This window comes from Enterobacter sp. BIDMC93, from assembly GCF_001037805.1.
Lineage (GTDB): Bacteria > Pseudomonadota > Gammaproteobacteria > Enterobacterales > Enterobacteriaceae > Enterobacter > Enterobacter hormaechei_C.
Map to the genome: position 1 here is coordinate 2,939,046 of NZ_KQ089962.1, position 115,343 is coordinate 3,054,388.

Below are 115,343 nucleotides of genomic sequence, written 5' to 3' on the forward strand. Positions count from 1 at the left end.
AAGGAGGCCGGGCGGGATCGGTGGTCGCTGTAAGTTACGCCGGGTGGCGCTGCGCTTACCCGGCCTACAAAACCAACCTTTTCCTCGATCCCGTAGGCCGGGTAAGGCGTAGCCGCCACCCGGCGTTTTTTTAATACCGCACACACACCGACTTGGTTTCACACCAGCCGTCCAGCCAGTCGGGGCCAAAATCGCGCCCGGTGCCAGACTGCTTCATGCCGCCGAACGGCAGGTTGGCGTCTATCAGCGTGTGGCTGTTCACCCACACGGTACCGGCCTGTAACCTGTCGGTATACGCCAGCGCTTTACTGATGTTCTGCGTCCAGACGCTGGCCGTTAAGCCATATTCAGTGTCGTTAGCCAGCTGAAGCGCCTCTTCCCCGTCGGCCACACGGATCAGGTTCACCACCGGCCCGAAGACCTCTTCACGCGTCAGTCGCAGATGATTATCCGGGTTGACCACCAGCGTTGGCGAAACGTAATAGCCTTTGCCGTCTGGGCCCCGGTTCCCGGCGATCAGCTCCGCATTGTGCGCCTTCGCCTCATCCAGGAACGCCTGGACCTTATCGCAGTGGGCGCGCGACACCAGCGGGTTGATAAACGCCTCCGGCGACATGCCCGGCCCGACGCTCAGGGATTTCACGGCCTGTTCAAACCCGCTGACCAGCGTGTCGAACAGCGGAGCCTCAATATAAATACGCGAGCTGGCCGCGCAGACCTGCCCCTGATTCAGGAAGCTGCCGGTCATCAGCCCTTCAATCACCCACGCCGGATCGGCATCTTTCAGCACGATGGCCGGGTTTTTGCCACCCAGCTCCAGCGTCACGCCCGTTAGCGTATCCGCCGCCGCGCGGGCAATCTGCTTGCCCGTCGCCGTCGAACCGGTAAAGCTTACTTTGGCAATGCGCGGGTGCGAGGTCAGCGCCGCGCCACAGACGGCGCCGCTGCCGGTCACCACGTTGAAAACGCCCTCCGGGATCCCCGCCTCGCTCGCCAGTTCCGCCACCCGTAACAGGGTGAGCGGCGTGGTTTCCGACGGTTTGATCACGATGGAGCAACCTGCCGCCAGCGCAGGCATCACTTTCCACATGCCAATCATCAGCGGGAAGTTCCACGGCACAATCCCCGCCACAACGCCCACCGGCTCTTTACGCGTCCACGCCTGATAACGCGCGCCCTGCGGCAGTGGAATTGAGAGATCGAGGGTTTTACCGGCAATTTTGGTGGTCAGCCCTGCCGTGTAGCGCATCCAGTTCAGGGTGCAGCCCACCTCGAAGGCGCGGGAAATGTTAATCGATTTCCCCTGCTCCAGGGTTTCGAGCTGTGCCAGCTCTTCGCCATGCTGTTCCACCAGATCCGCAAACCGCAGCAGGATGCGTTCACGCTCTGCCGGCAGCCGTCCGGCCCAGCTTCGGGCGACAAAGGCGCGCCAGCCAGACATCACCGCACGATCGACATCATCGACGCTGGCATCGGCGGTGGAGGCGATGACCTCTCCGGTCGCCGGGTTGTAGACGTTCAGACGCTTTTCGCTATCGGATGCCGCCAGACGCCCTTCGATCCACAGGCCGTGCTGGCGATCTAAAAACTGCTGCACGCCCGGCAGGATGGCGACGTGTGATTCGGACATAGGATACTCCTTCGTTATGCTTCGCAGGGTGTGTATGCAGTCTAAGAGGGGATTCGCATTCCTGCTTTTGTCTGTGTGACATTCGCTTTGCCAGCTGTGACAGGGTCCGCAAATCGTGATAATTCCCGCTTATATCGCTGTAACCGTTGAGTGTTCTTTCCTATAGTCAGCCTCGTAGCCCTGACAAAATGCAACATAAATGCAACAATGCGAAAACAGTGACGGTGCAGCGAGAACATCAATGGCGTGTGCAAGCGAACAGGACATTTTTCAGCAGTGGCTGGCGCAAATTAACCAGGTTTGTGGGCGCTTTGCGGCACGTCCGTTAGAGGGGGCGTTTCTCGGCGAGCTGGAAACCAGCTACACCCAAAGTCTGAAGCTGAGCACGGTGACCGCCGCAGGCGTTAACCTGTTTCGCACCCGTCAGGAGATCAAAAACGGCAACGACGCCTGGTTCTACACCGTGTTTCAGCTGGAAGGCAGCGCCGGAATCGAACAGGACGACCAGCGCGCGATGCTGAAAGCCGGGGATATCACGCTGATTGACGCCTCCCGCCCGTGCTCCATTTACTGGCAGGAGCGTTCCCGCCAGATTTCGCTCCTGCTCCCGCGACAAATCATTGAGCAACACGCGCGTTTTCAGGAAGTGAGGTGCGCGCTGCCCCTCTCCCGCAATCTGCCTACCGTACAGCTGAGCTACCGACTGCTACAGGAGAGCATGGGCAATGCCGATCTCAGCGCCAGTGAAAGCGAAGCGGCGCTTGAGGCGATGGTGTGTCTGCTGCGTCCGGCCTTCCAGCAGCGTGACGAGGTGCTGCCGCGCAAGGAGCGTCAGTTCCGCCACGTTCTGTCCCTGATTGATGATCATATTCAGTCGGAGGCGTTAAGACCGGAGTGGATAGCTTCAGAGAGCGGCATGTCCGTGCGTAGCTTGTACCGCATGTTTGCCGGGAAAGGGCTGGTGGTAGCGCAGTATATTAAGAACCGTCGCCTCGATTTATGCGCTCAGGCGCTGCGTTCCATCAGCGATGACGAAAAGCTGGCGGGGATTGGCTACAGCTGGGGTTTCACCGACCATAGCCATTTTTCCACCGCCTTTAAGCAGCGTTTCGGGGTTTCGCCGGGCGAATACCGCAGGCGTTATCGCTAGCTATTTTTTCAGCCACTTGCCGTTAATTCCCTTCACGTACTCACCCGGCTGCGCGCGGGCCACCAGCTTTTGTCCCGCCATTTTCGCCACCTCGTCGACGGGTAAATTATTACTGTCAGCCAGCTGCTGGTAACTTTCCGTGCGTGCGGCGTTGATACGGTTCACCAGCGCCAGGGTTTCAGCGTCGTGCTGAACGGGCGCAAGATAGCCGCTCAGGGTTTCCCCTACGCGCCCCTGGGCACGCGCATCGTTGAGCGTAAGCGTGGCGGCGTGAACGTTCATCCCCAGCGCCAGTAACATCAGAGCAAATCGTTTCATGACATCCTCAGAACAGATCGCTGCGGGATTTCAGCAGGGCTTCAACGTCTTTATCCACCTTGATATGGATTTCATGCTCGATTTTCACGTTCATGTTGATGGTGATCGGCTCTTTGGGCGCCGCCACTTCAATGCGCGGCGTGCAGCCTGACAGCAGCGCGACGACGGCCACGGTGAGTACACCAGCCCTCTTTTTCATTGTTGTTCCTCACTTTCCTTGCCTGTCGAACCGCGGAGAAGGGGTATCGCCGCATGTTGCTCAAACCATGTTTGCAGATTGTCCCCAAAGCGCAGGCTGCGCCAGAGGGTAAAAATGTTCTCTTCATGGGTGTAATTCAGGTTTACGAAACTGCTTTTGCCCTCGACGCGGCTGGTGCCTTTAATGGCCGCCTGCATGGTTAACACACCCAGATTATCCACATTGAGTTTTGTCCACGACTGCGAAATTTCCATATAGCGGAGCCAGTTGATCGCCGCCCCGGCAACCATGTTGTCTTTCACAATGGCATCCGCCGTGTCCTGGTCGATGCGCAGCGTCATCGGCCCCGGGTTGGTCAGCCAGCCATCTTTAATGATCCATTTTTCATTGTCCAGCCAGAACGGCAGCGCGCCGCTCACCGGGCCGGACATGGCAAACTGCTTCGGATTCACCGCGCTTATCAGTTCGCTGGAGGAAATATTATCCACGCGCAGTAAAGCCGGATCATGCTGCGGCATTCTCAACTGCTGCATGGTGATTTTCCCGCCGAGCGCTTCCACCTTCACGTTGGTGAGCAGGAGCGGGTTCGCTTCGGTCCAGGGATAATCGCCCTGGAGATCCGCGGTGATATTTCGGGCTGTGACCAGGTTTTTCACCTCGTCGATTCGTAACGTTACCGGCCCGCGCGTGCCCAGCGACCAGGTACCCTGGCTTAAGCGGAACGGCAGAACAAAATCCACGCCGTTGATTTCGTTATCCGGCATCCACGCGCTGCCCGCTTTCAGCACCCCGTGCCCCCCGGCCTCAAACCCCTGATCGGGCGCCGCAGAGAAAGCCACCTGCGCGTACATTTCGCCGCCGCGCAGGGTCATTTTCCAGTCTGGCGGGATCAGCGGCTGAAACACCGTAAGAGACTGTTTTGGCCACCAGGCCTGACCGCGAAGGCGTTCGCCGTCCCAGCGTCCATTCACCTGGACCGGGCCGATGTCGTCCGCATGCAGGTTCCCTTTAAACTGGAACACCGTCGGGTCTGTCCCGTCAACACTGAAGGTCAAAACGGACGGCGGCAGCACGCTTCCGCCTGAAAAGCTTGTTTGCCCGGCGTTAAGCGCGAGCGCGCCGCTAAAGGTGGGGTTATCCGGGTCCCGCGACCAGCGCACCGGGTGATCCAGCACCAGGCGCGGCTTGCTGACCAGCATCGTACCGTACTGCAATTTGTCGAACCCCGTGGAAAGATCGGTCAGTTCGATAACGTTGTCGCGCCACTCCCCGGTTCCCCGGACATCCCAGCGCGCGTTCATCGGCGTGAAGTTCCCTTTACCCCAGTAGCGCCACTGCCACAAACCGTTGTCCGGTAAAAAGTCGTTAGCCTGGCCGTCCAGATGCAGCTCAAAATCGCCCATCTCGTTTTCATGCGCCCGCAGAATGGCTTGCAGGCGGCCGTCCACGCCCTTCTGCGTGAGCTTCACGCCCGCCAGCGGCCAGCGGATCTCATCGATATCCAGCGAGTCGATGATGCGCCCGCGCGAACGCAATAAAGCGCCGGGTTCAAACGTAAGCTGCGGATCGTAAAGGCTGCCGGTCAGCTTCGCCGGGAGTCTGGCATACAGGATCAGATCGTTTTGCTTGGCTTCCCCGCTCAGGTGCAGCGGCATTGCGCTGTTTTCCATACTAAGCGAGCCGGGACCGATATTCAGCACCGCGTTGCCCTTACCCGCATCCCCCTGGGTCAGCACGTTGAGCCGCCCCGTGAAGGTGGCTTTCTCCAGCCCCTGCTGCCAGTTATCCACTTTCAGCCCGACGCGTCCGCTCATTGGCACGTCGGAGGCTAACCAGTTCCAGCGTCCGTCGCTGATGGTCAACTGCTGAGCGGTGATCTGCCACGGTAAATCGAGCAGCGGATCGGGGTTGTCCCGCGCCATGACCACCAGCTGGCCCTGATTGTCCTCCCAGTCCAGATCGGCATCGACCAGCGATGATAACTGTGGCACGTTAAAGGTCGCGACCGTATGCCCTTTCACCGGCACGCCGTCCGGCACCAGCGGCAGGGTAAATTCACCGACCAGCTTCACGGGCTGCGGCTGATCCGGCAGTTGCACATCGAACTGGCTGATGGAGAGGGTCTGGCCGCGCAACTGCCCCTTAATGCTCACCTGCTTGCCGTTATAGGTGATGTCCTGGCGGGCTGGCGTCAGTGAGGCATGCAGCTCACCCTCCCACTGCTGCCAGGGAGAAAGGGTAAAGCGATGGATGGTCAGCCAGGTGTTGGGCAGGATGGCCTGCCACTGCGCCAGCGTTTTCGGCGCCACCGTAGATGGCGCCGATTGCGGTAATTTGCTCAGGCAGACAGAGTTAAGTTCAAGTGCGCCAATATCCAGATCCCAGCGGCTGGGGTGTGACAGAGTCACGTTTTCCACGCGGGCAATTTCACACTCTTCTACCAGATAGCGGAGATCGGGGATGATCAGGGCGTGGCGCGTGAGCCGTGGGCTTTTTTCAAACGCGATGCGCGTTCCAACGGGGAGCCAGATCCCGGCGAGCGTGGGTACCCACTGGGCGAGCGTCATCAGCAGCGTCAGCGGCACAAGAAATAGCAGCAGTAATAGCGCGATTGCGGCTTTGTATTTACCCTTCATGGGCAGTTAATATCCTGATTTTGCGAAAAAAATAAGCCGTTCTTGCCGCTCATTGTCGCATGTTTAGCCAGTCAGTTGAAGGTAATGCCATTTTTAAGAGTAGATGCTCTACAATAATTCATAGAACTTATTGATTTCAATGAATTTTGAAAAATTGTAAGATAATTTTAAACATGCTAACGTGGTTCCAAAATCACTGGAGAAAGTCTTATGAAACTCGCGGTATATAGCACAAAGCAGTACGACAAAAAGTATCTGCAACATGTTAACGAGACGTACGGTTTCGATCTTGAATTTTTCGACTTTCTGCTAACTGAAAAGACGGCTAAAACCGCCCACGGCTGCGAAGGCGTGTGTATCTTCGTTAACGACGACGGTAGCCGACCGGTGCTGGAAGAGTTGAAAAAACAGGGCGTGAAATACATTGCCCTGCGCTGCGCGGGCTTTAACAACGTCGATCTCGATGCCGCCAAAGAGCTGGGTCTGAAGGTCGTTCGCGTCCCGGCCTATTCTCCGGAAGCCGTGGCAGAACATGCGGTCGGGATGATGATGTCGCTCAACCGTCGTATTCACCGTGCCTATCAGCGAACCCGTGATGCTAACTTCTCTCTGGAAGGGCTGACCGGCTTTACCATGTACGGTAAAACCGCAGGCGTCATCGGTACCGGCAAAATTGGCGTGGCCGCCCTTCGCATCCTGAAAGGATTTGGCATGCGCCTGCTGGCGTTTGATCCGTACCCAAGCGCCGCTGCGCTGGAGCTGGGCGTGGAGTATGTCGATTTGAAAACGCTCTTCTCGCAGTCTGACGTTATCTCCCTGCACTGTCCGCTGACCCCGGAGAACTATCATCTGCTTAACCAGTCGGCGTTCGACCAGATGAAAGACGGCGTGATGATCATCAATACCAGCCGCGGCGGGCTGATCGACTCTCAGGCGGCTATCGAAGCGTTGAAAACGCAAAAAATCGGCGCGTTGGGTATGGATGTGTATGAGAACGAACGCGATCTGTTCTTTGAGGATAAATCTAATGACGTGATCCAGGACGACGTGTTCCGTCGCCTGTCTGCCTGTCACAACGTGTTGTTCACCGGACACCAGGCGTTCCTGACCGCCGAAGCGCTGATCAGCATTTCGGAAACCACGCTGGGGAATTTGCGTCAACTCGAAAAGGGAGAAGCGTGCCCGAACGCGATAGTGTAAGCCTGGTAACCCGGGTGGCGGCTACGCCCTGCCCGGCCTGTGGATTGCGTTAATTGTAGGCCCGGTAAGCGCAGCGTCACCGGGCTTTTTGGCTTCAATCCTGCCACGCGCAGGATAGTCTTAGCTGACGTTTGCCGTTCTGATTTATCCAGTGTCCCGAAACAGGTAATAATTTCGCTTAAATAAGTTTGATTTTTACCTCATACCCCTCGAGGCCTGTCATGGCTTCACGAGCGATAAACTCAATTTCAGACACTTCCTGCCCTGTTTTTTTACGTAACTCTGAAATTTTTTTGGTTATAAGCGCTGAAATTTCTTCTTCTGCCTTTTGCGTCAGTGCGTCAACGTTCATGTTTACCTCTTGCAACCGTTTACTGTTTCCATTCTCCAGCAGGCGACAGCTAACGATTAACTGCCTTTCACCATAACTGTATGTAAAGAGTAGACTATCTGTGTAACGTATGCTGCCGTCGCATTTAAATATGCATTTAGATTGCATTATTTAAACAAGGTGTTATTGTCCCAAAGCCTTAGAGCACAAAATAGATAAATATAAGAAAAGCTTTGACTCACACTCGCCCCGCATCAGGGGCATTTTTTTGGCTGTCTGTAAGCAAAAAACCCGCCAGAAGCGGGTTTTTGTGTTATTTGAGAAAATTATTTAAAGACTTCTGCAACGGCCTGGAAGTTAGGGCCATGCTCGCGGGCAGCGATGATGACGTAGTATTTCCCGCCCTTCTCGTCTGCCAGTTTTGAGAGTTTTTGATGAAGATCTGAAGGTGAAGAAATTTGTCCACCTGAAGCCCCTACAGATACATTACCAAGGTATTCAAGCTTGAAGTGGTGCGCTTCATCCTTGGAAATCATATCTGCCGCAGATGCGCCGAAGCTTGCTACTGTTAAAGCCAATACACTCCCTAATAGTGCTTTTTTCATATCATTCCTCCTGTTGATGAATCTATATATTTAACATTAGCAGCAAATATGTAAATGATCCGTATCAATATTGTAGAAGGATTGAGCATCACGACCAGCCATCACTGACCTGAACAGCGGGTACAGCAGGTTCATCTACTATACTGACCTGTGCAGTCGCCATTTATCTGCCGGTTGCGCCTGAAGCAATTGAAACTTACCTGTACCATGACCATCAGGAGAACAATATGCACACGAGTAAAACCCTGAAAAGGCTGCTAGCCGTATCAGCAGTTGCAGCAATGTTCAGCACCGTTGGCGTACAAGCCCAGACAACCAGCGCCGCGCAAACTCAAACTGCGGGCCAGGCTCAACCGGACGCCAGACTCAGCTCCGGCGACGAGAAAGCATTGAAGGACATGGCGCAGGCCAATATCAACGAAGTTGCCGCCGCCAGGCTCGCCCTCGACAAGGCCCAAACCAGTGAAGTGAAAACATTCGCCCAGAAAATGGTCGACGATCACGGCGCCGCGCTGACCAAAGTCAAGACCGTTGCCCAGAAAAAGGGCGTGGAGCTGCCGACCGAACCAGACGCCGCGCATAAAGCCCTGAACTCAAGGCTGGAAAACCAGCGCGGTGACGCTTTTGACAAAATGTATATGGAATATGCTGGCGTGAAGGACCACGAGAAGGTGCTGTCGAAGCTTAAGAGCGACGCCAGTAAAATCGACGATCCGGATGTGAAGGCTCTGGCCAACGAGCACACTCCGGTCGTTGAGCAGCATCTGAAGTCCGCCGAGCAGATGTCAACGCGTGCTGGCGCATCAGCCGATAAATAACGCGTCGGTAAAACGACTACTGCAAAATAAAGTGGGGCCCGCAGGCCCCACGCTTATTTCCCCTTCCTGCTGAATTATTCCGGCAAGGCGTAGACCACCACCTGATCGCCCACCTGATCCTTCAGGATCGTATTCCCGCCTGCCACGAAGGCCACATACTGGCGACCTTTATATTCATAGACGGACGGGTTCGCTACCGCCGGAGCTTCGGCCTGATCGGACCACAGCTCTTCACCGCTCTCTACCGAGTAGGCACGCACTTTGGCATCCATTGAAGCACCGATGAAGATCACGCCGCCCGCCGTCACTGCCGGACCACCAATGGTAGGCGAACCCCAGCTTTCCGGCATGAAGAAGCCATACTGCTGGGAGGCGCCAACCGGACGACGCCATTTCACATCGCCCGTGTGCATGTCCAGCGCCACGATTTCACCAAACGGCGGTTGCCAGCACGGCATGCCCAGCCAGTTGCTCGCCACCAGCAGACGCATACCGTACGGGGCGCCTTCCTGTGGGGCAAAGCCGCTTTCGTTGCCGGAGTCTTTGTCTGCGTTATCGTAATCCTCACGGCTGTACAGCTTCACGTACTGGACGATATGCGAGGTGTTGACGATAGCGATCTGTTTTTGCGGATCGAACGCCACCCCACCCCACTGGACGCCGCCGGCGCTATCGGGATAGGTGAGCGTGCCTTCGCCTTTGGTGGTTGGCGGGGTATACATTCCCTCATAGGTCAGGTTATCCCACAGGCGGGAGCACTGGCCGCCACCGACGATATCCGCCAGCTTCCAGATTTCCGGTTTTTTCGACTGGTCGAGCAGCGGCGCGGGTTTGGTCGGGAATGGCTGCGTGGGCGAGAGAACTTCACCCTGAACCGACCCATCACCCTGCGGAACCGGACGTTCTTCGATTGGCCATACGTCCTCCCCCGTCAGGCGGTTAACCACAAACAGGAAACCCTGCTTGGTGGCCTGCACCAGCGCCGGGATCTGCTTGCCGTCTACGGTGATGTCCATCAGCGTCGGGGCGGAGTTGATATCGTAATCCCAGACGTCGTGGTGTACCCACTGACGGGACCAGACCACTTTACCGGTGTTGATGTCCAGGGCGGTGGTCGAGGTGCCAAGCGGAATAGCGTCCACGCGGTTGCCGCCCCAATAGTTGGGAGACGGCGATGAGACCGGGAGATAGACCAGCCCGTTGGCCTCATCGGCGGACATGTGCGTCCAGACGTTGGCAGTACCGGTACGCTTGCGGATCTCTGCCGGGATCGCCTCAAAGGTCCACTCAAGCTTACCGGTCTGGGCGTTGACTGAAAATACGGTGCCCGGAGGGGCTTCGGCATAGGCCCAGTCCTTCCCGGCCCAGCCCACCAGCAGATGGTTGCCGACAACGGTTGGCGGTTGCAGGACAGAGAGCGGATACTTCGCGTTAACGGTATTCCACTGGTTCAAATCCAGCACGCCGTTGTTCGCAAAGCCGCTGCACGGTTTGCCTGAATCGGCGTCCAGCGCAAAGAGCTTGCCATCAACGGTGCCCATATAGACCATCTTCTGGCATGCCTCACCTGTCACCGGATTTTTAGCCTGCCAGTAGGAAACGCCGCGATTTTTCAGCACCGGCTGGGTCAGCGCCTTGCGCGACGATTTGGTGTCATAGTGCCACTTCTCTTTACCCGTCCCCGGATCCAGCGCAATCAGGCGATCGAATGGCGTGCCGATGTAGAGCGTATCGTTGGCGAAAATGGGCGTTGCGGACCAGACGGTAGCTGGCGTATCGCCTTTACCATCCGAGACGTCGCCGGTATGGAACTCCCAGACTTTCGTTAATTTCCCGACGTTATCCGCCGTAATTTGGGTCAGGGGACTGTATTTCTGCGCGTTAAGCTGGCCGTGGAAGCTGTCCCAGGTGGCGGTGCCGGGCACCAGCGGCGTCGCTGGCTGGCTGGCCGAGGCGACTTTCTTTCCATCACCGCTGCCGGTTGAGGCATCGTCGGTGGTTTTTGTGGTTCCGGGCGCCTGCTGATCGGCCGCATCAATGTTCAGTGATTCCTTTGTCCCCTGAGAGGCTTCAGCGGCCTTATCCTGCGCCTGTAGCGCGAGCGGAGCGACCAGCAGCGCCAGCGCCGTCATGCTGACTTTTATGAAGGGATAATGCTTATCGTTGTGCACGGGCGGCTCCTCAGCTTCTGACGGGATGGTTGTAACGAGCGGAATGGCTGCTCAGCATAATCAGACCAATCAGGCCGACGACCATGGCTGCCGTTATGATGTACTGGTGCAGCAGCGCGGCGGCGAAAGCAATACCCGCCAACACCATCAGGGTGACAATAATCAGAAAAACGCGCGCGCCGCGACGCGATGCCGCACGTAACATAAAGGTCAGTATCGCCAGCACTACGCTGGCAATGACCACGCCCAGTGCGCCAATGGTGCCAGTGACGCCGGTAAGCGGCGTCCACCAGGCGTATAGCGCCACCGCGAAGGCTATTATCGCGGTCAGCAGCAGCAAAATGCTGCCGACCCGCGAGGATTGAGAATGCAACATACCAGGAAACCCCCTCTAAAATGCAAAATTGACCATTATTAAGGCGTTTTCGTGAATATATACCCCTGCTGCCCGCCGCTATTAAGGAAACGCGACGTGTGGAGCGGCGGCATATTTCACTAAACGTAACTGAGTATAGAAGAGGATTTTCTTATGGGGCGTTTAATAGCAGGCATACGACGTCCTGAACCCCTTCGCCACCATAAAGAGAGCGTTATGTTACAAGACGGTTCGAAAGCTACGAGCGGGTTACGCGATTGTCTACATTCTGTTTTTTAATTTCAGGCATAACGGGATAATTTCACGCCCAATAAAATAATTAAATAAGCCCCCCTTCAATATGATGGCGCCTTATGGTACTTAATAAAACAGGGTGTTTATTCTTTAATTAACAGACGTGCAGGCAGGGAAAGTCAGTCGTTATTTGTTCGTTAATTTAACAAATCCCTTTCTTAATTAACCGCCTGTTAAAGCATCGTCAAAGAATAACGATAGTTATTGCAGGCATACACATAAGGTTTTCGGTATGCAACATCAAACCCCTCCCACCCGTGACGTAATGGCGCAGCGACGACTACAGACAGATAAAAACTAAATAAGTCGTCGTCCCTCTAACAACGCGGTAAAATATGATGAATAAAGCCACAACTCTCTCAGCTAATATTACAACACGCTCTAACTGGCACTGGCAGGATAATATCTGGACGCTGGGCCTTTATGGTACAGCCGTCGGAGCGGGAACACTGTTCCTTCCCGTGGAAATCGGCACCCGTGGTCCGGTTATTTTTCTGGTTATGCTCCTGCTGGGGCTGCCGTTATCCCTGATCCCCCATTTACTCCTTTGTCGTGTGTATATGCGTGAAGAGAAGACTGAAAACGGCACGTTGCCGATCTTCGGCTCCTTCTTCAGCGGAAGGGGTGAAAAGCTGATCACCCTGTTCTATTGTGTGACCTTCTTCCCGGTAACCCTGGTATACGGGGTGGCGCTGATTAATGCGCTGAGTAATTTACTGGTGGAGCATCTGCATATTACCGCCCTCAGCCGTGGGCCATTGTCGTTTATCGTGGTTGCTGCGCTGTATGTGGTGCTTAGCAAGGGCCGGGACAGAGTCGTGGCCATTATGAGCGCACTGGCGCTGCCGTTCGCGGCATCTGTACTGCTGGTCGCCGTATCACTTATCCCGGGATGGCATCTGTCTAACCTGACCGATACGGCCGCTGAAATGAACGCCACGCCGCTGCCGGTAACGCTGAAAAATATCTGGCTGACGCTGCCGCTTATTACCTTCTCGTTTTGCTGTGCGCCTATGGTCTCCCCGCTGAGCTCTTACTACCGGGAGAGGAAAGCGGAGGGTGAGAAAAAGGCACTGTTCGTGATCCGTATCGCCTACTTAGCTATCTTCGCCAGTATCCTCTTTTTCGTGCTGAGCTGCGTGCTGGGGATCCCCCATGACAACTTTGTGCGAGCGAAGGCGGAAAACCTGAATGTGCTGTCGGTGATGAAGGGAAACGGTGATTTCAGCCTGATTTACCACATTGCCCCGCTCATCGCTATCATCGGTATGACGAAATCCTTCCTCGGCGTAGGTCTGTCGGTCGCACAAACGTTTGGTCAGCTGGCTGCCAGCGTATCCGGCAAAAAGGCCAACGCCAGCAAGCGGCTGGCCTCTCTGGCGCTGTTCCTGCTGACCTATGGCATTGTTTATGCCAATCCGGATGTGCTCAGCCTGATTGAAATGTTCTGCGGACCACTGATCGCGGTGATCCTGTTCCTTATCCCGGCGTACCTCATATACACCCGCCCCTCGCTGGCAGAGCTTCGCGGCGTGACGGTGTTTTTGGTTGTTCTGGGCGGGCTGGCAACGCTGTCTGCATTGCTCTGGACAATGCTTTAGTCTGAACGCCGTTTGACTGTACCCATATACAGTAGTATTTTACGTTCAGGCTGAATCACATGCGTAATATCCATAAGGTAAACAATCATGTTTGTGGAACTGGTTTATGACAAGCGAAACGTACAGGGGCTGGAAGGAGCCAGGGAAATCATTCTGGCCGAACTGACAAAACGCGTGCACCGGATTTTTCCTGATGCCAGCGTGACGGTTAAGCCAATGCAAGCGAACGGCCTGAACAGCGACGCCAGCAAAAGCGACCGTGAAAAGCTCAACCGCATGCTTGAGGAGATGTTCGAAGAGTCGGACATGTGGTTAATACAAGAGTAACCGGGCGCAAAGCCCGGTTCTGGCTTCGGGAGACAAAGAGCATACAACGTTAACTTTGCGTAATTTCTTCCGCTATCGCGACGTACCGATTTACGCCTCCATGGTTCCCCCAGCATAATCCCACCGATCCGATTGTAAGACATATCCAGCGCGCGCCACATTTTCTTCCTGCCCTGTACTTTCAGTCTGACTGACTGGAGGTTTCTGTGTGTGGCCTTTTATGAAGAATCCGGTTTGGGGTTATTCGAGGTAGCCCGCTGAAATGGAAACGTGAGCAAGCTCATCCGCTATGAACGAGGAACGGACGATCTAAGGGGTGTTCATTTCCTGGCCATTCGTTTGCCAAGAGCAAAGCAGACCATTGGCAGGGGAAGCGTCACTACCAGCAGCATCCATAGCAAAGTATATACTGTGTCCACCCCGTCATTTTGCAGATTGGTATACAGCTTTACCGGTATACCCTGCGGGAAATAAGCAAAGATCATCACGATCCCGAACTCGCCTACCGCGCGAACCCAGGCGAGTGTTACGGCAGAAGCCAGCCCAGGCAATGCCAGGGGTAATGTAAGAAAACGAAAGCGGTTCCAGGGAGAAGCTCCCAACGTTTGTCCCGCTTCAAGAATATTTTTGGGAACAGTGGCAAACGCCGAACGCGACACCACGATAAAATAAGGCAAAGCGCCGTAAACCTGAGCCAGCACAAACGCCGCCGGATTATTTACCAGCGTAGCTCCCAACAGTGAAAGCCAGCGGCCAATCACGCCATAAGGCCCGAAAGCCGAAACCAGCAAAATCCCCATTGCCAGCGGTGGCGTCAGCAGAGGGATCATCACCAGCAGTTCACCGATCAATCGTTTTCGACCCGTGGCTTGTGACAGCCACCATGCCACCGGCATGCTGATAAGAATGATAATTCCGAGTGCCAGCACACCTAGTCCCATTGAGACGGCAATGGCGCTGTCGTCGCGCCAGGCCAGCTTCAGATGATGCCAGGGCGTGACGCTAATCAGCGTGATAAAGGGGATACTTAACAGCAGGATAGCGGGCAGAGATAACCACCCCGCCACCCAGCCCGGTTTTCTTAGCGGGCGTATAAGCTGTCTCCTTTAGGTTCGGCGTAGCCAAACGCTTTGAACAATTTCTGCCCCTCGGCGCTTTGCATGAACGATACGAACTTTTGTCCCTGTTCTACACCATTCGGCGCGTTTTTCAGCACTGCCGCATAGAACACCATTGGTTGAGTGTGCAGGATTTGATCCTGGCCTTTGCTGTCTTTAATGGTAAAACTGACAGTGTCATACCACTGTTTCGTCATCGCCGGGTTGCTGAGGTTTATTTCATCCGGCAGCGCGACATACGGCAAATGCGCTGAGCGAACTTCACTCTCGTATCCCGCTGCTGCATCCACCTGACCGCTTTCCAGACGCGCCAGCAGCCCTCCTTCCTGATGAGTCTGCTGTGGGTTTTGCAGCGAGCCTAAAATTTTATCGGTGATGCCCGGCATGTTGTAATACTTTTCCGCCAGCATCAGGCTAAACACAATATTCTGGCCTTTTGGGTCGACATAAGGATCGGTGCGGCCAAATAAGACATCTTTCTGCGTCAGCAGAGTCAGCCACGAGCCGTCTTTCTTTCTGTTGGCCTGTTCAAACTGCGCTGCATATTTACCCTCAGGACTGTAAGCGACCACCATGCTGGTACTGGCGACAGGGACCGCCTCATCTATCAGCCCGGCGTCTTTGAGAATTTGCATCGGCCCCGGGGTGATGGAGACAAACACATCGGCCTCAATTTTGTGGCTTGCAAGCAGGCGTGCCATCCCGTATGCACCCTGGCCCTGCCCCTGATAGCCGTCGTTATTTGCTCTGGAAAAAGCCGGACCTAACCCCTGGTCCATTACTTTGCCCATGGAACCGGCATAAGTCACCCTGATATCCTTTGCCAGCGCCATGGATGGCATTTGCAGCAGCGCAACCGCCACCAGCACAACCTGCATTCGTTTCCTGGCCATAAACACCCTCTCGTTATATATTCTTTTATATATCGAATTTTCCAGAAAAATCACCGCAATGACAACCTCCTCAAGCGCGCCGTTGATGCAAGGTTGAATAAAAGGAAATCGGTCTGGGTGGTGCATGGTCGACTTAGTCAGATGTTGTCATCCAATTGTGGGCAATTGTTCATGAAACATGCTGCGTAAACTCCTCGTGGCTTTGCGTAGAAGAATCTTGAACTCATTGTCATCAATGTCTTTTGCACAGTTGTAGCCCAACTCGCTATATATTTAAATATATAGCGATTAAATAACTTCTGAGGGTTGTATGAATTTGTATATGTTTTATGTCGGCGGAAATGCCGGTAAATCCAATATTGAGGTCCACGACATCCAGTTTGTGGCGGCACGTAAGCCCAATGATGCCTGGCCTGCACTGCGTGAAGCATGGTTTGGTGATAGTGATAAAATTCATATAGACGGCTATAGCCGTATCACGTGGGCCGACGGATACTCTGTCACGCTTTCCCCGGAGCCGCCCCAGTCTACGAAGAGATTATTTTTCGTCAATGCGGGTGGTTACAGGCCGGATACGCTTGCAGAACTGCACGAATATGATCTGTTCGTCGCCGAAAATGCCCGGCAGGCTAAGGAGAAAGCATTACTAACGCTACTTTGCGGTGTCGATCAACAACATAAGGATAATTTAAAAGAGGTTGATGATTGCCTGTTGCTTGAAAAGGTTGGAGGGTTGTTTATTCATCTGACACCCTGCGATACAGGGCACCGCGATCTTCCAGAGTGGCAGGGATATCTACCGATAGGCGCATGAAACTGCATAAAGAGACGCATCGCTTCAGGATGAAACAGGTCCCCTTTTAGTATTGCTCAGGATGCCCCTCGAGTCTGAGGGCGTCCTGTTCATTGAATATTTACGCTTTTGCGTCTGGCTGTTTTACTGCATATCCAACATACGTCTTCTTTAACTGATCCAATGTTTCCGGCACCAGGCTCGTCCCCCGTTCAAACCGGCACATTATTCGTTACCAGGATGGCAATGGCATGGCGGCCATCGCCGTGTCGTTGCCGCTGGTGGGGCTGAAGCGCATTTCGGAACAGGTGATGGCCAGGATAGCGATAAGCTGATTAGATCAGAATGTGTAACTCATGCTTACCGAGACGCTACGCGGTTCGCCATAGACGGCAGAGTCATCGAGGTAGGAGTAGTATTCGCGGTCGAACAGGTTACGAACGTTTGCCTGCACCGCCAGCTGTTTCGTCAGCTGATACTGCGCGAACAAGTCGACGAGCGGATAGCTGCCCTGATAGAGGCGCTGCGTCTCGCCGTCCGGACCAGTGACATCTTTGTACACCTGATTCTGCCAGTTCACGCCGCCGCCTAGGGTCAGATCCGGAAGCGCCGGGACGCGGTAACGGCTGAACAGCTTAAGCTGCGTCTGCGGCGCGAAGCTGTTGAAGCGGCCATCTGAATCACGGGCAACATAGCGGGTCGCGCTGAAGGTAAGCTGTAGATTGTCGGTAACGGCACCGTTCACCTCAAATTCCGCCCCTTTGCTCACTGCGCCTTTGGTTGCCCGATAAGCTTGTTCGCTGGATCCATTAACGAATACCCCGCTGATTTCCTCCCCCGCGTTCTCCTGTTCTATGCGGAATACGGCAACGTTGGTGGTCAGTCGACCGTCCATCCAGTCTGCCTTCAGGCCGGTTTCATAATTTTTACCGGTGACGGGAGAGAGCCATGCACCCTCTTTCGTGCGTTTGGTTTGCGGGGCAAAAATTGAGGTATAGCTGGCGTAAGCGGAAAGGCTGTCGTTGATGTCATACACCAGCCCGCCGTAAGGGGTTGTGTTGTATTTACGCATATCGCCGCTGCTGCCATCTGAGCTGTACTGGGTATAACGTGCGCCAACGATTAGCGACAACGGATCCGCCAGCGACAGGCGTGCCGCCGTATACGCCGATTTTTGCCGCACGATATCATCCGCATTTTGATACCAGTCGCCCCACTCCGGCTCGGCCACGCTGCCGTCCCAGCTGTTGTTGAAGATGCCAATCTGAGCACTGTCCATTGGCCCGTCTTTGCTGAAGGTAGCATTGTGCTGTCGGCTATAGTTGGCTCCGGCCATCAGCTGATGTTGACGCCCGAGAAGTTCAAAAGGCCCGCTGGCGTAGGCATCAAAGGCGTCCAGAGTGCGCTTGCCGCGATCCTTACTACCCCAGCCTGATGCGCCTTCTCCGGTGGTGGCGTCCGGATTGCCCATCACATAAAGCAGGGTATCATTGAACGTTTGCTCGCCGTGGGTTCCATTGAAACGCACCGACCAGCCGTTATCCCAGTTGTGGGTGAGGTTAGCAAAAACTTTACGCGACTCAACGGAGTATCCCGTCCAGTCTGCCGAGGTATTGACGTTGCGATCGTAATGGGTACGGCTGCCGTTACTGTACAGGCTGGGTAATCCGCCCCAGGTCGGGTTGGCTGTGTTTGTTTGCTGATAGTCCCAGCCCAGCGAGGCCGTCGTGTGTTCCGTTACATCGCCTTCAATGACGCCATAGAGAAATTTCTTGCGCTTGCCATATCTGTCAAGCCAGCTGTCCTGATCCTGATAACCTGCCACGACGCGCCCACGCAGGCTGCCGTCGGAATTGAGGGGCGCGGAGATGTCGCCCACATAACGCTGTTTGTTCCAGCTTCCGTAACTTGCGCTGACGTTGCCCCTGAAGGTTTTACTGTCGGCACGTTTACGCACCATGTTCACCGTTGCTCCCAGATCGCCAGCGCCGGTCATCAGGCCGTTTGCGCCACGCACAATCTCTATACGATCATAAATGGCAGTATCTTCCTGCGCATCGCCAAAATTCCACGCGTCGCCCATTGATGTGGGGATCTCATCGTAGGCGAAATTGGTGATTTCAAAGCCGCGGGAAAAGTAGCTGGAACGCTCGCTATCAACCTGCTGCGACGAGACGCCGGTGGCATTGGTAAGTACCTGGTCAATGGTTTGCAGGTCTTGATCCTGCATACGCTGGCGCATCACGACGCTGACTGACTGGGGGATATCGCGCGGGGTCAGCAGCATTTTGGTGCCTGAACGCGTGGTTTTTACCGCATAATCCTGCTGCGAGTCGGCGCTCCCGTTCCCGTCACCGTAGACAACCATCTCTTGTTCTTGCGTATTTTCATCCGCCTGTGCCGGGTGCATGACGGCGGACATTGCCAGCGCAAGCAGTGAAAGTGAGAAGGAAGCAGGAATTAATCCTGCGGGCGCTTTCGCGCGATTAGCCCTGCCTTTAAAAATCATCATGTTACCTGTCTGTTGTTGTCGTTATGTGCAAATCATTCATCCAAATAAGAATGGAAATGATAATTATTTGCTTTATTATGCACAGGTAATTTTGTAAGTTAAATGTAAATAAATGTATATTTATCAAAATCAGCGCGGCTCGCGCATGACAGGAACAAAAAATGAACACATTCCATTGGCTAAAAGTAAAGACATGGGGCTTAAGCATTCTTACCGCGGCGTTAACCCTGAGCGCAACGGCGTCAGCAGCCCTCCCGGGTTCGGCTGAGCTCAAGCAGCGCGAACTCGCGGACGGTCTGTATGAGATGGTTTACTCCCCAACGGCAAACGCGTTGTACGTTGCGAGCGCACAGAGTTTCAAAAACGTCAACGGCGGGGTGCTCTATAAACTGGATCCCACAACGCTTGCCACGCAAGGTGAAACCCACACCGACCTGAAAAACTTCGGCATGGCAGCGGACGATAATGGCAAGGTCTACTACACCACCAACACCCTTGATGGCGGGGTATCGAAAGTGGACGTGCAAAGCGGCAAGGTGCTACAGCGCCTGATGTTTGAAGGCAAAGACAAGGATGGCGACCCGGTTGGTGCGCGTGAAATCCTCTTCCACAAGGGACAACTGTTTATCGGCGGCGTTGCCGACCCTGGGTTTATCTCCGTGGTTGATGCCAACACCATGACGCTAAAAGCCCGAATCGAAAATGCCGGGAAATGGGTGACGGGGATTATTTATTCGCCGCTGACAGACCGCCTTTATGCCGCCAATGGCGGCGGTGAAATTCAGGTGATTAACCCGGAGACGTATAAAATCAAACAGCGCTGGACGCCGGGAGATAAAAAAGCGTATTTGTTCCTGAATATGGCAGAAGATCCGGCCACCGGGCGCCTGTTCGTGACTGATGATTCAAAAGCCAAAACCACACTGGTATTTGATGAGCGCAGCGGGAAAGTTATCAAGCGTCTTAAAGGCGATGCGCTGGGAATTAAGTTTAACGCTGAGCGCAACGAAATTTTCATCACTCAGCGCGAATCCAGGAAGGTGTTGCAGCTTGACGCCGGGAGCTATGCTGTGAAAAACAGCTGGACGTTCACCAGCCATCCCAACAGTCTTCTGGTAACACCGGACGGTAAAACGTTATACGTAACCGTGAAGCAGGACTTCAATGACGACAACACGACGAAAGGCCCGGATAGTGTGGTTCGTATTTCATTAAATTAAACAATATACAGCCATCCTGTGAGGGATGGCTGACTTATAAACGTGGACGCTGAAGCAGTATCTTTAGTCCGGCCAACGGATAAAGCCGGGTTAAAGCGCCAGATGTTCTAAAGTCGCGGGGATCCTTACTGGGTAAAAGTAAAGGTGTAGCTACGTGAAGCTGGCCCCTATCCTCCTGCAAATTTCGCAGAATTAAGGATTCATTTTGGGAAAGAAAAAACCGGGCCTCGCGCCCGGTTCTGTTACCACACTAAAAAGCCTTACGCACTCAATCCGCGATTCTCCAGCATCGGTTCGATCTTCGGATCGTGCCCGCGCCAGTTTCGGTAAAGTTCAGCTAAATCAGTGCTGTTGCCGCGGGACAAAATCGCCTCGCGGAATTTCTGTCCGTTCACGCGCGTCAAACCGCCCTGCTCGACAAACCACTGATATCCATCGTCCGCCAGCATCTGCGTCCAGAGATAGGCGTAATACCCTGCCGCGTAGCCGCCGCCGAAGATGTGGGCGAAATAGCTGCTGCGATAGCGCGGCGGTACGGCTGGAAGATCCAACCCCTCTTTTTTCAACGCGGCGGCTTCAAAGGCTTCCACGTCTTCAACGGGCTCCTGAATGCCGTGCCAGTTCATATCCTGCAGCGCGGCGCTCAATAGCTCCGTCATGTCATAACCCTTATTAAACTGGGTCGCATTGAGCATTTTTTCCCGCAGCGCATCCGGCATCGGTTCGCCGGTTTGATAGTGACGAGCAAAGTGCGCAAACACCTGCGGATGGCTGGCCCAGTGTTCATTGATTTGCGAAGGAAATTCAACGAAATCACGTGGCGTGTTGGTGCCTGAAAGCGTGGCATAGCGCTGGCTGGCAAACAGGCCATGCAGGGTATGGCCAAACTCGTGGAACAGGGTAATCACATCATCCCAGGAGATCAGCGCGGTCTGCCCGTTCGCCGGTTTTTGATAGTTGCAGACGTTATAAATCACCGGACGCGCGGCAAACTCATAAGACTGCTCAACAAAATTCCCCATCCACGCGCCGCCCGCTTTGGAATCACGCGCGAAAAAGTCGCCGTAGAACAGCGCCATGCCTTCACCCGTGTGGTCGAAAATCTCCCACACGCGAACATCCGGGTGGTAAACCGGAATATCAAAACGCTCGACAAAGCGGATACCGAACAGCTGCGTGGCGGTCCAGAATACGCCATCTTCCAGCACGGTATTGAGTGCGAAATAGGGTTTGATCTGCGACTCATCCAGCGCGTATTTCGCTGAGCGCACGCGTTCGGCATAAAACGCCCAGTCCCAGGCCTGTACCGTAAAACCACCCTGCTCGTCGTCGATGACCTTCTGAATATCCGCCTGCTCCAGCGCGGCCCTGCCGCGTGCCGCAGGAACTATCCCGCGCATGAATTCGAGCGCGGCTTCCGGCGTTTTCGCCATCTGATCGGCAATGCTCCAGCTCGCATAGTTGTCAAAGCCGAGCAGCTGCGCCTGTCTTGCCCGTAACGCGGTAAGCCGATGGATCAGCTCGCGCGTATCGTTTTCGTCGCCTTTCTGAGTGCGTTCCCAGCCCGCGCTGAACAACTTTTTACGGGTCTCGCGCAACGACAGCGCCGCCAGCGCGGGCTGTTGCGTGGTATTCAAAAGCGGGATCAGCCAGCGATCCGTCAGCCCTTTTTCTGCGGCAGCGTGAGCCGCGGCAGCCACCTCCTCCGCACTGAGCCCGTCAAGCTGGTGAACATCGTCCACCACCAGCCCTCCCGCCTTGTTCGCCGCCAGCAGGCGCTGGTTGAACTGGCTGGTCAGGGTGGCGGCTTCGGTATTCAGGGCTTTCAGCTCGGCTTTTTCATCGGCGTTCAGACGCGCGCCCGCAAGAACAAAGTGCTGATACATCTCCTCCGTCAGTCGTCGGGATTCGGCATCCAGCGCCTCGCGATCCTGCCAGACGGCTTCCACCCGGGCGAAAAGCGTATCGTTTAGCCAGATATCGTTCGCCAGCCCGGCCAGTTCGGTGGAGAACTGCTCGTCCAGCGCCTGAAGATCATCGTTGGTGTGTGCGGACGTCATGGCGAAGAACACGCTGCTCACGCGCGACAGCATGGCCCCGCTCTTTTCCAGCGCCAGCACGGTATTGTCGAAGTCCGGCGCGGCGCGCTGCGCGATAATCGCGTCAATGTCTGCACGCTTCAGGCGCATTGCTTCATCAAATGCCGGACGATAATGGCTGTCGTTAATCGCATCAAAACGTGGCGCCTGATAAGGCAACAGGCTAATTTCAAAAAAAGGATTGTTGACCGACATCGTTTACTCCTGAGCACGGTATTTCTCCCCAGAGTAGGCCAGCCTGCGCCGGCCTGCAATGGCGTCATACAAATGTTGCCTTAACGACGTGCCGGAGAGCGTGCTATGTTAGTACAACACAAAAAGCGTTGAGGAACAGTGAGATGATTATTTTAGTTACCGGGGCGACAGCGGGTTTTGGTGAAAGCATCACGCGTCGCTTCGTCGCCAACGGACACAAAGTGATTGCAACAGGACGCCGTCAGGAGCGTTTGCAGGAGCTAAAAGACGAGCTGGGTGACAGCATTCTGACCGCGCAGCTGGACGTCCGCAACCGCGCCGCCATCGAAGAGATGATTGCCAACCTGCCTGCCGAATGGCGTGAAATTGACGTGCTGGTCAATAACGCTGGCCTGGCACTGGGCATGGAGCCTGCCCACAAAGCCAGCGTGGAAGACTGGGAAAACATGATCGACACCAACAACAAAGGGCTGGTGTACATGACCCGCGCCGTGCTGCCGGGCATGGTTGAACGTAACCGTGGCCATATCATTAACATCGGTTCCACCGCCGGAAGCTGGCCTTACGCGGGCGGCAACGTCTATGGCGCGACCAAAGCCTTTGTCCGCCAGTTCAGCCTGAACCTGCGCACCGACCTGCACGGAACCGCGATCCGCGTGACCGATGTTGAACCGGGTCTGGTAGGCGGAACTGAATTCTCCAACGTGCGTTTCAAAGGCGACGACGCGAAAGCGGATAAAACCTATGAAAACGCGAATGCGCTGACGCCGGAAGATATCACCGAAACCGTCTGGTGGGTCGCGACCCTGCCGAAGCATGTCAACATCAATACGGTTGAGATGATGCCCGTCAGCCAGACCTATGCCGGACTCAGCGTGCATCGCGGTTAATTTACCCCACCCGGCCTGCGGGCCGGGTATGTGATGGCAGGGAAAAGAATGGTAGTATGTTCAGGTTAACTCTCTGAGAAATCACAACCCATGGCCGCTGAATCGCAACTTAATCCTACCCAGCCCGTTAATCAGCAAATATATCGCATCTTACGCCGTGATATTGTTCGCTGCCTGATCCCACCGGGAACGCCACTCTCAGAAAAAGAGGTTTCGGTACGTTTTGACGTTTCCCGTCAGCCCGTACGTGAGGCGTTTATTAAGCTCGCAGAAAACGGCCTTATTCAGATCCGCCCTCAGCGCGGCAGCTATGTAAATAAAATTTCGCTTTCGCAGGTACGGAATGGCTGTTTTGTTCGCCAGGCCATCGAGTGCGCCGTGGTGCGTCGCGCCGCGTCGCTCATCAACGATAACCAGTGCTACCTGCTGGAGCAAAACCTGCATCAGCAACGAATCGCCATCGACCGCAAACAGTTAAACGACTTTTTCCAGCTGGACGACGAGTTCCACCAGAAACTGGCGCAGATCGCCGAGTGCCAGCTCGCGTGGGATACCGTCGAAAACATCAAAGCTACCATCGACCGCGTGCGCTACATGAGCCTCGACCATGTTTCTCCGCCAGAGATGTTGCTGCGCCAGCATCATGATATTTTCAGCGCGCTGGAAAAACGCGACGTGGAAGCCGTAGATAAAGCGATGACGCTTCACCTTCAGGAAATTAGTGAGTCAGTTCAGTTAATTCGCCAGGAAAACCGCGAGTGGTTCAGCGAAGAATAAAACCTCGCCGCCCCCTTTCGGTTGCGGCGAAGTAATTAGCGGACCACTAATACCGGAATAGTGGCGTAGCGCAGAATAGTTTCAGCATTTGAACCCAGCAGATGGGTTGTAATGCTCGGATTTTTTGATCCGATAACAATGACATCATATTTCCCCTCTTTGCTGAGCTTGATGATTTCATCGCGTACGTTGCCGAAGCGAACTTCACAGTCAATATTGTCCGGGGACATATCAAAGAGCCGTTTCAGCGCCTTCATCTTCTTATCAGACTCGGCGGTCATATACTCTTCGAACTTCTTAATATCGGCATTGAACCCCCGCAGTAACGAACGGCTGCTGTTAGGGAGAATGTTGACCAGGGTAATCGTCGCGCCTTCCGCCTTCGCGAGGTTGACCGCGTGGCGTACCGCTTTATCGCTCAAATCCATTTCAAACACATCAACAGGCATCAAAATTTTCTTATACATAAGCCTGACTCCTTTTCCGATGAAGGGTTATTTTCTGCCTCCAGAATGACATTGTGGATATAAACAAAGCCTAAACACTTGCACCCGGAAACTATCAATTAAGGAAAATAACTGTCCGCTTTGTAAAGTGGTGTCCTGAACCGTCAACGCCTGCATGAAATAAGAAAAAAGTGTGAGCTTGATCAAAAGCAAATAATTTCGTTAAAGAGAGGCGTATTAATAGTGCCCCGTGAACGGCAGCCGTTGAATTAGCGCCGTAACGGATAAGTACGAGAGGAGAAAATACCATGATGACATACGACCGTAACCGAAATGCAATCACCACTGGCAGCCGCGTCATGATTAGCGGCACAGGCCAGTTCGGCGTGATTAAAGCGATCCACAGCGACGGCCTTAATGCCGAGCAGGTGCGTCGTGGTAAAACGGTTGAAGTCGAAGGATGCGAAGGTAAGTTCGAACCGATTGAGCTGATTCGCCTGGGGATGCACTAAGCTGCGCCCCGACATGCCGCCGCGGACGGCGGCATGTCATCGCGTTAAAGCCGGGAGGCGTACTCAGCAACCGTGGCCTTCGCGCCTTTTTGCAGCAACGTTTGATAGGCCTGCATGACCGCAGCCACAAACACCGCGTCCTTCGGCAGCTCGTTACCGAAAATAGCCTCAATGCCCAACAGCGCGCTAACGCGGCTTTCGCCTTCAGCGCTACCGTTTACCGCCGCCTGAATCACCGCCAGCTGCGGATCGCTCACCTCAATCGCGTTACCCTGCTCATCCACACCGCCGACATAACGCATCCAGCCCGCAACACCGAGGGCCAGCAGCGGGAAGGGTTTCTGGTGGACAAGGTGCCAGCGAACGGAATCGAGCATCCGCTGCGGCAATTTCTGGCTACCGTCCATGGCGATTTGCCAGGTGCGGTGACGCAGGGCCGGATTGCTGTAACGTGCGATCAGCTGGTCGGCATAGTGAGCTAAATCCACCCCCTTCACTTTCAGCGTCGGCGCCTGCTCTTTCAGCATCAGCGCATGCGCGGCTGCGCGATAATGTTCATCTTCCATGCAGTCGTTAATGTGCTGATAACCGGCCAGGTAGCCGAGATAGGCCAGGAACGAGTGGCTGCCGTTAAGCATACGCAGCTTCATCTCTTCAAACGGAATGACATCAGAAACCAGTTCCGCACCGGCCTTTTCCCACTGTGGACGTCCGGCGACGAAATTATCTTCAACCACCCACTGGCGGAACGGCTCGCAGGCGACACCTGCCGGATCGCGTACGCCGGTCAGCTGTTCAATTTTATCCAGCGTTTCAGCCGTGACGGCGGGCACAATACGGTCCACCATGGTTGACGGGAAGGTGACGTTCGCTTCAATCCAGTCGGCCAGTTCGCCGTCAACAGCGCGCGCGTAGGCGCAGGTGACATTGCGCATCACGTGGCCGTTTTCCGGCATGTTATCGCATGACATCACGCTGAATGCTGGCAGCCCCGCCGCCTTACGCCGCGCCAGCGCTTCAACCACTACGCCTGGCGCAGATTTCGGCTGATGGGGGTTTTGCAGGTCGGCAACGATTAACGGATGATCGAACATCAGTTGTCCGGTTGCCGGGGAGTGGCAATACCCTTTCTCGGTGATGGTCAGGGAAACAATGGCGACCTGCGGATCGCACAGCGCCGCCAGCACGGTTTCAAGGCCGTCGACCTGCGCATGCAGCGCATTTTTGACGACGCCGACCACGCGCGCCGTCCACGCATCGGCAGACATCTCTGCTACGGTATAAAGATTATCCTGTGCCTTCAGATCGGCGATCTGCTGTTCGCCGCCAATCAGGTTAACTTCGCAGTAACCCCAGTCGCTGCCCTGTTCTGCGGCGAGTATATCGGTGTACACCGCCTGGTGCGCACGGTGAAACGCGCCAAACCCTAAATGAACAATGCGTGCCTTGAGGCTGTCGCGATCGTACTGAGGACGCGTTGCCTTCGCCTGTAATAAACGGTTTTCCATGATTGAGACTCGTTAATTATGAACGCTGAGATCCGCAGCCGCTCTGGTGACAGTGCGGCTGCGCCGGTTGACTAAACCAACTAGAATGGCAGTGTCATTACTTTATCCTGCCGATCACAATACTGGTTATGCTGCCATGAACATTGATTTACATTAACTTTCGGCCAAGTGGTGTGATATAAAAATCAAGTTGTGTGACATCTGGCAAAAGATATAAACCAGCTCATACAGGGGTGCGCACCGTCTGCTCGCCGGACCGGACCGTCGGCTCACGCCACAACCTGTCGTAGGAATAGCCTGTTAAATCTTCCACGACCCGGCGAGCTTCGGCGGATACGCGTTGGGGAGAGCCGTTGGCTTTCAGGCGATCCAGCTCATCCACAAAGATTTTGTGCGTACGCTTGTTCAGGTTAAATGTCAGAGCCTGCCACAGGGCCAGGATAAGCAAGGCAGCAGTGCCGATGAACATCAGCATTGCGATGGTGTGGATGGCTTCGGTTGGCTGCGTCTGGCTCCCTTTTACAAATCCGCCGCTTTGTAACAGGAGACCCACAATAAAGGTGGCAATTGCGACCGTGGTTTTTCGGGAGAATGTCATTACCGCGGCAAACAGTCCCTCACGACGCTGACGGCTGACCATTTCATCGATATCTGGAATGAACGGGAACACGTTCCACGGTGTAAACTCAAGGACGCAGCGCCCCACCTGATACACCCCGGCCAGAATGACCAGCGTCGCGACGGTATTCAGCGCAGGGATCTGGTACACGGCAAAGAAGCCCCCCAAACAGAGCAACATCAGTGAATAGGCAAATACATATAGCTTTGATGGCCCATATCTGATGATCCCTATACCCGCAATTAACGTGACGGGCAGCCCCACAATACTCATCGACAGCAGCGTGCCTGCCAGTGAGGAAGAGACATTCAGACAGTACACGCAGAAAAATACAAATACCGTGTTGTAGACATCTTTGCCGGTAAACGACAGCAGATAGATGGCGAGATGTTTCCTGAAGGCCCGGATTTTCAGGGTGGAACCATACTCCTTAAAAAGTCGTCCAAAGGCAGCCAGCTTCTCCCCTGCTGTTTGTGGGCGTGTGTTTTTTTCCAGCCCGGAGAGCATTTCCGGCGTCAACTCGCGTTCCCAGGTCACCTTCCACGAGATGAATACACATACCATAAACAGTACAGCAAAAATAACGCCGTTTATGAGGTAGGCATGGGCGCTGTTTTCCCCGAAATAGCCGATCAGTAATCCGGGAATAAATGTCGCCAGAAACGTCCCGGACGCTGAAAGAAACATGCGACAGGTAGAGAGTTTGGTCCGCTGGTTAAAGTCTTTTGTCATTTCTGACGGTAACGTTTCCCACGGGATCAGTACCATTGCAGCAATAATTTCAAATGCTAGATAGACGGCGAGATAAAAACCGTATGTCATGCCATCAAGCCACAGCAATGCATAGACCAGCATCAACGGTGCACCGATCAGCAAAAAGAAACGTCGGCGACCAAATTTTTTACCAAAATAGTTTTTGTAAAAATGGTCAGTGAAACTTCCCATAAACAAACTAACGATAGCATCGACAATGCGCGCTATAGCAACAATAGACGCCGCTTCAACCGGTGACAACCCAACAAATGTCGTATAGAAGAATAATAACCAGGCGCCGATAACGGTAAAGGCACCGCCGCCCATAATATCCGTTAGTCCGTAGCCGATACTAACCGGAATAGTAATTTTTTTTGCAGTACGAGACATGTTCCATCCCCACTCAGTGAGTAGAATTTAGAATCTGAAATAGTTTTCAGCATTATCATGGCAAATATTTTTAACCATCTTCGTTAGGATGGCGTTATTATCCGGAACTTCACCACGCTCCACCCAGCCGCCAATGATATTGCACAAAATACGACGGAAATAATCGTGGCGAGTATACGAAACCAGACTACGGGAATCGGTTAACATACCGACAAAATTCATTAATAGCCCCTGATCCGCAAGGCTATGTAGCTGGTTTTCCATTCCGCGTTGAGTGTCGTTAAACCACCATCCGGAGCCAAACTGTATCGGCGATTTAACGCCCAATTCCGCAGTCTGAAAATTAGCGATAGTCGTCGCGACAATATCGTTATAGCTGGCGTTGAGGTTATATAAAATGGTTTTGGGCAAAGCTTCAGCCTGCGCCATTGCATCCAGGAGTTGGTTGAGATTGGCCGCAAGATTCGACTGATCGGTCAGCGAGTCAAAACCAGTATTACTACCCAAAGAACGGTACATGCGGGAATTATTATTGCGAATCGCACCGAAGTGTATCTGCATTGCCCAGTTATGCTGCCTGTAATTATGCGCCAGCATAATAAAAATGGCACTGTCAAGAATCGCATTATTACGGGCGTCCAGATTTTCACCCCGGCGCTTTCGGGCAAACACGGATTCAACCTGACTTTCATCTGCTGACTGAAAATGGATCTCCACGGGTCCGTGATCGGAAATTCGGCACCCCATTTCGTGGAACCAGGCAATACGCTGGCTCATTCCCTTAACAAAATCGCTGAATGTCTGGATTTTAGATCCTGTCGTCTCACCTAATCGATCGATAAAGTCGGCAAACTGTTCCGCGTTTTGCGCAAAAACATCGTCCGGACGAAAGGTCGGTAATACCTTAACGTTGAACGTCGCGTCATCACGCAATAATTGATGGTAGCGTAAATCATCAAGCGGAGCATCTGTCGTGCAAATAACTTCTACCCTGGAGCGTTTAATGAGTTCCCTCGGCGTAAAATCAGGCTGCTGCAATAGCAGATTACAGCGCTCCATTATTTCACGCCAGTTATGCCTGCCCAGCGGTTCGTCACAGTTAAAATAGTGGTGAAGTTCTAAATGAGTCCAGTGATAGAGCGGATTTCCATAGCTCGCTTCGACCGTTTCAGCCCATGCCGCAAATTTATCCTCCGCCGGGGCATCGCCCGTAATGTATTTTTCGTCAATACCGTTGGCGCGCATGGCGCGCCATTTATAATGATCGCCAGCCAGCCAGAGTTCGGTAATATTATCGAGATTTTTATTCTCGAAGATATCTTTCGCGTCCAGGTGACAGTGATAATCAATAATTGGCAGCGCTTTCGCGACGTTACGATAAAGTTCAACACCTCTCGCATTGCCAATCATAAAGTTATCGTTAATAAAACTCATGACAGGGCTCCATATTTCCGCTGCTTCGCTGCGGTATCGCTCTGGCGCAGGGGTTCAGCTGCATCTTCCACCAGGCTCAAATCGCGGTCGCGCACTTCTGGCATCAGCAAAGCGGAGACCAGCCCAATCAGCGAGTACGCCACCAGCATCGCCACAATCGGCCACCAGGACCCGGTCATATTGCAGAAGATCCCCGCCAGCACCGGACCAAAGCCTACCGCCACCAGACCGCCCGCCTCTTTGGAGATCGCCATGCGGGTAAAGCGGTTTCGCGAACCAAACATCTCCGCCATGGTGATGTTTTCCAGCGCAAACAGCCCGAGCACCGCAAAGTTATGAATAACGATGATAGAGAGCATAATCACGCCCGGCGCGTAACTCTTATCGACGATAATCGACAGCATCGGGTAAGCCAGAATAATGGCTGAAATGTTAAGGATGATATATGGCAGACGGCGCCCCACTTTATCGGACAGCCAGCCCAGCAGCGGGATGGAGACGAAGCCAAGAATCGAGCTGATCATCAGCGCATCGGTTGGGATCGCCTTATCAAATAACAGCGTCTGTACCAAGTACCCGGCAAGGAAGGTCTGGATAAGCCCAGAGTTACCGGCCTGACCAAAGCGCAGCCCCGTCGCCAGCCAGAACGATTTGCTCTTAAACATCGCGCCGACCGAGGTATCCTGCGCAGCAACCGGCGCAACGGCTTCGGCATCGTTTACCTTCTCAAACACCGGGCTCTCTTTAAGGTTCATACGCAGCCAGATGGCGAAGATCATCACCACCACGCTGGCGAGGAACGGCACGCGCCAGCCCCAGGCAATAAGTTCTTCACGATCGAGGGCAAAGAACATCACGGCCCAGATCGCCGTGGCGCTCAGCGTCCCGCAGTTGGTGCCCATGGCCACCAGCGAGGAGATGATGCCGCGTTTACCCTTCGGGGCGTATTCGGCCAGCATGGTGCCTGCGCCGGAGATTTCAGCCCCCGCGCCCAGCCCCTGAATAATACGCAGCGTCACCAGCAGCACCGGTGCGAAAATCCCGATCTGCGCGTAGGTTGGCAGGACGCCGATTAAGGTGGTGCAGATCCCCATCATGGTGATGGTGATAAACAGCACTTTTTTACGGCCAATTCTGTCGCCCATTCTGCCGAAGATAAATGCCCCGACAATACGCGCGATGTAGCCTGCGCCGTAGGTGCCCATCGCCAGGATCAGCGCCATGGCCGCGGACTGCTCAGGGAAGAAAATTTCATGAAACACCAGCGCGGCGCCAAGGGAGTAGAGCTGGAAATCCATAAACTCCAGGGCGGTGCCCAGCCAGCCAGATACGGCGGCTTTCACCAGATCTGACGTACTTCTTTGAGGTTGTGCTTGAGTCATAATGGCTATCTCTGCAAGGTAAGATGCGTACCACTGAGAGCCTGTCTTCGCAGGCTCTTAACCGCGTGAATTATTAGTGGTCGAACGTGAGCAAGACTTTGCAGCACTGCCGCTGGTCTTTTTCAAACAGTTCGATGGCGTCTGTAACGTGGTGATAGTCAAATGTATGGGTGACCAGTTTTTCAGGGTCGATCAGCCCTTTTTCCAGCCAGTCAATGACCACCGGGAATTTGTTGGCATTCAGGCGCGAAGAGAAGATCGACAGCTCTTTGCCGGTGATCCCCTGCTGCACAATCTGGCTCGGGTCGCTGGAGAAGCCCATCAGCACGATGCGCGCCGCCGGAGACGCCAGCGTAATCGCTTCCTGTAAAATGGACGGATGACAGGCAGCATCGATGATTAACGTCGGCTTGATGCCTTTTTCATCCAGCGCGGTCTGTAGGGACTGCTCGCCGTTGTTGAAAACCCAGTCTGCGCCGCTGCGTTGCGCCATCTCCAGCCGCTCATCAATGCGATCCACCACGATGACCTGCTTCACCTTGTAAACGCCCTTCAGCGCCTGCACGGTGACCAGCCCCATCGGGCCTGCGCCGTAAATCAGCGCCACATCCTGTTCGGTGGGTTTCGCCTGCCCCGTCACGTTGGCGGCAATGGTGAATGGCTCAACCATCACCGCGTGGTGGTCAGGGATCGCATCCGGAATGCGCCAGGCATTTTTCGCCGGCACCACGGCGTATTCGCTGAAGCCGCCGTCACGGTGGACGCCCAGCACCACCAGCGAAGTACAAACGTTCGGTTTTCCAACGGAACACGGGTAGCAGTGCCCGCAGCTGATCACCGGATCAACCGAAACGCGCTGGCCCAGTCGGGTGCCCTCCACGCCTTCGCCAACCGCGTCTATTTCGCCAAAGAACTCGTGACCGATTACCCGCGGGTATTTCGCAAACGGGTTATGCCCGCGATAGATATGGCTGTCTGAACCGCAAATACCGGCGAGCTTAATTTTGACGCGGACGTCGCCTGCGCCCGGCAACGGGAGAGGACGCTCTTCAATCACCAGCACATCCGGCTGTTGGATCACTACGCTTTTCATCATTCGCTCCTCGTTTACCAGTTCCAGAGGGTGCCGTCTTCCAGACGAGCCACCGGCAGATAAGCCGGATCGTACGGGTATTTCGCCGCCAGCTTCTCATCAAACTCAATGCCCAGCCCTGGCTTGTCGCCCGGGTGCATATAGCCGTTATCGAAGCGCCAGCTGTGCGGGAACACTTCCAGCATCTGCTCCGAATACCCCATATACTCTTGCACGCCAAAGTTCGGTACCCACAGGTCAAAATGCAGCGCCGCGGCGTGGCAAATCGGCGACAGATCCGACGGGCCGTGTGAGCCGGTACGCACCTGATAAAGTGAGGCAAAGTCCGCAATGCGACGCATCCCGGTGATGCCGCCCGCATGGGTTATGGTGGCGCGGATATAGTCAATGAGCTGCTCTTCAATCAGCTGCTTGCAGTCCCAGATGCTGTTGAACACTTCCCCCACCGCAATTGGCGTGACGGTGTGCTGGCGGATCAGGCGGAAACACTCCTGGTTTTCAGCGGGAGTCGGATCTTCCATCCAGAACAGACGGTACTCTTCAATGCTTTTGCCGAATCGCGCCGCTTCGATGGGCGTCAGACGGTGGTGCATGTCGTGAAGGAGATGTTCATTGAAGCCGAACTGACTGCGCACTGCGTCGAACAGTTTCGGCGTGAAGTCGAGGTATTTTTCAGTGGACCACAGCTGCTCTTCCGGCCAGGCGCCCTTGGTCGCTGGCTCATACGCCAGCCCTTTTCCTTTTGCCATGCCGTAGGTGGTTTTCATTCCCGGCACGCCGCACTGCACGCGAATTGCCTTGAAGCCCATCTCTTTATGACGGGCATAATCTTCCAGCACGTCGTCAATGGTGTGCCCGGTGGTGTGACAATAAACCATCACCCCTTCCCGGGAGGCTCCGCCCAGAAGCTGATAGAGCGGCATGTTCGCGGCTTTCGCCTTAATGTCCCACAGCGCCATATCCACGGCAGAAATTGCTGACATGGTGACCGGACCACGACGCCAGTAAGCGCCTTTATAGAAAAACTGCCAGATATCTTCGATGCGGTGCGCATCGCGGCCAATCAGCTGAGGGCACAGGTGATCTTTCAGGTATGAGGCAACGGAAAGTTCACGTCCGTTCAGCGTGGCATCACCCAGGCCGACAATGCCCTCATCGGTGGTGATTTTAAGGGTGACAAAGTTACGCCCCGGGCAGGTGACAAATACTTCAGCCCCGACAATCTTCATAATCCATTTCCTTACATCGCTCGTTGTGATGCAGGAAATTTACGCAACTACACTACTACCATACAAGTATAATGATCGTAAAATCAGCGGGCGATCACACTATAAGGACGCTTATGCGCGTCCCCAACCGGCCACGATGATCAACATGCCGCACAGGGCAATCAGCGCGCCTGCCCAGTCATACAGGCTTAGCCTGACGCCATCGACAACGCGCAGCCACAGCAGCGCGGTACAGACGTACACTCCGCCGTAGGCCGCATATACCCTCCCGCTGGCGGCCGGATGCAGGGTGAGCAGCCAGACAAAAAGGGCCAGGGACACACCCGCCGGGATCAGCAGCAGCGCGGAAGCGCCCCGCTTTAGCCAGAGCCACGGCAAAAAGCATCCGATGATTTCGCACAGCGCGGTCGCGAAAAAAAGCAGCGTCGTTTTGAACATTTTTCTCGTTTCGTGAGGATTGATTTAGACATCATACGCGATAATGTTCACATCGTTCCCATACCTGCCGCGCGGGTATGACACCCTTTCGGATTGGTGTAGAATCCAACGGGGTAATCCGATTGTCTGCACCCGTTTAAAGGAAACGCTATGACTACATTAAGCAAACGCCTTTGTCTGACAGCCGTACTGGCGCTGTCATCGTTCGCCTTCGCCGCAACGGCATCAGCCGAAACCAGCAAACTCATCATTGAGTCTGGTGACAGCGCGCAAAGCCGTCAGAACGCCGCCATGGACAAAGAACAATGGAATGACACCCGCAGCCTGCGTCAGAAAGTGAATAAGCGCGTGGAAAAAGAGTGGGATAAAGAAGACGTCGCGTTTGATGCCCGCGACAAATGCCAGCAAAGTGCCAACGTCAACGCCTATTGGGAGCCTAACACCCTGCGCTGTCTGGATCGACGCACTGGCCGCACGGTAGCACCGTAATGTCGACGCCGTGTGACGTTAAGCTCCGTCCGCTGGAGCGCGAAGATTTACGCTTTGTTCACCAGCTCGACAACAATGCCAGCGTGATGCGTTACTGGTTTGAAGAGCCTTATGAGGCGTTTGTCGAGCTGTCCGATCTCTACGACAAGCATATCCACGATCAGAGTGAACGCCGGTTTGTGGTGGAGTGCGAAGGTGAGAAAGCCGGGCTGGTTGAACTGGTTGAGATCAACCACGTTCACCGTCGGGCGGAATTTCAGATCATTATTTCACCGGAGCACCAGGGGAAAGGTCTTGCGTCGCGGGCGGCAAAGCTGGCGATGGATTACGGGTTTAACGTCCTGAATCTCTACAAGCTTTACCTTATCGTCGACAAAGAGAACGAAAAAGCGATTCATATCTACCGTAAGCTGGGCTTTATGGTGGAAGGTGAACTGATCCATGAGTTCTTTATTAACGGTGAATACCGTAACACCATCCGCATGTGCATTTTCCAGCATCAGCATCTGGCCGGGCATAAGTCCTCCTCCGCCAGCCTGCTTAAACCCACCGCGCAGTAACCTGCGCGGTTTTATTCTCAATAATATTCAATGCTGTTTTTGATGGTGTACTTGTGCTCAACGGCAGGTTTGACGCTGTCATCGGTGATCACCAGCTCACAGCTCACCGGGTTATTATGGCGATCGTAATCACAGCTCTGCTTTACATTGCCCATCGGTTTATCGTTCAACAGGCTTACCGCCGTATAATCCATGCGCTTGCGCAGATCTTTCGACGGCACCGACTTGACCGATAAACGCTGGTCGCCGGAAACCGTAGTTTTACCCAGCGGGTAGCCGTCGGCGTCATACTGGTACTTCACTTCCATCTCTTTGCTGTGCGCGGCAACCACAAACCCGTTATCGTCGGTGTCCCACGTCAGGCCGGCAGACGGCAGTTCCGCCAGCTGACATTTTCCCTGCAACTTTACCTTCTGCTGCTGGGTTTCCGCATCGACGTAGTAGTTAGCATCCAGCACCAGCGCAACGCCCGTATTAGCGTCGAGATCGTGCAGTTCAAGCGTATCGAAACACCCTTCCGTTGACATCGTGCCGGTCACACGTTTAGAGACTTCACCCTTATCGTTGAACAGCGTCTGGGTAAAATCCTTCACCGGCCCGCGCAGAGGATCAAAGTCAAACTCGTTCGAAAAACTCGCCATCTCCGGCGTAAATGACAGCGGCGCGGTGTTGTTGTCGCATCCCACCAGTACCGTTGCCAGTAGCGTTATCGCTGCGTATTTGTTCACATCATTTACCAAAAGAATGAAAGGGTTGTGATACTCATAGTAGCAAATAGTATGGTAACGATGTTGAATTGGTTCGAATACTGGTAAAATGTACGAATGTAGTCCAGCCAAACAGTCTTCAAGGAACGTTCAAAGGATGAGAACTTTTATAATCAATCTCAAACACTCGCTCGAGCGTCGTGCAAAAATGGAATCTCAACTATTAAAGTTGAACATTGCACACGAATTTATCGAAGCAATTGACGGTCGGAAAATGACTGAAACTGAACGCAGAAATGTCACGCGTGAGGTGAATTATGCTTTTCTCCCAGGTGAAGTGGGTTGCGCATTAAGTCACCAGGAAATATATAAAAAAATAACATATGAAAATATCGACGTAGCTCTCATCCTCGAGGATGATGTCGTAATAAATAATGATTTACGTGAAATACTCGACAACGTAACGCTTAGCACGACTAAACCTGAGATTCTACTTCTTAGTCGAGTTAATAAATATTACAAAAAACCTCTCAAAAGCATAAATGGCTCATATAGCATTCATAAAACTCAACAAGCCACGACTGCTCACGCTTATATTATTAATCAAAAAGCTGCCAGTAATCTCCTTCAGAACCTATACCCTGTGTGGATGGTTTCTGACAAATGGAGCTTATTCGAAGATTTATCTTTGGCTAAAATTCATTCAATCATACCTTTTCCTGTATGTCTTTCCGAAGAAGCGAACGCCTCAACTATTAATGAATCGAAAGGCGATGCCGCTTTAGATGCCAAAAAGAAAGAAATCTGGGAATTACTGATGCGGGAAAGACCTTTAGCTGCAAAGCTTCGCCATCGTTACCGACGCGCGATTACACCATTGTTCAATCCAATAATAAATCAAGGGAAAGGGTAAGAGTATTATTCTTTTTAATTACCGAGCGATTTAGCATTTCCAGGACAATTCAGAAAGACAGGTCCAAAAACAAAAGCTTACCCTAACCCTGCTATGCTTACAGTCCACACAGTAAAAAGGAGCTACAGATGAAACGGTTACCCTGGATTACCGCCCTGCTGTTAATGAGTGCTTCACCCGCTCTTCTTGCGGCCCCGGACTCCTGCGAGCGCGTGAAAAGCGACATTCAGCAGAAGATTATCAACAACGGCGTACCGGAGTCTGGCTTTACCCTGAACATCGTCCCGAACGATCAGGCCGATCAGCCGGATGCGCAGGTCGTTGGGCATTGTGCCAACGATACTTTCAAAATTTTGTACACCCGCACCAGTAGCGGCAACTACCCGGTGAGCGGCGCAGGTACGCAAGAGAATGCGCCCGCTGAGCCGCAATGATTTTCCCACTCAATTCCCCTGATTTGACGAGGATTAATATTTAATACCTCTAAATAAGTAACACTCCCCCCATCATTAGCCCGGTTGTAGTCACGGGTGAAAATAATTATTAACAATGATGGGGTGAGTTATGTCCGAAGTTGAACATCACGGCGGTATAAGCCGTCGAACTCTGGTTAAATCTACTGCCATAGGATCTCTGGCGCTTGCCGCCGGTGGGATCGCATTACCTTTTGGTCTGAAAAGCGCCGCCGCCGCTGTGCAGACCGCTATTCAGCCCGCAGAAGACAAAGTCGTCTGGGGCGCCTGCTCGGTGAACTGCGGTAGCCGCTGCGCTCTGCGGATGCACGTTCGCGATGACGAAGTCTACTGGGTTGAAACGGATAATACCGGCGAGGATATTTACGGCAACCATCAGGTTCGCGCCTGTCTGCGAGGCCGTTCAATTCGCCGTCGCATTAATCACCCAGACCGTCTGAACTATCCGATGAAACGCGTGGGCAAACGTGGAGAAGGCAAGTTTGAGCGTATCACCTGGGAAGAAGCGCTGGACACCATCGCCGCGAGCCTGAAAAGCGTGGTCGAAAAATACGGCAACGAAGCGGTCTACATTAACTACTCCTCCGGAATTGTAGGCGGCAACATCACCCGCTCCTCCCCTTATGCCTCGCTGGTCGCGCGCCTGATGAACTGCTACGGCGGCTTCCTCAGCCACTACGGCACCTACAGCACCGCGCAGATCGCCTGCGCAATGCCCTACACCTACGGCAGCAACGACGGCAACAGCACATCGGATATCGAAAACACCAAACTGGTCGTGATGTTCGGCAATAATCCGGCGGAAACGCGCATGAGCGGCGGCGGGATCACTTACTACCTTGAGCAGGCGCGCGAACGGTCAAACGCGCGGATGATCGTTATCGATCCGCGCTACACCGACACTGCCGCAGGGCGTGAAGACGAGTGGATCCCGATTCGTCCGGGCACCGATGCCGCGCTGGTGGCAGGTATTGCGTGGGTGCTGATTAATGAAAATCTGGTCGATCAACCTTTCCTCGATAAATACTGCGTGGGTTATGACGAAAAAACCCTGCCGGAAGGCGCACCGGCTAATGGTCATTACAAAGCCTATATTCTCGGCCAGGGTGATGACAAAACCGCGAAAACCCCGGAGTGGGCGTCTCGCATAACGGGCATCCCTGCCGATCGCATCATTAAGCTGGCCCGTGAAATCGGTTCGGCGAAACCGGCCTACATTTGCCAGGGCTGGGGCCCACAGCGTCAGGCTAACGGGGAGCAAACGTCCCGCGCCATCGCCATGCTGCCGATCCTGACCGGCAACGTCGGCATTAACGGCGGCAACAGCGGCGCGCGCGAATCGACCTACACCATCACCATCGAACGCATGCCGCTGCCGGAAAATCCGGTGAAAACGCAAATTTCCTGCTTCAGCTGGACGGATGCCATTGCCCGTGGACCGGAGATGACCGCCCTGCGCGACGGCGTACGCGGCAAAGATAAGCTCGATGTGCCGATCAAGTTCATCTGGAACTACGCGGGTAATACCATCATCAACCAGCACTCCGATATCAACAAAACTCACGACATTTTGCAGGATGAGAGCAAGTGCGAAACGATCGTCGTCATCGACAACTTTATGACCTCGTCCGCGAAGTATGCCGATATTGTTCTGCCGGACCTGATGACCGTCGAGCAGGAAGATATCATCCCCAACGATTACGCCGGCAACATGGGATACCTGATTTTTCTCCAGCCGGTTACCGCCCCGAAGTTCGAGCGCAAGCCCATCTACTGGATCATGAGTGAAGTGGCGAAACGCCTCGGACCGGATATCCATCAGAAATTCACCGAAGGCCGTACGCAGGAGCAGTGGCTGCGCTACCTGTACGCCAAAATGGTCGCCAAAGATCCGCTGCTGCCATCCTACGATGCGCTGAAAAAAATGGGTATTTATAAGCGCAAAGATCCTAACGGACATTTTGTGGCCTATAAAAAATTCCGTGACGATCCGGATGCCAATCCGCTGAAAACCCCGTCGGGCAAAATCGAGATCTACTCCAGCAAGCTGGCGGATATTGCGGCAACCTGGGAACTGCAAAAAGACGAAACCATCACCCCGCTGCCGGTCTATACCTCAACCTTTGAAGGCTGGGACGCGCCCGAGCGCAGCAAGTTCCCGCTGCAACTGTTCGGTTTCCACTTTAAAGCCCGTACCCACTCCAGCTACGGCAACGTGGATGTGCTCCAGGCCGCCTGTCGCCAGGAGGTGTGGCTTAACCCTGTGGATGCGGAGCAACGTGGAATCAAAAACGGGGATATGGTGCGCGTCTTCAACGACCGCGGCGAAGTGCGTATTGCCGCGAAAGTCACCCCGCGCATCATGCCCGGCGTAAGCGCGATGGGCCAGGGCGCCTGGCATGACGCCAACATGAACGGCGATCGTGTCGATCACGGCTCCTGCATCAATACCCTGACCACACACCGCCCGTCACCGCTGGCGAAAGGCAACCCGCAGCACACGAACCTGGTGCAGATCGAGAAGGCATAAGGATTAACCGATGACTACCCAGTATGGATTTTTTATTGATTCCAGCCGCTGCACCGGGTGTAAAACCTGCGAGCTGGCCTGCAAGGATTACAAAGACCTGACCCCGGACGTCAGCTTCCGGCGTATTTATGAATATGCGGGCGGCGACTGGCAGGAGGACAACGGCGTCTGGCATCAGAATGTCTTCGCCTATTATCTGTCGATTGCCTGCAACCACTGCGAAGATCCGGCCTGCACCAAGGTCTGCCCGAGCGGGGCAATGCACAAGCGCGACGACGGTTTTGTGGTGGTGGACGAGGATGTCTGCATCGGCTGTCGCTACTGCCACATGGCCTGCCCGTACGGCGCGCCGCAGTACAATGCCGCCAAAGGTCACATGACCAAGTGCGACGGCTGCCACAGCCGCGTGGCGGACGGCAAAAAGCCCATCTGCGTCGAGTCCTGCCCGCTGCGCGCGCTGGACTTTGGCCCGATTGAGGAGCTGCGCAAAAAACACGGTCAGCTTGCTGCCGTCGCGCCGCTGCCGTCTGCGCACTTCACGAAGCCGAGTATTGTGATTAAACCTAACGCCAACAGCCGTCCGACGGGTGACACCACCGGCTACCTGGCAAACCCGAAGGAGGTGTGAGATGGGAAGTGGATGGCATGAATGGCCGCTGGTGATCTTCACCGTTTTCGGGCAGTGCGTGGCCGGCGCGTTAATCGTGATGGGCTTCGTCTGGCTTAAGGAAAATGATGACAAGGCCAGAATGCGCATCGTGCGCAGCCTGTTTTTTCTCTGGCTGGTAATGGGTATTGGGTTTATGGCCTCGGTACTGCATCTTGGCTCCCCGCTGCGTGCCTTCAACTCGCTTAACCGCGTGGGCGCGTCAGCGCTGAGTAATGAGATCGCGGCGGGTTCGATCTTCTTTGCCGTGGGCGGTTTCTGGTGGCTGGTGTCGGTTATCGGTAAAATGCCCCCAGCTTTGGGCAAAATCTGGCTGGTTGTCAGCCAGATCCTGGGCATCGTTTTTGTCTGGGCGATGACCCGGGTCTATCAGATTGAGACTGTCCCGACCTGGTATACGGGTTACACCACGCTGAGCTTCTTCCTGACGATGGTCCTTGCTGGTCCTCTGCTGGCTGCACTGCTGCTGCGCGCCGCAAACGTGACATTCAAAGGCACTCTTGCCGCGTCTGTCAGCGTACTGGCACTTATCGTCTGCGTGGCGGTCGTCGTGTTGCAAAGCAATACGCTGGGGACAATACAGAGTTCCATCCAGCAGGCTAACGCCCTGCTTCCGGATTATGGTTCGCTTCAGGTATGGCGCATCGCGCTGCTGGCGGCGGGTTTAGGCTGCTGGATCTGCCCGCTGATTCGTCGTCAGGAGCCAAAAACGCTCGGCCTGTTTGCAGGTGTCGTGCTGGTGGCGCTGGGTGAACTGATTGGCCGTGGGCTATTTTATGGTCTGCATATGACCGCAGGGTTAGCAATTGCAGGTTAACACAGGTGCGCGGGGCTACCCGCGCGCAAGTAAGGAAAGTTGTAATGAATGACGTCTCACACCGCGAATCGTTCGCGTTCAGCGCCCGGGTACTGGGCGCGCTGTTTTATTTCGCTCCAGACAGCGAGCAGACCGCGCCGCTGGTGAGTGCCCTGACCGCAGGTGACTGGGTTCAGGACTGGCCGCTGGCGGAGGAAAATCTGCTGCCTGTCGCCAGTATGTTTAAGACCCCATCGGATGAAGCGTTGAAAGACGCCTGGCAGCGTCTGTTTATTGGCCCGTATGCCCTGCCCGCCCCCCCGTGGGGCTCGGTCTGGCTTGATCGCGAGTCCGTGCTGTTTGGCGATTCGACCCTCGCGTTGCGTCAGTGGATGCGTGAAAACCATATCGCCTTTGAGATGCAGCAGAATGAGCCCGAAGATCATTTCGGAACGTTGCTGATGCTGGCGGCATGGCTTGCCGAGAACGGTCGCGAAACAGAACGCGACCAGCTTCTTGCCTGGCATCTGCTGCCATGGAGCACGCGTTTCCTTAGCGTATTCGTTGAAAACGCGGCCCATCCGTTCTACACCGCGCTGGGTAAACTTGCCCAGCTGACGCTGGCGGAATGGCAGTCCACTTTGCTGATCCCGATTGCCGAAAAAACGCTGTACCGATAACAGCACCTGGCTTGTCCACCCGTTGTGCAGGCCAGGCTCGCACATTTTTGCTGCAACACAACGTCACAACTGCTATACTGTATATAATTACAGTATACAGGGGTGCACAATGGCTGTTGAAACAAAATTTGTTGTCGTAAGAAAAGGTGAAGAAAAAATGACATTTGCCAGTAAGAAAGAGGCTGACGCTCACGACAAACTGCTCGATATGGCAGAAGCGTTTACCGACTGGCTGTTGCAAAGTGGAATGCAGATGGATGAAACGCAGGCGGAGAACCTTGGTCTTTATCTCGCCGAGCAGAAAGAGTCCGTGCAGCATATCCTGCGTACCAGCAAGCTTCCCGAGCTCAATGCTGAAACGGATAAAACAGCATCAGATGCGGACAGCAGCAAAAAAATCCGGGCCGTCAAAGCCGCCTGATCGTCAGAACGTCTAATCACCTGTCCTTCCGCCGCGGGCCGGAAACGGCTCGCGGCTTTATTAAGGTCGGCTGAACCTTATATTCATCAACCGTAACCCTGAAAATACGTCCTGTTATCTTGATTTGTCCGCCTCAACGTTTACGCTGATATTCAGCCTTTTTGCTTCCATGGTTATCATTGTTTTGGCCAGGTCCTTATCGCCCCCGTGCACTTTATCTATCAGATCCTGTACAAGTGTCATCATCAGGAAGTTTTTATTTGCAGGATAGAAATCTGTCATAGTGATCCCGTTATCCTTCAGGCGCTGATGCGCCACCGTCTCTGTATCTGCGATTATTTCAGCTACTTTCTCATGCATGATCTCGATCTGCTCGAAAACAATGCGGTTAATCATTTCAATCTGTTCTGGCGTAAAATTCGGTTCCATTATTTCCCCTCGTCAGGCGTATGTTAAAAACACGTGAATCACACGTTGAGCGCCTCTGAATGGTGCGGTAAATTATCACACAACTCTTGTAACTCGTTGATCAGCCTGGCCACATGGAAACCGTCACAGACAGAATGATGGACCTGAACGGCGAAAGGCAACAAGACCTTTCCATCCTGGTTATAGTATTTTCCAAACGTGAACATGGGCGCAAAAAAATTCCGCATGTTAGCGACGTTGACGTTGAAACTGCTAAAGCTGACCCACGGAATATCCGATATGAAGAATATATTCTCCCGGGACTCTTCTTTAGGCCAGTAAGCAAGGATATTGCCATAGCGGGCAACATCTTCTGCATAAACGCGCTGAAAATGGTGAATATTTCCATCGTAATGACTCCATAACGATGAAAATGTCTCCGTTTCTTTATGGAAAAGGGTATAGCTTGGATGAACCTCATTCCATATTACAAGCTCATCATCCTTCATGGCCATACGGAATTCCGGATGCCGGTTTACGACGTCAGAAATAAGGGAAATAATCGCAGGATAAAATTTCCAGCCAACCTCTTTGATATGCTTTAGCAGCACGGTAATGTCCAGCTGAACCGTTTGGTTAAATGTAGATTGAGCAAAGCCCTGAAATACTTCAAAGTGTTCCTTTCTTGCCCAACGTGATAAGTCAACTACCGTATATTCTGGCATTATTTTTGTCATTTCAGAGCCTTAGTTGAGCTGCGCTATATAAAATAGTAGCGTATCACAAACGTAGGGGCTGTATAGACCGTAGCGAAGAGGCACCCTAAATTTTCAGCGTATCAATCACCGCTCTCAGCGCCGGGGATACGTTGCGGTGTGGATAATAGAGGTACAGTCCGTCCATCCGCAGGCTGTAGCGCTGTAAGACGCGTATAAGCGCGCCACGCTCCAGATCGTCAGCCACCAGCTCAACCGGGACATAGGCCAGCCCGAGTCCCAGCCGGGCCGCTTCGGCCTCCATGTAGCTGTCGGAAAAGGCCCATTGTCCCTCCGGGCGGTGAGTAACATGCTTCCCGTCCTGAACAAGCTCCCATTGATAGTGGTTACCGTCGGCAAACTGGTAGGCAATGCAGGGATGAGCATCCAGATCGGCGGGCGTCTGCGGGAAACCATAGCGCCGAAAATGCGCCGGAGCGGCAACCACAGCCATCTCCATATCGGGCGTGATGCGCACGGCAATCATTCCTTGTCCCACCTCCGGCCCAAGCCGGACGCCCGCGTCGAATCGCTCGGCAATGATATCCACAAACCGGCTCTCATTCATCAATTCCAGACGGATATCCGGGTAACGCTGTTTGAAGATAGCGAGCTTTGGCAGCAGGCATTTTTCGATGGCGTGCTGGCTGGCATTAATGCGCACCGTGCCGGATGGCGTCTGGCGGTAATGCGCCAGTCTGGTCAGCCCGGTATCGAGCGCATCAAAGGCTGAACCAGCGGTCTGGTAAAGTTGCTCCCCGGCGTGGGTCAGCGACAGTTTGCGCGTTGTACGCACCAGAAGCCGAACGCCCAGCCGCTCTTCCAGCTCGCGAACCGATCGACTGATCCCGGATTGTGCCAGCCCGAGCCGTTGCGCGGCTGCCGTGAAGCTTCCCTCCCGCACCACCTGGATAAACAGATACAGCTCATTGTAGTTTTCCCGCTTCGCCATCATGCCTCATCAATTCATAACAATATGATATTAATCCTAGCAGCCTTTGGCCTCTAATCAGCACTATTTCTGCTAACTATAATGACCGCATTACAACAACACACGGTACCTCTTATGCAAACATTCACCCAAAAACTGTCCGTTGCGCTGCTGCTATGCGCATCATTAAGTGGAGTGACAACAATGAGTTATGCAGAAACACGAAATCCTGCCGCCCCCGTTTCGATGGTGACAACCTGGGATAAGACCTTCGCCGAGAGCAATAAAGTCGACCACCGCAAGGTGACGTTCGAGAACCGATACGGGATCACCCTGGTCGGCGATCTGTACATTCCCAGGAACAGCGGCGACCAGAAGCTGGCGGCGATTGCCGTCAGTGGACCGTTCGGTGCGGTAAAAGAACAATCCAGTGGTCTTTACGCCCAGACTCTGGCTGAACAGGGGTTCGTGACCCTGGCCTTCGACCCATCCTACACGGGTGAAAGCGGCGGCCAGCCGCGTAACGTTGCCTCCCCTGACATCAACACCGAAGACTTTAGCGCCGCAGTGGATTTCCTCGGATTACAGAAAGAAGTCGACCGTAACCGTATCGGCATTCTCGGGATCTGCGGCTGGGGTGGTATGGCGCTGAACGCGGCATCCATGGATACCCGCGTGAAGGCGGTCGCCACCAGCGTAATGTACGATATGAGCCGCGCGATGGGTCACGGCGTGGGCGACGGGAAAGATCGTTATTCAGCGGCCGATCGCCGGGCCGTGTTGCAGTATCTGAACGCGCAACGCTGGAAAGATGCTGAAAGCGGCACCTTCGCCCATGGCGGCCACGATATTTATGTCGATGAAAACGGTAAGGTAACGGCGGCCGGGCGTATTCTGCCGGAAGCATTGCCCGCCGATCCGCATCCGGTACTGAAAGAGTTCTATGATTACTACCGTATGCCGCGCGGCTTCCATGCCCGTTCCGTAAACTCCACCGGCGCATGGACCGCGACCATGCCGTTGTCCTTTATGAATATGCCGCTGCTGAGCTATGCCGGGGAGATCACCATCCCAACGCTGATTGTGACCGGTGAAAACGCGCACTCACGTTATTTTGCGGAAGATGCGTTTAAAGCTGTCGGCAGCAAACAGAAAGAACTGGTGATTGTTCCCGGTGCGAATCACGTTGATCTCTACGATAACGTCGCAGGGAAAATCCCGTTCGCGCAGTTCGGGCAGTTTTTCAAAACCAGTCTGGATTAATTCTCTTAGCCCCGGCAATCAGGGGCTTATCTTCTCTTCGCCGTGAATTACACTAATGTCCACACTGAATCAAACCTCATCCCGTGATGCTGAGCGTGCACACTGGGGCGGTATTTTTGCCATGACCCTGTGCGTTTTTGTCCTCATTGCCTCGGAATTTATGCCCGTCAGTCTGCTCACGCCCCTCGCCAGAGATTTAGGGGTGACAGAGGGGACGGCTGGCCAGGGGATCGCCCTCTCTGGTGCGCTGGCTGTCCTGACCAGCCTTTTTCTTTCCCGGCTTGCCGGGAATATGAATCGCAAACATCTTCTTTCAGGCATGACCGTCCTGATGGCGCTGTCAGGGATCATTATCGCCTTCGCCCCAAACGCTTTGATGTATATGGCAGGCCGGGCGCTGATCGGCATCGCCATCGGCGGTTTCTGGTCGATGTCTGCTGCCACCGCCATTCGGCTGGTGCCTCAGCATCAGGTCTCTCGTGCGCTGGCGATTTTTAACGGCGGCAACGCGCTGGCGACGGTGGTCGCCGCCCCGCTGGGCAGTTATCTCGGCTCGACCATTGGCTGGCGTGGCGCGTTTCTTTGCCTGGTTCCCGTGGCGATTGTGGCGTTCATCTGGCAATATTTTAGCCTGCCCAACATGGGCGGGAACCAGCGGCCGTCGCCACGTAAAAGCGTATTTCGCCTGCTCCACCAGCCTGCGGTTTCGGTGGGTCTGATGGCGTGCGGCCTGTTCTTCATGGGACAGTTTGCGTTATTTACCTATGTGCGCCCCGTCCTCGAAACCGTCACCCACGTCAGTCCTTCCGGCTTATCGCTGATCCTGCTCACTATCGGTATCGCAGGTTTCATCGGCACGCTGATCGTCGCGCTGGTCCTGAATGCCGCGTTTTACCTCACCTTAATGGCCATACCGCTGCTTATGGCGCTGATTGCAGGGGTATTAATGCTCACCGGGGACAGCCTGTGGATCGTGGCCCTGCTGTTAGGTTTCTGGGGAATGCTGGCAACTGCGGCCCCCACGGGCTGGTGGACGTGGATAGCCCGTACGTTACCGGAAGATGCCGAGGCTGGCGGCGGGCTAATGGTCGCGGTGATCCAACTCTCCATTGCGCTTGGCTCAACGGCGGGTGGCGTGGTGTTTGATACCTTTGGCTGGCAGAGCACCTTCGCTTTAAGCAGCATATTACTCCTGAGTGCAGGGGTGCTGACTTTTACGACGTCGCGCCATCGGAAATAAGGCATTATATTAACAGGGTTGTTTTATTTAATTACAAAACCTCGCTCACCTCCCGTTGAAATAATAATTAAGCAATATCCTGGTCAGCCAGCGACATCGCTTTGTTAGCTTGAGCGTTCAGGCAAAGCTCAAACCGGAGGTATTCTTTGCTGATTAAATTAAAGAAAGAACGAACGCATCAGGAGGATCGTCGTCTTGCCCTCTGGCTGGCGACCTCCGCGGGACTGCTGAATGCCATTGCGCTGGGCGCGTTCGGTTTTTTTCCCTCGCATATGACGGGCAATACCTCGCAGCTATCCAGCGAAGTTTCCTCCACCGATCTCAGCGATATTCTTTTCTTTGGCGCCATTATTCTTTCGTTTGTCTCAGGCGCCATCGCTGCGCGGATTATTGTTATCTGGGGGATTATCCATAACGTCAGGCTGGTATTCAGCCAGGTTCTGTTTGTTGAAGGGCTATTACTGGCCGGGGTATCCCTGTACGAAATGTATTTTCACTCCTTCGCCACGAATCAGGAGATTATTATTTTCCTGTGCGGGTTGATGGGAATTCATAATTCCACCTCCACTCAACTATCCGGCGGTCGGGTGAGATCCACGCACATCACCGGCACGCTGACCGATGCGGGCATTTCGCTAGCCTCCGTTATGGTCGCCATGCTGCGCCGGGATTACTCCAAAGATACGGCCGCGCAAAAGAGTCAGCTCAAGACCCATTTAACTACCCTTTTCTCCTTTATCAGCGGCGGGATCGTGGGGCTGATCCTGTTCAGAGAGTTTGGATTCCACGCGATGCTGGCGCTGGGCCTGTTGCTGGTAATCGTCGCCGCCTTCTCTATCGTCCGCATTTCGTGGCGCGTACGCAAGGTGCGCGCCGCGCTCAGTCGACAGGTATAATCAGCACGCCTTATGTGACGTTGTCACGTAAGGCGTGCTTCTTTAAGACTATTCTGCCTGCCCACTGACAGCCCTTATGCCATAAGGCTTCACTCAGGTTGTCACTAATTTCATAGGGTTACTGATTTACCCCCTTCGCTGGAACCCTTCCGTTTCGCTTGCTATAGGTGAAGTACCCCTGCCGAAACATGGCATAACAACAGGCAACCGGTGGTTGCTATAACGCATGCGCACAGGGAGACACACCGCAATGCACCCATTACTTAAACGTTCGCTGCTTTTTGTCGGCGCGATTATCGTGGTTCTCGCTCTCCTCACCTGGGGAATTGGACTGGAGACGATTAAGGCGCGTCAGGTTGACCTGATTTACCTCGGGCAACAGCACCTGATTCTGGTCTTTTCATCCATGTTCTTTGCCCTGCTGGTGGGCATTCCAAGCGGTATTCTGCTGAGCCGTCCGGCCGCGCGTGGTATCGCCGAATATGTGATGCAAATCTTTAACGTGGGCAACACCCTGCCGCCGCTGGCCGTTCTGGCACTGGCGATGGTGGTGATTGGCATCGGTGATAAACCGGCCATTATCGCCCTCTTTCTGGCCTCTCTGCTGCCGATTGTGCGTAACACCTATGCCGGGCTGTGCTCTGTTCCCGCGTCGTTGCTGGAAGCGGCAAACGGTATCGGCATGACCAAATGGCAGCGCCTGCGTCAGGTTGAGATCCCTAACGCGTGGCCGGTGATGCTTTCTGGTATTCGCATTGCCACTGCGATTAACGTCGGTACCGCACCGCTGGCATTCCTGATTGGCGCCAGCAGCTACGGCGAGCTGATTTTCCCTGGGATCTATCTGAATGATTTCCCGACGCTGATCCTGGGCGCGGCGGCCACCGCTCTGTTCGCCCTGATTCTGGATACGCTGCTGGCGGCACTGGGCCGATTACTGAGCCCGCATCTCGCGCGATAATTATAACAAGGAGCTTCTATGAGACTGTTTTCCGGCCTGACGGCGCTATGCGCCGCCGCGCTCTTCACCAGCCAGGCGCTCGCCGCACCGCTGATCCTGGCAACCAAGAGCTTTACCGAGCAGCACATTCTCTCGGCCATGACCGTGCAGTATCTGCAAAAGAAAGGGTTTCAGGTACAGCCTCAGACCAATATTGCAACGGTGATTTCCCGTAACGCGATGATCAACAAGCAGATTGATATGACCTGGGAGTATACCGGCACCTCGCTGATCATCTTCAACCACATCAACAAACGCATGTCGCCGCAGGAATCGTACGAGACGGTGAAACGCCTCGATGCGAAGCACGGTCTGGTGTGGCTTAAACCTGCCGATATGAACAATACCTATGCCTTTGCCATGCAGCGCAAGCGCGCCGAGGCTGAACATATCAATACCATGTCTGAGATGGTGGCAAAGATTGAGCAGATCCGTAAAACCGATCCGGATAACAACTGGTTGCTGGGCCTTGACCTGGAATTTGCCGGGCGCAGCGACGGGATGAAACCGTTGCAGGCAGCCTACAACATGGAGCTGGACCGCCCGCAGATCCGCCAGATGGATCCGGGCCTGGTCTATAACGCGGTGCGCGACGGGTTTGTCGATGCGGGGCTGATCTACACCACCGACGGGCGCGTAAAGGGCTTCGATCTTAAAGTGCTGGAAGATGATAAAGGCTTCTTCCCGAGTTATGCCGTGACGCCAGTTGTTCGGAAAGACACGCTGGAGGCTAATCCGGGGCTGGAGGAGGCGCTGAACACCCTTTCAGCCCAGCTCAATAACGACGTTATCACCGAACTGAATAAGAAGGTGGATATCGACCATCAGTCACCGCAGCAGGTCGCCCGTGATTTCCTGCGTAGCAAACAGTTGCTGTAGGAGGCGCTATGGAGACGATTCACTATATTCTCGACAACTGGGACTATCTCTTAACCCTGACGCTGCAACACCTGTGGCTGGTGGCGCTCGCCGTGGGCCTGGCGATTATTATTGGCGTGCCGCTGGGCATTTTAATTGTCCGCCATAAATGGCTGGCAACGCCGGTGCTGGGGATTGCCACCATTGTGCTCACCATCCCGTCAATTGCGCTTTTCGGCCTGATGATCCCGCTCTTTTCGCTGATCGGTCAGGGCATTGGCGCCCTGCCCGCGATTACGGCGGTGTTCCTCTATTCGCTGCTGCCGATTGTGCGTAACACCCACACGGCGCTCGACAGCCTGCCGCCGGGCCTGCGTGAAGCGGGACGCGGCATCGGCATGACCTTCTGGCAGCGTCTGCGCTGGGTGGAAATCCCGATGGCGTTGCCGGTGATTTTTGGCGGCATCCGCACCGCCGTGGTGATGAACATCGGCGTCATGGCGATTGCCGCCGTGATCGGCGCGGGCGGGCTGGGCCTGCTGCTGCTTAACGGTATTGGCGGGAGTGATATTCGTATGTTGATTGCGGGCGCGCTGATGATTTGTCTTTTAGCGATTGTGCTCGACTGGTTGCTGCACCGTTTGCAGGTGGTACTGACTCCGAAGGGGATTCGATAATGATAAAACTGGAAAACCTCACCAAACAATTTTCACAGAAACACGGCCAGACGTTTAAGGCCGTCGACAACGTCAACCTGAACGTGCCTGAAGGGGAAATGTGCGTGCTGCTCGGCCCGTCCGGCTGCGGGAAAACCACTACCCTGAAGATGATCAACCGTCTCATTACGCCAAGCAGCGGGACGATCCTGATTAACGGCGAAGACACCAGCGGAATGGACACCGTGACCCTGCGTCGCAACATTGGCTACGTGATCCAGCAAATTGGCCTGTTCCCCAACATGACCATCGAAGAGAACATTACCGTCGTGCCGCGCATGCTGGGCTGGGATAAAGCGCGCTGTAAATCCCGTGCCGAAGAGCTGATGGATATGGTGGCAATGGATCCGCATAAATTCCTTCACCGCTATCCGCGCGAAATGTCCGGCGGTCAGCAGCAGCGTATCGGCGTCATCCGCGCGCTGGCAGCGGATCCTCCGGTCCTGCTGATGGATGAACCGTTCGGCGCGGTCGACCCGATTAACCGTGAGGTGATCCAGAACCAGTTCCTGGAGATGCAGCGCAAGCTGAAAAAGACCGTGATGCTGGTGAGCCACGATATTGACGAAGCGCTGAAGCTGGGCGACCGTATTGCCGTCTTCCGTCAGGGACGTATCGTGCAGTGCGCCAGCCCGGACGAGCTGCTGGCGAAACCCGCGAATGAGTTTGTTGGCTCGTTTGTTGGTCAGGACCGGACGTTGAAACGCCTGCTGCTGGTATCGGCGGGCGACGTCACCGACCAGCAGCCGACGATTACGGTACGCGAATCGACGCCGTTGCCGGAGGCCTTCGCCACCATGGATGACAACGATATTCGCGCCATTACCGTGGTTGATGAGCACGGCAAACCGCTCGGCTTTGTGAAGCGCCGCGAAGCGCGTAATGCCAGCGGCAGCTGCGGGGATATTCTGCATCCGTTCCGCATGACCGGTAAGGCCGAGGATAACCTGCGCGTGGTGCTTTCTCGCCTGTATGAGAGCAACACCAGCTGGATGCCGATTGTGGACGAGGACGGACGCTATAACGGCGAAATATCCCAGGATTATATTGCGGAGTATTTGAGCTCAGGGCGTACGCGCCGGGCGTTGAATATTCATAGCGAGAGTTAAGCATTCAGGCCGGGTACTGCCCGGCCTTTTTCCGCACGCATACCTTTTGCTAACCTCCCGATTTACCGCCACAATATTGTATCGTCCCCGTTAAATCACGACTTCATGCAACGTCTTCACGCTTACCCCGACATCCGAGCGATGTTTCGTCGTCTCCTGATTGCTACCGTCACCGGCGTGCTGGCGGCGCTGGCCGTTGCGGTGTTCCGCCACAGCATGTATCTGCTGGAGTGGCTATTTCTCAGCAACGAAAGCGGAAGTCTGGTGAACGCCGCAGCCGCGTTATCGCCCTGGCGGCGGGCGCTGACGCCTGCGCTGGGTGGTCTGGCCGCGGGAATGCTACTGTGGGGATGGCAGCGCATGACGGCACAACGTCCCCACGCCCCCACCGATTATATGGAAGCGCTTGAGACGGGTGACGGCCAGTTTGATTACGGCGCCAGCCTGGTGAAATCCCTCGCGTCGTTGCTGGTGGTCGCCAGCGGCAGCGCCATCGGCCGTGAAGGCGCCATGATCCTGCTTGCCGCCCTCGCCGCCTCCTTTTTTGCACAACGTTGTACGCCGAAATCCGAATGGAAACTGTGGATCGCCTGCGGTGCCGCCGCCGGGATGGCCAGCGCCTATCATGCGCCGCTGGCGGGCAGCCTGTTTATCGCAGAGATCCTGTTTGGCACGCTGATGCTGGCCTCCCTCGGCCCGGTGGTGATTGCTGCTGTAGTGGCCCTGCTGACCACGCGCCTGTTAAGTCCCGGCGCGAATACGCTATATGATGTCCATCTCAGCGAGATGCTTACGGCGGTGGATTATTTCCTGATCGTTGGCGTGGGTCTGCTGGCTGGCGTTTGCGGCCCGCTGCTGATGTGGCTGATGGCGGCCAGCCACAGGCTGTTTCTGCGTCTCAAACTTTCACCGCCGTGGCAGCTGGCGCTGGGTGGTCTGATCGTCGGGCTGCTGTCGCTGCTGACGCCGAAGGTATGGGGGAATGGCTATAGCGTGGTTCAGGCGTTTTTGCAGTCGCCGCCGCTGCTGTCGGTGATTGCTGGCGTCTTTATTTGCAAACTGCTGGCGGTGCTGGCAAGCAGCGGGTCCGGCGCGCCGGGAGGCGTGTTCACGCCAACCTTGTTTGTCCGTATGGCAACGGGAATGCTGTTTGCGCAGATCTTTGCGCTGTGGTTTCCTGGCTCTGAGACGGCGATCCTGCTCGGGCTGGCGGGTATGGCGACGCTGCTCGCCGCCACAACGCATGCGCCAATCATGTCGGCCTTGATGGTATGTGAGATGACCGGGCAGTATTTTTTACTTCCCGGTTTGCTGGTTGCCTGTGTTGTGGCGTCGGTATTGTCGAGAACGCTACGCCACGACTCGATCTACGGCCAGCATACCGCCGAAAGCCGAGAGATCGATGTAGTGCGCTAATTCGCGCTGCTCGGCGCGGGGCAGATAAGGCAGTTCGCCCACCAGCGGGCCAGGCAGCTTTTTGCTCAGCACATCGATGATTTCAGCGTAGTGCGCAAGGCCCGGGTTAATACGGTTCGCCACCCAACCAATCAGCGGCAGGCCGTCATTAGCGATAGCCTGCGCCGTCAGCAAGGCATGGTTGATGCACCCTTCCTGAATGCCCACGACCATAATCACCGGCAACTGCTCCTGCACCACCCATTCGGAAAGGGGACGTAAATCGTTCATCAGGCTGCGCCAGCCGCCGGTCCCTTCAACGACAACGTGGTCAACCTTTTCACTCAGATTTGCCAGGCCATCAGAAAGCAGGCTGTAGTTGATAAGCCCACTGTGAGCGACGCTGCTTTCCTCTTCGCTTAAGGCGATAGGATTAACGGCATCATAAGGCAGTTCCAGAGACGAGACGCTTTGCAGAACCAGGGCATCCTTATTGCGCAGCCCTTCTGGCGTCTCTTTACTGCCTTTTGCAACCGGCTTGTATCCTGCAACGCGTTTACCGCTTGCCGCCAGGGCCTGAAGTAACGCGCGGGATACGACTGTCTTCCCGACAGACGTATCCGTACCAGTAATAAAGAAACGCTTAAGCATGACTCATTCCACCTCTTGGGTATGCTTCAAAATATAAACCAGGTAAATAATTCAGTGGGGAAAGTCTACGGGATGCGTGCGCTACCGGGCTTGAGATAGCGCAATTTTTCGTACATCTCTGGAAAAGAGTTAGCCCTGTAGCAAACGAATCAGTAACGAGCCGTTGTACATCGCATCTTTTACCAGCGCGGCGCCGGCCATCGTACCCTGGTTGGAAAATTGCGTACTTTCGACCACGATGTTTTTACTGTACGCGGGAAGCGCCTGCTGATTGATGCAGGCGGAAATCGCCGGAAAGAGGATATCCGCCGCCTGGCTGAGCGGGGAGCCGATCAGTATTTTTTGCGGGTTAAACAGGTTCACCATAATGGCCAGAATGCGCCCGACATTATTGCCCACGCCGGTAATAATGTCCTTCGCCAGCAGATCGCCCTGCCTTGCCGCAGCGCACAGTGCCTCGACGCTTAACGGTTGACCGTGCAGCGTGGAGCTCATCGACTGGCTGAGCCGCACCTGCGCCAGCTCCAGCACGCTTTCGACGCTGGCAATCGTCTCCAGACAGCCATGGTTACCGCAGTAGCAGCGTTTTCCGTACGGATCGACCTGCGTATGGCCGATCTCCACCAGGCTACTGCTGCCAGCATGCAACAGACGCCCGTCGGTGATCACACCTGCGCCAACGTTATGATCAATCACCACCTGAATTACGTCGCGCGCGCCCCGGGAGGCACCAAACAATGCCTCCGCCATCGTCCAGGCGCTGATATCATGCTGAATGTAGACCGGCACACCGGTGTGGTTTTCCAGCACGTCGCCCAGCGGCATCTCTTTGACGTTTTCATAAAACGGCATGCGGTGAACAATGCCATTTTCGGTATCAATAATTCCCGGCAGGGTGATCGCAATCGCCGTTAAACGTTCAAGACGCTGCTGGTGACGAATAAAGAACTGGTCGATGTGGGTCAGAATGGCATCGAGAAGTGGTTGCTCTGCATTAAGCGGGAGTTCCAGCCGGTCCTCCACCACCAGCTTGCTGCTGAGGTCGCGCAGCGCGAGGAAGATTTCCCCGCGGCTAATCCGCAGCGACAGGTAGTGCCAGGCTTCCGTTTCCACCACCAGCCCTACCGCCGGACGGCCACGGCTGCCCGGCTCCTGAATTTCTGTTTCCTGAACCAGATGGGCTTCCAGCATTTCGCGGACAATCTTGGTAATACTGGCGGGTGCCAGTTGTGCCAGGCGCGAAAGATCGATACGCGAAACCGGACCAAGCTGATCAATCAGGCGATAAACGGCACCCGCGTTGGTCTGCTTGATCTGATCGATATGCCCTGGCTGACTATCAGCAACCACCTCGTACTCCCTTATTTTCGAGCTTCGAAATAAACTGAGGGCTATGGTGAAGCACTTCAATGGCTGGCGTCAAATTTTTACTTAGCCATGTGATTTACTGCACATTTTCGCCCACTTTTCCCTATAAATAACGCCCGCGAGAAGCGGTAATTAATTGTTCTTTGAAACGCTGTGCCGCATGGCTCTGTTCATGATGTTTAGACCACACCAGCCACATCTCTGAGACTGCATCCTGCTCGGCTATCTTCACCCAGCGCATTTCCGCCAGTTGTACCCGTTTAAATGAGGCCGGGAGAATCGACACGCCAAGCCCTGCGGCAACGAGACCAATGATCGTCATGGCTTCCCCCACCTCCTGCGCGATAGTCGGGACAAGGCCATATCGCCGCATCAGACCAAGAATATCGTCATACAACCCGGTACCCACCTGTGGGTCAAAAAAGACAAACGGCTCTTTCACCAGTTCAGCCAGCGAGACGCTGTGCTGCGCGGCGAGCGGATGATCCCGGGGGATCATCGCCATCAGCGGTTCGCGGAGGATCACCTGCCACGCCAGGGTATCAGGCAACTGCGTGTTACGCATCAGCCCCAGGTCGAGCGATCCTTCGTTAAGCGGCGATATCTGCTCCCGGGTATTTATTTCGCGCGTCTGAATATGCACATCCGGAAAGTTACGGCGAAACGAGGATAGCGTTTGTGAAACAGCGCTGATAAAGGGGGCCGATGAGGTAAACCCGATGCGCAGCTCCCCCGTCTCCCCAAGATAAAGCCGTTCCGCTCTGGCGGCGGCGTCCTCCACCATACTCAAGATCTGCCGGCTATCGGCGAGAAACTGTTTTCCCGCCGCCGTCAGGCTCACGCTGCGGTTGGTTCGCGCCAGCAGACGCGCCCCGACCTGCTGCTCCAGGATCTGGATCTGCTGGCTTAGCGGTGGCTGAGAGATATTCAGCCTTGCCGCCGCACGACCAAAATGCAGCTCTTCGGCGACGGCGACAAAATAGCGCAGATGGCGCAGCTCGATATTCATATTTTTAAAGTATCATTTGAGATTATTAATATATTAGACAGAATATTTACATTTTCCTACCCTAATCTTGTGGTCATACCCGTCACCAGAAACCACGGGGATGTTTATGCAAGGATTATGTGTGAGCCGTACAACGACCGTTGATATCGCGCCGGCCAGCGACATTGATGATTTACCCGCAGCACCGCAGCCGGTTCAGTTTATTAAACGTGGTACCCCCCAGTTTATGCGCGTCACGCTGGCGCTCTTCTCAGCGGGTCTCGCCACTTTTGCCCTGCTCTACTGCGTTCAGCCGATCCTGCCGGTCCTGTCGCATGAATTTGGCGTGTCGCCAGCCAGCAGCAGTATTTCGCTCTCCATTTCAACCGGGATGCTGGCGATCGGTCTGCTGTTCACCGGGCCACTTTCGGATGCCATCGGACGTAAGCAGGTCATGGTAACGGCGTTAATGCTGGCCTCCGTGTGTACCTTGCTGTCCACCATGATGACCAGCTGGCACGGCATTCTGGTCATGCGCGCGCTGATTGGGTTATCCCTCAGCGGCGTGGCGGCGGTCGGGATGACCTATCTCAGCGAGGAGATCCACCCGAGCTTCGTGGCCTTCTCCATGGGGCTATACATTAGCGGGAACTCTATCGGCGGGATGAGCGGACGCCTGCTCAGCGGTGTGTTTACTGATTTCTTTAACTGGCGCATTGCGCTGGCCGTTATCGGCTGCTTCGCCCTCGCTTCGGCGCTGATGTTCTGGAAAATCCTGCCGGAATCGCGCCATTTCCGCCCGACCTCCCTGCGTCCGAAAACGTTATTTATCAACTTTCGTCTGCACTGGCGCGATCAAGGGCTGCCCCGTTTGTTCCTGACCGGTTTCCTGCTGATGGGCTCGTTCGTGACGCTGTTTAATTACATCGGCTATCGTCTGATGCTTTCACCGTGGCATCTTAGTCAGGCATTGGTGGGTTTGCTCTCTGTGGCATATCTCACCGGGACATGGAGTTCGCCAAAAGCGGGCGCCATGACCGCGCGCTTCGGTCGTGGTCCGGTGATGCTGGTTTCCACCGCCGTGATGCTGGTCGGACTGCTGATGACGCTTTTCTCTTCCCTGTGGCTGATTTTTGCCGGAATGCTGCTCTTCTCTGCGGGATTCTTTGCCGCGCATTCCGTTGCCAGCAGCTGGATTGGCCCACGCGCGCGCCGCGCCAAAGGTCAGGCTTCGTCACTGTATCTGTTCAGTTACTATCTCGGTTCCAGCATAGCCGGTACGCTCGGCGGGGTGTTCTGGCATAACTACGGCTGGAACGGCGTGGGCGGATTTATCGCGCTGATGTTGTGCGCGGCACTGCTGGTGGGCGCGAGCCTGCATAAACGACTGCATTAAATTTAATTGAACTGACGATATTGCATATTACGAAAGGCCAAATTTGATGGCCTTTCGTTTTAAATGACTTAAATCAACGAGTATTGTAAGCGGCAATACCTGCGCCAACAATAGCCAATACACCCACCACTGCTTTAGCCTCTTTTACATGCTGGTTATGCATTATTGCTGCTTTATTAGCATTAACCGCGTTAGGGTCCAATGTAATAACATTGCTAAAATGATTCATGCAAGCTTCATCAACAGTTCCATTGAAGGTGCCCGAAAGTACTTTATCAGTTTTATTATCTATTGATAATGACAATGCACAAATATGAGTTGCCGTAGCACTGCCATAATTTCCAGTGGTGTCAGATGTTCCAACCGCCCCACCAGAAAAACCGTTACCATATCCCTGATAACTGGAACCACTCACCGCCACAGCATTAGTATCAGTACTAAAAGAACCGACAGACGTTGTCCCCTGATTACTGTCCCACTGATACATCGTCTGACTGCCATTGATGGGCATTGTACGTGTTGGTATCCCTAAATCAGTCATTGCTTCTGCCTTACTATGCCCAATAAGGGTAATTGTGGCATTTCTATACTGAGAAGGAACGGGTTGCATCGCGCAGCCACTTAGCAAAGGCGCTGCAATCGCGCAGAAAATAAATTTATTCATTATAAGAGTTGCCTATTAATTGACTTTGACGCATTGAATATCGCGCCAGATAAGAATATTCCTATACACTCTTCTATATTTGACTATGAGAGCTATTTTCAACATCCAAATAATTCACCCAATCAATATAAACAACATTATTTATTTGCGCAGATTATTCGATAACATAGAATATCAACGTCATTTGAATAAGTAACATATGTTTTAATCAGATATGAACCTCTGTATGCTCGTTATGACATTCAAACACAACGAGAGCACAGAATGAAAAATAACCATTTTTATCAATCTCTTACCAAAACCTTCCAGCGCCTCTCCCGCTTCTCGCACCTCTCCTCCATCGCCAGCTGGGACATGTTCACCATGATGCCGCCAGGTGGCAGTGCCGCGCGCGGTGAAGCGCTGGCGGAGATGAGCGTCCTGCAACATCAGATCCTGACCGATAAAAAAGTGGGTGAATGGCTGGCGGCGGCGGCAGACGAAGATCTGAATGACGTTGAGCAGGCCAACCTGCGTGAAATGACACGCCACTACCAGCAGGCCACTTTACTGCCGGAATCGCTGGTGGAGGCCAAATCGCTGGCGGGCAGCAGGTGTGAACACGCGTGGCGCACTCAGCGTCCGGCCAACGACTGGCAGGGCTTTTCAGCCAACCTGAAAGAGGTGGTGAAACTCAGTCGTGAAGAGGCCCGCCTGCGCGCTGAGGCTAAAGGCTGCACGCCTTACGACGCGCTGCTGGATATCTTTGAACCCGACATGACCAGCGCTCGCCTGGATGTGCTGTTCGGCGATCTGAAGTCCTGGCTGCCGGAGCTGCTGGCAAAGGTTGTGGAAAAACAGGCTCAACGATCGTTCGTTCCGCCACAGGGTCCCTTCCCGACCGCCACGCAGCGCGAGCTGGGCCTGGAAGCGATGAAAATGCTTGGCTTCGATTTTAACGGCGGTCGTCTGGACGTTAGCGCCCACCCGTTCTGCGGCGGCGTGCCGGAAGATGTGCGTATCACCACGCGTTACGATGAAGATGAACTGCTCAGCGCGCTTTTCGGCGTGATCCACGAAACCGGACATGCCCGCTACGAGCAAAACCTTCCGCGAGCGTGGGCCGGCCAGCCCGTTGCGCTGGCGCGCTCTACGGCGATCCATGAATCCCAGAGCTTGTTCTTTGAAATGCAGCTGGGCCGCAGCGACGCTTTCCTGAAGCATCTGCTTCCGGCGGTTCATGCCCGTTTCGGTAGCCAGGCGGCATTCAGCGAAGAGAATTTTATTGCCTGGAACCAGCGCGTGAAGCCGGGCTACATCCGCGTTGATGCGGATGAAGTGAGCTATCCGGCGCATGTGGTGCTGCGCTATGAGATCGAGCGCGCGCTAATCAATGGCGAAATTGAAGTCGATGATATTCCCGCGTTATGGGATGAGAAAATGCAGGCGTGGCTTGGGTTATCCACCAAAGATAACTACCGCAACGGCTGTATGCAGGATATCCACTGGACCGACGGCGGTTTTGGCTACTTCCCGTCTTACACGCTGGGGGCAATGTATGCGGCACAGCTGTTCCATGCCGCCAAAACTGCGCTGCCCGGGTTGCAGGCATCCATTGCCGGGGGCGATTTCTCGGCGCTGTTTGACTGGCTGCGTCAGAATATCTGGCAGCACGGCAGCCGTTTCAGCACGTCGCAGCTCATCACCCAGGCTACAGGTGAAGATCTGAATATCCGCTACTTCCGCGAACACCTGACGTCCCGCTATCTGTAACCGAACGCGCCGGGGGGCCCACCCCGGCGTTGTACATATGGTTACACGCCGATACCAATCACTCACGGAAACCCCGAATTTACAGGGATATAGTTATTTCAACGGCCCCGCAGTGGGGTTAAATGAGAAACCAAATTCGAGGGTATGAAAATGAAAAAAGTATTAGCTCTGGTTGTTGCCGCTGCTATGGGTCTGTCTTCCGCTGCATTCGCGGCTGAAACTACCGCCACCGCAGCGCCTGCGGCATCCACCGCTGCTCCGGCCAAAACGGTTCACCATAAAAAACATCACAAAGCGGCTAAACCAGCGGCAGAACAGAAAGCGCAGGCCGCGAAAAAGCACCACAAAAAAGCGGCAAAACCTGCGGTAGAGCAGAAAGCCCAGGCGGCTAAAAAGCATCACAAAAAAGCGGCAAAACACGAAGCGGCTAAACCTGCTGCACAGCCAGCAGCGTAAGAGTACAAGCTTAACCGTGCCCTTCGGGGCACGTTGGTAAACCGGCGCTGAACGGGTTTGCGGTCAGCGCCGTTTTTTTATCCGGAGGGCGTATGCTGCGGCGCTATCGGTTTGAGTTCATTCTTATCCTGCTAATTTTATGCGCGCTCATCGCCAGCCACTTTTATCTTTCCTGAATGTAGCACGCTGATTTTACTCCCACTTTCTCGCCGTCGCGTCTATAGTATTTTCATAGGGTTCACTTTTAATAATCATAATTACCCCCACCAGAGTGTGATATGCGTAAATCTGTTGTGTTGTTACTGGGAACGTTTAGCCTTTTTGCTGGCTTTTCACATGCGGATGATGGCGACGATGACGCCATTAGCGCCAAAGAGGTAAAGACGCTGTTCTTTGGTCATGACGATCGTACGCGTGTCACCGATCCTACCGAATCGCCCTGGGATGCCATCGGGCAACTGGAAACCGCCAGCGGCAATTTATGTACCGCAACCCTCATTACGCCACGCCTTGCGCTGACGGCGGGTCATTGCCTGTTAATGCCGCCTGAAGGCAAACCGGATAAAGCGATCGCCCTGCGCTTTGTGTCGCAAAAAGGAATATGGCGCTACGAAATTCACGGTATTGAGGGGCGAGTGGATCCGTCGCTTGGCAAACGCCTGAAACCGGATGGCGATGGCTGGATTGTGCCGCCCGGGGCGGCCTCCTGGGATTTCGGGCTGATCGTTTTACGTTATCCGCCGTCCGGGATCACCCCGCTGCCGCTCTTTGATGGCGATAAGGCCGCTCTCACCGCAGCCCTGAAAGCCGCCGATCGAAAAGTGACGCAATCAGGTTATCCTGTTGATCACCTCGATTCGCTGTACACCCATACGGACTGCGTGGTGACGGGTTGGGCGCAAAACAGCGTACTGTCGCATCAGTGCGATACGCTACCGGGTGATAGCGGATCGCCCCTGATGTTAAAAACCAATAACGGCTGGCAGCTGATTGGCGTTCAGAGTTCTGCGCCAGCGGCGAAAGACCGCTGGCGCGCCGATAACCGGGCGTTGTCGGTGACCGGTTTTCGCGACCGGCTGGAAGCCCTGGCGCAGCAGTAGGTCACTCAGGCCAGTTTAATCATGATCATGCCGGCGAGCAGTAATACCAGCCCTATCCAGCCTCTATTGTTTAAACGCTGCCCGAACATAATCCAGCCTGCCGCCAGGGTGGCGGCAATACCGAAGCCCCCCCACAGCGCATAAGCTACGGACAGATCGATGCCTTTCACCGCCTGCGACAGGGCGCTAAACGCCCCCAGAACCGCGGCAATCGATAACAGGCCGTAGGCTTTGCGACGAAAACCGTCGGAGAACTTCAGAAAGACGTTGGCAATAATTTCCAGAACGATGGCGAAAGCCAGCCAGGCCGCGTGGATCCATTCAAACTGCTGCATGGGTCTGCTCCTTCTGCTGTTTTGCCGGTTTGCGTGTACCCGATTTAATCAGCACGATACCTGCGACCAGGGTCGTCAGCCCGGCAATTTTCATTGTCGTCAGGGTTTCATCAAATAACATGACGCTAAACAGCGTAATCAATAAAATACCAATACCTTCCCACAATGCGTATGCCACGCCCAGCGCGATTTTTTTAACCGCAAAAGAGAGAAAAATATAGGAAAGCGTAATCATGACCAGCATCAAAATAAAACCGGTGCTGCCATCACTCACGCTTGCCCATTTCATCGACAAGGTGCCGGTAATTTCAGCGACGATCGCCAGAGCTAATAAAATCCAGTAAAACATGTTTTTTCTCCTGCTTGAGAATATAATCCATCGAGGCTCGCTGCGGACAGCAAACCAAAAAATTGAGAATTAAATCAGTTAGCTAAGCGCATAGCGCCAGCTCAGGCAGAAGACGTGACTATAGCGCGGAACGCCAGTGTTGCTCACCAGAAAGCAGGCAGAGGGAGGTTGAAAACAGAGCAGAGTTGTTTGAAAAATACGTCCTGAACAAATTGTCCATAAAATTACAATTATCCGCGGTGTTGCTTCTCGTCTTTGCGGATGAAAATTGTCCTCGGTAGTTGAACACGCCTGATTTGTATCATAAGCCAGGAATTTACTCAAAGCCTTTTCATTTCTTTACCCAGTCTGTTTGATTTTGGTTAGTTTTTTTAATCCGCTTTCCCCTCTATTATAAATAAAAAACTGTTCAGGAACGTCCATGGCCAAACCTATTATCACCCTCAACGGGCTTAAGATCGTCATCATGCTGGGCATGCTGGTGATCATTCTGACCGGCGTTCGTTTTGCGGCCGATATCATCGTGCCTTTTATCCTGGCGCTTTTTATCGCGGTGATCCTCAATCCGCTGGTGCAGCGAATGGTGCGGCTGCGCATCCCGCGTGTGCTGGCGATAAGCCTGCTTATCAGTATTATTATCGTTGCGATGGTGCTGTTAGTCGCCTATCTGGGAACCTCCCTGAACGAGCTGGCGCGGACGCTACCGACATACCGCTCTTCCCTGGCGACCCCGCTGCTGCAAATTGAACCCTGGCTGCAACGCGCGGGTATCGAAGTCTCGGTTGAGGAACTGCTTAAATACATCGATCCGAATGCCGCCATGACGATTGTCACCAGCCTGCTGGCACAACTCTCCAACGCCATGACCTCGATTTTCCTGCTGTTCCTGACGGTTGTGTTTATGCTGCTGGAAGTTCCACAGCTGCCTGCAAAGCTCCAGCACATCATGGTGCGTCCGGTAGAGGGAATGGGCGCCATTCAGCGCGCGCTCGACAGCGTTTCACGCTATCTGGTGCTGAAAACGGCTATCAGCCTGGTGACGGGATTAGTGGTCTGGGGGATGCTCGCCGCGCTGGATGTGCGTTTTGCCTTTGTCTGGGGACTGCTGGCCTTTGCGCTCAACTATATTCCTAACATCGGCTCCGTGCTGGCGGCGATCCCCCCTATCCTTCAGGTGCTGGTTTTCAGCGGTTTGTATGATGCCCTGATTCTGCTGGCAGGCTATCTGGTGATTAACCTTGTCTTCGGGAACATTCTCGAACCACGGATCATGGGACGCGGGCTGGGGCTTTCAACCCTTGTTGTATTCCTGTCCCTGATTTTCTGGGGCTGGCTGCTCGGGCCTGTCGGCATGCTGCTCTCCGTTCCGCTGACAATTATTGTCAAAATTGGCCTGGAGCAGACCGCCGGTGGACAAAGTATCGCTGTACTGCTGAGCGACATGAGCCATAAGGCCGATTAATTGTCCATCGACAGCATGGGCTTACCCGTTCTTCCCGCTTCGCGATAGTTGCCCACTGCCCGCTGCCATTCCGACAGCGGGTAGAGGGTGACATCGCTGCACTGGCTGGCGCGCAGTTTAGGCCAGATGCGCCGAAACTCCGCCTGCCACGCCTCAGCGCTCAGCGCGTCCAGATAGTTACGAATGTGAAACCACGCCACGCGCGGCAACGGCCGCTGCTGCCGGAAGGTCTGCCCGGAGAGTAGCCCGTAGCAGACAAAGGTGCCGGTTTCGGGCATCACGCTCAGGATCGTCTCCGCCAGACTGCCGCCCGTGGCGTCGTACACCACCTCCGCTTGCGCGGCGGCAGCGTTGACGGCGGCCGTATCATGTTGCGCAATCGGGACGATCCCCATTTCAGCCAGACGTTGAGCGTGCACGGGCGAACGATGGATCCCGTAAACCGCCTCCGCACCCGCCTGGCGTGCCCATTGCCCGAGCAGAACGGCGCAGTCAGAACCGGCAGCGGTGAGCAGCACCGTTTTCCCGACCGGAGGATAGCGGTCCAGCATCATCTGTGCGGCAAGCGGGTTGATATACGCCCGCGCGGCAAGTAGCGAGTCGACGTCGTCCGGGACGGGAACCGCATACGCCGCCGGGCAGTCGACATAGCGCTGCCAGGTTCCCTGCCCCCGTAACGGCAGGACCCGCTTGCCCAGCAGCGCCGGATAAGCGGCGGGCGTTTCGGTCACTATTCCCACCCCTTCATAACCGGCTATCGCAGGCAGCGGCGTGCGATGGCGATATGCTCCGGTGATGGGGATGAGATCGGAGGCGTTCACCGGGGAAAAAAGCATGCGCACACGTATCTCTCCCGGCTGTCGCGGCGACAATGGTGTGGTTTCCGCATGCAGTACCGATTCAGGCTCACCAAACCGGCGATACCAGAGAGCCAGATTAAGCATTGCGATCGCGCCATCCCATTTCCGGTGCGACATGTTTCAGGATGGACTCGATCACATGTGCGTTGTATTCCACACCCAGCTGATTCGGCACGGTAAGTAACAGCGTATCCGCTTCCGCGATCGCTTCATCCTTTTTCAACTGTTCAATCAGCTTGTCTGGCTCTGCGGCATAGCTGCGTCCGAAAATGGCCCGCGTTTTCTCATCCAGATAGCCCACGCTGTCGCTTTCATTGCGGCTTGAACCGAAATACATCCGGTCGCGATCGTCCATCAGGGCAAAAATACTGCGGCTGACCGAAACGCGTGGCTGACGGGTATGCCCTGCCTCAGCCCAGGCCTGTCGGTAGGCACGGATCTGTTTTGCCTGCTGAATATGGAACGGCTCGCCGGTTTCATCATCTTTCAGCGTTGAGCTTTGCAGGTTCATCCCCAGTTTTGCCGCCCATACTGCCGTTGCATTAGAGCCAGCCCCCCACCAGATACGATCGCGTAAGCCTTCTGAATGCGGCTCCAGACGCAACAATCCCGGCGGGTTTGGGAACATCGGCTGTGGGTTAGGCTTTGCAAACCCTTCACCGCGTAATACATCAAGCAGTACCTCAGTGTGGCGGCGCGCCATATCAGATTCGTTTTCCCCTTCCTGCGGCACGTAACCAAAATAACGCCAGCCATCAATCACCTGCTCCGGGGAACCCCGGCTGATACCAAGCTGTAATCGCCCGCCGGAGATGAGATCTGCCGCGCCAGCATCTTCCGCCATATACAGCGGATTTTCATACCGCATGTCGATCACGCCCGTCCCGATTTCGATGCGTTTGGTTTTCGCGCCTATTGCCGCCAGCAAGGGGAATGGCGAACTGAGCTGGCGGGCAAAGTGATGCACACGGAAATAAGCCCCGTCCGCGCCCAGCTCTTCGGCGGCGACCGCCAGATCGATGGACTGTAGCAGCGTGTCAGCCGCGGTTCGCGTGCCGGACTGGGGTGACGGCGTCCAGTGACCAAACGACAAAAATCCGATCTTTTTCATAGTGGAGTATCCTGATAAAGCATTGCGTTATCCCTACTCTACGCATTAACGAATGAGAATAAATGGTGATTATTTAACGGAATGCTTCAAATAAACTGACAGAGACCATCAAGTTTCAATTTATTCTACTCTGGTTATCTGTTTGATTTAGCGCTATTACTGTAAGCCATTTCCCGCCAGGCAGAACAGATAATGAAAAGACGCTATGTCATTGCAGATGTTTTTACGAATACGCCGTTTCTCGGCAACCCAGTCGCCGTTGTCCTTGATGCTGAAGGTATGAGCAGTGAACAGATGCAGCAGGTTACCGTTGAATTTGGCTACAGCGAAACGACGTTTGTGCTGCCGCCAGAAAATCTCTCGAGTACGGCACGCGTGCGGATATTCACCCCCTCGCGCGAAATACCTTTCGCCGGGCACCCTAACGTCGGAACTGCCTTTGTGCTGGCGCATCACGCCATAGAAAACGGGCAGACATTATCCGACACCTTGCACTTCGAAGAAATCGCGGGGATGGTGCCGGTGCGGCTGTTAAAACAGAACGGCACAGTGACGGGAGCTGAGCTGTTAGCTCCTGAGGCGCTTTCCTGCCATTCTGAAGTCAGCGCGGAACAGGTTGCAGCCTGCCTTTCCTTAAGCCCGGATGATATACGCAGGGACGTGCATAATCCTGTTGTTGCCTCGGTGGGCCTGCCCTTTTTGATCGTAGAGCTGGTCTCCCGCGATGCGCTTCGTCGATGCGTGCCCAACTTACAAGGTTTCCGCGCGATTCTGCCGCTTGACGGCGCAGTCTCTGTCTATACGTATACCTTAGACAGGGCTTCAGATGAGTCCTGCGATCTTCAGGCACGTATGTTTACTCCTCGAATGACGGAAGATCCGGCAACAGGCAGTGCAGCCGCAGCAGCCACGGCGTTGCTGGCCCTGCGTCGTGATCAAACCACACTTTCACTGAAGATTAGCCAGGGCGTTGATATGGGGCGTACAAGCGTGTTGTTTTCGGAATACGATGCATCGTCAGGAAGGGCTGTGGTTCGGGTCGGTGGTGAATGTGTCATTACGCTTGAGGGAACATTTACGCTTTGAGGCAGAGACGCGTTCCCCTTCCGTTCTCTTATGGGATATATTGGCACTAAGATTTTTTAACAGGTAACATCAGCAATGGCTCTGATCCCCAAAAACTACGCACGGCTGGAAAGCGGCTACCGTGAAAAAGCGCTAAAAATCTACCCCTGGGTTTGTGGACGCTGCTCGCGTGAGTTTGTTTATTCAAATCTTCGTGAACTCACGGTTCACCATATCGACCACGATCACACCAATAACCCGGAAGATGGCAGTAACTGGGAGCTGTTGTGCCTGTTTTGTCACGATCACGAACACTCAAAGTACACCGAAGCGGATCAGTATGGCACCACCGTTGTCGCGGGTGAGGATGCGCAAAAAGACGTGGGTGTCGCCACGTTTAACCCCTTTGCCGATCTCAAGGCGATGATGAACAAGAAGAAGTAATATCGACGGCTTCACTGCCCATACCTGTCGTATGGGCAGTCAGAAAGCCACATATGTTGTATTCCAGTCACAGGTTGAACAATGACACGGCTTTAATATCTGCCTCAGGGTTCACGCGTTTTACTGCCTCTAAAAACGCAGCGAAGTTTTGATTAAACACCGTCAGATTATTATAAAATTGCACCTGTTTTTCACGGGTTCCCTCAAGATAACTCACAGACCAGATCCGCCTGTTATTTATCACTATCGAGCCTGGTTTAATTTTTATGATAGTCGCCAGCTCAATTTTACGGGTGCTGCTCTTTATAACCTCGTATAAATACTGCTCATCATAAAAGTAGGTTTTACCTGACGAGCCGCCAAACCAGACAGGATGGGTTGAGATTTTTTTCATTCCCCGGCTATCGGCAACGATGCGCGTTGGATGCCGAATACGCCTGACGAAAAAGCGTATCAGCATAATCAGTGCCACAAAAGACAGCACCACAAAAAGAACGTTAATGCTCTCCCGCATATTTCGTTACCTGACATGCATAGTTATAAGTGAAGAAGTATACCCAAATAGTCTGGTCGTGATAATTACCCTTCTACGCCCGTACGCCATGATGCCTTGTTACCCTTGATCTTTGCTATCGATATACAATACTGTATATAAATACAGTATTAATTGACGGTGATCATCATGCAGTTTTTCACGCCATCAGAGCGACGCCGGAGCGTGGCCCTTCCCCTATTCAATGACCCTGTTCCTTACGTTCTGAATGAACGTATAAGCGCGCCCACGAAGGCTCGCGGCGTAGTGACCTGTATCGCGACATCTGCGAGCTGACCATGTTTGCACTGTGTGATGTGAACGCTTTCTATGCTTCCTGTGAAACGGTTTTTCGCCCGGACCTGAAGGGACGACCGGTGGTCGTGTTGTCCAATAACGATGGGTGCGTCATCTCTCGCTCCGCTGAAGCCAAACCCTTTGTGAAAATGGGTGAACCGTACTTCAAACAGAAAGATCTCTTCAGGCATCATGGCGTGGTTTGTTTCAGCAGTAATTATGAACTTTACGCGGATATGTCCAACCGGGTAATGAACACGCTTGAAGAGATGTCGCCTCGTAGCGAAATATACTCAATTGATGAGATCTTTTGCGATCTTACCGGCGTGCGTAATTGTCGCGATCTTTCCGACTTTGGGCATGAAATGAGAGCGACCGTACTGCAACGCACCCATCTGACCGTCGGAGTGGGCATCGCACCCACAAAGACGCTGGCGAAACTGGCAAATCATGCGGCGAAACGCTGGCAGCGCCAGACGGGAGGCGTTGTTGATTTATCCAATGTGGATCGTCAGAGAAAGCTGATGGCGGCGCTACCCGTCGAAGACGTTTGGGGTGTAGGACGTCGCATAGCGAAGAAGCTTGAGATGATGGGGATTAAGACCGTCCTGCAACTGGCAGACACCGATATCCGGTTCATAAGAAAACATTTCAATGTCGTGCTGGAGAGAACGGTGCGTGAATTACGGGGCGAATCGTGTCTTGAACTGGAAGAGTTTGCCCCGGTAAAGCAAGAAATCGTCTGTTCGCGCTCGTTTGGCGAACGCCTCACCGAATATGACGATGTACGCCAGGCCATCTGTAGTTATGCCGCCCGGGCAGCAGAAAAACTTCGCAATGAGCATCAGCATTGCCGCTTTATCTCCGTATTTGTTAAAACCTCGCCCTTCGCGCTTAACGAGCCATATTATGGCAATAGCGCGTCGGTAAAACTGCTCACCCCAACCCAGGATAGCCGGGATATTATCGGCGCATCAGTTCGTTGTCTGGATGCGGTCTGGAAGAACGGCCATCGGTACCAGAAAGCCGGAGTGATGCTGGGAGATTTTTATAGCCAGGGCGTCGCGCAACTTAATCTGTTTGACGACAACGCACCCAGGAAAAACAGCCAAAAGTTAATGGATGTATTAGACCATCTGAATGCTGAAAATGGCCGTGGCACGCTTTACTTCGCGGGACAGGGTATACAGCAGCCGTGGCAGATGAAACGGGAAATGCTTTCACCCCGCTACACCACCCGCTTTGCGGATCTCCTCACTGTTAAGTGATATTAACAATTGCTGCTAAGTTGTAATTTTCCCCTTGCCGGACCGGACAAATCGGTTATCGTGCCAGGCAACTTTCGCAGCAATAAAAGACAGTGGGATGCGCTATGGCGATTTTTGATGGTCACAATGACCTGTTGCTTAATTTATGGCTTCACCATCGCCAGGATCCGGTAACGGCCTTCTTCTCCGGCATTGAGAAGGGACACCTCGATTATCCACGCATGCAGCAAGGCGGATTTTCCGGCGGGCTGTTCGCGCTGTTCGTGCCGCCGCAGGAGTATATCGCCCGCATGGCGCCACAATACGCCAGCGAGCCGTGGCAGCCGGTCGACATTCTCTGGCAGCAGCTGACGATCCTTAAGCAGCTTGTCGCCCACTCCGATGGCCGGGCGCGATTGTGCCTGAGCGCGGCGGATATCGAACGCTGCCGTCAGGATAAAGTGCTGGCGATGGTGGCGCATATTGAGGGCGCGGGCGGTTTTGACGGCGAGGGAGACGATCTACAGGCTTTCTATGCCGCCGGGGTGCGCAGCATTGGGCCTTTCTGGAACATTGCTAACCGTTTCGGCACCGGCGTTAACGGGGCGTTTCCCGGCAGCCCGGACAGCGGCCCAGGGCTTACCGCTGAGGGTATCGCCCTCATTAAGCACGCTAACGCCCTGAACATGCTGATTGACGTTTCGCATATGAATGAAAAAGCGTTCTGGGATACCGCTCGTCATTCCTCTTCACCGCTGGTCGCCACCCATTCCAACGCCCATACGCTGTGCCCGCAACCGCGCAATCTGACCGATCGGCAGCTGCTGGCTATCCGCGACAGCGGCGGCGTGGCAGGCGTCAATTTCGGCAACGCGTTTTTGCGCGCCGACGGTAAACGCGATAGCGATACCCCGCTGAGTACGATTGTTCGCCATATCGACTATCTTATTAACATCATGGGTGACGATCATGTCGCGCTGGGCTCCGATTTTGACGGCATTACGTTGCCTGATGACTTACACGATGTGAGTGGTTTACCGCGGCTAATCAGCGCGTTGCGTGACAGCGGCTATGATCAATTTGTGCTGAATAAGCTGCTGTGGGGCAACTGGCAAAAGGTATTGCAAAATGTTTGGCAACAATAGGTTACGTTGTAAACATTAAGTTAATTCCTTACATCTTTCGGGTTGAGCTTTGCCCTCCTGTGACGCATTATTTGATGACCATCACAAAACTGGCACAAACAATGGCGTTGGTGCTGCTTTTTTAAAGAGGAAAAAACGATGTGGAAGAAACCTGCTTTTATTGATTTACGTCTTGGCCTGGAAGTGACCCTGTACATTTCCAACCGCTAATCGCTCTGCCCGCCATCCGTGCGGGCATTTTTGTTTGACTACCTGGCCCATCTTCATGTTTATTAAAGTCCTCGGTTCCGCCGCTGGCGGTGGTTTCCCCCAGTGGAACTGTAACTGCGCAAACTGTCAGGGTTTGCGCGACGGTACCCTTCAGGCGACCCCTCGCACCCAGTCGTCGATCATCGTCAGCGATAACGGCAAAGAGTGGGTGCTGTGTAACGCCTCCCCCGATATCAGCCAGCAGATTGCCCATACGCCAGAACTGAATAAGAAAGAGGTTCTGCGCGGCACGCATATTGGCGGCATTATTCTCACCGATAGCCAGATTGACCACACCACCGGGCTGCTCAGCCTGCGCGAAGGGTGCCCGCATCAGGTATGGTGTACGCCGGAGGTGCATGAAGATCTTTCCAGCGGATTCCCGATTTTTACCATGCTCCGGCACTGGAACGGTGGCCTGATTCATCACCCGATCGCGCCGCTCACCGCCTTTAGCGTGGAAGCCTGCCCTGATTTGCAGTTTACCGCTGTCCCCATCGCCAGTAACGCACCGCCCTATTCGCCGTGGCGCGACCGCCCGCTGCCGGGGCATAACGTGGCGCTGTTTATCGAAAACCGCCGCAACGGTCAGACGCTGTTCTACGCACCAGGTCTCGGTGAACCCGATGACACCATCCTGCCGTGGCTTAAAAAAGCGGACTGTCTGCTGATTGACGGCACCGTCTGGCAGGACGATGAACTCCAGGCCACTGGCGTCGGGCGCAATACCGGCCGCGACATGGGCCATCTGGCGCTCGGCGATGAACACGGCATGATGGCGCTGCTGGCCTCGCTGCCGGCAAAGCGCAAGATTCTGATCCACATTAATAACACCAACCCGATCCTTAACGAGCAGTCGCCGCAGCGTCACGCCCTTGCGCAGCAGGGAATAGAAGTGAGCTGGGACGGGATGAACATCACGCTTCAGGACTAACTATGCACATTCGCGAAACGCTCTCACCGCAAGAGTTTGAGCACGCCCTCCGGGCGAAAGGCGCCTACTATCATATTCACCATCCGTACCATATCGCGATGCATAACGGCGAGGCCAGCCGCGAGCAGATCCAGGGCTGGGTGGCGAACAGGTTTTACTACCAGACGACGATCCCGCTGAAAGACGCGGCAATTATGGCGAACTGCCCGGATCCGCACACGCGTCGCAAATGGGTGCAGCGGATCCTCGATCACGACGGTAGCAACGGTCATGACGGCGGTATCGAAGCCTGGCTACAGCTGGGCGAAGCCGTGGGGCTCAGCCGCGAGGACTTAATCAGCGAACGCCACGTGCTGCCCGGCGTCCGTTTCGCCGTCGACGCTTACGTTAACTTCGCCCGCCGCGCCAACTGGCAGGAGGCGGCATGCAGCTCGCTCACCGAACTGTTCGCCCCGCAAATCCATCAGTCGCGTCTCGACAGCTGGCCACAGCACTACCCGTGGATCAAAGAGGAAGGCTATTTTTATTTCCGCAGCCGCCTCAGCCAGGCCAGCCGCGACGTTGAACACGGCCTGGAGCTGGCGAAGCGTTACTGCGATAGCGCGGAAAAGCAGAATCGGATGCTGGAGATCCTTCAGTTCAAACTCGATATCCTGTGGTCGATGCTCGACGCGATGACCATGGCCTACGCGCTACAGCGTCCGCCTTATCACACGGTCACCGACAAAGCGGCCTGGCACACAACCCGACTGGTATAAGCATGCAAAAAAACTCCATCGTCGCCTTTCGTCGCGGCTATCGCCTGCAATGGGAAGCCGCTCAGGACAGCCATGTCATCCTCTATCCGGAAGGCATGGCTAAACTCAATGAGACCGCGGCCGCGATCCTCGAACTGGTCGATGGCCAACGCGACGCGGCGGCCATCATTGCCATACTCAACGAACGGTTCCCGGAAGCCGGCGGCGTGGATGACGACGTCGTAGAATTCCTGCAAATCGCTTATCAACAGAAGTGGATTATTTTCCGTGAGCCAGAATAAACCCGCCGTCAATCCACCGCTGTGGCTGCTGGCGGAGCTGACCTATCGCTGTCCGCTACAGTGTCCTTATTGCTCTAACCCGCTGGACTTCGCCCGGCAGGATCAGGAGCTGACCACCGAACAGTGGATTGAGGTTTTCCGCCAGGCGCGGGCGATGGGCAGCGTGCAGATAGGTTTTTCCGGCGGCGAACCGTTGACGCGTAAAGATCTGCCGGAGCTGATCCGCGCCGCTCGCGATCTCGGTTTTTATACCAACCTGATCACCTCGGGAATTGGCCTGACGGAAAGCAAGCTCGACGCGTTCAGCGAGGCCGGTCTGGACCATATCCAGATTAGCTTTCAGGCCAGCGATGAAGTGCTCAACGCTGCGCTGGCGGGGAACAAAAAAGCCTTCCAGCAGAAGCTGGCGATGGCCAGAGCGGTCAAAGCCCGCGATTACCCGATGGTGCTGAATTTCGTCCTGCACCGGCACAATATCGATCAGATCGATAAAATCATCGAGCTGTGCATCGAACTGGACGCCGACGACGTCGAACTTGCCACCTGCCAGTTCTACGGTTGGGCGTTCCTTAACCGTCAGGGGCTTCTGCCGACGCGGGAACAGATCGCCCGCGCGGAACGCGTGGTTGCCGAATATCGGCAAAAAATGGCCGCCAGCGGCAATCTGACCAACCTGCTGTTCGTCACCCCCGATTATTACGAAGAGCGGCCAAAAGGTTGTATGGGCGGCTGGGGGTCGATTTTCCTCAGCGTGACCCCGGAAGGCACGGCGCTGCCCTGCCACAGCGCGCGCCAGCTGCCGGTGGATTTCCCGTCGGTGCTTGAGCAGAGTCTGGAATCCATCTGGTATGACTCTTTCGGCTTCAACCGCTATCGCGGGTTTGACTGGATGCCGGAGCCGTGCCGCTCCTGCGATGAAAAGGAGAAGGACTTCGGCGGCTGCCGCTGCCAGGCCTTTATGCTCACCGGGAATGCGGATAACGCCGATCCGGTGTGCAGCAAATCGCCGCATCATCATAAAATCCTCGAGGCGCGACGCGAAGCAGCCTGTAGTGATATGAAGATCGGTCAGCTTCAGTTCCGCAACCGTACCCGTTCTCAGCTTATCTACAAAACCCGGGAACTGTAACGATAATGACCACCCGCATCGTGGAACTGGCAGGCGGTTTACGCGCAACGCTGGTGCATCAGCCGCAGGCGACACGCGCGGCGGCGCTGGCGCGCGTGAGTGCCGGAAGCCATCACGAACCACCGCGCTTCGCCGGTCTTGCGCATTTGCTTGAGCACCTGCTGTTCCGCGGTAGCCAGCGCTATCAGGGCGATGATCGACTCATGGCCTGGGTCCAGCGCCAGGGCGGCAGCGTCAATGCCACCACGCTGGCTCGCCACAGCGCTTTTTTCTTCGACGTTGCCGCCGATAACCTGTCCGACGGCGTCGCGCGGCTGCGGGATATGTTGCTGGCGCCGCTGCTTTCACCGCATGACATACAGCGCGAAGTGGCGGTCATTGATGCGGAAAACCGGCTCATCCAGCAACATGATTCCGCCAGGCGCGAAGCGGCGGCGCGCCACGCGATGGAAGAACCCGCGGTTTTTCGCCGTTTTCAGGTGGGTAGCAAGGAGTCTCTCGGGCAGGACCCGGTATCGCTGCAAACCGCGTTGCGCGACTTTCATCGTCGCTATTATGTGGCAGGACACCTGCAATTGTGGCTGCAAGGGCCGCAAACGCTGGATGTGCTGGCCGAGCTTGCCCATACGTTTGCGTCAGGTTTTGCGTCAGGAGGCATGCCTGAAACCGCTCCCCCGTTGCGTCTTAGCGCTGAAGCAGATTATCAGCTGGCGGTGACGGAGCGACCCGCACTGTGGCGTTGTCCGTTAATCCGAAAAAGTGACAACGTCACTTTATTTCGGGAGTTTTTACTGGACGACGCCCCCGGAAGCCTGATTGCCGGGCTACGGGCGCGCGGGCTGGCAGAAGAGGTAGCCCTGAACTGGCTTTATCAGGATGACGATTACGGCTGGCTGGCGCTAACGGTTGATAGCGAACGGCCCGAGGACATTGACCCGCATATTACCCACTGGCTACGGGCGCTACAGCAAACGACGGATGAGCAGCAGCGGCATTATTATCGGCTGACACAGCAGCGTTTCAGCGCCCTGCCGACGCTGGAGCAGCTGCGCCAGCGGGCATTTGGTTTTGCGCCCGGCGCGGCGCCCGTAGGTTTTTCCGCCTTCTGTGCTGACTTACTGGCGGCGCCAGTCTCGTATCTGGCCTGCAAAAAAATGGAAACCGCTGAAATTATTGCCAGCCAGGGTTTTGCCCTGCCGCTTAGCCATTGGCGTCGCCAGCCGGTTGCAGATGATAGCCCCATCGCGTTTTCCTTCTACCCGCAGACTGCCAGGTATGCTGCGCCAGCCCCGGCGTCAGAAGCCGCTCCGCTGCTGCATTTGACGGCGCAGACACAACCGCCGACGCTGATCCTGCGCAGGCCTTTTTATTCGCGCGTGGACAGGTCACAGGGGGTGGCGATGGGCAAACAGTTACGCCCTCTTCTTGCTGAACTGCGCCATATCGACGGCAGCGGCGAGTGGCAAATGGTTGACGGTAGCTGGCAGCTCACCCTGCGGCTTCCTGACGCCATGGTGACGGCGGAACCCATCATCGGGGCGATAATCGATCGCCTCTCCCACCCCGCTCCGGCGATTACGCCAGCGCCAGAAGGCATTGCCATCCGTGAGCTGCTTCAGCAATTGCCTGAACGTCTGGCATCGGACCCGCCACGGGACGGCTGGCTGGCGGCGTTAGTTGGCGGCAGCGCCGGACACGCGCACGGATTAGCCCGGCAGCTTGGCCTGCTCCGGGCACCGGTTAACGCTGAGCCGTTGTCGTTAAGCGGTTGTCCCGGCGGGATCGAACACATCCCGCACGCCAGCGCGGATTCGGCGCTGCTGGTGTTTATTCCCCTGCCGCCGGGCGCGTCGCTCGCCGCGCTGCGGCTGCTGGCGTTATGCTGCGAACCGCAATTTTTCCAGCGCCTGCGCGTGGAACAGCAGATTGGCTACGTGGTCAGCTGTCGTTATCAGCGTATTGCCGATCGCGATGGCCTGCTGCTGGCGTTACAGTCGCCTGACCGTTCTCCCGTGAACCTGTTGGGTTGCTGCAAACGATTTTTGCGTGAGCTGACGCCGTGCGATGAGGCAGCGTTCAGCGTGTTGCGACAGCAGCTGGCGACGCAGATCCGCTCACCGATGGATGCCAGCGCCACGGCAGTGGCCGCCCTGCGCCAGCGCTATGGTTTGCCGGTGTTAACGCCGCAGGCTATTGATGCCCTGCAACCTGACGAGATAATCGCGCTATGGCGCGAAATGACTCGCCGTCGCCGACGCTGGCGGGTGCTTTTCACGGGCTGACCGGAACCGCCGCTTTCTTCCTGTGCGTGGTTTTTAGTCAAAAAAAAGCCCCGTACTAAGACGGGGCCGGGCTGCTTATTTCGCTGTTATTTATCCAGCGCGTAGGCAATCACGTAGTCACCACGATCCGGCGACTGGCGTGCACCGCCGGCAGAGATCAGAATGTACTGTTTGCCGGTTTTCGGTGATACATAGCTGACAGGTCCGCCCTGGCTACCCACCGGGAGACGCGCTTTCCACACTTCTTCCCCCGTAGAGGAATCAAAGGCGCGCAGGTAGTAATCCTGGGTTCCCGCAATGAAGACCAGACCGCCCTGCGTGGCCAGCGTACCGCCCAGCGTCGGCATACCGACAGGCATCTGCATACGCATTTTTACCCCAAACGGACCGGTATCCTGAACGGTACCGACCGGCACCTGCCAGACGATTTTCTGCGTTTTCAGGTCAATGGCGGAGAGGGAGCCAAACGGTGGTTTCTGGCACGGAATGCCCAGCGGTGACATGAAACGGTTTTTGTTGACCGAATACGGCGTTCCTTTCATCGGAACGGCGCCCATCCCGGCGTTCACGGCTTCACCGCCTGTGTTTGCCACCGCGCTCTGCGGATCTTGTTTAATCAGCTGGACCCACAGACCCAGACGCATATCGTTGACGAAGATGTACTGGTTGTTCGGATCGGTGGACAAGCTGCCCCAGTTCATTCCCCCCAGCGAGCCCGGGAAGCTCAGGGAAATATCGGTTCCCGGCATCGTGTACAGACCGTCATAACGCATTGATTTGAAGCTGATACGGCAGGCCAGCTGGTCAAACGGTGTCGCCCCCCACATATCCGATTCTTTCAGGGTTTCCGCGCCAATCTGCGGCATTCCCACAGAGCGCGGCTGCGTTGCCGGGTACTGTTCACGTGGAATATCCGCTGGTTTTACCGGAACCTCTTTCACTTCAGTGAGCGGTTTACCCGTCAGGCGATCAAGAACGTAAATTTGCCCCGCTTTGGTGCCCACCACCACCGCGGGCTTGTTGCCCTCTTTCGTCGGGAAATCAACCAGGCTCGGCTGCATCGGGATATCGAAATCCCAGAGGTCGTTATGCACGGTCTGGTATACCCACTTCTCTTTCCCGGTAGTCGCATCCAGCGCGAGGATTGAGGTGGCGTATTTGTGATCTTCCGGAATACGGTCAGCGCCCCACAGGTCGACAGAGGAACTTCCCATCGGGATAAACACGGTATTCATCGACGCATCCCAGGACATAGGGGCCCAGGAGTTTGCAGAGCTACGTTTGTAGTGTTCGCCCGGCTTCAGAACATAGTTCGGATCCGGATTACGCGGGTCGAACGCCCAGCGCAGCTGGCCGGTGATCACGTCATAACCACGTATAACGCCTCCCGGCATATCGGTGCTGACGTTATCCGCAACGCGGCCGCCAACGACAACCGTCGTACCCGCCAGCGTCGGGGCCGACGTCAGCACGTAGGTGGGATCTGACGCGTCGCCCATCCCTTCATGCAGATTAACGCTGCCGTTAGTACCGAAGTCCGGGCAGAACTTGCCGTTATCGGCGTCTAACGCGATCAGCTTACCGTCGATGGTGTTCATCAGGATACGGCGCTGGCATGCAGCGCCCGGTGCGACCTGCGCTGGCAGAACCGGCGTGGAGCCGGCTACCGTTGGCTGCGCCAGCGGTTTAGTGGCATCAAAGTACGCCAGGCCACGGCAGCGCATCCAGATTGCAGACCTGGCGTTGATTTCCGCTTTCCAGATCTCTTTCCCGCTATCGGCATCCACGGCGATCACGTTGTTATGCGGCGTACAGAGGAAGACACGATCGCCAACCTGTAGCGGCGTTTGCTGATCTTCTGCGCCATTGCCGTCCGGACTTTCCGGTACGTCACCGGTATGGTAGGTCCAGACCGGTTTCAGGTTTTTCACGTTGTCACGGGTTATCTGGTCCAGCGCCACAAAGCGACTACCGCCAGCCGTATTACCGTAGTGATCCCAGTTCTGCTGTTTCGCATCATCTTTTACCGGCACCAGCGGGCGTTTTTCACCGCTAAACGGCACGGTCGGATGGGGTTGAAACATCTGAACAAAGGTGACGCCCATGGCGACAATAAGGACCGCGCAGACCCCCAGGGCCCCTTTTGCGCAGGACGGTTTTCCTTCACGTTTACGCAATGCAGGCCAGGTGGCGGCTGCCAGCACCATCAGCCCGGCGGGTACCATTAAACGGGAAACCAGCGGCCAGAAGTCGAGCCCGGCATCGAAAAATGCCCAAATCAGGGTGCCAAGAAACACCAGGGCAAACAGCCCCACGGCAGAGGACTTGCGGCGGAAGAACTGAATCGCAGAGAGCAGAGTGATAACCCCGGCGATGAGAAAATACCAACTCCCCCCCAGGGAAACCAGTTTAAAACCGCCGATGGCAAAAAAGAGCCCCGTTACAAGAAGTATCACACCCACCAGCAGGCACCACGGGCCTAACCAGCCGGATGGGCGGGGATTATTGTCTGACATAAAAATGAATCTCCTGATTACTTTATAACAGCAGGGTTTTATTGACTGCCACGATGCTAAAACCCTGCATAACATCAATTGTTCGTGTGCGAATCATAAATTAAAATTATAATGTAGACAAAATGTATTCTGTCGGAAGAAAAGAAAATTCACTAAAGTGCAGGAACATAACAAAATAAAAAAATGGGATATCACTCTGTAATTCGCCAATACCAGAATATTTGACCAGTCAGTTCCGGCTTATGCGATGAATATCAGGTTTGCCGACAAGACAGCCCCGATAACGTAAGATTTTTGCATGATGAGAATTAACTTATTGCCTATTAATTAAGCTTCACAAACACGATCAGCTCGCGGATTTCACGATATACGTCACTACACCAAAGATATCGAGCGTATCGTCGCTGCCGACAATAATCGGTGAATAGGCGCTGTTCATGGGGTTGAGTTGAATATTGGGACGCAACTGGAGGCGCTTCACGGTAAATTCGCCCTCTACCGCCGCAATCACGATATCGCCATGCTCAGGCTTGCGGGAACTGTCCACCACCAGCAAATCACCGTTATTGATCCCCCCTTCTATCATCGAGTCACCGGCGGCTTTGACAAAGTAAGTGGAGCTGGGATGGGCGACTAATAACTCGTTTAAATCGATACGCCGCTCTACATAATCCGCTGCCGGGCTGGGGAAGCCGCACTGTACTAAGTCGCTGAAAAGTGGAATAGCAACGATTTCACGCAACTCTGCGGGTCTGAAAAAGATCATGATAAATACCTCCATACTGTTTTTATATACAGTAGTTTTAACTGAGGTATCGATCAAGCCATGTCAGCGTAAGCGGCTGGCTACGCCTTAACCGCTTCGCTTATAACCCCCTATAGCAATGAAGATTATTTGCTTTGTAAATTTTTACGTATGGGCAAGCTTAACGCGTCATAAAACATCACTATCAAATCACTTACTAATGACTTCTAAATACACAAAACACAACTTAGCTTCACTGCACAATCACTATCCATTGACTTTCTATTTAGACTGGCGCATATTTTACAGCACAAATTAACAAGACAATTTTTGGAGGACGTTTTCTATGCCCGCCCGTGATTATCCCGATAAGCGTGTTGCTCGCGGTGTCGCAAAGGAGGCCGAACTCAGGATGTTAAGCGCGCGCATCGATCCTGCGCTGATGGAGTACATCCGCATTACTGCGTATGAAACACGGAAAAGTAAGCAGGAAATCGTGGCGGAAGCATTAGCGCTTCACCGCCAAAGAAGTCAGATTGGATCATAAACAGCAAAAGCCCGAAAAATCCTCCGGGCTTTTGCTGCCATCGGGATTACCCCACCAGCGAATTTAACGTCTCCAGCGCCTCAGGCGGCAATACCAGATCGGCTGCCGCCAGGTTTTCACGCAGATGCGCCACCGACGAGGTTCCCGGGATCAAGAGGATATTTGGCGAGCGTTGCAGCAGCCATGCCAGCGCCACCTGCATCGGCGTCGCGCCCAGTGAATCCGCCACCGCCTGTAGTCCGGAAGATTGCAGTGGCGTGAAACCTCCCAGCGGGAAGAACGGCACCCAGGCAATCCCCTGCTGCGCCAGTGAATCGACCAGCGCATCGTCACCGCGATTCACAACGTTGTACATGTTCTGTACGCACACCACGGAAACCATCTTCTGCGCTTCAGCGACCTGCGAAGCGGTGACGTTGCTCAGCCCAATATGGCGAACCAGCCCCTGCTGTTGCAGCTCCGCAAGGGTACTCAGCGGCGCGGCAATCGAGCCTTCCGCCGGTCCGTGGGTGCTAAACATGATCCGCAGGTTAACCACGTCCAGCACATCCCGCTTCAGGTTACGCAGGTTGTCATGCACCGCCTGCGTCAGCTCCTGCGCGGAAAACGCCGGCAGCCAGGAGGCATCCTCGCCGCGTCGGGCTCCGATCTTGGTCACAATCGTAAGGTCGTCCCGGTACGGATGAAGCGCCTCGCAGATAAGCTGGTTGGTCACATGAGGTCCGTAAAAATCGCTAGTATCAATGTGATTCACACCCGACGCCACCGCTTCACGCAGCACCGCCAGCGCCGCATTTTTGTCTTTTGGCGGACCAAAAACGCCAGGCCCGGCAAGCTGCATCGCGCCATAGCCAAATCGTTTAACCGTACGCGTTCCGAGCGTGAACGTTCCGCTTTTATCTATGCTGCTCATGCTGACCTTCCTCATAAAAAATGATCCGGATTTACAACAGGTTCCGCAACGAAACCATTAGTTAAGCAATAGTAAAATTAAAGTTTAAATTCGCTACGACGATAGTATTGATGTAACCCTGCCTCTTCTCTTACGGATGACCGCCATGCTGAAAAATCTGCACGTGATTACCGGTATTATCTTTGCCCTAACCATATTCTGTCTGCTGCAAGTTGTCACGGGAGGGTTGTTCTACTCTGCCGTTAACAACGATCGTCACAACTTTCAGAACTCCGGGTTACTCAATGCCCAACAGGAGAGCCTGAGCGACAGCGTGAACACGCTGGTGAAAACGCGCGTTACCGTCACCCGCGTGGCGATCCGCTACCTGAAAAACCAGCGCGATCCGGCCTCTCTCGCAGCAATCAACACGCTGTTGGGCACCGCGAACGGTTCGCTGACCAAAGCCGAAGACTATTACAAAAACTGGCAGGCGATTTCGCAGGTGAAGGGCCAGAATGCCGCGCTCACCGAAGAGATGCAGAAAGCCTGGAAGCAAATGCACGAGGTGATGCGCTTGTCCATTGAGTATCTGCGCGCCGATAACTATCAGGCCTATGGCGACCTGGACGCCCAGCAGGCGCAGGATGAGATGGAGGCGGTCTATACCCGCTGGCGCGCTGAAAACAACGTGCTGCTGAAAGCCGCCGCCGAAGAGAATCAGAGCAGCTTTACCCAGATGCAGTGGACGCTGGCGGCGATCTTCCTGACTGTGATCGCCGTGCTGGTGGTGATCTGGCAGGGTTTACAGCACCTGCTCCTGAAACCGCTCAACGCCATCATGAACCATATTCGCACCATCGCGAGCGGCGATCTGACGCAAAATGTCGCGATTACCGGGCGCAACGAGATGGGCCAGCTGGCTGCTGGTCTGCACGAGATGCAGCAGTCGCTGGTGAGCACCGTCAGCGCCGTACGCGGCAGCACCGATTCGATCTACACGGGCGCAGGAGAAATTGCCGCCGGGAGTAACGACCTTTCCGCGCGAACCGAGCAGCAGGCAGCCTCGCTGGAAGAGACCGCCGCCAGCATGGAAGAGCTGACTGCCACGGTGAAACAGAACTCGGATAACGCCCGTCAGGCGACGCTGCTGGCGAAGAATGCGTCTGAAACCGCCGCACGCGGCGGTCAGGTGGTGGATAACGTGGTGCGTACCATGAATGACATTGCCGACAGTTCTCAGCAAATTGCGCATATTACCGGCGTTATCGATAGCATTGCCTTCCAGACCAACATTCTGGCGCTCAACGCGGCGGTTGAAGCCGCCCGTGCCGGGGAACAAGGTCGCGGCTTTGCGGTCGTGGCAGGTGAAGTACGGACGCTGGCCAGCCGCAGCGCGCAGGCGGCAAAAGAGATCAAAGGGCTTATCGAGAACTCTGTCAGCCGGGTGAATACCGGCTCGGAACAGGTGAGCGAGGCGGGTGCGACCATGAAAGAGATCGTCGCGGCCGTGACGCGCGTAACCGATATTATGGCTGAGATTTCCTCGGCGTCTGACGAGCAGAGCCGCGGTATAGAGCAGGTCAGCCTGGCGGTCTCGCAGATGGACAGCGTCACGCAGCAAAACGCCGCGCTGGTACAGGAGTCGGCAACGGCGGCGGCAGCGCTGGAAGATCAGTCTGAACAGCTGCGTCAGGCCGTGGCGGCATTCCGGCTGAACGCTCAGGCATCGCTGGCGGCTCGCCCTAAAAACGTGAAAACGCCCGTACTGCTGCGCCCGTCAGCGGCAGGCGCGAATACAGCTGACGCGAACTGGGAAACCTTCTGAGTGACAGGCGGGCATCTCGCCCGCCCTCCTGATTAGCGGCTGCGCTTGGCGTGGCGCTCCCAGTTATCTCGCTTCGCATCCTCTGACTTACGCAACGAGACATAGCATGCTCCGCTGCCGCCGTGATGCGGCTGCGCTTCGCAAAAGGCCTGTACTTCGTCGAACTCGGTCAGCCAGCGCGCAAGATAGCTGCGCACCACGTTAGGATGCGACTGCTGTTCACGCCCTTTACCATGCACGATGATCAGGTTGCGTAGCCCGTCACGTCCGGCCTGGCGAATAAAGGAATAGACCAGCTGGCGGCATTGCTCCGCAGGCTGGCGTAACAGCGTTAAGCTGGCCTGACGGGAATATTTGCCGGAACGCAGCTTATCAAATACCCCCTGCTGTACCCCTTCGCGCTGGTACATGAGCGGCTCGGCAAGGGGTAACAGTTCCAGAAACCCCAGCGTCAGAAAGTTATCGAGCTGCTCAGTATCTATTTCCTGACGCGCCCGCGTGTTGCGGCTCTGCTGCCAGTGAATATCCGCGCAGCGTTTGAGCGGCTGGACATCCTCCATGGCGTCAAGAAAAAGGGATTTGTCGTCAGGGTTCATGGAAATCCTCCGGCTACATCTGAGTGATGTACTATACCTGCGCCCGTTGCGGGTCTCAATCATCCAGGCACGGGTTCAAATAATGGCTTAAGGAACAGATAATCGCAGACGCAATAAATTTAATCTAACCTTAACTTAAATTTCAGCCGTAATTAATTAAATAATTTACGTTAAAAAATCGTGAAATCAATCACTCAACGTCCTTCTCTTTTAAGAAAAAGCTGTTATAACTTAATAAACCTGCCCAATGGATAATGCATGTAGGATCCGCGAAAGGATGCACGACTGTGTGTACTGTGGAGTCTGTCTGATGTCGGACAGACTCTATTTTTTTATTGTTGTTATTTTGATTAAATTAATTTTCTGGCTTCCCTTCGAAACTGCGTGATTAATGATTCGGCAAGCGGTGTCTGGCGAGAATCACGACGCTGAATTAAATAATATGCTGCTTTAGGCAGGGTTTCGACAACCGGCAGCATTATCAGACGGTGCGCCAGAAGCGGATCGCAGCCCAGCTCCTGCGGTAAAATGCTGATGAAATCGCTTTGTGCGACGAGGCTAATACAGGAGGAAAAGGTCTCACAGACAACGCCAATTCGCGGTATTTGAGAGCGGTGGTTAAAAGTATCCTGCAACTGTTTATAATAACTTCCCCGGGGCGTAGGCATCGTCCAGTTATATTGCAGAAGCTCATTAATTGAGGTCGCCCCTGTCGCCGGATGCCCTGCCCGACAAAATACGGCAAAAGGCTTTTCGAACAGCTTTTCAAACGTAAATTCGTGATCGTACGGCCCCTGATAATAGGTATTGATGGTAAAGTCCAGCTCACCCTGACGTAATTCATTAATCATCGACACCAGCTGGCCTTCCATAATCCGGACGTTGACCTGAGGATGCTGCGCATGAAAACGCGTAATAACGGCTGGCATCAGGCTGCGTGAAATACTGGCCCCCATCCCAATATTGATCTGCCCGGCAAGTTCGCCCTGCCGCTGGCGGATGTCATCCTGCGCTGCACGCAGCTCTTCCAGAATCAAATTAGCGCGGTGATAAAACCCTTCCCCGCACTCGGTCAGCGCGACGCCTTTACTCCGGCGCACAAATAGCTGGGCCGCCATACCCTCCTCCAGCTCTTTAATGGATTTGGTCAGCGCGGGCTGCGAAAGATTAAGCGTCCGGCTGGCGCCGCGAATGCTGCCCTGACGCGCCACTTCGACAAACGCCCTGATTTGATGAAATTTAATCTGAAATGACATAACGCGACCGATAACCGTTGTTTATCAGAGTAAAGAAACTGTCATCTACTTTAATGGAAACGGATGTGCGAGGGTAATTCCTGAACGGTTAAAACTGTGAAAAAACGATTAGTGATAAGTAAAAACTATCACAGCGTGAAGCAGTTCACATATTTTAATGATGACAGGAAAAGATATGAACGCACTGGCGCAGTACATCCAGACATTAGCCCCACAACTGAGCGCATGGCGTCGCGATTTCCACCATTTCGCGGAATCCGGCTGGGTGGAGTTTCGAACAGCTGCGAAAGTCGCGGAGATCCTCGACTCGCTGGGCTACGAACTGGCGATGGGGCGCGACGTGGTCGATGCCGAAAGCCGTATGGGACTGCCCGATGACGCCACCCTTTCACGAGAGTTTGCCCGCGCCCGGGCACAGGGCGCGCCGGAGAAATGGCTGGCGCCGTTTGAGGGCGGGTTCACCGGCATTGTCGCGACCCTGAATACCGGACGTCCGGGCCCAACGCTGGCGTTTCGGGTAGACATGGATGCACTTGATTTAAGCGAAGCGCTTGACGACAGCCACCGACCGTACCGCGACGGGTTTGCCTCCTGCAACCCGGGCATGATGCACGCCTGTGGCCACGACGGGCATACCACCATTGGTCTGGGGCTCGCGCAGGTGCTTAAGCAGCATGAAGCGCAGCTCAACGGCACCATCAAACTGATCTTCCAGCCTGCCGAAGAGGGTACGCGCGGCGCGCGGGCTATGGTCGCCGCAGGCGCGCTGGACGGCGTGGACTACTTTACCGCCATTCATATCGGGACCGGCGTTCCGGAAGGGACGGTGATCTGCGGCAGCGATAACTTCATGGCGACCACCAAATTTGACGTGCGCTTTACCGGGGTCGCCGCACACGCTGGCGGTAAACCAGAAGAGGGCCGTAACGCCCTACTCGCGGCTGCCCAGGCCGCCATCGCGCTGCATGGCATCGCACCACACAGCGAAGGCGCGTCCCGGGTTAACGTCGGGGTCATGCAGGCGGGCAGCGGACGCAACGTGGTTCCGGCTGGTGCGTTGCTTAAGGTTGAAACCCGCGGCGAAAGCGAGGCTATTAATCAGTATGTCTTTGAGCGCGCACAGGCGGTAATTACCGGCGCGGCGGCGCTCTACGGCGTAACAGCCGGGGTAAACCTGATGGGGGCGGCGACCTCCAGCGCCCCTTCCCCGGCCTGGGTCGATTATCTGCGCGAACAGGCAAGCCAGGTGCCCGGCGTGACTCATGCCATTGATAAGGTCAAAGCGCCTGCGGGCTCCGAAGATGCCACGCTAATGATGGCCCGCGTACAGCAGAACGGCGGCATGGCCTCGTATATGGTCTTCGGCACCGAGCTGAGCGCCGGACATCACAACGAAAAATTCGATTTTGATGAGCAGGTGATGAACGTTGCCATCGAAACGCTGGCGCGAACTGCGCTTAATTTCCCGTGGACGCGAGGTGTGTAATGCAGGAGAACTACGCTTTTATCGCCGATGCCATCGACACGCGATGTCAGACGTTTACCGATATTGCCGACGACATCTGGGATCATCCCGAAACGCGCTTCGAAGAGTTCTGGTCCGCCGAACGGCTCGCCAGTGCGCTGGAAGCCGAGGGCTTTGCCCTGACGCGGGAAACCGGAGGCATTCCCAATGCCTTTATTGCCAGCTACGGCAGCGGCAAGCCCGTTATCGCCCTTCTGGGCGAATACGATGCCCTGGCCGGGCTAAGCCAGCAGGCGCACTGCGCGACGGCGCAATCCGCCACCCCGGGGGCGAACGGCCACGGCTGCGGGCATAACCTGTTAGGCACTGCTGCCTTCGCCGGGGCGGTGGCGGTGAAAAGCTGGCTGGAACAACACGGCGGCAGCGGAACGGTACGATTTTACGGCTGCCCCGGCGAGGAAGGCGGCTCCGGTAAAACCTTTATGGTACGTGAAGGGCTGTTTGACGACGTGGACGCTGCCGTGACATGGCACCCGGAGGCCTTTGCCGGGATGTTTAACGTCAGCACGCTGGCCAATATTCAGGCCGCCTGGCGGTTTAAGGGGATCGCCGCTCATGCCGCAAACTCCCCACATCTGGGGCGCAGCGCGCTGGATGCCGTGACGCTGATGACCACCGGTACAAACTTCCTCAACGAACACATCATTGAAAAAGCGCGCGTTCATTACGCCATCACCGATACCGGCGGGATTTCGCCCAACGTGGTACAGGCCCAGGCCGAGGTGCTGTACCTGATCCGCGCCCCGGAGATGGCCGATGCGCAGCAGATCTACGCGCGCATCGAGAAAATCGCCCAGGGTGCGGCGATGATGACCGAAACCACCGTCGAGTGCCGCTTTGATAAAGCCTGCTCCAGCTATCTGCCGAACCGTACGCTCGAAGCGGCGATGTACCGCGCATTGCAGCATTATGGCACGCCGGCCTGGACGGAAGAGGAACGCGAATTTGCCCGTGAAATCCGCGCCACGCTCACGGCAAACGACCTGCAAAACAGCCTGAAAAACATTGCCGCAACGGGGGCCGAAGAGGGAAAAGCGTTTGCCCGACGCCATCAGGAGACGCTGCTGGTGGATGAAGTTGCCCCTTACGCCATCACCGATAACGTGCTGGCAGGCTCCACCGATGTGGGGGATGTCAGCTGGAAGATGCCTGTTGCACAGTGCTTTAGCCCCTGTTTTACCGTCGGCACCCCACTGCATACCTGGCAACTAGTGGCGCAGGGGCGTACCTCAATTGCCCATAAAGGCATGTTGCTGGCCGGAAAAGTGATGGGCGCGACCGCGCTGCATCTGCTTCAGGATGCCGACCTGTTGCGAAAATGCCGGGAAGAGTTCGAACAACACATAACAGAAAAACCGTACGAGTGTCCGATCCCGCAGGGCGTGACGCCGTCACCTTTAAAATAAAAAAACACAACACAACAACACAACAACAGTCCCGAGGAACGCCCATGAGTATGTCTTCCATACCTTCGCATTCCCCATCCGGTAAGCTCTATGGCTGGGTTGAAAGGATCGGCAATAAAGTGCCGCACCCTTTCCTGCTTTTTATCTATTTAATTGTCATCCTGATGGTCGCGACGGCCGTGCTGTCCGCCTTTGAGGTGAGCGTGCGCAGCCCGGCCGACGGCAGTATGGTAGCAGTGAAAAACCTGCTCAGCGTTGAAGGGTTGCACTGGTTTTTGCCGAACGTGATTAAAAACTTCAGCGGTTTTGCGCCGCTGGGCGCCATCCTGGCGCTGGTGTTAGGCGCGGGACTGGCCGAACGCGTGGGTCTGCTGCCCGCGCTGATGGTGAAAATGGCCTCGCACGTCAGCGCGCGTTATGCCAGCTATATGGTGCTGTTTATTGCCTTCTTCAGCCATATCTCGTCCGACGCGGCGCTGGTGATCATGCCGCCGATGGGGGCGCTGATTTTCCTCGCCGTTGGCCGTCATCCTGTTGCGGGCCTGCTGTCGGCGATTGCGGGCGTCGGCTGTGGGTTTACCGCTAACCTGCTTATCGTGACCACCGATGTGCTGCTCTCCGGCATCAGTACGGAGGCAGCCAGCACCATCGATGCGACTATGCACGTCAGCGTGATCGACAACTGGTACTTTATGGCCAGTTCGGTGATTGTCCTGACGATTGTCGGGGGGCTGATTACCGATAAGATCATTGAGCCGCGCCTGGGTAAATGGGAAGGCCGGAGCGATGAAAAGCTGGAGACGCTGAGCAAAGAGCAGCAGTTCGGCCTGCGCGTAGCCGGGATCGTCTCGCTGGCGTTCATTGCGGTGGTGGCGCTGATGGTGGTGCCGGAAAATGGCGTGCTGCGCGATCCGATCAAACACACCGTACTGCCCTCGCCGTTTATTCAGGGCATTGTGCCGCTGATAATTCTCTTCTTCTTCGTCGTTTCGCTCGCGTTCGGCATCGCCACCGGCAAAATCCGCCGTCAGGGAGATCTGCCGCACCTGATGATCGAGCCGATGAAGGAGATGGCGGGTTTTATCGTGATGGTGTTCCCGCTGGCGCAGTTTGTCGCCATGTTTAACTGGAGCAATATGGGCAAGTTTATGGCCGTGAGCCTGACGGACGCGCTGGAGGCGGCGGGGTTGAGCGGTGTTCCGGCGTTTGTCGGCCTGGCGCTGCTGTCGTCCCTGCTGTGCATGTTTATTGCCAGCGGGTCGGCCATCTGGTCGATTCTGGCGCCCATCTTTGTCCCCATGTTTATGATGCTCGGCTTCCATCCTGCGTTCGCCCAGATCCTGTTCCGTGTCGCCGATTCCTCGGTGATCCCGCTGGCGCCCGTGTCACCCTTCGTTCCGCTGTTTTTAGGCTTCCTGCAACGCTACAGACCGGAGGCTAAGCTGGGTACCTATTATTCGCTGGTTCTGCCCTATCCGCTTATCTTCTTAGGGGTATGGCTGGTGATGCTGGTGGCGTGGTATCTTGTCGGCCTGCCGATTGGACCGGGTGTTTACCCGAGGCTGAACTAAGGAGTACTGATGCTGAGATTACTCGAAGATAAGATTGCGACGCCGCTGGGGCCGCTGTGGGTTATCGCGGATGAAGCGTTCAATCTGCGCGCGGTTGAATGGGAAGAGCACAGCGACCGGATGGTAGAGCTGCTCAACATCCATTATCGCGCCGAGGGTTACGAGCGTATTACTGCCCGTAATCCTGGCGGGCTGAGCGATAAACTGACGGCCTACTTCGAGGGCGATCTCAGCATTATTAATACCCTGCCAACCGCCACGGCGGGCACCCCTTTCCAGCGCGAGGTGTGGCAGGCGCTGCGTAATATTCCCTGCGGGCAGGTGATGCACTACGGTCAGCTGGCAGAACAGCTTGGCCGTGCCGGCGCGGCGCGCGCGGTCGGTGCGGCAAATGGCTCTAACCCCGTCAGCATTGTGGTGCCTTGCCATCGCGTGATCGGGCGCAACGGCACCCTCACCGGCTATGCCGGGGGCGTACAGCGCAAAGAGTGGCTGCTGCGTCACGAAGGGTATTTTCTGTTGTAATTCCCAGGCTTTTTGTGCTTAATTTTCTTCCTGTTAGGTTCATAATCCTTAATCATTCTGTGGAATTTCAAGGAGATGGCAACACGCTGCCGTCTCTTGTCTTTATTGGGGGTTTGCCAGACTTACGTCCTTACCAAAAAGATGTTAAAATTGACCAATATCAATTAAGGCTTGAGCAAACCTATGATCCCGGAAAAGCGAATTATACGACGCATTCAGTCTGGCGGTTGTGCTATCCATTGCCAGGATTGCAGCATCAGCCAGCTCTGTATCCCGTTTACTCTGAATGAGCACGAACTCGATCAGCTTGACAATATCATCGAGCGCAAAAAGCCTATTCAGAAAGGGCAGACGCTGTTTAAGGCGGGAGACGAACTGAAATCGCTCTATGCTATCCGTTCTGGCACCATCAAAAGCTACACCATTACCGAACAGGGCGACGAGCAGATCACCGGCTTCCATCTGGCAGGCGATTTAGTCGGCTTTGACGCCATCGGCAGTGGCCATCACCCGAGCTTTGCTCAGGCGCTGGAAACCTCTATGGTCTGCGAAATCCCGTTTGAGACGCTGGACGATCTGTCCGGTAAGATGCCGAACCTGCGTCAGCAGATGATGCGTCTGATGAGCGGTGAGATCAAAGGCGATCAGGATATGATCCTGCTGCTTTCCAAAAAGAATGCCGAAGAGCGTCTGGCCGCCTTTATCTATAACCTCTCCCGCCGTTTCGCGGAGCGTGGCTTCTCCCCGCGTGAATTCCGTCTGACCATGACGCGCGGTGATATTGGTAACTATCTGGGCCTGACCGTGGAAACCATCAGCCGTCTGCTGGGTCGCTTCCAGAAGAGCGGAATGCTGGCGGTTAAAGGTAAGTACATCACCATCGAAAACGGTGAAGCGCTGGCCATTCTGGCGGGTCACTCACGTAACGTGGCATAACTCTCCCGGATATCTTATGCCAGGTCGATAAATTTTCATGATTATTGATCTGGCAAAAACTTCCCCCCTGTTTCATTCAAGATATATAGGTTACTCTTTTACTTACAGACTGTGGTGACAGTAGTAAGGAGACCTGTATGGCAAAGTATCAAAACATGCTGGTGGCTATCGATCCTAACCAGGACGATCAGCCGGCATTACGACGTGCTGTGTATTTACATCAACGGATTGGTGGCAAAATTAAAGCCTTTTTGCCGATTTATGACTTCTCATACGAGATGACCACCCTTCTGTCGCCTGACGAGCGCACCGCTATGCGTCAGGGAGTGATCAGCCAGCGTACCGCGTGGATCCGCGAGCAGGCGAAATATTACCTGGAAGCGGGCGTACCGATTGATATCAAAGTGGTCTGGCACAACCGACCTTTCGAAGCCATTATTCAGGAAGTGGTGGCCGGTGGGCATGACCTGCTGCTGAAAATGGCGCACCAGCATGACAAACTGGAATCCGTGATTTTCACTCCAACCGACTGGCACCTGCTGCGCAAATGCCCTTGCCCGGTATGGATGGTGAAAGATCAGCCATGGCCTGAGGGCGGGAAAGCCGTCGTGGCGGTGAATCTGGCCAGCGAAGAGGATTATCACAATTCGCTGAACGAGAAGCTGGTGAAGGAAACCATCCAGCTTGCCGACCAGGTTAACCACACCGAAGTCCATCTGGTGGGCGCCTATCCGGTTACGCCAATCAATATCGCCATCGAGCTGCCTGAATTTGACCCGAGCGTGTATAACGACGCGATTCGCGGTCAGCATCTGCTGGCCATGAAAGCGCTGCGCCAGAAATTCAGTATCGATGAGAATATGACGCACGTAGAAAAAGGGTTACCGGAAGAGGTTATTCCGGATCTGGCGGAACATTTGCAGGCCGGGATTGTGGTGCTGGGCACCATTGGCCGGACCGGTATCTCTGCCGCGTTCCTGGGAAATACCGCCGAGCAGGTGATTGACCACCTGCGCTGCGACCTTCTGGTCATCAAACCGGATCAGTATCAAACGCCGGTTGAACTGGACGATGAGGAAGACGATTGACCCCAAAATGAAAGCCCGCCGGTAACGGCGGGCTTTTTTATTACGCTTCGCTCAACCGCTGCGTCGGTGCCTCGTCGCCGGCATTCATCCAGGGCGCGTGCAGAACCATGCTCGGCAGCGCCAGCTTGATCTCCTGCTGGTTCAGCCCCTCCAGAATACGGATATTGATCTCCTGCTGAATATCCATGTACTTGTTGTAGTCCGCCGTATTAACGATATGGACCACCTCGAAGGTCAGGCGATCGCGATCGAAGCCCAGGAAATGGGCGCGGTCAAACTTCGTTTCCCCGACGTCGGTAATGATCTGTTTGACCATATCACCCACTGAACGCAGTTTGTCCGGCGCCGTGTCGCTGGCAACCCCGAAGGTAAAGACGATCCGGCGCGTTTGCATCCGTTTGTAGTTATGCAGCGTCTGTTGCAGCAGAATGGCGTTCCCGCAGACAATCTGCTCCCCGCTCAGGCTGCGGATACGGGTGGTTTTCAGGCCAATGTGCTCTACCGTCCCGGCGACATCGTTAAACACCACAAAATCGCCAATTTCGAACGGCTTATCAAAACCGATGGAAAGCGATGCAAACACGTCGCTCAGGATCGTTTGCACCGCGAGGGCGATTGCAATACCCCCTACCCCAAGGCTGGCAACCAGAGCAGTGATGTTGACGCCCGCGTTAGCAAGAATAGACAGCAGCATCACTGACCAGACTATGGCACGGAGGATAAGCCCCGTGATCACCAGCGTCACCGGGTTTTTATGGCTTCCCGGCGCCAGCATGACGTGACGAAGCCACGACACCACCCCCTGATCCATCCACAGCGCCACCTGGATAGCGAAGACCAGGAACCAGGCGTGGCTCACGGTACCAAAGAGATGATCCGGTAAGTCGACGAAACGCAGGCTGAATAACAGCGCCACGACAAAAAGCAGGAAGCGGCTGGTGCGGTTAAGCATATCCGTCAGGATAAAACGCATCCGGTTGGTGGTGGGGTGCTTGTCGCCCCAGGTAGTGATCCCTTTCTTAACGAAGGCGATCAGACGCGTCAGCAGCCAGTACACCAGCAGAGTCACAAAAACCACCGTGGCGACGCCGATCCAGAAAGACGGCGTCATCATCAGCTCGATGATGTCGAAGCGGGACAAAAATCGCATTACACCTCCTCGTATTACACAAAGGGTAAAGTATAGACAGAGGAGAAAAGCTGGCCGCAGAAATAAGAAAACCGCCCCAGGGGCGGTTTGTCAGGATGAAGCGCAATTACAGCGCTTTCAGGATCGCATCCACGCTGGCCTTGGCGTCGCCAAACAGCATGTGGGTGTTATCTTTAAAGAACAGCGGGTTCTGCACGCCAGCATAGCCGGTGTTCATAGAGCGTTTGAAGACAATGACGTTCTGCGCCTTCCACACTTCGAGAACAGGCATACCCGCAATCGGACTACGCGGGTCGTCCTGCGCCGCCGGGTTAACGGTGTCGTTGGCGCCAATCACCAACACGGTGTCGGTGTCGGCGAAATCATCGTTGATCTCGTCCATTTCCAGCACAATGTCGTAAGGCACCTTCGCTTCCGCCAGCAGCACGTTCATGTGGCCTGGCAGACGCCCCGCCACCGGGTGAATACCAAAGCGAACCTTGATGCCGCGCGCGCGGAGTTTCTCGGTGATTTCCGCCACCGGATACTGCGCCTGCGCCACCGCCATGCCATAGCCTGGGGTGATGATGACGGAATGCGAGTTTTTCAGCATCTCTGCGGTGTCTTCCGCGCTGATTTCACGGTGTTCACCCACTTCCTCATCAGAACCGGTTGATGAGCCGTCAGAACCGAAGCCACCCGCGATGACGCTGATAAACGAACGGTTCATCGCCTTACACATGATGTAAGACAGGATCGCACCGGAAGAACCGACCAGCGCACCGGTGACAATCAGCAGGTCGTTGCTCAGCATAAAGCCTGCCGCCGCCGCCGCCCAACCGGAGTAGGAGTTCAGCATGGAAACCACCACCGGCATATCTGCTCCGCCGATAGACGCCACCAGATGCCAGCCGAAGGCCAGCGCGATGATGGTCATCACCAGTAACGCCAGCACCTGCAAGCCTACGCTTTCGGTACGCACGAAGACCACCAGCAGCACAAAGGAAACGACCAGCGCCGCCAGGTTCAGCTTGTGGCGGTTAGGCAGCATCAGCGGTTTGGAAGAGATCTTCCCGCGCAGCTTGCCGAACGCCACAATCGACCCGGTGAAGGTCACCGCACCGATGAAGATGCCGAGGAACACTTCGGTCAGGTGGATGTTCACCAGAATCGGCTCCAGGCCCGGTTCGTGGTACAGGTAGCTGTTGAAGCCCACCAGCACCGCCGCCAGACCCACGAAGCTGTGCAGAATGGCAACCAGCTCCGGCATCTCGGTCATTTCAACGCGTTTCGCCAGACGAATACCAATCGCGCCGCCGATGATCATCGCCACCAGGATCCACGCCACGTTGCCGGTGTCCGGCCCAAAGATAGTGGCAATCAGTGCAATCGCCATCCCGGCGATACCAAAGTTATTTCCCTGCTGAGACGTTTCGTGTTTGGAAAGCCCCGCCAGACTGAAAATAAACAGGATTGCAGCAACAATGTATGCGGCTGTAACTAATCCTCCAGACATATGCTACCCCTTAGCCTTTACGAAACATTTTCAGCATGCGCTGAGTCACGGTGAAACCACCGAAAATATTGATACTGGCGATCAGCACTGCGATGAAGCTCAGGAAGCTGATCCAGCCGCCATGACCAATTTGCAGCAATGCCCCAACCACGATAATCCCGGAGATGGCATTGGTGACCGACATCAGCGGGGTATGCAGCGCATGGGAGACGTTCCACACGACGTAGTAACCCACCACGCAGGAGAGCGCGAAGACGGTGAAGTGGCCAAGGAACTCTTTTGGCGCGACGTCCGCCAGCCAGCCAAACAGGATAATAACCAGCGCCATGATGGCGTATTTGCGCCACGGCGACGCAGGTTTTGCTGGCTCCGCGGGCTCTGGCGCCGCTTTCGGCGCAGCCTGAGGTTGAGCGGAAACCTGAATCGGCGGTGCAGGCCAGGTGATTTCCCCTTCCCGCACCACGGTAACGCCACGCACCACCACATCATCAAAATCAACGGTAATGTTGCCGTCTTTCTCTTTGCAGAGCAGCTTCAGCAGGTTAACGAGGTTCGTGCCGTACAGCTGAGAGGACTGGGTTGGCAGACGCCCTGGCAGGTCGGTATAACCGATCACCTTCACGCCGTTCGAGGTCGTCGTGACCTGGTTTGGCACGGTATACTCACAGTTACCGCCGTTTTGCGCCGCCAGATCGACAATAACGCTGCCCGGCTGCATGGAATCCACCATCTCACGGGTGATCAGCTTCGGCGCCGGTTTACCCGGAATAAGCGCGGTGGTGACAATGATGTCCACCTCTTTTGCCTGCGCCGCAAAGAGCGCCATTTCCGCCTTAATAAAGGCTTCAGACATGACCTTCGCGTAACCATCACCGCTGCCCGCTTCTTCCTTGAAGTCCAGCTCAAGGAATTCGGCGCCCATACTCTGCACCTGCTCCTTCACTTCCGGCCGGGTATCAAACGCGCGAACAATAGCGCCCAGGCTGTTTGCGGCCCCGATAGCGGCAAGACCTGCCACACCGGCACCAATCACCATCACCTTCGCGGGTGGTACTTTACCTGCCGCCGTAATCTGACCGGTAAAGAAGCGACCAAACTCATGCGCAGCTTCGACAATGGCGCGATAGCCGGCAATGTTCGCCATGGAGCTCAGCGCGTCCAGAGACTGCGCGCGCGATATACGCGGCACGGAGTCCATCGCCATCACGGTGACACCGCGTGCTGCCAGCTTCTCCATCAGCTCCGGGTTTTGGGCTGGCCAGACAAAGCTCACAAGCGTCGTGCCCGCGTTCAGCAGTTCAATTTCACTCTCTTCCGGTGCGTTGACCTTCAGAATGATGGGTGATTGCCAGACCTCAGCACCGTCCACTATTTCCGCGCCAGCCTGAGTAAAGGCCTCGTCATCGAAACTCGCCAGTTTGCCCGCGCCGCTTTCAATCGCGACGGTAAAACCCAGTTTAAGCAGTTGCTCCACCGTTTTTGGTGTCGCCGCTACGCGGGTTTCATTGGCTAACCGTTCTTTTGGTACCCCAATACGCATAGTTTTCCCTTCCATCGGTTTTTGATGATGGTTTGTCGATAATTGCCCACGGTTTGTATCAATTTTCACCATCGAGATATCGACGGAGAATGATTAACCCCGGAAAATAAAACAGTAACAAACTTTCTATAACCTACTGAAAATAGCGCCCGTGATCTACCGCCAGAAAACACTATTTCTTACTTTATCTGTGAAAAATAAGCGATCGGGGTCACTGACAGAGATATTTACCTTAAATTCGCCTTCAGGACCGATAAATCGCGCAAGCGAAGCGGTAAAAACATGATATAGCGCCATAAAAGAACAACTCATTAACATTAAATTAACTTGTAAAAGTCATATGCTTAATCAGTTTTGCTTGTGAAACGCCTGTTTTTTCCACATATCACAAAATGTTATCGAATCAGGTCCTTTGGTGAGCACAGGCTGTGAAAAATGCCGCAGACAGCGACGGGTGTTAAATGCCATAATCGGGACCGTCTCAAATTAACAACAACACCAGTACATGGTTTGCGCAAGGCGAAGGATTATTTTTATGAAGCTTAAGAACACACTCCTGGCGTCCGCACTTCTTTCCGCGACCGCCCTGTCTGCGAATGCCGCGACAGAGTTGACGCCGGAGCAAGCGGCAGCGTTAAAACCTTTTGACCATACGGTCATTGTGGGTCGCTATAACTCTATTGGCGATGCCGTCGCCGCCGCATCAAAAGCCGCCGATAAAAACGGCGCTGCCTCGTTTTACGTTGTTGACCAGTCCGATCAGGGCAACAGCGGCAACCAGCGCGTGACGATTGCGCTGTACAAAGAGAATGCCCCAAAAGCAGATGAACAGAAAAACCGCGTGATTAACGGCATTGTTGAACTGCCGAAAGATCAGGCTGTTCAGCTGGAACCGTATGACACCGTGACCGTTCAGGGCTTCTACCGCAGCCAGCCTGAAGTTAACGATGCCATCACCAAAGCCGCGAGAGAAAAAGGCGCTTACGCGTTCTATATCGTGCGTCAGGTTGATGCCAACCAGGGCGGAAACCAGCGCATCACCGCCTTCATCTATAAGCAAGATGCGAAAAAACGCGTAGTACAAAGCCCGGATGCCATTCCAGCGGATTCAGATGCGGGACGTGCCGCGTTAGCGAAAGGCGGTGAAGAAGCGAAGAAAGTGGAAATTCCGGGCGTTGCAACCTCGGCGGCACCAAGCGCTGAAGTGGGTCGTTTCTTTGAAACCCAATCCACCAAAGGCGGTCGTTATACCGTTACGTTACCAGACGGCACGAAAATTGAAGAGCTGAACAAAGCCACTGCCGCGCAGATGGTGCCGTTCGACAGCATCAAGTTTACGGGCAACTATGGCAACATGACGGAAATCTCCTATCAGGTGGCGAAGCGTGCTGCGAAGAAAGGCGCGAAGTATTACCACATCACCCGCCAGTGGCAGGAACGTGGTAACAACCTGACCATCAGCGCCGATCTGTACAAGTAACAAAACGGTTTCATAAAGGCGGCGCAGTGCCGCCTTTTTTGTTACTTTTTTTCTGATTTCTGCCACACGTCATTGCATGCATCCTTCACACTCCGTAAAATCCCGCGCCTTAGCGTGATCCACCATTTTTATGCGCCTTAGCGAAATAATTATTCTGGATTTGGACTTTTCATAACAGGAAGCCAATGGAAAAGAAACTTGGCCTGAGTGCTTTAACTGCACTTGTATTGAGCTCAATGCTGGGCGCGGGCGTATTCAGTTTGCCGCAGAACATGGCGGCCGTCGCCAGCCCGGCCGCATTACTGATTGGCTGGGGCATTACCGGTGTCGGGATTTTGCTGCTGGCGTTCGCCATGCTGCTGCTGACCCGTATCCGACCGGATCTGGACGGCGGAATATTCACTTACGCCCGGGAAGGTTTCGGCGAGCTGATCGGCTTCTGCTCCGCCTGGGGTTACTGGCTGTGCGCGGTGATCGCCAACGTCTCCTATCTGGTTATCGTCTTCTCGGCGCTCAGCTTCTTTACCGATACGCCCGAACTGCGCCTGTTTGGCGACGGCAATACCTGGCAGTCCATCGTCGGCGCCTCGGTCCTGCTGTGGATAGTTCACTGGCTGATTTTGCGTGGCGTCCAGACCGCAGCCAGCATTAACCTGGTGGCGACGCTGGCCAAGCTGGTGCCGCTTGGCCTGTTCGTCGTGCTGGCCTTCCTCGCCTTCCGTCTCGATGTCTTTACGCTCGATTTCAGCGGCATTGCGCTGGGCGTCCCCGTCTGGGAACAGGTGAAAAATACCATGCTGATCACCCTGTGGGTGTTCATCGGCGTTGAAGGTGCCGTCGTGGTCTCTGCCCGCGCGCGTAACAAGCGCGATGTGGGACGCGCCACGCTGCTGGCCGTACTGGCGGCGCTGGGCGTTTATCTGCTGGTGACGCTGCTGTCGCTCGGCGTGGTAGCTCGCCCTGAACTTGCGGAAATGCGTAACCCGTCCATGGCCGGGCTGATGGTGAAAATGTTGGGTCCCTGGGGGGACGTGATTATCGCGGCGGGTCTGATTGTTTCCGTTTGCGGCGCCTATCTGAGCTGGACCATTATGGCAGCGGAAGTCCCGTTCCTGGCCGCCACGCACAAAGCGTTCCCGCGCCTGTTTGCCCGTCAGAACAAAAACAGTGCGCCATCGGCCTCTCTGTGGCTCACCAACATCAGCGTGCAGGTCTGTCTGGTGCTGATCTGGCTCACAGGATCGGACTATAACACGCTGCTGACCATCGCCTCCGAGATGATTCTGGTACCCTATTTCTTAGTGGGCGCATATCTGTTAAAAATTGCGACCCGCCCGGCACACTATGCGGTAGGCGTCGGCGCCTGTATTTACGGTCTATGGTTGTTGTATGCTTCCGGACCGATGCATCTGCTGCTGTCCGTGGTGCTCTACGCGCCGGGCCTGCTGGTGTTTATCTACGCTCGCCGTACACATCAGCTTGATAATGCCCTTAAGCGCCGCGAAATGGCATTGATAGGTTTGCTGTTAGTCGCTGCCGTACCGGCAACGTGGATGTTAATGGGATAGCGCCGCCTGTCCCATTGTTGAACTGAAAAGGAGATTACGATGGGACACACGCAGCAACGCCCAATATTGATCACTGGCGCAGGCCGTCGCATTGGCCTCGCCCTCGCCCATCACTTTCTCAATCTTCGCCATCCGGTTATCGTCAGTTACCGCACGGAATATCCCTCCATTGAAGGGCTACGAAATGCCGGAGCAGTCTGCATTCAGGCGGATTTCTCCACAGATGAAGGTATTCTCGCCTTCGCGGACAAAGTGAAGTCGACCACCCACGGACTGCGGGCGGTTATTCACAACGCCAGTACCTGGCTTCCCGAAAAAGCAGGACATTCACTCAGCGAAACGCTCGCCTGCATGATGCAGATCCACGTTAATGCGCCTTATCTGCTCAACCATGCCCTACAGGATTTGCTGCGCGGACACGGCCATGCCGCAGGCGACATTATCCATTTCACCGATTACGTGGTGGAGCGAGGAAGCGACAAACACATCGCCTATGCGGCCAGCAAAGCCGCGCTGGATAATATGACCCGCTCTTTCGCACGCAAGCTGGCGCCCGAGGTAAAGGTCAACGCGATTGCTCCGGCGATGATTTTATTTAACGAAGGCGATGATGCCGAGTATCGTCAGCAGGCGCTCAACAAGTCGTTAATGAAAATTGCGCCCGGCGAGAAAGAGGTGATCGACCTGATCGATTATCTGCTGACCAGCTGTTACGTCACGGGCCGAACGTTTGCCGTGGACGGTGGCCGCCCCCTGCGCTAGTGAAAGCGGCTCCAGAAGAAGATGAGCACCCAGGCGCTGAGGCTCCAGCAGACCACCGCCCCGCCCAGCGCCATGGGCAGACGCAGAAAACCGGTGAAGTACCACAGCGACAGCAGGTAAATAAAATACGGGATGATCGACCACATCCCGAACACAATGGTGGCGCGCAGCGCCTCAATACCCCGCTCAGAGGCCACAATATAGTGCGCGATTAACGCAAAGGTGGGAAACAGCGGGATCAGCCCGGCAATATAGTAGTTCTTCGTTTTAGCCAGCACCCCAATCAGCAGCACGACCAGCGCACCTAGCGCGGCTTTTATCACCAGCCCCATTCTTTTCCCTTAACAATCAAATAACATTCCCGTGCAGGATAACGGAACTCCGGCTAATTTTGAAAGATTAATGGAAGGTTAAGGTTGCGCGGTGTATGTTGACGTTTTTCGCGATGACAGACGTTGTATGAATAAGATTGTTTATGTTGAAGATGAACCCGAGGTGGGGCAATTAATCGCCGCTTATCTGGGTAAACATGATATGGAAGTGGTTGTCGAGCCTCGTGGCGATCGCGCTGAAGACGTCGTCAACCGCGAAAATCCGGATCTGGTGTTGCTGGACATCATGCTGCCCGGGAAAGATGGTATGACGCTCTGCCGGGATCTGCGCGCGAAATGGGACGGCCCGATCGTGCTGCTGACCTCTCTCGACAGCGATATGAATCATATTCTGTCGCTTGAGATGGGCGCAAACGACTACATCCTGAAAACCACGCCGCCGGCGGTTCTGCTAGCCCGTTTACGCCTCCATCTGCGTCAGCGTGCCAGCGCTGAGCGTGAAGCGCCTGCGCCCTCCTTAACGCCGCATAAAGCGATGCGTTTCGGCACACTTTCTATCGACCCGGTCAACCGACAGGTTATGCTTTCCGGGGAGCTGATTGCGCTCTCAACCGCAGATTTTGACCTGCTGTGGGAGCTTGCAACCCATGCCGGACAAATTATGGACCGGGATGCATTGCTGAAAAATCTGCGCGGCGTAAGTTACGACGGAATGGATCGTAGCGTTGATGTGGCGATTTCACGACTGCGTAAAAAACTGTTGGATAACGCCACGGAACCTTACCGCATCAAAACCGTACGCAACAAGGGCTATCTGTTTGCACCGCACGCCTGGGAAACCTGAAAAAGGAGCAAACAGGAATATTCGAAAAATAACTGACGATGCATCGGAATTGTTATCGATATTCGTCGAAAGTTATCGATTATATGCATCGTCAGTTATGACATATCCTCTGGTCTGATTCCTCTCTCCAGTTCTATTTCGATGTGCATTTTTCGCGTAAACAAAAGTAGCGCTAATGTATTTGATTGCTATAGTACAATATATATTCAGCAGAGCAGGCACCATCATCGATCAAAAATCCGTCACTTAAATGCACATTAGGCTAAAAATGATCTTTACAATTGACTTAATCATTATCTTATCCTTATGAAAACAAAGGGGATAATGGCGAACATATAAATAATATCGATCTTTTTCAATAGCTTACGTGTTTGCAGAAATCTAATTCTCATGCTAAACCTTATACTCTCTCAATTATTTAATGAAAGAGGTATAGCAATGTCATGGAGAGTCATTAGCTCGGTAATTTGTCCTAACACGGGAATCGTTTATTCAAGCATCTTGGGACTCAAGTTCTTGAAACTCATCATTTGGTATGAAAGCGATGTCTATTTGTACCCCGGTGACAGGATATATCCGACAAAAAATGGCGTCTTCATAAATGGTGTTTTCAAGCCTATATCGATATACAACATATCACCTTACAACGAAATGTTGTGGAGTGAAATTAAAAACAAGATGGCCTGCCCATACAATCGAAACCAGCACGAGGAGATATGCACTTACGCGGTGCATTGCAACGCGCGGAAATGCCCGCATGGGTTTGCCACCAACCCACTGATTGTCAGCACAGGTAAATCCAGACATTAGCGAAAATCGGAAATATTGAGATCAAGATAATTAATATTTCTGCTGCACCGCCTTTGTCCGGATAAATCTCCGTGACTACAGCCCAAATGCTCCTGTGGGGACATTTGGGCTGTAGTCACGCCTGGCAACTCTGGCTTCTTGTACCAAATTAATTTTTATTGTGCAATTTTAAGCAAGCCATCCGGAAGGCTAAAATAAAAATTGCTAATTAACCCTGCCCGTGCATTAATGGTCTCGTTAGTCCGATCCAATAATAGTTGGACAAGTTGCATGACAATTCTCATAACCAGGCGCTATCGCTGATATCCCCTCCTTTTGAGTCCACACCTTAGCATTATATGTTTATTAGCTTTTATATCACTTCGGAAATGTTCAAATGGAGTCTTTATGTCATCAAAAATTTTAGGTCTGGTTAAGTGGTTTAAGGAAGATAAAGGCTTTGGTTTTATCTCCCCTGTAGATGGCAGCAAAGATGTTTTCGTGCATTTCTCTGCCCTTCAGGGAGAGAACTTCAAAACACTTTTTGAAGGTCAGAAAGTCGAATTTATCATCGTAAGCGGCGATAAAGGCCCTGCTGCTGCGAATGTAACGCTTTGCGATAAATAATATCAGCACACAGCCGCGTTGACGATGATGTTGCTTCTGGCTCGTGGACTGCACAAGCAGTCTACAATCCGATGCTAACTGCTTGTAAATCAGTAAAGTGTTATTGAGGTCAGGCGGCCGCGAAAAACATCGTCTCTTCCACTTCTTGTATGAGTATTTCTTCAGAGACGCTGAGAGGATTTAAACAAAGCGCTACAGTAGGGACAGACAAGCTGGGCCCCCTTTTGTATGCGAGTGAAACTGTGCTCTGACTCTTTAGCGCAGTTTGGACATGAACATTTGACTAAATAATTGCGACGAAGTTGCGAGTTTTTACGTCCCGACATAGGCTGCTCCTGAATGAAAAGGATTGCCACCATACACGTTAAGGCAGGATATTGCTTGCTTTTATTTCCCAAAGAGAGCAAAAAAAGGAAAGGAGCCACGCTTCTGGAACATTCTTACCTTGCACAATCACAAAGAGATATAGAGTGATATATGAAAAAGGTGATCATTTTTTTTAATGCCAACCCCAGCAAAGTCATTATCGTGCTTAAGGGCATAACGTCTGTACGCCAGACATATCCGGATGGTGAAGAAATAAATCTTCAGATCATGACTGCAAGCTTTCCGTCGTTGACGGGAGATCATAATTCTATCTATGTTGCTTCAGACAGGGAACTTACCTCTCAGGAAATATCTGATGCTGCCAAACAATATTTATAATATTTTCTGTCACTAGTCCGGTTAACAACACAGCATTTATTTCACTCAGAATGAGAAAAATTACAATCCATCATTATTAATGCCTGCAAAATGCAGGCTTTTTTACGACATTGCCCTTTAAATTTAACTATTCCGCATAATCGTGCTGCTCACTTTGCTCCCTCTGTTTCCGAAGAAAGTGTATCATCAACCTTCTTCGTTCCTGTGGTGATATGGATGTCCACGCAGGGCTGACGAAGTAAAGCCGGGTTCTTAATTGATTGATTTAGCGGTGCTATCCAATGAAAAAGCTGTTTGTGCAGTTTTATCTCCTGCTGTTTGTCTGCTTTCTGGTGATGACCATGCTGGTCGGGCTGGTCTACAAATTCACCGCAGAGCGCGCGGGCAGGCAATCCCTGGACGATCTGATGAAAAGCTCGCTCTATCTGATGCGTAGCGAGCTGCGAGAAATTCCTCCTCATGACTGGGCGCGCACGTTAAAAGAGCTGGATCTGAATCTGTCGTTTGATTTGCGTATCGAACCCATGAAGGATTTTGACTTAGCGCCGCCTGCGATGCAGCGTCTGCGCGACGGAGACATCGTCGCACTGGACGAGAAATATACCTTCATTCAGCGTATTCCGCGCAGCCATTATGTTCTGGCCGTCGGGCCAGTGCCCTATCTCTATTACCTGCACCAGATGCGCCTGCTGGATCTCGCTCTGCTGGGCTTTATTGCCATTTCGCTAGCTTTACCTGTGTTCATCTGGATGCGACCGCACTGGCAGGACATGCTGAAACTGGAATCCGCCGCACAGCGTTTTGGGGAGGGTCATTTAACTGAACGCATACATTTCGACAGCGGTTCCAGTTTTGACCGGCTCGGTATTGCCTTCAACCAGATGGCCGATAACATCAACGCACTGATTGCCAGCAAGAAGCAGCTGATCGATGGTATTGCGCATGAACTGCGCACTCCGCTGGTACGCCTGCGTTATCGCCTGGAGATGAGCGAGAACCTCACCGGGGCGGAATCGCAGGCGCTCAATCGGGATATTGGCCAGCTTGAAGCGCTGATTGAAGAGCTGCTGACCTATGCCCGCCTCGATCGGCCTCAGACGGAGTTGCACCTCAGTACACCGGATCTCCCCGTCTGGCTACAGACGCATATTAACGATGTGCAGAGCGTTAACCCTCAGCGAAAACTGCTGACAGCCATTACCCCCGGCGCGTACGGCGCACTGGACATGCGCCTGATGGAACGCGTGCTGGATAATCTGATGAACAACGCCATGCGCTACAGCGAAACGACGCTGCGCATAGGTTTAGATTTGCAGGGAAGCCAGGCGATTCTGTGTGTGGAAGACGATGGCCCCGGCATTGAGCCGGCGGAGCGTGAAAAAGTTTTTGAGCCGTTTGTGCGCCTCGATCCCAGCCGCGACCGGGCTACCGGCGGCTGTGGTCTGGGGCTGGCTATTGTCCGTTCTATTGCCCAGGCGATGGGCGGTTCGGTTCGCTGCGAAGCGAGCGAGCTGGGTGGAGCCCGGTTCGTCTTTAGCTGGCCGATCTATCACAATCTTCCCCTTCCCGTACCTGCCTGACCTAAACCGCACGCTGGCCTGACCCCGCGTGTTATGCTATATCAGTAGTATGTTGTAACTAATTAAGGGCTGCCATGGCAACTTACGATCTCATCGAAAGGCTTAACACCACATTTCGGGAAATAGAGCAGGCGTTACTGACCCTCACGGGGCAACTTCATGACTGCCGCCTGCTGGCCGCCCGCGTCTTTTCTCTGCCCGAGGTGGCGAAAGGCGCGGAGCACGACCCGCTGAACACCATTGAGGTGACGCAGCATGTTGGCAAGGCGGCGCTGGAAATGACGTTGCAGCACTTTCGTCGCCTTTTCATCCAGCAGCAGTCCGAAAATCGCAGCAGTAAGGCCGCCGTTCGCCTGCCCGGCGTCATCTGTCTGCAAACGGATGCCGCAACGCGTGAAGGAATTGAGGCGCAGATTACGCATATCAATACGCTGAAAGCCGCGTTTGAGAAGATTGTAACCGTTGAGTCCGGGCTGGTGCCGGCTGCCCGTTTTGAATGGGTGCATCGCCAGCTTCCGGGGCTTATCACCCTGAATGCTTACCGCACGCTGACGGTACTGCGCCATCCCGCCACGCTGCGCTTCGGCTGGGCCAACAAGCACATCATTAAAAATTTCACGCGCGATGAGATCCTGGCTCAGCTGGAGAAAAGCCTGAAATCGCCGCGAACGGTCGCCCCGTGGTCGCGGGAACAGTGGATTGAACGGCTGGAGCAGGAGTACCACAGCATTGCCTCCCTGCCAGCTGATACTCGTCTTAAAATAAAGCGTCCGGTGAAGGTGCAGCCTATCGCCCGCGTCTGGTACGCCGGACAACAAAAGCAGGTGCAATACGCCTGCCCGACGCCGCTGATTGCGCTCTACGATGCCGATCAGGGTGCGGTGGTGCCGGATATCGGGGAACTGCTGAATTACGATGCTGAAAACGTTCAGCATCGCTATAAACCCCAGGCGCAGCCGCTACAGCTGATTATTCCGCGGCTGCACCTGTATGTGGCGCAGTGATTATCTGAGGCTGCCCACCATCGCTTCCGGGCGGACCCAGGCATCAAACTCGGCGTCCGTCAGGTAGCCCAGCGCCAGCGCAGAGGCTTTCAGGGTAAGCCCCTCTTTGTGCGCTTTTTTAGCGATTTCGGCCGCTTTGTCATAACCAATATGGGTGTTCAGCGCCGTTACCAGCATCAGAGACTCATTCAGCAGCTGGCTGATTCGCTCGCGATTAGGCTCAATGCCCACCGCGCAGTGCTCGTTAAAGCTCTCCATGCCATCGGCCAGCAGACGAATCGATTGCAGTACGTTGTGGATCACCATCGGGCGATAGACGTTAAGCTCGAAGTTACCCGACGCGCCGCCCATGTTAACCGCCACGTCATTACCCATCACCTGACAGCACAGCATGGTCATGGCTTCGCACTGGGTCGGGTTCACTTTACCCGGCATAATGGAGCTGCCCGGCTCGTTTTCCGGAATGCTGATTTCGCCGATGCCGCAGCGCGGGCCGGAGGCCAGCCAGCGCACGTCGTTGGCAATTTTCATCAGCGAGGCCGCCAGCCCTTTCAGCGCGCCATGGGTATGCACCAGGGCATCACAGGTCGCGAGCGCTTCGAATTTATTCGGAGCGGTAACAAACGGCTGCCCGGTGATCTTCGCCAGCTCTTCGGCCACACGCACCGCGTACTCGGGATGGGTGTTTAAGCCAGTGCCCACCGCCGTTCCGCCGAGCGCCAGCTCCGCCAGATGCGGCAGGCTGTTGTCGATATGCTTAAGATTGTGCTCCAGCATCGCCACCCAGCCGGAGATCTCCTGGCCGAGCGTCAGCGGCGTCGCGTCCTGAAGGTGCGTACGACCAATCTTAACGATGTCGCGGAAGGCCTGCGCTTTCTCGTTAAGCGTAGATTTAAGCACGTTGAGCTGCGGGATAAGCTGCTCGCGGATAGCGATGACGGCCGCCACGTGCATGGCCGTCGGGAACACGTCGTTGGAACTCTGGCTTTTGTTCACGTCATCGTTCGGGTGGACCTTGCGCTCCATGCCGCGCACGCCGCCAAGCAGCTCGCTTGCGCGGTTCGCCAGCACCTCGTTCATGTTCATGTTGCTCTGGGTGCCTGAGCCGGTCTGCCAGATGGCAAGGGGGAATTCGTCGGGATGTTTGCCCGCCAGCACTTCGTCGGCGGCATTGATGATGGCGGTGGCTTTATCGGCATCCAGCAGGCCCAGATCCTGATTGACTTTGGCGGCAGCGCGTTTGGTCAACGCCAGCGCCTGGATTAGCGAGACGGGCATTTTCTCTGTCGAAATGCGGAAATGCTCCAGCGAACGCTGGGTTTGTGCGCCCCATAGCTTGTCGGCCGGGACGTCGATGGCGCCCATGGAGTCTTTCTCGCGGCGATGCATTGTCATTACTTACTCCTTGATAACAAAGATGGGATTGCTCACATGCTTAAGAGATAAGTATTGATGACTTCTGAGAAACGTTATGGCGCTTTGTGCGCTCTTTTTGATGTCGGGTGGTGGCTGCGCCTTACCCGACCTACGAGAATGCAGGCCGGGTAAGCGTCAGCGCCACCCGGCAATTTACAGAATTACTTCACACACGCCGAACACTGGGAAGACTGGATCTGTTTGAAGAAGTCGTTACCTTTGTCATCCACGAGGATGAACGCCGGGAAGTCTTCCACTTCAATTTTCCAGATCGCTTCCATACCCAGTTCCGGGTACTCCACGCACTCAAGGCTCTTGATACTGCCCTGCGCCAGCACCGCTGCCGGGCCACCGATGCTACCGAGGTAGAAGCCGCCGTGCTTGTGGCACGCGTCCGTCACCTGCTGGCTGCGGTTGCCTTTCGCCAGCATGATCATGCTGCCGCCGTTTGCCTGCAACTGGTCGACGTAGGAGTCCATACGGCCCGCCGTGGTTGGGCCTAACGAGCCGGAAGCATATCCATCAGGCGTTTTTGCCGGGCCTGCGTAGTAGATCGGGTGATCTTTAATGTACTGCGGCAGCCCTTCGCCGTTGTCCAGGCGCTCTTTCAGCTTCGCATGGGCGATGTCGCGACCCACGATAATCGTCCCGTTCAGGGAAAGGCGCGTTGAAACCGGATACTGCGAAAGCTGCGCGAGGATCTCTTTCATCGGACGATTCAGGTCTACGCGAACCGCTTCCCCCTCGCCCGCTTTACGCAGTTCTTCAGGAATATATTTGCCCGGGTTGTTCTCCAGCTTCTCGATCCAGATGCCGTCGCGGTTGATCTTCGCCTTGATGTTGCGATCCGCCGAGCATGAGACGCCCATGCCCACCGGACAGGAAGCACCGTGGCGCGGCAGGCGGATCACGCGAATGTCATGCGCGAAGTATTTGCCGCCAAACTGCGCGCCCAGGCCCAGATTCTGCGCTTCGGCCAGCAGTTCCTGCTCAAGCTGCACGTCCCGGAACGCCTGACCATGTTCGTTACCTTCCGCTGGCAGGCCATCGTAGTATTTGGTTGAGGCCAGCTTAACGGTTTTCAGGGTGCTTTCGGCAGACGTACCGCCAATCACAAACGCGATATGGTACGGCGGGCAGGCCGCGGTGCCGAGGGTGCGCATCTTCTCGACCAGATAATTCTTCAGCTTGCCCGGGGTAAGCAGCGCTTTGGTTTCCTGGTAAAGATAGGTTTTGTTGGCTGAACCGCCGCCTTTGGCGATGCAGAGGAATTTGTACTCGTCACCGTCGACGCTGTAGAGGTCAATCTGCGCAGGCAGGTTGGTGCCGGTGTTCACCTCTTTGTACATATCCAGCGCCGCGTTTTGCGAATAGCGCAGGTTGTCTTCGGTGTAGGTATTGTAAACGCCGCGCGCCAGCGCCGCTTCGTCACCGCCGCCGGTCCAGACGCGCTGGCCTTTTTTACCGGTGATAATCGCCGTGCCGGTGTCCTGGCAGGTCGGCAGAATGCCTTTCGCGGCGATATCAGAGTTACGCAGGAATTGCAGGGCAACGTACTTATCGTTCTCGCTGGCTTCCGGATCGCTAAGGATATCAGCAACCTGCCGCTGATGCGCCGGACGGAGCATAAAGGAAGCATCGTGGAAGGCTTGCTGCGCCAGCAGCGTCAGCGCCTGCGGGTCAACTTTGAGGATCTCCTGCCCTTCAAACTCAGAGACAGAAACGTAATCGCGGGTTAACAGGTAATACTCGGTCTGATCCTGACTGAGGGGGAAAGGATCCTGATAATGGAAGGGTTTATTCGACATTGTTCTCTCACTTACTGCTTCGGTCTGTTTATTCAGGGCAGATGTTCCGCTGCCCGGCTTAAAAGCGAGTCAGCTTATCCTACACAATTTTTTAACAAAAACTGAGACTAGTACGACTTTTTACATCCGCAGGTTACTTCCATTCGGTTTATTGCTTTAATACGCGGAGTTAATTCCACATATGAATCAGGGCTTGATAATGCAAAAACTCATCAACTCAGTGCAAAACTACGCCTGGGGAAGTAAAACTGCGTTAACGGATCTCTACGGTATCGCCAACCCGGACAACCTGCCGATGGCAGAGCTGTGGATGGGCGCGCATCCGAAGAGCAGCTCAAAAATTGAAGATGCCAGCGGCCAGGTTCGCAGCCTGCGTGACGTCATCGACGCCGACAAAGCCGCACTGCTCGGCGATAAAGTGGCGAATCGTTTTGGTGAGCTGCCGTTTCTCTTCAAGGTATTGTGCGCCGACCAGCCGCTCTCCATTCAGGTTCACCCGAACAAAAAAGCCTCTGAGCTGGGCTTTGCCAAAGAAAATGCCGCCGGTATTCCGTTAGACGCCGCAGAGCGTAACTACAAAGATCCTAACCACAAGCCGGAACTGGTTTTCGCCCTTACCCCTTTCCTGGCGATGAATGCCTTCCGCGAGTTTTCCGAGATCATCTCCCTGCTGCAACCGGTCGCCGGGGCTCACAACGCGATCGCCCATTTCCTGGAAAACCCGAACGCAGAAGCCTTGAGCGAGCTGTTTGCCAGCCTGCTGAATATGCAGGGCGAGGAAAAATCCCACGCGCTGGCGGTGCTGAAAGCCGCGCTGAACAGCCAGCAGGGTGAGCCATGGGACACCATTCGCGTAATTTCCGTGTTTTATCCGGACGACAGCGGCCTCTTCTCTCCGCTGCTGCTGAACGTGGTGAAGCTCAACCCGGGCGAAGCAATGTTCCTGTTCGCTGAAACCCCGCACGCCTACCTGAACGGCGTGGCGCTGGAGGTGATGGCTAACTCCGATAACGTACTGCGCGCGGGCCTGACGCCAAAATACATCGACATCCCTGAGCTGGTTGCCAACGTGAAGTTCGTGGCAAAACCTGCTGCGGAGCTGCTTACGCAGCCGGTGAAAAACGGCGCAGAGCTGGACTTCCCGATTCCGGTTGACGATTTTGCCTTCTCGCTGCATGACCTCAGCGCAGACGAAACCGCCATTGCACAGGAGAGCGCCGCGATCCTGTTCTGTGTGGAAGGCGAAGCGACGTTGCATAAAGATAGCGAGCGTCTGGTGCTCAAACCGGGTGAATCCGCCTTTGTCGCGGCCAACGAGTCGCCTGTCCGGGTGAGCGGCACCGGTCGCCTGGCGCGTGTTTTTAATAAGCTTTAGGGACTTACTGAATTTTTTAACAACTCTTGCTAAGCTAGTAACAGGCGTTGTAACACCAGGCGGTTTTAACCGCCTGGTTTCATTTTAGGGATAATCGCAATGAAAAAATCGGTCGTAGCGGTAGGAGTGATTGTTGCTTTAGGCGTGATCTGGACGGGTGCTTCCTGGTATACCGGGAAACAGCTGGAAAGCCGTCTGGCAGAGATGATGACGCAGGCAAACAGCGAGATTAAGCGCAGCGCGCCTGAAGCAGGTCTGGAGCTGAGCTACCAGAACTACCAGCGTGGCGTGTTTACCAGCCATATGCAGGTGGTGGTGAAGCCGGTTGCGGGTAATCAGAACGCCTGGCTGAAACCGGGCCAGAGCGTGGTGCTGGATGAAGTGGTCAGCCACGGTCCGTTCCCGCTGGCGCAGTTGAAAAAGTTTAACCTGATCCCCTCCATGGCATCCGCCAGAACCGTACTGGTGAATAACGAGGTGACGAAGCCGATTTTCGATATGGCGAAAAATGAGTCGCCGTTTGAGATCAATACCCGCATCAGCTATGCCGGTGATACGCATTCCGACATCGACCTGAAAGCCCTGAATTACGAACAAGGCACCGATAAAGTCGCCTTCAGCGGCGGTAATTTCCAGCTTGATGCCGATCGCGACGGCAAGAATGTCTCCCTTACCGGCGATGCCGCCAGCGGCCTGGTGAATTCAGTCAATGAATATAACCAGAAGGTTCAGCTTACCTTCAACAACCTTAAAGCCAGCGGCAATAGCCGTATGACCGATTTTGATGAGCGTATCGGCGACCAGAAACTGAGCCTCGATAAGATCGCCATTGCGATCGAAGGCAAAGAGATGGCGGTGCTGGAAGGCATGGATCTGGACGGTAAGTCTGACGTCTCCAAAGACGGTAAAAGCATCAACACCCAGCTGGATTACAGCCTGAAAAGCCTGAAAGTACAGAATCAGGATCTGGGTACCGGTAAGCTGTCTCTGAAAATCGGCAACATTGACGGCCAGGCGTGGCATGAATTCAGTCAGAAATACAGTAAAGAGAGCCAGGCTCTGCTGACCGATGCCGCCCTGCAACAGAACCCGCAGGCGTACCAGCAGCAGGCGATGACGGTGCTGTTTAATAACCTGCCGATCCTGCTGAAGGGCGAGCCGGTGATTACCGTTGCGCCACTGAGCTGGAAAAACGGCAAAGGCGAAACCAACTTCAACCTGTCGCTGTTCCTGAAGGATCCGGCCGCTGCGACCGGCGAACCTCAGACCCTTGCCCAGGAAGTTGATCGCAGCGTGAAGTCGCTCGACAGCAAGCTGACTATCCCGATGGATATGGCGACCGAGTTCATGACGCAGATTGCGAAGCTGGAAGGTTATGGTGAAGATGATGCAGGCAAACTGGCAAACCAGCAGGTGAAAGGCCTGGCGGCGATGGGCCAGATGTTCCGCATCACGAAGGTGGAAGACAACACCATTTCCACCAGCCTGCAATATGCTAATGGCCAGGTGACGCTCAACGGCGACAAAATGCCGCTGGAAGAGTTTGTCGGTATGTTTGGTATGCCGACGCTGGGCATGCCGGCACCGGCTGAACCGGCAGCGCCGCCGGCAGTACCGCAGCAGTAAACGAAAACCCCTCGCATGAGGGGTTTTTTATTGCCGGGTGGCGCTGACGCTTACCCGGCCTCCGATCCTGAGTCGTTGCAGGCCCGTGCAAGCAAAGCGTTTACTTCACCGTCACTAACCGTGCAGCCACAATCTGATGCCCGGCCTGCACGTCCGTATTTTCAATGCGCTGCATGATCCTGTCTGCCAGGGTGTACCCCATCTCACGAGCCGGCGTCGTCGCCCAGACGATGGGGAGATCGTCTAACGCATTTTCACCGACATCCGCAAATGCCCCCAGCGCCACCTGATGGCCGAAGAACGTTTCTACCCCGCCCTCACCGCTCTGGCGTCCGGCTCGGATCAAACCGAACCACGCCCCCATCGCAATGACGTCGTTATAGCAAATCACCGCGCTGATCGTCGGGCTGTTGCGAAGCAGCGTGCCGATGGCTTCCGCGGCTTTTTTCTGGCTGGATTCACACTCCACCACCCATTCGCTGTGAAACGGCAGGCCGTATTTGATGAGCGTGGAGCAGTAACCGCCCACCCGCTCGGCACGCGTCAGGGACGAGCTTTTACCGCCGAGCCAGGCGATGCGCTGATGGCCGCGATGAATAAGATGCTCGGTCAGCATTTGCGCGGCCTGCATGTTATCTGGCCGAAGGGTATCGGCTTCGTCGAGATAGCTGGCGCGCGAGGCAAACACCAGCGGTACGCCTTTCTGCGCCGCGCGCTCACACAATTCACTGCCCACGCCGGACGCGCCGGCCACGATCACCCCATCCACCCCTTGCGTCAGCAGCATATCCAGCCTGGAGAGCAGCTGCTCCGGTTCGCGCCCACCGTGGAGCAGGAAAACCATTCGCCCCTGCGCTTCAAGCGCCTCGGTAAGCCCGGCGGTCAGTTCTGCATAAAACGGCGACGTGAGGTCGCGAACGATCAGCCCTATCACCCCGCTTTGCCCACCGCGCAGCGCCGACGCCTGGCGATTACGCACAAAGCCTAACTGCTCAACGGCCTCGTTGACGCGCTGACCCGTTGCAGGAGAGATGCGCCCCTTCCCGCTCAATACCAGCGAAACGGTGCTGACGGAAACCCCCGCCGCCAGCGCGACATCGTTGATGGTGATCTTTTTCGCTACAGCCATGTGGTGGCGTGACTCCTTGATAATGAGATCGCTAAAACGTTTTATCAATACGTTATCTTTATACTACCAGTAAAAGCCTGAGAATGTGATTTAGCGCGCACTAAAGTTTGATAAAACGTTTTATCTTCTCGCCCCATCGAGGTCGTTAAATCTCTTTCTACCATTTAAGGAGTCGTTTTATGACGACGAAAGCAGCACAAAAAATATCGCTGTGGGAGTTTTTCCAGCAACTGGGTAAAACCTTTATGCTGCCCGTGGCGCTTCTCTCTTTTTGCGGGATCATGCTGGGGATCGGCAGCTCGTTAAGCAGCCACGACGTCATTACCCTGATCCCTTTCCTCGGAAATCCGGTACTTCAGGCGATCTTCATCTGGATGAGCAAGGTCGGCTCTTTTGCCTTTAGCTTCCTGCCGGTAATGTTCTGTATCGCCATTCCTCTGGGTCTGGCGCGCGAAAATAAAGGCGTGGCGGCGTTTGCGGGCTTCGTTGGCTATGCGGTCATGAACCTTGCGGTTAACTTCTGGCTGACTGCCAAAGGGATCCTGCCCACGACCGACGCGGCGGTACTGAAAGCCAATAACATTCAGAGCGTGATTGGTATTCAGTCCATCGATACCGGGATCCTTGGAGCCGTGATCGCGGGGGTGATTATCTGGATGCTGCACGAGCGCTTCCACAACATCCGCCTGCCCGATGCGCTGGCCTTCTTCGGCGGGACCCGCTTTGTGCCAATCATTACGCTGGTTGTGATGGGTCTGTTTGGTCTGATCATCCCTCTGATTTGGCCGATTTTTGCCATGGGGATCACCGGTATCGGCCGCATTATCAACGGCGCGGGTGATTTCGGCCCGATGATTTTCGGTACGGGTGAACGTCTGCTGCTGCCATTTGGTTTACAGCACATCCTGGTTGCCCTGATCCGCTTTACCGAAGCCGGCGGTACCATGGACGTTTGCGGTCATTCCGTTAGCGGTGCGCTGACCATCTTCCAGGCCCAGCTGAGCTGCCCGACCACTCACGGCTTCTCTGAAAGTGCGACGCGTTTCCTCTCTCAGGGTAAAATGCCTGCCTTCCTCGGCGGCCTGCCGGGCGCAGCGCTGGCGATGTACCACTGTGCCCGTCCGGAAAATCGTCATAAAATTAAAGGTCTGCTGATCTCCGGCGTTATTGCCTGCGTGGTGGGCGGTACGACAGAACCTATCGAGTTCCTGTTCCTGTTCGTAGCGCCGGTACTGTACCTCATCCACGCCGTACTGACGGGCCTGGGCTTTACCGTGATGGCTGTGCTCGGTGTGACCATCGGTAACACCGACGGTAACGTGATTGACTTCGTGGTCTTCGGTATCCTGCACGGTCTGTCCACCAAGTGGTATCTGGTGCCGGTTGTGGCCGCCATCTGGTTCGCGGTTTACTACGGGATCTTCCGCTTCGCCATCACCCGCTTTAACCTGAAAACGCCTGGCCGCGATACCGATACGGCCACCAGCGTTGAACAGGCGGTAGCCGGCACCATTGGGAAATCCGGATATAACACGCCGGCTATTCTGGCGGCGCTGGGCGGTGCGGATAATATTACCTCTCTGGATAACTGCATCACCCGCCTGCGTTTGTCGGTGGCGGACATGTCCAAAGTGGATACCAACGCACTTAAAGCTAACCGGGCTATTGGCGTAGTACAGTTAAATCAACACAATTTGCAGGTCGTCATTGGCCCGCAGGTACAGTCAGTGAAGGATGAGCTGGCAACCCTGATGCGAACCGTCGAAGCCTGATGCCTCGCCCCCCTCGTCATGAGGGGGTTTTACTTTACGGAGCACCGTCATGTTTGATTTTTCTACCGTCGTGGATCGACACGGCACCTGGTGTACCCAGTGGGATTATGTCGCTGACCGTTTTGGCGCTGCCGACCTGCTGCCCTTCACCATCTCTGATATGGATTTCGCCACCGCCCCCTGCATTACCGATGCGCTGCACCAGCGAATAAACCACGGGGTGTTTGGCTACAGTCGCTGGAAAAATGACGAATTTCTGGCCGCCGTGGCGCACTGGTTCCGCCAACGCTTTAACAGTCAGATTGATACCGAAACCGTGGTGTATGGGCCGTCGGTCATTTATATGGTCTCGGAGCTGATCCGCCTCTGGTCCTCGCCTGGCGACGGCGTGGTGGTCCATACCCCGGCTTACGATGCCTTTTATAAAGCCATCGAAGGCAACCAGCGTACCGTTGTTTCCGTGCCGATGCAGAAAACAGCGCATGGCTGGGAGGGCAATATGGCCGCGCTGGAAGCGGCGCTGTCAAAACCGGAAAACAAGGTGCTGCTGCTGTGTAGCCCGCAAAACCCGACCGGCAAAGTCTGGACGCGGGAAGAGCTGACCACAATGGCGGCCCTGTGTGAACGTTATGACGTAGCGGTGATCAGCGACGAAATTCATATGGACATGGTATGGGGCACGCATCGTCATACCCCGTGGAATGAGGTTGCGCGCGATAAATGGGCGCTGCTGACCTCGGGTTCCAAAAGCTTCAATATTCCGGCTCTGACGGGTGCCTGGGGGCTTATCGCCGATGACGCCAGCCGTAACGCCTATCTGAATGCATTAAAAGGTCGGGACGGACTCTCTTCCCCTTCCGTGCTGGCGCTGACCGCGCACATTGCTGCCTACCGACATGGAGAACCCTGGCTGGACGCGCTGCGGACCTATCTCGAAGAAAACCTGTGCTACATTGCTGACGAACTGAATACTGCATTTCCGACACTCAACTGGCAACCGCCCGAGGCCACCTATCTGGCATGGATCGATCTCAGCCCGCTTGGCATTGATGACAATACGCTGCAAAACGTGCTAATTGATCAGCAAAAAGTGGCCATCATGCCGGGATATACCTATGGGGATGAAGGTAAAGGCTATGTGCGTCTGAACGCTGGCTGTCCGCGTAGTAAGCTTGAACAGGGCGTTCAACGCCTTATCGCTGGCATCAACACTCTGCTGTAAATCATTTGCGCAACGGAATATTCCCTTGCGCAAATAGCTTTTTACCCCGTTTTGTTTTTATAATATGGC

110 protein-coding genes are annotated in these 115,343 nt (G+C 54.8%); 64 read left to right on the forward strand and 46 right to left on the reverse strand.

Features of this window, described 5'->3' with window-relative positions; translation table 11 throughout:
• Positions 1-130: 130 nt before the first annotated feature.
• A complete protein-coding gene (locus tag SK58_RS13690) occupies positions 131-1,630 on the reverse strand; it encodes an aldehyde dehydrogenase family protein (RefSeq protein WP_048220095.1) in 1,500 nt (499 codons plus the stop codon).
• 241 nt (positions 1,631-1,871) lie between these two features.
• On the opposite strand from SK58_RS13690, the gene feaR reads away from it, so the two are divergent.
• The gene (gene feaR, locus SK58_RS13695) at positions 1,872-2,780 is read left to right on the forward strand and encodes a transcriptional regulator FeaR (protein WP_023296551.1); all 909 of its coding nucleotides are present in this window, start codon (positions 1,872-1,874) and stop codon (positions 2,778-2,780) included.
• Here feaR and SK58_RS13700 read toward each other — a convergent pair whose 3' ends face one another.
• From SK58_RS13700 to SK58_RS13710, 3 genes are read right to left on the reverse strand one after another with little or no spacing between them, the layout of a single operon-like run.
• Positions 2,781-3,098, reverse strand: a complete 318-nt coding sequence (locus SK58_RS13700; RefSeq protein WP_023296550.1) for a YdbL family probable chaperone protein — start codon at positions 3,096-3,098, stop codon at positions 2,781-2,783. It lies immediately after the preceding gene.
• 7 nt (positions 3,099-3,105) lie between these two features.
• Positions 3,106-3,297, reverse strand: coding sequence for a YnbE family lipoprotein (locus tag SK58_RS13705; protein ID WP_003857369.1), 192 nt, complete (start codon positions 3,295-3,297; stop codon positions 3,106-3,108).
• Positions 3,294-5,933 carry a YdbH family protein gene (locus SK58_RS13710; protein WP_048220097.1) on the reverse strand — a complete coding sequence of 880 codons (2,640 nt, stop codon included), beginning with the start codon at positions 5,931-5,933 and terminating at the stop codon, positions 3,294-3,296. The genes SK58_RS13705 and SK58_RS13710 overlap by 4 nt, the downstream gene beginning before the upstream one ends.
• Positions 5,934-6,143: 210 nt before the next feature.
• Here SK58_RS13710 and SK58_RS13715 point away from each other — a divergent pair, with 210 nt between their 5' ends.
• Positions 6,144-7,133, forward strand: coding sequence for a 2-hydroxyacid dehydrogenase (locus SK58_RS13715; RefSeq protein ID WP_017384525.1), 990 nt, complete (start codon positions 6,144-6,146; stop codon positions 7,131-7,133).
• 178 nt (positions 7,134-7,311) lie between these two features.
• On the opposite strand, the gene SK58_RS22395 is transcribed toward SK58_RS13715, so the two are convergent.
• Both SK58_RS22395 and SK58_RS13720 read right to left on the reverse strand, forming a co-directional pair.
• Positions 7,312-7,485, reverse strand: coding sequence for a GnsA/GnsB family addiction module toxin (locus SK58_RS22395; protein ID WP_006808842.1), 174 nt, complete (start codon positions 7,483-7,485; stop codon positions 7,312-7,314).
• Positions 7,486-7,790: 305 nt separating this feature from the next.
• Entirely contained in the window at positions 7,791-8,069 is a 279-nt protein-coding gene (locus tag SK58_RS13720) for a YdgH/BhsA/McbA family protein (protein ID WP_003857380.1), read from the reverse strand.
• Between the two features lie 227 nt (positions 8,070-8,296).
• On the opposite strand from SK58_RS13720, the gene SK58_RS13725 reads away from it, so the two are divergent.
• Complete coding sequence (locus SK58_RS13725) at positions 8,297-8,887, forward strand: DUF4142 domain-containing protein (RefSeq protein WP_017694065.1); 591 nt, start codon at positions 8,297-8,299, stop codon at positions 8,885-8,887.
• Positions 8,888-8,961: 74 nt separating this feature from the next.
• Here the strand turns inward: SK58_RS13725 and SK58_RS13730 are convergent, their stop codons facing one another.
• Both SK58_RS13730 and SK58_RS13735 read right to left on the reverse strand, forming a co-directional pair.
• Entirely contained in the window at positions 8,962-11,058 is a 2,097-nt protein-coding gene (locus SK58_RS13730) for a pyrroloquinoline quinone-dependent dehydrogenase (RefSeq protein ID WP_045344786.1), read from the reverse strand.
• Positions 11,059-11,068: 10 nt separating this feature from the next.
• Positions 11,069-11,434 (reverse strand): hypothetical protein, encoded by a 366-nt coding sequence (locus tag SK58_RS13735; protein WP_017694067.1) that lies wholly within the window; start codon positions 11,432-11,434, stop codon positions 11,069-11,071.
• Between the two features lie 632 nt (positions 11,435-12,066).
• Between SK58_RS13735 and SK58_RS13740 the strand changes: the two genes are divergently transcribed.
• Entirely contained in the window at positions 12,067-13,329 is a 1,263-nt protein-coding gene (locus tag SK58_RS13740; RefSeq protein ID WP_082138485.1) for an amino acid permease, read from the forward strand.
• A gap of 87 nt (positions 13,330-13,416) precedes the next feature.
• Complete coding sequence (locus SK58_RS13745) at positions 13,417-13,656, forward strand: DinI family protein (protein ID WP_003857390.1); 240 nt, start codon at positions 13,417-13,419, stop codon at positions 13,654-13,656.
• A gap of 320 nt (positions 13,657-13,976) precedes the next feature.
• Here the strand turns inward: SK58_RS13745 and SK58_RS13750 are convergent, their stop codons facing one another.
• Together SK58_RS13750 and SK58_RS13755 are read right to left on the reverse strand one after the other, a co-directional pair.
• Complete coding sequence (locus SK58_RS13750; protein WP_048220100.1) at positions 13,977-14,723, reverse strand: molybdate ABC transporter permease subunit; 747 nt, start codon at positions 14,721-14,723, stop codon at positions 13,977-13,979.
• Between the two features lie 14 nt (positions 14,724-14,737).
• Positions 14,738-15,652, reverse strand: coding sequence for an extracellular solute-binding protein (locus SK58_RS13755; protein ID WP_047056683.1), 915 nt, complete (start codon positions 15,650-15,652; stop codon positions 14,738-14,740).
• Between the two features lie 325 nt (positions 15,653-15,977).
• Between SK58_RS13755 and SK58_RS13760 the strand changes: the two genes are divergently transcribed.
• The gene (locus SK58_RS13760) at positions 15,978-16,481 is read left to right on the forward strand and encodes a DUF1543 domain-containing protein (protein ID WP_023296544.1); all 504 of its coding nucleotides are present in this window, start codon (positions 15,978-15,980) and stop codon (positions 16,479-16,481) included.
• A 319-nt stretch (positions 16,482-16,800) separates the two neighbouring features.
• Here SK58_RS13760 and fhuE read toward each other — a convergent pair whose 3' ends face one another.
• Positions 16,801-18,969: a ferric-rhodotorulic acid/ferric-coprogen receptor FhuE gene (fhuE, locus tag SK58_RS13765; RefSeq protein WP_048220102.1), complete on the reverse strand. Its 2,169-nt coding sequence runs from the start codon at positions 18,967-18,969 to the stop codon at positions 16,801-16,803.
• 164 nt (positions 18,970-19,133) lie between these two features.
• Between fhuE and SK58_RS13770 the strand changes: the two genes are divergently transcribed.
• Positions 19,134-20,192 (forward strand): YncE family protein, encoded by a 1,059-nt coding sequence (locus tag SK58_RS13770; protein ID WP_048220103.1) that lies wholly within the window; start codon positions 19,134-19,136, stop codon positions 20,190-20,192.
• 260 nt (positions 20,193-20,452) lie between these two features.
• Here the strand turns inward: SK58_RS13770 and dcp are convergent, their stop codons facing one another.
• Positions 20,453-22,486: a peptidyl-dipeptidase Dcp gene (gene dcp, locus SK58_RS13775; RefSeq protein WP_048220105.1), complete on the reverse strand. Its 2,034-nt coding sequence runs from the start codon at positions 22,484-22,486 to the stop codon at positions 20,453-20,455.
• A gap of 143 nt (positions 22,487-22,629) precedes the next feature.
• Between dcp and ydfG the strand changes: the two genes are divergently transcribed.
• Together ydfG and SK58_RS13785 are read left to right on the forward strand one after the other, a co-directional pair.
• Positions 22,630-23,376, forward strand: coding sequence for a bifunctional NADP-dependent 3-hydroxy acid dehydrogenase/3-hydroxypropionate dehydrogenase YdfG (gene ydfG / locus SK58_RS13780; protein WP_022647991.1), 747 nt, complete (start codon positions 22,630-22,632; stop codon positions 23,374-23,376).
• A 90-nt stretch (positions 23,377-23,466) separates the two neighbouring features.
• Positions 23,467-24,153 carry a GntR family transcriptional regulator gene (locus SK58_RS13785; protein WP_003857403.1) on the forward strand — a complete coding sequence of 229 codons (687 nt, stop codon included), beginning with the start codon at positions 23,467-23,469 and terminating at the stop codon, positions 24,151-24,153.
• Between the two features lie 35 nt (positions 24,154-24,188).
• On the opposite strand, the gene SK58_RS13790 is transcribed toward SK58_RS13785, so the two are convergent.
• Positions 24,189-24,620 (reverse strand): universal stress protein, encoded by a 432-nt coding sequence (locus SK58_RS13790; RefSeq protein ID WP_015570611.1) that lies wholly within the window; start codon positions 24,618-24,620, stop codon positions 24,189-24,191.
• A 287-nt stretch (positions 24,621-24,907) separates the two neighbouring features.
• Here SK58_RS13790 and ydfZ point away from each other — a divergent pair, with 287 nt between their 5' ends.
• Positions 24,908-25,111: a putative selenium delivery protein YdfZ gene (gene ydfZ / locus SK58_RS13795; RefSeq protein WP_003857405.1), complete on the forward strand. Its 204-nt coding sequence runs from the start codon at positions 24,908-24,910 to the stop codon at positions 25,109-25,111.
• 44 nt (positions 25,112-25,155) lie between these two features.
• Here the strand turns inward: ydfZ and SK58_RS13800 are convergent, their stop codons facing one another.
• The 7 genes from SK58_RS13800 to SK58_RS13830 form a co-directional block, all read right to left on the reverse strand.
• Positions 25,156-26,619, reverse strand: coding sequence for a mannitol dehydrogenase family protein (locus SK58_RS13800; RefSeq protein ID WP_015570612.1), 1,464 nt, complete (start codon positions 26,617-26,619; stop codon positions 25,156-25,158).
• A gap of 223 nt (positions 26,620-26,842) precedes the next feature.
• On the reverse strand, positions 26,843-28,381 hold the full coding sequence (locus SK58_RS13805; RefSeq protein WP_015570613.1) for an MFS transporter: 1,539 nt from the start codon (positions 28,379-28,381) through the stop codon (positions 26,843-26,845).
• A 27-nt stretch (positions 28,382-28,408) separates the two neighbouring features.
• The gene (uxaC, locus tag SK58_RS13810) at positions 28,409-29,815 is read right to left on the reverse strand and encodes a glucuronate isomerase (RefSeq protein WP_047062774.1); all 1,407 of its coding nucleotides are present in this window, start codon (positions 29,813-29,815) and stop codon (positions 28,409-28,411) included.
• On the reverse strand, positions 29,812-31,197 hold the full coding sequence (locus SK58_RS13815) for an MFS transporter (RefSeq protein WP_017694076.1): 1,386 nt from the start codon (positions 31,195-31,197) through the stop codon (positions 29,812-29,814). Before SK58_RS13815 ends, uxaC begins: the two co-directional genes overlap by 4 nt.
• Positions 31,198-31,270: 73 nt before the next feature.
• Positions 31,271-32,290 carry a Zn-dependent oxidoreductase gene (locus tag SK58_RS13820; RefSeq protein WP_048220109.1) on the reverse strand — a complete coding sequence of 340 codons (1,020 nt, stop codon included), beginning with the start codon at positions 32,288-32,290 and terminating at the stop codon, positions 31,271-31,273.
• Positions 32,291-32,304: 14 nt separating this feature from the next.
• Positions 32,305-33,519, reverse strand: coding sequence for a D-mannonate dehydratase ManD (manD, locus tag SK58_RS13825; RefSeq protein ID WP_017384541.1), 1,215 nt, complete (start codon positions 33,517-33,519; stop codon positions 32,305-32,307).
• A gap of 111 nt (positions 33,520-33,630) precedes the next feature.
• Positions 33,631-33,957 carry a YnfA family protein gene (locus tag SK58_RS13830; RefSeq protein WP_003857412.1) on the reverse strand — a complete coding sequence of 109 codons (327 nt, stop codon included), beginning with the start codon at positions 33,955-33,957 and terminating at the stop codon, positions 33,631-33,633.
• Positions 33,958-34,107: 150 nt separating this feature from the next.
• On the opposite strand from SK58_RS13830, the gene SK58_RS13835 reads away from it, so the two are divergent.
• Both SK58_RS13835 and speG read left to right on the forward strand, forming a co-directional pair.
• Positions 34,108-34,446 (forward strand): DUF1283 family protein, encoded by a 339-nt coding sequence (locus tag SK58_RS13835; RefSeq protein ID WP_006808856.1) that lies wholly within the window; start codon positions 34,108-34,110, stop codon positions 34,444-34,446.
• On the forward strand, positions 34,446-35,006 hold the full coding sequence (gene speG / locus SK58_RS13840) for a spermidine N1-acetyltransferase (RefSeq protein ID WP_003857416.1): 561 nt from the start codon (positions 34,446-34,448) through the stop codon (positions 35,004-35,006). Before SK58_RS13835 ends, speG begins: the two co-directional genes overlap by 1 nt.
• Before the next feature lie 17 nt (positions 35,007-35,023).
• Here speG and SK58_RS13845 read toward each other — a convergent pair whose 3' ends face one another.
• Positions 35,024-35,734: a YnfC family lipoprotein gene (locus SK58_RS13845; RefSeq protein ID WP_045342826.1), complete on the reverse strand. Its 711-nt coding sequence runs from the start codon at positions 35,732-35,734 to the stop codon at positions 35,024-35,026.
• A gap of 136 nt (positions 35,735-35,870) precedes the next feature.
• Here SK58_RS13845 and SK58_RS13850 point away from each other — a divergent pair, with 136 nt between their 5' ends.
• The 7 genes from SK58_RS13850 (at position 35,871) to SK58_RS13880 (ending at position 42,193) form a co-directional block, all read left to right on the forward strand.
• The gene (locus tag SK58_RS13850) at positions 35,871-36,626 is read left to right on the forward strand and encodes a glycosyltransferase family 25 protein (protein ID WP_040117589.1); all 756 of its coding nucleotides are present in this window, start codon (positions 35,871-35,873) and stop codon (positions 36,624-36,626) included.
• Between the two features lie 128 nt (positions 36,627-36,754).
• Positions 36,755-37,060 carry a DUF1161 domain-containing protein gene (locus tag SK58_RS13855; RefSeq protein WP_003857424.1) on the forward strand — a complete coding sequence of 102 codons (306 nt, stop codon included), beginning with the start codon at positions 36,755-36,757 and terminating at the stop codon, positions 37,058-37,060.
• A 130-nt stretch (positions 37,061-37,190) separates the two neighbouring features.
• Entirely contained in the window at positions 37,191-39,629 is a 2,439-nt protein-coding gene (gene ynfE, locus SK58_RS13860; RefSeq protein ID WP_048220111.1) for a selenate/tellurate reductase subunit YnfE, read from the forward strand.
• 10 nt (positions 39,630-39,639) lie between these two features.
• A complete protein-coding gene (locus SK58_RS13865; protein ID WP_017384545.1) occupies positions 39,640-40,257 on the forward strand; it encodes a DMSO/selenate family reductase complex B subunit in 618 nt (205 codons plus the stop codon).
• 1 nt (position 40,258) lies between these two features.
• Entirely contained in the window at positions 40,259-41,113 is an 855-nt protein-coding gene (locus SK58_RS13870) for a dimethyl sulfoxide reductase anchor subunit family protein (RefSeq protein ID WP_047719426.1), read from the forward strand.
• 44 nt (positions 41,114-41,157) lie between these two features.
• The gene (gene dmsD, locus SK58_RS13875; RefSeq protein ID WP_015570619.1) at positions 41,158-41,772 is read left to right on the forward strand and encodes a Tat proofreading chaperone DmsD; all 615 of its coding nucleotides are present in this window, start codon (positions 41,158-41,160) and stop codon (positions 41,770-41,772) included.
• 109 nt (positions 41,773-41,881) lie between these two features.
• Positions 41,882-42,193, forward strand: a complete 312-nt coding sequence (locus SK58_RS13880) for a YebG family protein (protein WP_017384548.1) — start codon at positions 41,882-41,884, stop codon at positions 42,191-42,193.
• Between the two features lie 114 nt (positions 42,194-42,307).
• Here the strand turns inward: SK58_RS13880 and SK58_RS13885 are convergent, their stop codons facing one another.
• The 3 genes from SK58_RS13885 to SK58_RS13895 form a co-directional block, all read right to left on the reverse strand.
• Entirely contained in the window at positions 42,308-42,622 is a 315-nt protein-coding gene (locus SK58_RS13885) for a hypothetical protein (protein WP_045339618.1), read from the reverse strand.
• A gap of 38 nt (positions 42,623-42,660) precedes the next feature.
• On the reverse strand, positions 42,661-43,338 hold the full coding sequence (catA, locus tag SK58_RS13890; RefSeq protein WP_015570622.1) for a type A chloramphenicol O-acetyltransferase: 678 nt from the start codon (positions 43,336-43,338) through the stop codon (positions 42,661-42,663).
• 85 nt (positions 43,339-43,423) lie between these two features.
• Positions 43,424-44,308: a LysR family transcriptional regulator gene (locus SK58_RS13895; protein ID WP_045615973.1), complete on the reverse strand. Its 885-nt coding sequence runs from the start codon at positions 44,306-44,308 to the stop codon at positions 43,424-43,426.
• 114 nt (positions 44,309-44,422) lie between these two features.
• Here SK58_RS13895 and SK58_RS13900 point away from each other — a divergent pair, with 114 nt between their 5' ends.
• The 8 genes from SK58_RS13900 to clcB all read left to right on the forward strand — a co-directional run bounded on the left by SK58_RS13900 (position 44,423) and on the right by clcB (position 52,785).
• Positions 44,423-45,550 (forward strand): alpha/beta hydrolase, encoded by a 1,128-nt coding sequence (locus tag SK58_RS13900; protein WP_032648188.1) that lies wholly within the window; start codon positions 44,423-44,425, stop codon positions 45,548-45,550.
• A 55-nt stretch (positions 45,551-45,605) separates the two neighbouring features.
• A complete protein-coding gene (locus SK58_RS13905; RefSeq protein WP_048220114.1) occupies positions 45,606-46,790 on the forward strand; it encodes an MFS transporter in 1,185 nt (394 codons plus the stop codon).
• A 146-nt stretch (positions 46,791-46,936) separates the two neighbouring features.
• Positions 46,937-47,686 (forward strand): YoaK family protein, encoded by a 750-nt coding sequence (locus tag SK58_RS13910; RefSeq protein WP_048220116.1) that lies wholly within the window; start codon positions 46,937-46,939, stop codon positions 47,684-47,686.
• A 250-nt stretch (positions 47,687-47,936) separates the two neighbouring features.
• On the forward strand, positions 47,937-48,647 hold the full coding sequence (gene osmY / locus SK58_RS13915) for an osmoprotectant ABC transporter permease OsmY (protein ID WP_003857442.1): 711 nt from the start codon (positions 47,937-47,939) through the stop codon (positions 48,645-48,647).
• 18 nt (positions 48,648-48,665) lie between these two features.
• Entirely contained in the window at positions 48,666-49,565 is a 900-nt protein-coding gene (gene osmX, locus SK58_RS13920) for an osmoprotectant ABC transporter substrate-binding protein OsmX (RefSeq protein ID WP_017694085.1), read from the forward strand.
• 8 nt (positions 49,566-49,573) lie between these two features.
• Positions 49,574-50,221 (forward strand): osmoprotectant ABC transporter permease OsmW, encoded by a 648-nt coding sequence (osmW, locus tag SK58_RS13925; protein ID WP_006808875.1) that lies wholly within the window; start codon positions 49,574-49,576, stop codon positions 50,219-50,221.
• Positions 50,221-51,369: an osmoprotectant ABC transporter ATP-binding protein OsmV gene (gene osmV / locus SK58_RS13930; RefSeq protein WP_003857446.1), complete on the forward strand. Its 1,149-nt coding sequence runs from the start codon at positions 50,221-50,223 to the stop codon at positions 51,367-51,369. Before osmW ends, osmV begins: the two co-directional genes overlap by 1 nt.
• A gap of 105 nt (positions 51,370-51,474) precedes the next feature.
• Positions 51,475-52,785, forward strand: coding sequence for a voltage-gated ClC-type chloride channel ClcB (clcB, locus tag SK58_RS13935; protein ID WP_048220119.1), 1,311 nt, complete (start codon positions 51,475-51,477; stop codon positions 52,783-52,785).
• Here clcB and bioD read toward each other — a convergent pair.
• The 3 genes from bioD to SK58_RS13950 all read right to left on the reverse strand — a co-directional run bounded on the left by bioD (position 52,720) and on the right by SK58_RS13950 (position 55,792).
• Positions 52,720-53,415, reverse strand: a complete 696-nt coding sequence (gene bioD, locus SK58_RS13940; protein ID WP_015570628.1) for a dethiobiotin synthase — start codon at positions 53,413-53,415, stop codon at positions 52,720-52,722. The genes clcB and bioD overlap by 66 nt on opposite strands.
• Positions 53,416-53,544: 129 nt before the next feature.
• Positions 53,545-54,765, reverse strand: coding sequence for a sugar metabolism global transcriptional regulator Mlc (gene mlc, locus SK58_RS13945; protein ID WP_003857451.1), 1,221 nt, complete (start codon positions 54,763-54,765; stop codon positions 53,545-53,547).
• Positions 54,766-54,886: 121 nt separating this feature from the next.
• Entirely contained in the window at positions 54,887-55,792 is a 906-nt protein-coding gene (locus SK58_RS13950; protein ID WP_048220120.1) for a LysR family transcriptional regulator, read from the reverse strand.
• A gap of 121 nt (positions 55,793-55,913) precedes the next feature.
• Between SK58_RS13950 and SK58_RS13955 the strand changes: the two genes are divergently transcribed.
• Entirely contained in the window at positions 55,914-57,167 is a 1,254-nt protein-coding gene (locus tag SK58_RS13955) for an MFS transporter (RefSeq protein ID WP_032670019.1), read from the forward strand.
• Between the two features lie 73 nt (positions 57,168-57,240).
• Here SK58_RS13955 and SK58_RS22905 read toward each other — a convergent pair whose 3' ends face one another.
• Entirely contained in the window at positions 57,241-57,831 is a 591-nt protein-coding gene (locus tag SK58_RS22905; RefSeq protein WP_128755764.1) for a hypothetical protein, read from the reverse strand.
• A 264-nt stretch (positions 57,832-58,095) separates the two neighbouring features.
• Here SK58_RS22905 and SK58_RS13960 point away from each other — a divergent pair, with 264 nt between their 5' ends.
• From SK58_RS13960 to SK58_RS13970, 4 genes are all read left to right on the forward strand, one after another.
• Positions 58,096-59,583: a carboxypeptidase M32 gene (locus SK58_RS13960; protein WP_033487066.1), complete on the forward strand. Its 1,488-nt coding sequence runs from the start codon at positions 58,096-58,098 to the stop codon at positions 59,581-59,583.
• 150 nt (positions 59,584-59,733) lie between these two features.
• Positions 59,734-60,039 carry an acid resistance repetitive basic protein Asr gene (gene asr / locus SK58_RS13965; protein ID WP_003857459.1) on the forward strand — a complete coding sequence of 102 codons (306 nt, stop codon included), beginning with the start codon at positions 59,734-59,736 and terminating at the stop codon, positions 60,037-60,039.
• A gap of 92 nt (positions 60,040-60,131) precedes the next feature.
• On the forward strand, positions 60,132-60,215 hold the full coding sequence (locus SK58_RS23265) for a small membrane protein YdgU (RefSeq protein ID WP_057979992.1): 84 nt from the start codon (positions 60,132-60,134) through the stop codon (positions 60,213-60,215).
• 102 nt (positions 60,216-60,317) lie between these two features.
• On the forward strand, positions 60,318-61,139 hold the full coding sequence (locus SK58_RS13970) for a trypsin-like serine peptidase (RefSeq protein WP_048220122.1): 822 nt from the start codon (positions 60,318-60,320) through the stop codon (positions 61,137-61,139).
• 5 nt (positions 61,140-61,144) lie between these two features.
• Here the strand turns inward: SK58_RS13970 and mdtI are convergent, their stop codons facing one another.
• Positions 61,145-61,474: a multidrug/spermidine efflux SMR transporter subunit MdtI gene (mdtI, locus tag SK58_RS13975; protein ID WP_048220124.1), complete on the reverse strand. Its 330-nt coding sequence runs from the start codon at positions 61,472-61,474 to the stop codon at positions 61,145-61,147.
• Entirely contained in the window at positions 61,461-61,823 is a 363-nt protein-coding gene (mdtJ, locus tag SK58_RS13980; protein ID WP_015570633.1) for a multidrug/spermidine efflux SMR transporter subunit MdtJ, read from the reverse strand. Before mdtJ ends, mdtI begins: the two co-directional genes overlap by 14 nt.
• Positions 61,824-62,244: 421 nt before the next feature.
• On the opposite strand from mdtJ, the gene SK58_RS13985 reads away from it, so the two are divergent.
• A complete protein-coding gene (locus tag SK58_RS13985; RefSeq protein WP_003857467.1) occupies positions 62,245-63,285 on the forward strand; it encodes an AI-2E family transporter in 1,041 nt (346 codons plus the stop codon).
• Here the strand turns inward: SK58_RS13985 and SK58_RS13990 are convergent.
• A complete protein-coding gene (locus SK58_RS13990) occupies positions 63,282-64,229 on the reverse strand; it encodes a zinc-dependent alcohol dehydrogenase family protein (RefSeq protein ID WP_048220126.1) in 948 nt (315 codons plus the stop codon). The two genes, SK58_RS13985 and SK58_RS13990, sit on opposite strands and share 4 nt — an antisense overlap.
• Positions 64,222-65,256: an LLM class flavin-dependent oxidoreductase gene (locus SK58_RS13995; protein ID WP_032609085.1), complete on the reverse strand. Its 1,035-nt coding sequence runs from the start codon at positions 65,254-65,256 to the stop codon at positions 64,222-64,224. Before SK58_RS13995 ends, SK58_RS13990 begins: the two co-directional genes overlap by 8 nt.
• A gap of 192 nt (positions 65,257-65,448) precedes the next feature.
• Here SK58_RS13995 and SK58_RS14000 point away from each other — a divergent pair, with 192 nt between their 5' ends.
• Positions 65,449-66,342, forward strand: a complete 894-nt coding sequence (locus tag SK58_RS14000) for a PhzF family phenazine biosynthesis protein (RefSeq protein ID WP_033487070.1) — start codon at positions 65,449-65,451, stop codon at positions 66,340-66,342.
• 75 nt (positions 66,343-66,417) lie between these two features.
• The gene (gene yajD, locus SK58_RS14005; RefSeq protein ID WP_006808895.1) at positions 66,418-66,765 is read left to right on the forward strand and encodes an HNH nuclease YajD; all 348 of its coding nucleotides are present in this window, start codon (positions 66,418-66,420) and stop codon (positions 66,763-66,765) included.
• 67 nt (positions 66,766-66,832) lie between these two features.
• Here the strand turns inward: yajD and SK58_RS14010 are convergent, their stop codons facing one another.
• Complete coding sequence (locus tag SK58_RS14010) at positions 66,833-67,279, reverse strand: hypothetical protein (protein WP_023303649.1); 447 nt, start codon at positions 67,277-67,279, stop codon at positions 66,833-66,835.
• A gap of 317 nt (positions 67,280-67,596) precedes the next feature.
• Between SK58_RS14010 and SK58_RS14015 the strand changes: the two genes are divergently transcribed.
• The 8 genes from SK58_RS14015 to pqqF all read left to right on the forward strand — a co-directional run bounded on the left by SK58_RS14015 (position 67,597) and on the right by pqqF (position 75,619).
• A complete protein-coding gene (locus SK58_RS14015) occupies positions 67,597-68,862 on the forward strand; it encodes a Y-family DNA polymerase (RefSeq protein WP_023303648.1) in 1,266 nt (421 codons plus the stop codon).
• A gap of 104 nt (positions 68,863-68,966) precedes the next feature.
• The gene (locus SK58_RS14020; protein ID WP_032653397.1) at positions 68,967-69,986 is read left to right on the forward strand and encodes a dipeptidase; all 1,020 of its coding nucleotides are present in this window, start codon (positions 68,967-68,969) and stop codon (positions 69,984-69,986) included.
• 138 nt (positions 69,987-70,124) lie between these two features.
• Positions 70,125-70,196, forward strand: a complete 72-nt coding sequence (pqqA, locus tag SK58_RS22400; RefSeq protein ID WP_002905689.1) for a pyrroloquinoline quinone precursor peptide PqqA — start codon at positions 70,125-70,127, stop codon at positions 70,194-70,196.
• Positions 70,197-70,251: 55 nt separating this feature from the next.
• On the forward strand, positions 70,252-71,169 hold the full coding sequence (gene pqqB, locus SK58_RS14025) for a pyrroloquinoline quinone biosynthesis protein PqqB (protein WP_017384563.1): 918 nt from the start codon (positions 70,252-70,254) through the stop codon (positions 71,167-71,169).
• Positions 71,170-71,171: 2 nt separating this feature from the next.
• Positions 71,172-71,927, forward strand: coding sequence for a pyrroloquinoline-quinone synthase PqqC (pqqC, locus tag SK58_RS14030; protein ID WP_003857506.1), 756 nt, complete (start codon positions 71,172-71,174; stop codon positions 71,925-71,927).
• 2 nt (positions 71,928-71,929) lie between these two features.
• Positions 71,930-72,208 carry a pyrroloquinoline quinone biosynthesis peptide chaperone PqqD gene (pqqD, locus tag SK58_RS14035; protein ID WP_003857508.1) on the forward strand — a complete coding sequence of 93 codons (279 nt, stop codon included), beginning with the start codon at positions 71,930-71,932 and terminating at the stop codon, positions 72,206-72,208.
• Positions 72,195-73,337: a pyrroloquinoline quinone biosynthesis protein PqqE gene (gene pqqE / locus SK58_RS14040; protein ID WP_023296519.1), complete on the forward strand. Its 1,143-nt coding sequence runs from the start codon at positions 72,195-72,197 to the stop codon at positions 73,335-73,337. The genes pqqD and pqqE overlap by 14 nt, the downstream gene beginning before the upstream one ends.
• Before the next feature lie 5 nt (positions 73,338-73,342).
• On the forward strand, positions 73,343-75,619 hold the full coding sequence (gene pqqF / locus SK58_RS14045) for a pyrroloquinoline quinone biosynthesis protein PqqF (RefSeq protein WP_048220128.1): 2,277 nt from the start codon (positions 73,343-73,345) through the stop codon (positions 75,617-75,619).
• Positions 75,620-75,705: 86 nt separating this feature from the next.
• On the opposite strand, the gene SK58_RS14050 is transcribed toward pqqF, so the two are convergent.
• Positions 75,706-78,135: a glucose/quinate/shikimate family membrane-bound PQQ-dependent dehydrogenase gene (locus tag SK58_RS14050; RefSeq protein ID WP_047726955.1), complete on the reverse strand. Its 2,430-nt coding sequence runs from the start codon at positions 78,133-78,135 to the stop codon at positions 75,706-75,708.
• A gap of 346 nt (positions 78,136-78,481) precedes the next feature.
• Entirely contained in the window at positions 78,482-78,901 is a 420-nt protein-coding gene (locus SK58_RS14055; protein ID WP_003857514.1) for a translesion error-prone DNA polymerase V autoproteolytic subunit, read from the reverse strand.
• Positions 78,902-79,226: 325 nt separating this feature from the next.
• Here SK58_RS14055 and SK58_RS14060 point away from each other — a divergent pair, with 325 nt between their 5' ends.
• On the forward strand, positions 79,227-79,427 hold the full coding sequence (locus SK58_RS14060) for a hypothetical protein (RefSeq protein ID WP_003857516.1): 201 nt from the start codon (positions 79,227-79,229) through the stop codon (positions 79,425-79,427).
• 46 nt (positions 79,428-79,473) lie between these two features.
• Here SK58_RS14060 and SK58_RS14065 read toward each other — a convergent pair whose 3' ends face one another.
• Positions 79,474-80,340, reverse strand: coding sequence for an aldo/keto reductase family oxidoreductase (locus SK58_RS14065; RefSeq protein WP_023296516.1), 867 nt, complete (start codon positions 80,338-80,340; stop codon positions 79,474-79,476).
• A 145-nt stretch (positions 80,341-80,485) separates the two neighbouring features.
• On the opposite strand from SK58_RS14065, the gene SK58_RS14070 reads away from it, so the two are divergent.
• On the forward strand, positions 80,486-82,147 hold the full coding sequence (locus tag SK58_RS14070; RefSeq protein WP_017384568.1) for a methyl-accepting chemotaxis citrate transducer: 1,662 nt from the start codon (positions 80,486-80,488) through the stop codon (positions 82,145-82,147).
• A gap of 32 nt (positions 82,148-82,179) precedes the next feature.
• On the opposite strand, the gene smrA is transcribed toward SK58_RS14070, so the two are convergent.
• Positions 82,180-82,743: a DNA endonuclease SmrA gene (smrA, locus tag SK58_RS14075; RefSeq protein WP_015570640.1), complete on the reverse strand. Its 564-nt coding sequence runs from the start codon at positions 82,741-82,743 to the stop codon at positions 82,180-82,182.
• A gap of 350 nt (positions 82,744-83,093) precedes the next feature.
• Positions 83,094-83,999: a LysR family transcriptional regulator gene (locus tag SK58_RS14080; protein ID WP_003857524.1), complete on the reverse strand. Its 906-nt coding sequence runs from the start codon at positions 83,997-83,999 to the stop codon at positions 83,094-83,096.
• A 175-nt stretch (positions 84,000-84,174) separates the two neighbouring features.
• On the opposite strand from SK58_RS14080, the gene SK58_RS14085 reads away from it, so the two are divergent.
• The 6 genes from SK58_RS14085 to uspE all read left to right on the forward strand — a co-directional run bounded on the left by SK58_RS14085 (position 84,175) and on the right by uspE (position 91,050).
• Positions 84,175-85,485 (forward strand): M20 family metallo-hydrolase, encoded by a 1,311-nt coding sequence (locus SK58_RS14085; RefSeq protein ID WP_048220130.1) that lies wholly within the window; start codon positions 84,175-84,177, stop codon positions 85,483-85,485.
• Positions 85,485-86,930 (forward strand): M20 family metallopeptidase, encoded by a 1,446-nt coding sequence (locus SK58_RS14090; RefSeq protein ID WP_048220133.1) that lies wholly within the window; start codon positions 85,485-85,487, stop codon positions 86,928-86,930. Before SK58_RS14085 ends, SK58_RS14090 begins: the two co-directional genes overlap by 1 nt.
• Positions 86,931-86,974: 44 nt before the next feature.
• Complete coding sequence (abgT, locus tag SK58_RS14095) at positions 86,975-88,501, forward strand: p-aminobenzoyl-glutamate transporter (protein ID WP_032104209.1); 1,527 nt, start codon at positions 86,975-86,977, stop codon at positions 88,499-88,501.
• Positions 88,502-88,510: 9 nt separating this feature from the next.
• A complete protein-coding gene (gene ogt / locus SK58_RS14100; RefSeq protein ID WP_015570643.1) occupies positions 88,511-89,026 on the forward strand; it encodes a methylated-DNA--[protein]-cysteine S-methyltransferase in 516 nt (171 codons plus the stop codon).
• 183 nt (positions 89,027-89,209) lie between these two features.
• Positions 89,210-89,962 (forward strand): fumarate/nitrate reduction transcriptional regulator Fnr, encoded by a 753-nt coding sequence (fnr, locus tag SK58_RS14105; protein WP_000611906.1) that lies wholly within the window; start codon positions 89,210-89,212, stop codon positions 89,960-89,962.
• A 137-nt stretch (positions 89,963-90,099) separates the two neighbouring features.
• A complete protein-coding gene (gene uspE / locus SK58_RS14110; protein WP_006808916.1) occupies positions 90,100-91,050 on the forward strand; it encodes a universal stress protein UspE in 951 nt (316 codons plus the stop codon).
• 40 nt (positions 91,051-91,090) lie between these two features.
• On the opposite strand, the gene SK58_RS14115 is transcribed toward uspE, so the two are convergent.
• The 3 genes from SK58_RS14115 to pntA all read right to left on the reverse strand — a co-directional run bounded on the left by SK58_RS14115 (position 91,091) and on the right by pntA (position 95,235).
• Positions 91,091-92,200 carry a mechanosensitive ion channel family protein gene (locus SK58_RS14115; protein ID WP_017694101.1) on the reverse strand — a complete coding sequence of 370 codons (1,110 nt, stop codon included), beginning with the start codon at positions 92,198-92,200 and terminating at the stop codon, positions 91,091-91,093.
• 106 nt (positions 92,201-92,306) lie between these two features.
• Positions 92,307-93,695, reverse strand: a complete 1,389-nt coding sequence (gene pntB, locus SK58_RS14120) for a Re/Si-specific NAD(P)(+) transhydrogenase subunit beta (protein WP_003857541.1) — start codon at positions 93,693-93,695, stop codon at positions 92,307-92,309.
• Between the two features lie 10 nt (positions 93,696-93,705).
• A complete protein-coding gene (gene pntA, locus SK58_RS14125; RefSeq protein WP_045329760.1) occupies positions 93,706-95,235 on the reverse strand; it encodes a Re/Si-specific NAD(P)(+) transhydrogenase subunit alpha in 1,530 nt (509 codons plus the stop codon).
• A gap of 535 nt (positions 95,236-95,770) precedes the next feature.
• Here pntA and ydgH point away from each other — a divergent pair.
• The 3 genes from ydgH to folM all read left to right on the forward strand — a co-directional run bounded on the left by ydgH (position 95,771) and on the right by folM (position 99,045).
• Positions 95,771-96,715: a DUF1471 family protein YdgH gene (ydgH, locus tag SK58_RS14130; protein WP_000769339.1), complete on the forward strand. Its 945-nt coding sequence runs from the start codon at positions 95,771-95,773 to the stop codon at positions 96,713-96,715.
• A gap of 185 nt (positions 96,716-96,900) precedes the next feature.
• A complete protein-coding gene (locus SK58_RS14135) occupies positions 96,901-98,283 on the forward strand; it encodes an amino acid permease (RefSeq protein ID WP_003857548.1) in 1,383 nt (460 codons plus the stop codon).
• Between the two features lie 39 nt (positions 98,284-98,322).
• Positions 98,323-99,045: a dihydromonapterin reductase gene (gene folM / locus SK58_RS14140; protein ID WP_003857550.1), complete on the forward strand. Its 723-nt coding sequence runs from the start codon at positions 98,323-98,325 to the stop codon at positions 99,043-99,045.
• On the opposite strand, the gene SK58_RS14145 is transcribed toward folM, so the two are convergent.
• On the reverse strand, positions 99,042-99,377 hold the full coding sequence (locus tag SK58_RS14145; RefSeq protein ID WP_015570648.1) for a GlpM family protein: 336 nt from the start codon (positions 99,375-99,377) through the stop codon (positions 99,042-99,044). The genes folM and SK58_RS14145 overlap by 4 nt on opposite strands.
• Before the next feature lie 127 nt (positions 99,378-99,504).
• Between SK58_RS14145 and rstA the strand changes: the two genes are divergently transcribed.
• The 3 genes from rstA (at position 99,505) to SK58_RS14160 (ending at position 101,637) form a co-directional block, all read left to right on the forward strand.
• Positions 99,505-100,221 (forward strand): two-component system response regulator RstA, encoded by a 717-nt coding sequence (rstA, locus tag SK58_RS14150; RefSeq protein ID WP_015570649.1) that lies wholly within the window; start codon positions 99,505-99,507, stop codon positions 100,219-100,221.
• Between the two features lie 438 nt (positions 100,222-100,659).
• Positions 100,660-101,031, forward strand: coding sequence for an anti-adapter protein IraM (gene iraM / locus SK58_RS14155; RefSeq protein ID WP_023296508.1), 372 nt, complete (start codon positions 100,660-100,662; stop codon positions 101,029-101,031).
• A gap of 387 nt (positions 101,032-101,418) precedes the next feature.
• Positions 101,419-101,637, forward strand: coding sequence for a cold shock domain-containing protein (locus SK58_RS14160; protein WP_017384577.1), 219 nt, complete (start codon positions 101,419-101,421; stop codon positions 101,635-101,637).
• A gap of 161 nt (positions 101,638-101,798) precedes the next feature.
• Here SK58_RS14160 and SK58_RS23130 read toward each other — a convergent pair whose 3' ends face one another.
• Entirely contained in the window at positions 101,799-101,996 is a 198-nt protein-coding gene (locus SK58_RS23130; protein ID WP_306414190.1) for a YnfU family zinc-binding protein, read from the reverse strand.
• 118 nt (positions 101,997-102,114) lie between these two features.
• On the opposite strand from SK58_RS23130, the gene SK58_RS14165 reads away from it, so the two are divergent.
• The 3 genes from SK58_RS14165 (at position 102,115) to tus (ending at position 104,926) form a co-directional block, all read left to right on the forward strand.
• Positions 102,115-102,342: a hypothetical protein gene (locus tag SK58_RS14165; RefSeq protein ID WP_017384578.1), complete on the forward strand. Its 228-nt coding sequence runs from the start codon at positions 102,115-102,117 to the stop codon at positions 102,340-102,342.
• A gap of 281 nt (positions 102,343-102,623) precedes the next feature.
• A complete protein-coding gene (gene rstB / locus SK58_RS14170; RefSeq protein ID WP_023303638.1) occupies positions 102,624-103,922 on the forward strand; it encodes a two-component system sensor histidine kinase RstB in 1,299 nt (432 codons plus the stop codon).
• Positions 103,923-103,996: 74 nt separating this feature from the next.
• Complete coding sequence (tus, locus tag SK58_RS14175) at positions 103,997-104,926, forward strand: DNA replication terminus site-binding protein (protein ID WP_045911672.1); 930 nt, start codon at positions 103,997-103,999, stop codon at positions 104,924-104,926.
• Here tus and fumC read toward each other — a convergent pair whose 3' ends face one another.
• Positions 104,927-106,321: a class II fumarate hydratase gene (gene fumC / locus SK58_RS14180; protein WP_017693543.1), complete on the reverse strand. Its 1,395-nt coding sequence runs from the start codon at positions 106,319-106,321 to the stop codon at positions 104,927-104,929.
• A 182-nt stretch (positions 106,322-106,503) separates the two neighbouring features.
• Positions 106,504-108,150, reverse strand: coding sequence for a class I fumarate hydratase FumA (gene fumA, locus SK58_RS14185; RefSeq protein WP_045911671.1), 1,647 nt, complete (start codon positions 108,148-108,150; stop codon positions 106,504-106,506).
• 199 nt (positions 108,151-108,349) lie between these two features.
• Between fumA and manA the strand changes: the two genes are divergently transcribed.
• Positions 108,350-109,525 carry a mannose-6-phosphate isomerase gene (gene manA, locus SK58_RS14190; protein ID WP_032648147.1) on the forward strand — a complete coding sequence of 392 codons (1,176 nt, stop codon included), beginning with the start codon at positions 108,350-108,352 and terminating at the stop codon, positions 109,523-109,525.
• Positions 109,526-109,624: 99 nt separating this feature from the next.
• The gene (locus SK58_RS14195) at positions 109,625-111,151 is read left to right on the forward strand and encodes a YdgA family protein (RefSeq protein ID WP_023296462.1); all 1,527 of its coding nucleotides are present in this window, start codon (positions 109,625-109,627) and stop codon (positions 111,149-111,151) included.
• Positions 111,152-111,251: 100 nt separating this feature from the next.
• Here the strand turns inward: SK58_RS14195 and SK58_RS14200 are convergent, their stop codons facing one another.
• Positions 111,252-112,280: a Mal regulon transcriptional regulator MalI gene (locus SK58_RS14200; RefSeq protein WP_017384586.1), complete on the reverse strand. Its 1,029-nt coding sequence runs from the start codon at positions 112,278-112,280 to the stop codon at positions 111,252-111,254.
• Between the two features lie 179 nt (positions 112,281-112,459).
• Here SK58_RS14200 and malX point away from each other — a divergent pair, with 179 nt between their 5' ends.
• Entirely contained in the window at positions 112,460-114,052 is a 1,593-nt protein-coding gene (gene malX, locus SK58_RS14205; protein WP_015570659.1) for a maltose/glucose-specific PTS transporter subunit IIBC, read from the forward strand.
• A gap of 49 nt (positions 114,053-114,101) precedes the next feature.
• Positions 114,102-115,274: a MalY/PatB family protein gene (locus tag SK58_RS14210; protein ID WP_033487087.1), complete on the forward strand. Its 1,173-nt coding sequence runs from the start codon at positions 114,102-114,104 to the stop codon at positions 115,272-115,274.
• Positions 115,275-115,343 lie beyond the last annotated feature (69 nt).

Coding starts and splice junctions, on each gene's coding strand:
- SK58_RS13690 (WP_048220095.1), bottom strand. CDS start 1,630: ATGTCCGAATCACACGTCGCCATCCTGCCGGGCGTGCAGCAGTTTTTA.
- feaR (WP_023296551.1), top strand. CDS start 1,872: ATGGCGTGTGCAAGCGAACAGGACATTTTTCAGCAGTGGCTGGCGCAA.
- SK58_RS13700 (WP_023296550.1), bottom strand. CDS start 3,098: ATGAAACGATTTGCTCTGATGTTACTGGCGCTGGGGATGAACGTTCAC.
- SK58_RS13705 (WP_003857369.1), bottom strand. CDS start 3,297: ATGAAAAAGAGGGCTGGTGTACTCACCGTGGCCGTCGTCGCGCTGCTG.
- SK58_RS13710 (WP_048220097.1), bottom strand. CDS start 5,933: ATGAAGGGTAAATACAAAGCCGCAATCGCGCTATTACTGCTGCTATTT.
- SK58_RS13715 (WP_017384525.1), top strand. CDS start 6,144: ATGAAACTCGCGGTATATAGCACAAAGCAGTACGACAAAAAGTATCTG.
- SK58_RS22395 (WP_006808842.1), bottom strand. CDS start 7,485: ATGAACGTTGACGCACTGACGCAAAAGGCAGAAGAAGAAATTTCAGCG.
- SK58_RS13720 (WP_003857380.1), bottom strand. CDS start 8,069: ATGAAAAAAGCACTATTAGGGAGTGTATTGGCTTTAACAGTAGCAAGC.
- SK58_RS13725 (WP_017694065.1), top strand. CDS start 8,297: ATGCACACGAGTAAAACCCTGAAAAGGCTGCTAGCCGTATCAGCAGTT.
- SK58_RS13735 (WP_017694067.1), bottom strand. CDS start 11,434: ATGTTGCATTCTCAATCCTCGCGGGTCGGCAGCATTTTGCTGCTGCTG.
- SK58_RS13740 (WP_082138485.1), top strand. CDS start 12,067: ATGAATAAAGCCACAACTCTCTCAGCTAATATTACAACACGCTCTAAC.
- SK58_RS13745 (WP_003857390.1), top strand. CDS start 13,417: ATGTTTGTGGAACTGGTTTATGACAAGCGAAACGTACAGGGGCTGGAA.
- SK58_RS13755 (WP_047056683.1), bottom strand. CDS start 15,652: ATGCAGGTTGTGCTGGTGGCGGTTGCGCTGCTGCAAATGCCATCCATG.
- SK58_RS13760 (WP_023296544.1), top strand. CDS start 15,978: ATGAATTTGTATATGTTTTATGTCGGCGGAAATGCCGGTAAATCCAAT.
- fhuE (WP_048220102.1), bottom strand. CDS start 18,969: ATGATTTTTAAAGGCAGGGCTAATCGCGCGAAAGCGCCCGCAGGATTA.
- SK58_RS13770 (WP_048220103.1), top strand. CDS start 19,134: ATGAACACATTCCATTGGCTAAAAGTAAAGACATGGGGCTTAAGCATT.
- dcp (WP_048220105.1), bottom strand. CDS start 22,486: ATGTCGGTCAACAATCCTTTTTTTGAAATTAGCCTGTTGCCTTATCAG.
- ydfG (WP_022647991.1), top strand. CDS start 22,630: ATGATTATTTTAGTTACCGGGGCGACAGCGGGTTTTGGTGAAAGCATC.
- SK58_RS13785 (WP_003857403.1), top strand. CDS start 23,467: ATGGCCGCTGAATCGCAACTTAATCCTACCCAGCCCGTTAATCAGCAA.
- SK58_RS13790 (WP_015570611.1), bottom strand. CDS start 24,620: ATGTATAAGAAAATTTTGATGCCTGTTGATGTGTTTGAAATGGATTTG.
- ydfZ (WP_003857405.1), top strand. CDS start 24,908: ATGATGACATACGACCGTAACCGAAATGCAATCACCACTGGCAGCCGC.
- SK58_RS13800 (WP_015570612.1), bottom strand. CDS start 26,619: ATGGAAAACCGTTTATTACAGGCGAAGGCAACGCGTCCTCAGTACGAT.
- SK58_RS13805 (WP_015570613.1), bottom strand. CDS start 28,381: ATGTCTCGTACTGCAAAAAAAATTACTATTCCGGTTAGTATCGGCTAC.
- uxaC (WP_047062774.1), bottom strand. CDS start 29,815: ATGAGTTTTATTAACGATAACTTTATGATTGGCAATGCGAGAGGTGTT.
- SK58_RS13815 (WP_017694076.1), bottom strand. CDS start 31,197: ATGACTCAAGCACAACCTCAAAGAAGTACGTCAGATCTGGTGAAAGCC.
- SK58_RS13820 (WP_048220109.1), bottom strand. CDS start 32,290: ATGAAAAGCGTAGTGATCCAACAGCCGGATGTGCTGGTGATTGAAGAG.
- manD (WP_017384541.1), bottom strand. CDS start 33,519: ATGAAGATTGTCGGGGCTGAAGTATTTGTCACCTGCCCGGGGCGTAAC.
- SK58_RS13830 (WP_003857412.1), bottom strand. CDS start 33,957: ATGTTCAAAACGACGCTGCTTTTTTTCGCGACCGCGCTGTGCGAAATC.
- SK58_RS13835 (WP_006808856.1), top strand. CDS start 34,108: ATGACTACATTAAGCAAACGCCTTTGTCTGACAGCCGTACTGGCGCTG.
- speG (WP_003857416.1), top strand. CDS start 34,446: ATGTCGACGCCGTGTGACGTTAAGCTCCGTCCGCTGGAGCGCGAAGAT.
- SK58_RS13850 (WP_040117589.1), top strand. CDS start 35,871: ATGAGAACTTTTATAATCAATCTCAAACACTCGCTCGAGCGTCGTGCA.
- SK58_RS13855 (WP_003857424.1), top strand. CDS start 36,755: ATGAAACGGTTACCCTGGATTACCGCCCTGCTGTTAATGAGTGCTTCA.
- ynfE (WP_048220111.1), top strand. CDS start 37,191: ATGTCCGAAGTTGAACATCACGGCGGTATAAGCCGTCGAACTCTGGTT.
- SK58_RS13865 (WP_017384545.1), top strand. CDS start 39,640: ATGACTACCCAGTATGGATTTTTTATTGATTCCAGCCGCTGCACCGGG.
- SK58_RS13870 (WP_047719426.1), top strand. CDS start 40,259: ATGGGAAGTGGATGGCATGAATGGCCGCTGGTGATCTTCACCGTTTTC.
- dmsD (WP_015570619.1), top strand. CDS start 41,158: ATGAATGACGTCTCACACCGCGAATCGTTCGCGTTCAGCGCCCGGGTA.
- SK58_RS13880 (WP_017384548.1), top strand. CDS start 41,882: ATGGCTGTTGAAACAAAATTTGTTGTCGTAAGAAAAGGTGAAGAAAAA.
- SK58_RS13885 (WP_045339618.1), bottom strand. CDS start 42,622: ATGGAACCGAATTTTACGCCAGAACAGATTGAAATGATTAACCGCATT.
- catA (WP_015570622.1), bottom strand. CDS start 43,338: ATGACAAAAATAATGCCAGAATATACGGTAGTTGACTTATCACGTTGG.
- SK58_RS13895 (WP_045615973.1), bottom strand. CDS start 44,308: ATGGCGAAGCGGGAAAACTACAATGAGCTGTATCTGTTTATCCAGGTG.
- SK58_RS13900 (WP_032648188.1), top strand. CDS start 44,423: ATGCAAACATTCACCCAAAAACTGTCCGTTGCGCTGCTGCTATGCGCA.
- SK58_RS13905 (WP_048220114.1), top strand. CDS start 45,606: ATGTCCACACTGAATCAAACCTCATCCCGTGATGCTGAGCGTGCACAC.
- osmY (WP_003857442.1), top strand. CDS start 47,937: ATGCACCCATTACTTAAACGTTCGCTGCTTTTTGTCGGCGCGATTATC.
- osmX (WP_017694085.1), top strand. CDS start 48,666: ATGAGACTGTTTTCCGGCCTGACGGCGCTATGCGCCGCCGCGCTCTTC.
- osmW (WP_006808875.1), top strand. CDS start 49,574: ATGGAGACGATTCACTATATTCTCGACAACTGGGACTATCTCTTAACC.
- osmV (WP_003857446.1), top strand. CDS start 50,221: ATGATAAAACTGGAAAACCTCACCAAACAATTTTCACAGAAACACGGC.
- clcB (WP_048220119.1), top strand. CDS start 51,475: ATGCAACGTCTTCACGCTTACCCCGACATCCGAGCGATGTTTCGTCGT.
- bioD (WP_015570628.1), bottom strand. CDS start 53,415: ATGCTTAAGCGTTTCTTTATTACTGGTACGGATACGTCTGTCGGGAAG.
- SK58_RS13950 (WP_048220120.1), bottom strand. CDS start 55,792: ATGAATATCGAGCTGCGCCATCTGCGCTATTTTGTCGCCGTCGCCGAA.
- SK58_RS22905 (WP_128755764.1), bottom strand. CDS start 57,831: ATGAATAAATTTATTTTCTGCGCGATTGCAGCGCCTTTGCTAAGTGGC.
- SK58_RS13960 (WP_033487066.1), top strand. CDS start 58,096: ATGAAAAATAACCATTTTTATCAATCTCTTACCAAAACCTTCCAGCGC.
- asr (WP_003857459.1), top strand. CDS start 59,734: ATGAAAAAAGTATTAGCTCTGGTTGTTGCCGCTGCTATGGGTCTGTCT.
- SK58_RS23265 (WP_057979992.1), top strand. CDS start 60,132: ATGCTGCGGCGCTATCGGTTTGAGTTCATTCTTATCCTGCTAATTTTA.
- SK58_RS13970 (WP_048220122.1), top strand. CDS start 60,318: ATGCGTAAATCTGTTGTGTTGTTACTGGGAACGTTTAGCCTTTTTGCT.
- mdtI (WP_048220124.1), bottom strand. CDS start 61,474: ATGCAGCAGTTTGAATGGATCCACGCGGCCTGGCTGGCTTTCGCCATC.
- mdtJ (WP_015570633.1), bottom strand. CDS start 61,823: ATGTTTTACTGGATTTTATTAGCTCTGGCGATCGTCGCTGAAATTACC.
- SK58_RS13985 (WP_003857467.1), top strand. CDS start 62,245: ATGGCCAAACCTATTATCACCCTCAACGGGCTTAAGATCGTCATCATG.
- SK58_RS13990 (WP_048220126.1), bottom strand. CDS start 64,229: ATGCTTAATCTGGCTCTCTGGTATCGCCGGTTTGGTGAGCCTGAATCG.
- SK58_RS13995 (WP_032609085.1), bottom strand. CDS start 65,256: ATGAAAAAGATCGGATTTTTGTCGTTTGGTCACTGGACGCCGTCACCC.
- SK58_RS14000 (WP_033487070.1), top strand. CDS start 65,449: ATGAAAAGACGCTATGTCATTGCAGATGTTTTTACGAATACGCCGTTT.
- yajD (WP_006808895.1), top strand. CDS start 66,418: ATGGCTCTGATCCCCAAAAACTACGCACGGCTGGAAAGCGGCTACCGT.
- SK58_RS14010 (WP_023303649.1), bottom strand. CDS start 67,279: ATGCGGGAGAGCATTAACGTTCTTTTTGTGGTGCTGTCTTTTGTGGCA.
- SK58_RS14015 (WP_023303648.1), top strand. CDS start 67,597: ATGTTTGCACTGTGTGATGTGAACGCTTTCTATGCTTCCTGTGAAACG.
- SK58_RS14020 (WP_032653397.1), top strand. CDS start 68,967: ATGGCGATTTTTGATGGTCACAATGACCTGTTGCTTAATTTATGGCTT.
- pqqB (WP_017384563.1), top strand. CDS start 70,252: ATGTTTATTAAAGTCCTCGGTTCCGCCGCTGGCGGTGGTTTCCCCCAG.
- pqqC (WP_003857506.1), top strand. CDS start 71,172: ATGCACATTCGCGAAACGCTCTCACCGCAAGAGTTTGAGCACGCCCTC.
- pqqD (WP_003857508.1), top strand. CDS start 71,930: ATGCAAAAAAACTCCATCGTCGCCTTTCGTCGCGGCTATCGCCTGCAA.
- pqqF (WP_048220128.1), top strand. CDS start 73,343: ATGACCACCCGCATCGTGGAACTGGCAGGCGGTTTACGCGCAACGCTG.
- SK58_RS14050 (WP_047726955.1), bottom strand. CDS start 78,135: ATGTCAGACAATAATCCCCGCCCATCCGGCTGGTTAGGCCCGTGGTGC.
- SK58_RS14055 (WP_003857514.1), bottom strand. CDS start 78,901: ATGATCTTTTTCAGACCCGCAGAGTTGCGTGAAATCGTTGCTATTCCA.
- SK58_RS14060 (WP_003857516.1), top strand. CDS start 79,227: ATGCCCGCCCGTGATTATCCCGATAAGCGTGTTGCTCGCGGTGTCGCA.
- SK58_RS14065 (WP_023296516.1), bottom strand. CDS start 80,340: ATGAGCAGCATAGATAAAAGCGGAACGTTCACGCTCGGAACGCGTACG.
- SK58_RS14070 (WP_017384568.1), top strand. CDS start 80,486: ATGCTGAAAAATCTGCACGTGATTACCGGTATTATCTTTGCCCTAACC.
- smrA (WP_015570640.1), bottom strand. CDS start 82,743: ATGAACCCTGACGACAAATCCCTTTTTCTTGACGCCATGGAGGATGTC.
- SK58_RS14080 (WP_003857524.1), bottom strand. CDS start 83,999: ATGTCATTTCAGATTAAATTTCATCAAATCAGGGCGTTTGTCGAAGTG.
- SK58_RS14085 (WP_048220130.1), top strand. CDS start 84,175: ATGAACGCACTGGCGCAGTACATCCAGACATTAGCCCCACAACTGAGC.
- SK58_RS14090 (WP_048220133.1), top strand. CDS start 85,485: ATGCAGGAGAACTACGCTTTTATCGCCGATGCCATCGACACGCGATGT.
- abgT (WP_032104209.1), top strand. CDS start 86,975: ATGAGTATGTCTTCCATACCTTCGCATTCCCCATCCGGTAAGCTCTAT.
- ogt (WP_015570643.1), top strand. CDS start 88,511: ATGCTGAGATTACTCGAAGATAAGATTGCGACGCCGCTGGGGCCGCTG.
- fnr (WP_000611906.1), top strand. CDS start 89,210: ATGATCCCGGAAAAGCGAATTATACGACGCATTCAGTCTGGCGGTTGT.
- uspE (WP_006808916.1), top strand. CDS start 90,100: ATGGCAAAGTATCAAAACATGCTGGTGGCTATCGATCCTAACCAGGAC.
- SK58_RS14115 (WP_017694101.1), bottom strand. CDS start 92,200: ATGCGATTTTTGTCCCGCTTCGACATCATCGAGCTGATGATGACGCCG.
- pntB (WP_003857541.1), bottom strand. CDS start 93,695: ATGTCTGGAGGATTAGTTACAGCCGCATACATTGTTGCTGCAATCCTG.
- pntA (WP_045329760.1), bottom strand. CDS start 95,235: ATGCGTATTGGGGTACCAAAAGAACGGTTAGCCAATGAAACCCGCGTA.
- ydgH (WP_000769339.1), top strand. CDS start 95,771: ATGAAGCTTAAGAACACACTCCTGGCGTCCGCACTTCTTTCCGCGACC.
- SK58_RS14135 (WP_003857548.1), top strand. CDS start 96,901: ATGGAAAAGAAACTTGGCCTGAGTGCTTTAACTGCACTTGTATTGAGC.
- folM (WP_003857550.1), top strand. CDS start 98,323: ATGGGACACACGCAGCAACGCCCAATATTGATCACTGGCGCAGGCCGT.
- SK58_RS14145 (WP_015570648.1), bottom strand. CDS start 99,377: ATGGGGCTGGTGATAAAAGCCGCGCTAGGTGCGCTGGTCGTGCTGCTG.
- rstA (WP_015570649.1), top strand. CDS start 99,505: ATGAATAAGATTGTTTATGTTGAAGATGAACCCGAGGTGGGGCAATTA.
- iraM (WP_023296508.1), top strand. CDS start 100,660: ATGTCATGGAGAGTCATTAGCTCGGTAATTTGTCCTAACACGGGAATC.
- SK58_RS14160 (WP_017384577.1), top strand. CDS start 101,419: ATGTCATCAAAAATTTTAGGTCTGGTTAAGTGGTTTAAGGAAGATAAA.
- SK58_RS23130 (WP_306414190.1), bottom strand. CDS start 101,996: ATGGTGGCAATCCTTTTCATTCAGGAGCAGCCTATGTCGGGACGTAAA.
- SK58_RS14165 (WP_017384578.1), top strand. CDS start 102,115: ATGAAAAAGGTGATCATTTTTTTTAATGCCAACCCCAGCAAAGTCATT.
- rstB (WP_023303638.1), top strand. CDS start 102,624: ATGAAAAAGCTGTTTGTGCAGTTTTATCTCCTGCTGTTTGTCTGCTTT.
- tus (WP_045911672.1), top strand. CDS start 103,997: ATGGCAACTTACGATCTCATCGAAAGGCTTAACACCACATTTCGGGAA.
- fumC (WP_017693543.1), bottom strand. CDS start 106,321: ATGACAATGCATCGCCGCGAGAAAGACTCCATGGGCGCCATCGACGTC.
- fumA (WP_045911671.1), bottom strand. CDS start 108,150: ATGTCGAATAAACCCTTCCATTATCAGGATCCTTTCCCCCTCAGTCAG.
- manA (WP_032648147.1), top strand. CDS start 108,350: ATGCAAAAACTCATCAACTCAGTGCAAAACTACGCCTGGGGAAGTAAA.
- SK58_RS14195 (WP_023296462.1), top strand. CDS start 109,625: ATGAAAAAATCGGTCGTAGCGGTAGGAGTGATTGTTGCTTTAGGCGTG.
- SK58_RS14200 (WP_017384586.1), bottom strand. CDS start 112,280: ATGGCTGTAGCGAAAAAGATCACCATCAACGATGTCGCGCTGGCGGCG.
- malX (WP_015570659.1), top strand. CDS start 112,460: ATGACGACGAAAGCAGCACAAAAAATATCGCTGTGGGAGTTTTTCCAG.
- SK58_RS14210 (WP_033487087.1), top strand. CDS start 114,102: ATGTTTGATTTTTCTACCGTCGTGGATCGACACGGCACCTGGTGTACC.